The 111035-nt window shown below is 65.2% G+C and carries 112 protein-coding genes, 4 tRNA genes, 1 other RNA gene and 1 pseudogene (2 of these 118 cut by a window edge); 69 read left to right on the top strand and 49 right to left on the bottom strand.

The genetic code is table 11. From position 1 onward, the window contains the following. A protein-coding gene (locus M1E01_RS17180; RefSeq protein ID WP_457972730.1) for an amino acid permease crosses the window boundary here: on the bottom strand, positions 1-438 show its start. The gene continues 1095 nt to the left of window position 1, outside the view; the window shows 438 of its 1533 coding nt (coding positions 1-438); it begins with the start codon at positions 436-438; its stop codon lies off the left edge, out of view. A gap of 252 nt (positions 439-690) precedes the next feature. Between M1E01_RS17180 and M1E01_RS17175 the strand changes: the two genes are divergently transcribed. The 3 genes from M1E01_RS17175 to M1E01_RS17165 all read left to right on the top strand — a co-directional run bounded on the left by M1E01_RS17175 (position 691) and on the right by M1E01_RS17165 (position 4460). Beyond that, the gene (locus M1E01_RS17175; RefSeq protein WP_457972729.1) at positions 691-2394 is read left to right on the top strand and encodes a urocanate hydratase; all 1704 of its coding nucleotides are present in this window, start codon (positions 691-693) and stop codon (positions 2392-2394) included. Positions 2395-2466: 72 nt separating this feature from the next. Continuing rightward, entirely contained in the window at positions 2467-4059 is a 1593-nt protein-coding gene (hutH, locus tag M1E01_RS17170; protein WP_457972728.1) for a histidine ammonia-lyase, read from the top strand. Between the two features lie 164 nt (positions 4060-4223). Beyond that, positions 4224-4460 carry a hypothetical protein gene (locus M1E01_RS17165; protein ID WP_457972727.1) on the top strand — a complete coding sequence of 79 codons (237 nt, stop codon included), beginning with the start codon at positions 4224-4226 and terminating at the stop codon, positions 4458-4460. Between the two features lie 144 nt (positions 4461-4604). Here the strand turns inward: M1E01_RS17165 and M1E01_RS17160 are convergent, their stop codons facing one another. Next, positions 4605-4865, bottom strand: a complete 261-nt coding sequence (locus tag M1E01_RS17160; protein WP_457972726.1) for a hypothetical protein — start codon at positions 4863-4865, stop codon at positions 4605-4607. A gap of 199 nt (positions 4866-5064) precedes the next feature. Between M1E01_RS17160 and M1E01_RS17155 the strand changes: the two genes are divergently transcribed. Both M1E01_RS17155 and M1E01_RS17150 read left to right on the top strand, forming a co-directional pair. Further along, positions 5065-6369, top strand: a complete 1305-nt coding sequence (locus M1E01_RS17155) for a cation:proton antiporter (RefSeq protein WP_457972724.1) — start codon at positions 5065-5067, stop codon at positions 6367-6369. Positions 6370-6486: 117 nt separating this feature from the next. Continuing rightward, positions 6487-8691 carry a transglycosylase domain-containing protein gene (locus M1E01_RS17150; RefSeq protein ID WP_457972723.1) on the top strand — a complete coding sequence of 735 codons (2205 nt, stop codon included), beginning with the start codon at positions 6487-6489 and terminating at the stop codon, positions 8689-8691. 57 nt (positions 8692-8748) lie between these two features. On the opposite strand, the gene hutG is transcribed toward M1E01_RS17150, so the two are convergent. Both hutG and M1E01_RS17140 read right to left on the bottom strand, forming a co-directional pair. Next, positions 8749-9762 (bottom strand): formimidoylglutamase, encoded by a 1014-nt coding sequence (gene hutG / locus M1E01_RS17145; RefSeq protein ID WP_457972722.1) that lies wholly within the window; start codon positions 9760-9762, stop codon positions 8749-8751. A 149-nt stretch (positions 9763-9911) separates the two neighbouring features. Then, positions 9912-11354: an NCS2 family permease gene (locus M1E01_RS17140; RefSeq protein WP_457972721.1), complete on the bottom strand. Its 1443-nt coding sequence runs from the start codon at positions 11352-11354 to the stop codon at positions 9912-9914. A gap of 112 nt (positions 11355-11466) precedes the next feature. On the opposite strand from M1E01_RS17140, the gene M1E01_RS17135 reads away from it, so the two are divergent. Beyond that, entirely contained in the window at positions 11467-12063 is a 597-nt protein-coding gene (locus tag M1E01_RS17135; RefSeq protein ID WP_457972720.1) for a copper resistance CopC family protein, read from the top strand. A 48-nt stretch (positions 12064-12111) separates the two neighbouring features. Here M1E01_RS17135 and M1E01_RS17130 read toward each other — a convergent pair whose 3' ends face one another. Continuing rightward, the gene (locus M1E01_RS17130; RefSeq protein ID WP_457972719.1) at positions 12112-12744 is read right to left on the bottom strand and encodes an FAD-binding protein; all 633 of its coding nucleotides are present in this window, start codon (positions 12742-12744) and stop codon (positions 12112-12114) included. A gap of 452 nt (positions 12745-13196) precedes the next feature. Here M1E01_RS17130 and M1E01_RS17125 point away from each other — a divergent pair, with 452 nt between their 5' ends. Genes M1E01_RS17125 through M1E01_RS17115 form a run of 3 tightly spaced genes read left to right on the top strand, consistent with a single transcriptional unit; the run spans position 13197 to position 16960 of the window. Further along, entirely contained in the window at positions 13197-14234 is a 1038-nt protein-coding gene (locus M1E01_RS17125) for a universal stress protein (RefSeq protein WP_457972718.1), read from the top strand. A gap of 3 nt (positions 14235-14237) precedes the next feature. Next, a complete protein-coding gene (locus tag M1E01_RS17120; protein ID WP_457972717.1) occupies positions 14238-16682 on the top strand; it encodes a PEP/pyruvate-binding domain-containing protein in 2445 nt (814 codons plus the stop codon). Then, positions 16679-16960, top strand: coding sequence for a PEP-utilizing enzyme (locus tag M1E01_RS17115; RefSeq protein ID WP_457972716.1), 282 nt, complete (start codon positions 16679-16681; stop codon positions 16958-16960). The genes M1E01_RS17120 and M1E01_RS17115 overlap by 4 nt, the downstream gene beginning before the upstream one ends. Positions 16961-16963: 3 nt before the next feature. Here the strand turns inward: M1E01_RS17115 and M1E01_RS17110 are convergent, their stop codons facing one another. Further along, positions 16964-17623 carry a DedA family protein gene (locus M1E01_RS17110; protein WP_457972715.1) on the bottom strand — a complete coding sequence of 220 codons (660 nt, stop codon included), beginning with the start codon at positions 17621-17623 and terminating at the stop codon, positions 16964-16966. A 164-nt stretch (positions 17624-17787) separates the two neighbouring features. Here M1E01_RS17110 and M1E01_RS17105 point away from each other — a divergent pair, with 164 nt between their 5' ends. The 3 genes from M1E01_RS17105 to M1E01_RS17095 are packed head-to-tail and all read left to right on the top strand — an operon-like array spanning position 17788 to position 21036. Then, a complete protein-coding gene (locus M1E01_RS17105; protein ID WP_457972714.1) occupies positions 17788-18972 on the top strand; it encodes a LolA family protein in 1185 nt (394 codons plus the stop codon). Beyond that, a complete protein-coding gene (locus M1E01_RS17100; RefSeq protein ID WP_457972713.1) occupies positions 18969-20090 on the top strand; it encodes an ABC transporter ATP-binding protein in 1122 nt (373 codons plus the stop codon). Before M1E01_RS17105 ends, M1E01_RS17100 begins: the two co-directional genes overlap by 4 nt. Before the next feature lie 37 nt (positions 20091-20127). Then, the gene (locus tag M1E01_RS17095; protein WP_457972712.1) at positions 20128-21036 is read left to right on the top strand and encodes an ABC transporter permease; all 909 of its coding nucleotides are present in this window, start codon (positions 20128-20130) and stop codon (positions 21034-21036) included. 18 nt (positions 21037-21054) lie between these two features. On the opposite strand, the gene M1E01_RS17090 is transcribed toward M1E01_RS17095, so the two are convergent. The 3 genes from M1E01_RS17090 to M1E01_RS17080 are packed head-to-tail and all read right to left on the bottom strand — an operon-like array spanning position 21055 to position 23467. Further along, a complete protein-coding gene (locus M1E01_RS17090) occupies positions 21055-21975 on the bottom strand; it encodes a cation diffusion facilitator family transporter (protein ID WP_457972711.1) in 921 nt (306 codons plus the stop codon). Between the two features lie 10 nt (positions 21976-21985). Beyond that, entirely contained in the window at positions 21986-22414 is a 429-nt protein-coding gene (locus tag M1E01_RS17085; protein WP_457972710.1) for a metallopeptidase family protein, read from the bottom strand. A 9-nt stretch (positions 22415-22423) separates the two neighbouring features. Continuing rightward, positions 22424-23467 carry a DMT family transporter gene (locus M1E01_RS17080; RefSeq protein ID WP_457972709.1) on the bottom strand — a complete coding sequence of 348 codons (1044 nt, stop codon included), beginning with the start codon at positions 23465-23467 and terminating at the stop codon, positions 22424-22426. 240 nt (positions 23468-23707) lie between these two features. On the opposite strand from M1E01_RS17080, the gene M1E01_RS17075 reads away from it, so the two are divergent. From M1E01_RS17075 to M1E01_RS17035, 9 genes are all read left to right on the top strand, one after another. Beyond that, a tRNA-Glu gene (locus M1E01_RS17075) sits at positions 23708-23780 on the top strand. 94 nt (positions 23781-23874) lie between these two features. Next, positions 23875-23948, top strand: a tRNA-Asp gene (locus M1E01_RS17070). A gap of 48 nt (positions 23949-23996) precedes the next feature. After that, positions 23997-24072 (top strand) — tRNA-Phe (locus tag M1E01_RS17065). A gap of 555 nt (positions 24073-24627) precedes the next feature. Next, a complete protein-coding gene (locus tag M1E01_RS17060) occupies positions 24628-25086 on the top strand; it encodes a hypothetical protein (protein ID WP_457972708.1) in 459 nt (152 codons plus the stop codon). A gap of 120 nt (positions 25087-25206) precedes the next feature. Next, positions 25207-25659, top strand: coding sequence for an Asp23/Gls24 family envelope stress response protein (locus M1E01_RS17055; RefSeq protein WP_457972707.1), 453 nt, complete (start codon positions 25207-25209; stop codon positions 25657-25659). Next, entirely contained in the window at positions 25656-25847 is a 192-nt protein-coding gene (locus tag M1E01_RS17050) for a hypothetical protein (RefSeq protein ID WP_457972706.1), read from the top strand. The genes M1E01_RS17055 and M1E01_RS17050 overlap by 4 nt, the downstream gene beginning before the upstream one ends. Continuing rightward, positions 25844-26224, top strand: coding sequence for a hypothetical protein (locus M1E01_RS17045; RefSeq protein ID WP_457972705.1), 381 nt, complete (start codon positions 25844-25846; stop codon positions 26222-26224). The genes M1E01_RS17050 and M1E01_RS17045 overlap by 4 nt, the downstream gene beginning before the upstream one ends. Continuing rightward, positions 26221-26868: a hypothetical protein gene (locus M1E01_RS17040; protein WP_457972704.1), complete on the top strand. Its 648-nt coding sequence runs from the start codon at positions 26221-26223 to the stop codon at positions 26866-26868. The genes M1E01_RS17045 and M1E01_RS17040 overlap by 4 nt, the downstream gene beginning before the upstream one ends. Beyond that, on the top strand, positions 26865-27476 hold the full coding sequence (locus M1E01_RS17035) for a hypothetical protein (RefSeq protein ID WP_457972703.1): 612 nt from the start codon (positions 26865-26867) through the stop codon (positions 27474-27476). Before M1E01_RS17040 ends, M1E01_RS17035 begins: the two co-directional genes overlap by 4 nt. A gap of 4 nt (positions 27477-27480) precedes the next feature. On the opposite strand, the gene M1E01_RS17030 is transcribed toward M1E01_RS17035, so the two are convergent. Further along, the gene (locus M1E01_RS17030) at positions 27481-29442 is read right to left on the bottom strand and encodes a glycoside hydrolase family 13 protein (protein WP_457972702.1); all 1962 of its coding nucleotides are present in this window, start codon (positions 29440-29442) and stop codon (positions 27481-27483) included. Positions 29443-29570: 128 nt separating this feature from the next. Between M1E01_RS17030 and M1E01_RS17025 the strand changes: the two genes are divergently transcribed. From M1E01_RS17025 to M1E01_RS17005, 5 genes are all read left to right on the top strand, one after another. Further along, positions 29571-30860, top strand: a complete 1290-nt coding sequence (locus M1E01_RS17025) for an ABC transporter substrate-binding protein (protein ID WP_457972701.1) — start codon at positions 29571-29573, stop codon at positions 30858-30860. A gap of 7 nt (positions 30861-30867) precedes the next feature. After that, positions 30868-31905: a carbohydrate ABC transporter permease gene (locus tag M1E01_RS17020; RefSeq protein ID WP_457972700.1), complete on the top strand. Its 1038-nt coding sequence runs from the start codon at positions 30868-30870 to the stop codon at positions 31903-31905. After that, positions 31902-32789, top strand: coding sequence for a carbohydrate ABC transporter permease (locus M1E01_RS17015; protein ID WP_457972699.1), 888 nt, complete (start codon positions 31902-31904; stop codon positions 32787-32789). The genes M1E01_RS17020 and M1E01_RS17015 overlap by 4 nt, the downstream gene beginning before the upstream one ends. Next, positions 32789-33052 carry a hypothetical protein gene (locus M1E01_RS17010; RefSeq protein ID WP_457972698.1) on the top strand — a complete coding sequence of 88 codons (264 nt, stop codon included), beginning with the start codon at positions 32789-32791 and terminating at the stop codon, positions 33050-33052. Before M1E01_RS17015 ends, M1E01_RS17010 begins: the two co-directional genes overlap by 1 nt. A gap of 80 nt (positions 33053-33132) precedes the next feature. Next, positions 33133-34197, top strand: a complete 1065-nt coding sequence (locus M1E01_RS17005) for a LacI family DNA-binding transcriptional regulator (RefSeq protein ID WP_457972697.1) — start codon at positions 33133-33135, stop codon at positions 34195-34197. A 56-nt stretch (positions 34198-34253) separates the two neighbouring features. On the opposite strand, the gene M1E01_RS17000 is transcribed toward M1E01_RS17005, so the two are convergent. Both M1E01_RS17000 and M1E01_RS16995 read right to left on the bottom strand, forming a co-directional pair. Further along, complete coding sequence (locus M1E01_RS17000; RefSeq protein ID WP_457972696.1) at positions 34254-35153, bottom strand: hypothetical protein; 900 nt, start codon at positions 35151-35153, stop codon at positions 34254-34256. Between the two features lie 30 nt (positions 35154-35183). Beyond that, a complete protein-coding gene (locus tag M1E01_RS16995; RefSeq protein ID WP_457972695.1) occupies positions 35184-35990 on the bottom strand; it encodes an exodeoxyribonuclease III in 807 nt (268 codons plus the stop codon). Between the two features lie 142 nt (positions 35991-36132). On the opposite strand from M1E01_RS16995, the gene M1E01_RS16990 reads away from it, so the two are divergent. The 5 genes from M1E01_RS16990 (at position 36133) to M1E01_RS16970 (ending at position 41312) form a co-directional block, all read left to right on the top strand. Further along, complete coding sequence (locus M1E01_RS16990) at positions 36133-37632, top strand: CoA-acylating methylmalonate-semialdehyde dehydrogenase (protein ID WP_457972694.1); 1500 nt, start codon at positions 36133-36135, stop codon at positions 37630-37632. Further along, positions 37632-38705, top strand: a complete 1074-nt coding sequence (locus tag M1E01_RS16985; RefSeq protein ID WP_457972693.1) for an enoyl-CoA hydratase/isomerase family protein — start codon at positions 37632-37634, stop codon at positions 38703-38705. The genes M1E01_RS16990 and M1E01_RS16985 overlap by 1 nt, the downstream gene beginning before the upstream one ends. A gap of 94 nt (positions 38706-38799) precedes the next feature. Continuing rightward, the gene (gene mmsB, locus M1E01_RS16980) at positions 38800-39672 is read left to right on the top strand and encodes a 3-hydroxyisobutyrate dehydrogenase (RefSeq protein ID WP_457975010.1); all 873 of its coding nucleotides are present in this window, start codon (positions 38800-38802) and stop codon (positions 39670-39672) included. Between the two features lie 42 nt (positions 39673-39714). Next, the gene (locus M1E01_RS16975) at positions 39715-40494 is read left to right on the top strand and encodes an enoyl-CoA hydratase (protein WP_457972692.1); all 780 of its coding nucleotides are present in this window, start codon (positions 39715-39717) and stop codon (positions 40492-40494) included. A 47-nt stretch (positions 40495-40541) separates the two neighbouring features. Further along, complete coding sequence (locus M1E01_RS16970; RefSeq protein ID WP_457975009.1) at positions 40542-41312, top strand: CPBP family glutamic-type intramembrane protease; 771 nt, start codon at positions 40542-40544, stop codon at positions 41310-41312. A gap of 12 nt (positions 41313-41324) precedes the next feature. Here the strand turns inward: M1E01_RS16970 and M1E01_RS16965 are convergent, their stop codons facing one another. Beyond that, a complete protein-coding gene (locus tag M1E01_RS16965; RefSeq protein WP_457972691.1) occupies positions 41325-41591 on the bottom strand; it encodes a hypothetical protein in 267 nt (88 codons plus the stop codon). Between the two features lie 133 nt (positions 41592-41724). Then, the gene (locus M1E01_RS16960) at positions 41725-42060 is read right to left on the bottom strand and encodes an ArsR/SmtB family transcription factor (RefSeq protein ID WP_457972690.1); all 336 of its coding nucleotides are present in this window, start codon (positions 42058-42060) and stop codon (positions 41725-41727) included. A gap of 310 nt (positions 42061-42370) precedes the next feature. Here M1E01_RS16960 and M1E01_RS16955 point away from each other — a divergent pair, with 310 nt between their 5' ends. Together M1E01_RS16955 and M1E01_RS16950 are read left to right on the top strand one after the other, a co-directional pair. After that, on the top strand, positions 42371-42736 hold the full coding sequence (locus M1E01_RS16955; protein ID WP_457972689.1) for a YegP family protein: 366 nt from the start codon (positions 42371-42373) through the stop codon (positions 42734-42736). 2 nt (positions 42737-42738) lie between these two features. Then, entirely contained in the window at positions 42739-43446 is a 708-nt protein-coding gene (locus M1E01_RS16950; protein ID WP_457972688.1) for a PAS and ANTAR domain-containing protein, read from the top strand. A 25-nt stretch (positions 43447-43471) separates the two neighbouring features. Here the strand turns inward: M1E01_RS16950 and M1E01_RS16945 are convergent, their stop codons facing one another. Beyond that, entirely contained in the window at positions 43472-43975 is a 504-nt protein-coding gene (locus M1E01_RS16945) for a MarR family winged helix-turn-helix transcriptional regulator (RefSeq protein WP_457972687.1), read from the bottom strand. Between the two features lie 2 nt (positions 43976-43977). Then, positions 43978-45723, bottom strand: coding sequence for an AMP-binding protein (locus M1E01_RS16940; RefSeq protein WP_457972686.1), 1746 nt, complete (start codon positions 45721-45723; stop codon positions 43978-43980). A gap of 249 nt (positions 45724-45972) precedes the next feature. On the opposite strand from M1E01_RS16940, the gene M1E01_RS16935 reads away from it, so the two are divergent. Further along, the gene (locus M1E01_RS16935) at positions 45973-47106 is read left to right on the top strand and encodes an acyl-CoA dehydrogenase family protein (protein ID WP_457975008.1); all 1134 of its coding nucleotides are present in this window, start codon (positions 45973-45975) and stop codon (positions 47104-47106) included. Positions 47107-47304: 198 nt separating this feature from the next. Here M1E01_RS16935 and M1E01_RS16930 read toward each other — a convergent pair whose 3' ends face one another. The 4 genes from M1E01_RS16930 to M1E01_RS16915 form a co-directional block, all read right to left on the bottom strand. Then, entirely contained in the window at positions 47305-47508 is a 204-nt protein-coding gene (locus M1E01_RS16930; RefSeq protein ID WP_003799085.1) for a cold-shock protein, read from the bottom strand. A 225-nt stretch (positions 47509-47733) separates the two neighbouring features. Next, positions 47734-48789, bottom strand: a complete 1056-nt coding sequence (locus tag M1E01_RS16925; protein WP_457972685.1) for a zinc-dependent alcohol dehydrogenase family protein — start codon at positions 48787-48789, stop codon at positions 47734-47736. A gap of 121 nt (positions 48790-48910) precedes the next feature. After that, complete coding sequence (locus M1E01_RS16920) at positions 48911-49537, bottom strand: response regulator (RefSeq protein WP_457972684.1); 627 nt, start codon at positions 49535-49537, stop codon at positions 48911-48913. After that, on the bottom strand, positions 49534-50778 hold the full coding sequence (locus M1E01_RS16915; protein ID WP_457972683.1) for a sensor histidine kinase: 1245 nt from the start codon (positions 50776-50778) through the stop codon (positions 49534-49536). Before M1E01_RS16915 ends, M1E01_RS16920 begins: the two co-directional genes overlap by 4 nt. A gap of 227 nt (positions 50779-51005) precedes the next feature. Between M1E01_RS16915 and M1E01_RS16910 the strand changes: the two genes are divergently transcribed. Both M1E01_RS16910 and M1E01_RS16905 read left to right on the top strand, forming a co-directional pair. After that, positions 51006-51608 (top strand): GlcG/HbpS family heme-binding protein, encoded by a 603-nt coding sequence (locus M1E01_RS16910; protein WP_457972682.1) that lies wholly within the window; start codon positions 51006-51008, stop codon positions 51606-51608. A gap of 9 nt (positions 51609-51617) precedes the next feature. Continuing rightward, entirely contained in the window at positions 51618-52424 is an 807-nt protein-coding gene (locus tag M1E01_RS16905) for an ankyrin repeat domain-containing protein (protein ID WP_457972681.1), read from the top strand. Positions 52425-52579: 155 nt separating this feature from the next. Here M1E01_RS16905 and M1E01_RS16900 read toward each other — a convergent pair whose 3' ends face one another. The 3 genes from M1E01_RS16900 to M1E01_RS16890 all read right to left on the bottom strand — a co-directional run bounded on the left by M1E01_RS16900 (position 52580) and on the right by M1E01_RS16890 (position 55229). After that, entirely contained in the window at positions 52580-53770 is a 1191-nt protein-coding gene (locus M1E01_RS16900; protein ID WP_457972680.1) for an acetyl-CoA acetyltransferase, read from the bottom strand. Beyond that, positions 53767-54447, bottom strand: a complete 681-nt coding sequence (locus M1E01_RS16895) for a 3-oxoacid CoA-transferase subunit B (RefSeq protein ID WP_457972679.1) — start codon at positions 54445-54447, stop codon at positions 53767-53769. Before M1E01_RS16895 ends, M1E01_RS16900 begins: the two co-directional genes overlap by 4 nt. Positions 54448-54509: 62 nt before the next feature. Continuing rightward, positions 54510-55229, bottom strand: coding sequence for a CoA transferase subunit A (locus M1E01_RS16890; protein WP_457972678.1), 720 nt, complete (start codon positions 55227-55229; stop codon positions 54510-54512). Positions 55230-55411: 182 nt separating this feature from the next. Here M1E01_RS16890 and M1E01_RS16885 point away from each other — a divergent pair, with 182 nt between their 5' ends. Both M1E01_RS16885 and M1E01_RS16880 read left to right on the top strand, forming a co-directional pair. Beyond that, positions 55412-56185 (top strand): IclR family transcriptional regulator, encoded by a 774-nt coding sequence (locus M1E01_RS16885; protein ID WP_457972677.1) that lies wholly within the window; start codon positions 55412-55414, stop codon positions 56183-56185. 96 nt (positions 56186-56281) lie between these two features. Next, positions 56282-57184, top strand: coding sequence for an NADP-dependent oxidoreductase (locus M1E01_RS16880; protein WP_457972676.1), 903 nt, complete (start codon positions 56282-56284; stop codon positions 57182-57184). A 42-nt stretch (positions 57185-57226) separates the two neighbouring features. Here M1E01_RS16880 and nadE read toward each other — a convergent pair whose 3' ends face one another. Then, complete coding sequence (nadE, locus tag M1E01_RS16875; protein ID WP_457972675.1) at positions 57227-58099, bottom strand: ammonia-dependent NAD(+) synthetase; 873 nt, start codon at positions 58097-58099, stop codon at positions 57227-57229. A 134-nt stretch (positions 58100-58233) separates the two neighbouring features. Between nadE and M1E01_RS16870 the strand changes: the two genes are divergently transcribed. The 5 genes from M1E01_RS16870 to M1E01_RS16850 all read left to right on the top strand — a co-directional run bounded on the left by M1E01_RS16870 (position 58234) and on the right by M1E01_RS16850 (position 62757). After that, the gene (locus M1E01_RS16870) at positions 58234-59481 is read left to right on the top strand and encodes an FAD-dependent oxidoreductase (RefSeq protein WP_457972674.1); all 1248 of its coding nucleotides are present in this window, start codon (positions 58234-58236) and stop codon (positions 59479-59481) included. Between the two features lie 42 nt (positions 59482-59523). Next, positions 59524-60108 (top strand): orotate phosphoribosyltransferase, encoded by a 585-nt coding sequence (gene pyrE / locus M1E01_RS16865; protein WP_457972673.1) that lies wholly within the window; start codon positions 59524-59526, stop codon positions 60106-60108. 89 nt (positions 60109-60197) lie between these two features. Next, positions 60198-60971 carry a GAF and ANTAR domain-containing protein gene (locus tag M1E01_RS16860; protein WP_457972672.1) on the top strand — a complete coding sequence of 258 codons (774 nt, stop codon included), beginning with the start codon at positions 60198-60200 and terminating at the stop codon, positions 60969-60971. A 79-nt stretch (positions 60972-61050) separates the two neighbouring features. Then, positions 61051-61614: a hypothetical protein gene (locus tag M1E01_RS16855; protein ID WP_457972671.1), complete on the top strand. Its 564-nt coding sequence runs from the start codon at positions 61051-61053 to the stop codon at positions 61612-61614. 102 nt (positions 61615-61716) lie between these two features. After that, positions 61717-62757 carry a thioesterase domain-containing protein gene (locus tag M1E01_RS16850; RefSeq protein ID WP_457972670.1) on the top strand — a complete coding sequence of 347 codons (1041 nt, stop codon included), beginning with the start codon at positions 61717-61719 and terminating at the stop codon, positions 62755-62757. Positions 62758-62778: 21 nt separating this feature from the next. Here the strand turns inward: M1E01_RS16850 and M1E01_RS16845 are convergent, their stop codons facing one another. After that, complete coding sequence (locus tag M1E01_RS16845; protein ID WP_457972669.1) at positions 62779-63609, bottom strand: HAD-IIA family hydrolase; 831 nt, start codon at positions 63607-63609, stop codon at positions 62779-62781. A gap of 51 nt (positions 63610-63660) precedes the next feature. On the opposite strand from M1E01_RS16845, the gene M1E01_RS16840 reads away from it, so the two are divergent. The 3 genes from M1E01_RS16840 to M1E01_RS16830 all read left to right on the top strand — a co-directional run bounded on the left by M1E01_RS16840 (position 63661) and on the right by M1E01_RS16830 (position 65939). After that, positions 63661-64335, top strand: a complete 675-nt coding sequence (locus M1E01_RS16840; RefSeq protein WP_457972668.1) for a TrmH family RNA methyltransferase — start codon at positions 63661-63663, stop codon at positions 64333-64335. A gap of 150 nt (positions 64336-64485) precedes the next feature. Then, entirely contained in the window at positions 64486-65505 is a 1020-nt protein-coding gene (fbaA, locus tag M1E01_RS16835) for a class II fructose-bisphosphate aldolase (protein ID WP_457972667.1), read from the top strand. Between the two features lie 2 nt (positions 65506-65507). Next, complete coding sequence (locus M1E01_RS16830) at positions 65508-65939, top strand: DUF3151 domain-containing protein (RefSeq protein WP_457972666.1); 432 nt, start codon at positions 65508-65510, stop codon at positions 65937-65939. 92 nt (positions 65940-66031) lie between these two features. Here the strand turns inward: M1E01_RS16830 and M1E01_RS16825 are convergent, their stop codons facing one another. Beyond that, positions 66032-66667 carry a uracil-DNA glycosylase gene (locus tag M1E01_RS16825; RefSeq protein WP_457972665.1) on the bottom strand — a complete coding sequence of 212 codons (636 nt, stop codon included), beginning with the start codon at positions 66665-66667 and terminating at the stop codon, positions 66032-66034. Positions 66668-66884: 217 nt separating this feature from the next. Between M1E01_RS16825 and M1E01_RS16820 the strand changes: the two genes are divergently transcribed. The 6 genes from M1E01_RS16820 to M1E01_RS16795 all read left to right on the top strand — a co-directional run bounded on the left by M1E01_RS16820 (position 66885) and on the right by M1E01_RS16795 (position 72060). After that, on the top strand, positions 66885-67493 hold the full coding sequence (locus tag M1E01_RS16820) for a TetR/AcrR family transcriptional regulator (protein ID WP_457972664.1): 609 nt from the start codon (positions 66885-66887) through the stop codon (positions 67491-67493). Positions 67494-67516: 23 nt separating this feature from the next. Next, positions 67517-68665 carry a DMT family transporter gene (locus M1E01_RS16815; RefSeq protein ID WP_457972663.1) on the top strand — a complete coding sequence of 383 codons (1149 nt, stop codon included), beginning with the start codon at positions 67517-67519 and terminating at the stop codon, positions 68663-68665. A 40-nt stretch (positions 68666-68705) separates the two neighbouring features. After that, positions 68706-69995: an adenylosuccinate synthase gene (locus M1E01_RS16810; protein ID WP_457972662.1), complete on the top strand. Its 1290-nt coding sequence runs from the start codon at positions 68706-68708 to the stop codon at positions 69993-69995. A gap of 214 nt (positions 69996-70209) precedes the next feature. Continuing rightward, complete coding sequence (locus M1E01_RS16805; protein ID WP_457972661.1) at positions 70210-70728, top strand: hypothetical protein; 519 nt, start codon at positions 70210-70212, stop codon at positions 70726-70728. Between the two features lie 88 nt (positions 70729-70816). Beyond that, on the top strand, positions 70817-71365 hold the full coding sequence (locus tag M1E01_RS16800) for an RNA polymerase sigma factor (RefSeq protein WP_457972660.1): 549 nt from the start codon (positions 70817-70819) through the stop codon (positions 71363-71365). Beyond that, the gene (locus tag M1E01_RS16795) at positions 71362-72060 is read left to right on the top strand and encodes a hypothetical protein (RefSeq protein ID WP_457972659.1); all 699 of its coding nucleotides are present in this window, start codon (positions 71362-71364) and stop codon (positions 72058-72060) included. Before M1E01_RS16800 ends, M1E01_RS16795 begins: the two co-directional genes overlap by 4 nt. Before the next feature lie 245 nt (positions 72061-72305). Here the strand turns inward: M1E01_RS16795 and M1E01_RS16790 are convergent, their stop codons facing one another. From M1E01_RS16790 to acs, 4 genes are read right to left on the bottom strand one after another with little or no spacing between them, the layout of a single operon-like run. Beyond that, positions 72306-72800 carry a CoA-binding protein gene (locus M1E01_RS16790; protein ID WP_457972658.1) on the bottom strand — a complete coding sequence of 165 codons (495 nt, stop codon included), beginning with the start codon at positions 72798-72800 and terminating at the stop codon, positions 72306-72308. Continuing rightward, positions 72797-74149: an O-acetylhomoserine aminocarboxypropyltransferase/cysteine synthase family protein gene (locus tag M1E01_RS16785; RefSeq protein ID WP_457972657.1), complete on the bottom strand. Its 1353-nt coding sequence runs from the start codon at positions 74147-74149 to the stop codon at positions 72797-72799. Before M1E01_RS16785 ends, M1E01_RS16790 begins: the two co-directional genes overlap by 4 nt. Further along, positions 74149-75369: a dimethylsulfone monooxygenase SfnG gene (gene sfnG, locus M1E01_RS16780; protein WP_457972656.1), complete on the bottom strand. Its 1221-nt coding sequence runs from the start codon at positions 75367-75369 to the stop codon at positions 74149-74151. Before sfnG ends, M1E01_RS16785 begins: the two co-directional genes overlap by 1 nt. A gap of 29 nt (positions 75370-75398) precedes the next feature. After that, positions 75399-77648, bottom strand: a complete 2250-nt coding sequence (acs, locus tag M1E01_RS16775; RefSeq protein ID WP_457972655.1) for an acetate--CoA ligase — start codon at positions 77646-77648, stop codon at positions 75399-75401. Positions 77649-77931: 283 nt separating this feature from the next. Between acs and M1E01_RS16770 the strand changes: the two genes are divergently transcribed. Beyond that, positions 77932-78357: a CoA-binding protein gene (locus M1E01_RS16770; RefSeq protein WP_457972654.1), complete on the top strand. Its 426-nt coding sequence runs from the start codon at positions 77932-77934 to the stop codon at positions 78355-78357. 33 nt (positions 78358-78390) lie between these two features. Here the strand turns inward: M1E01_RS16770 and M1E01_RS16765 are convergent, their stop codons facing one another. Continuing rightward, entirely contained in the window at positions 78391-79419 is a 1029-nt protein-coding gene (locus M1E01_RS16765) for an isopenicillin N synthase family dioxygenase (protein ID WP_457972653.1), read from the bottom strand. A gap of 45 nt (positions 79420-79464) precedes the next feature. Between M1E01_RS16765 and M1E01_RS16760 the strand changes: the two genes are divergently transcribed. From M1E01_RS16760 to M1E01_RS16740, 5 genes are all read left to right on the top strand, one after another. Then, positions 79465-79869, top strand: coding sequence for an MmcQ/YjbR family DNA-binding protein (locus M1E01_RS16760; RefSeq protein ID WP_457972652.1), 405 nt, complete (start codon positions 79465-79467; stop codon positions 79867-79869). An 11-nt stretch (positions 79870-79880) separates the two neighbouring features. Continuing rightward, positions 79881-80429, top strand: coding sequence for a DUF1990 family protein (locus M1E01_RS16755; protein WP_457972651.1), 549 nt, complete (start codon positions 79881-79883; stop codon positions 80427-80429). A 14-nt stretch (positions 80430-80443) separates the two neighbouring features. Then, complete coding sequence (locus tag M1E01_RS16750) at positions 80444-81067, top strand: tetratricopeptide repeat protein (RefSeq protein ID WP_457972650.1); 624 nt, start codon at positions 80444-80446, stop codon at positions 81065-81067. A gap of 68 nt (positions 81068-81135) precedes the next feature. Continuing rightward, the gene (locus M1E01_RS16745; protein WP_457972649.1) at positions 81136-81453 is read left to right on the top strand and encodes a putative quinol monooxygenase; all 318 of its coding nucleotides are present in this window, start codon (positions 81136-81138) and stop codon (positions 81451-81453) included. A 30-nt stretch (positions 81454-81483) separates the two neighbouring features. Further along, positions 81484-81777 carry a DUF503 domain-containing protein gene (locus M1E01_RS16740; protein WP_457972648.1) on the top strand — a complete coding sequence of 98 codons (294 nt, stop codon included), beginning with the start codon at positions 81484-81486 and terminating at the stop codon, positions 81775-81777. A 107-nt stretch (positions 81778-81884) separates the two neighbouring features. Here the strand turns inward: M1E01_RS16740 and purL are convergent, their stop codons facing one another. The 3 genes from purL to purS are packed head-to-tail and all read right to left on the bottom strand — an operon-like array spanning position 81885 to position 85313. After that, positions 81885-84272: a phosphoribosylformylglycinamidine synthase subunit PurL gene (purL, locus tag M1E01_RS16735; protein WP_457972647.1), complete on the bottom strand. Its 2388-nt coding sequence runs from the start codon at positions 84270-84272 to the stop codon at positions 81885-81887. Beyond that, the gene (gene purQ, locus M1E01_RS16730) at positions 84272-85060 is read right to left on the bottom strand and encodes a phosphoribosylformylglycinamidine synthase subunit PurQ (RefSeq protein WP_457972646.1); all 789 of its coding nucleotides are present in this window, start codon (positions 85058-85060) and stop codon (positions 84272-84274) included. Before purQ ends, purL begins: the two co-directional genes overlap by 1 nt. Position 85061: 1 nt before the next feature. After that, on the bottom strand, positions 85062-85313 hold the full coding sequence (purS, locus tag M1E01_RS16725) for a phosphoribosylformylglycinamidine synthase subunit PurS (RefSeq protein ID WP_457972645.1): 252 nt from the start codon (positions 85311-85313) through the stop codon (positions 85062-85064). Positions 85314-85574: 261 nt separating this feature from the next. Here purS and M1E01_RS16720 point away from each other — a divergent pair, with 261 nt between their 5' ends. Then, positions 85575-85760: a hypothetical protein gene (locus M1E01_RS16720; protein ID WP_457972644.1), complete on the top strand. Its 186-nt coding sequence runs from the start codon at positions 85575-85577 to the stop codon at positions 85758-85760. Between the two features lie 169 nt (positions 85761-85929). Beyond that, complete coding sequence (locus M1E01_RS16715; protein ID WP_457972643.1) at positions 85930-89157, top strand: S8 family serine peptidase; 3228 nt, start codon at positions 85930-85932, stop codon at positions 89155-89157. Between the two features lie 156 nt (positions 89158-89313). Here M1E01_RS16715 and M1E01_RS16710 read toward each other — a convergent pair whose 3' ends face one another. From M1E01_RS16710 to M1E01_RS16700, 3 genes are read right to left on the bottom strand one after another with little or no spacing between them, the layout of a single operon-like run. Then, positions 89314-89691, bottom strand: a complete 378-nt coding sequence (locus tag M1E01_RS16710; RefSeq protein ID WP_457972642.1) for a serine protease inhibitor — start codon at positions 89689-89691, stop codon at positions 89314-89316. After that, the gene (locus tag M1E01_RS16705; RefSeq protein ID WP_457972641.1) at positions 89688-90641 is read right to left on the bottom strand and encodes a 3-methyladenine DNA glycosylase; all 954 of its coding nucleotides are present in this window, start codon (positions 90639-90641) and stop codon (positions 89688-89690) included. The genes M1E01_RS16710 and M1E01_RS16705 overlap by 4 nt, the downstream gene beginning before the upstream one ends. 22 nt (positions 90642-90663) lie before the next feature. After that, positions 90664-91293, bottom strand: coding sequence for an SSI family serine proteinase inhibitor (locus M1E01_RS16700; protein ID WP_457972640.1), 630 nt, complete (start codon positions 91291-91293; stop codon positions 90664-90666). Between the two features lie 244 nt (positions 91294-91537). On the opposite strand from M1E01_RS16700, the gene M1E01_RS16695 reads away from it, so the two are divergent. Then, positions 91538-93949, top strand: coding sequence for a S8 family peptidase (locus M1E01_RS16695; RefSeq protein WP_457972639.1), 2412 nt, complete (start codon positions 91538-91540; stop codon positions 93947-93949). Between the two features lie 204 nt (positions 93950-94153). Here M1E01_RS16695 and M1E01_RS16690 read toward each other — a convergent pair whose 3' ends face one another. After that, a complete protein-coding gene (locus M1E01_RS16690) occupies positions 94154-94738 on the bottom strand; it encodes a MarR family winged helix-turn-helix transcriptional regulator (protein WP_457972638.1) in 585 nt (194 codons plus the stop codon). Positions 94739-94875: 137 nt separating this feature from the next. Between M1E01_RS16690 and M1E01_RS16685 the strand changes: the two genes are divergently transcribed. Next, positions 94876-95070 carry a hypothetical protein gene (locus tag M1E01_RS16685; protein ID WP_457975007.1) on the top strand — a complete coding sequence of 65 codons (195 nt, stop codon included), beginning with the start codon at positions 94876-94878 and terminating at the stop codon, positions 95068-95070. A gap of 99 nt (positions 95071-95169) precedes the next feature. Further along, positions 95170-95385 (top strand): hypothetical protein, encoded by a 216-nt coding sequence (locus M1E01_RS16680; protein WP_457972637.1) that lies wholly within the window; start codon positions 95170-95172, stop codon positions 95383-95385. Positions 95386-95487: 102 nt separating this feature from the next. Here M1E01_RS16680 and M1E01_RS16675 read toward each other — a convergent pair whose 3' ends face one another. From M1E01_RS16675 to M1E01_RS16655, 5 genes are all read right to left on the bottom strand, one after another. Further along, entirely contained in the window at positions 95488-96846 is a 1359-nt protein-coding gene (locus M1E01_RS16675; protein ID WP_457972636.1) for an aspartate kinase, read from the bottom strand. Between the two features lie 125 nt (positions 96847-96971). Then, complete coding sequence (gene recR / locus M1E01_RS16670) at positions 96972-97571, bottom strand: recombination mediator RecR (RefSeq protein WP_457972635.1); 600 nt, start codon at positions 97569-97571, stop codon at positions 96972-96974. Between the two features lie 63 nt (positions 97572-97634). Next, entirely contained in the window at positions 97635-101000 is a 3366-nt protein-coding gene (locus M1E01_RS16665) for a DNA polymerase III subunit gamma and tau (protein ID WP_457972634.1), read from the bottom strand. 27 nt (positions 101001-101027) lie between these two features. Next, an RNA gene (ffs, locus tag M1E01_RS16660) (signal recognition particle sRNA small type) lies at positions 101028-101124 on the bottom strand. Between the two features lie 50 nt (positions 101125-101174). Then, positions 101175-101519 (bottom strand): hypothetical protein, encoded by a 345-nt coding sequence (locus tag M1E01_RS16655; RefSeq protein ID WP_457972633.1) that lies wholly within the window; start codon positions 101517-101519, stop codon positions 101175-101177. Between the two features lie 148 nt (positions 101520-101667). Here M1E01_RS16655 and M1E01_RS16650 point away from each other — a divergent pair. Further along, a tRNA-Ser gene (locus M1E01_RS16650) sits at positions 101668-101755 on the top strand. An 83-nt stretch (positions 101756-101838) separates the two neighbouring features. On the opposite strand, the gene M1E01_RS16645 is transcribed toward M1E01_RS16650, so the two are convergent. After that, a complete protein-coding gene (locus tag M1E01_RS16645; RefSeq protein ID WP_457972632.1) occupies positions 101839-102747 on the bottom strand; it encodes an oxygenase MpaB family protein in 909 nt (302 codons plus the stop codon). 38 nt (positions 102748-102785) lie between these two features. Between M1E01_RS16645 and M1E01_RS16640 the strand changes: the two are divergent. Continuing rightward, positions 102786-103616: pseudogene (locus M1E01_RS16640) on the top strand (M23 family metallopeptidase); the annotation flags it as partial. 287 nt (positions 103617-103903) lie between these two features. Next, the gene (locus M1E01_RS16635) at positions 103904-104251 is read left to right on the top strand and encodes a hypothetical protein (protein WP_457975030.1); all 348 of its coding nucleotides are present in this window, start codon (positions 103904-103906) and stop codon (positions 104249-104251) included. Here the strand turns inward: M1E01_RS16635 and M1E01_RS16630 are convergent. Next, a complete protein-coding gene (locus tag M1E01_RS16630; RefSeq protein WP_457975029.1) occupies positions 104233-104667 on the bottom strand; it encodes a hypothetical protein in 435 nt (144 codons plus the stop codon). The genes M1E01_RS16635 and M1E01_RS16630 overlap by 19 nt on opposite strands. A gap of 597 nt (positions 104668-105264) precedes the next feature. Between M1E01_RS16630 and M1E01_RS16625 the strand changes: the two genes are divergently transcribed. Then, on the top strand, positions 105265-106176 hold the full coding sequence (locus M1E01_RS16625; protein WP_457972631.1) for a phosphodiesterase: 912 nt from the start codon (positions 105265-105267) through the stop codon (positions 106174-106176). A gap of 85 nt (positions 106177-106261) precedes the next feature. On the opposite strand, the gene M1E01_RS16620 is transcribed toward M1E01_RS16625, so the two are convergent. Next, on the bottom strand, positions 106262-107737 hold the full coding sequence (locus M1E01_RS16620; protein ID WP_457972630.1) for a stealth family protein: 1476 nt from the start codon (positions 107735-107737) through the stop codon (positions 106262-106264). Positions 107738-108015: 278 nt separating this feature from the next. Further along, on the bottom strand, positions 108016-108948 hold the full coding sequence (locus tag M1E01_RS16615) for a hypothetical protein (protein ID WP_457972629.1): 933 nt from the start codon (positions 108946-108948) through the stop codon (positions 108016-108018). Between the two features lie 147 nt (positions 108949-109095). Between M1E01_RS16615 and M1E01_RS16610 the strand changes: the two genes are divergently transcribed. Next, the gene (locus tag M1E01_RS16610; RefSeq protein WP_205651433.1) at positions 109096-109395 is read left to right on the top strand and encodes a type II toxin-antitoxin system VapB family antitoxin; all 300 of its coding nucleotides are present in this window, start codon (positions 109096-109098) and stop codon (positions 109393-109395) included. After that, a complete protein-coding gene (locus tag M1E01_RS16605; protein WP_457972628.1) occupies positions 109388-110059 on the top strand; it encodes a LytR C-terminal domain-containing protein in 672 nt (223 codons plus the stop codon). Before M1E01_RS16610 ends, M1E01_RS16605 begins: the two co-directional genes overlap by 8 nt. Positions 110060-110062: 3 nt before the next feature. Here M1E01_RS16605 and M1E01_RS16600 read toward each other — a convergent pair whose 3' ends face one another. Together M1E01_RS16600 and M1E01_RS16595 are read right to left on the bottom strand one after the other, a co-directional pair. Further along, positions 110063-110713 carry a TetR/AcrR family transcriptional regulator gene (locus M1E01_RS16600; protein ID WP_457972627.1) on the bottom strand — a complete coding sequence of 217 codons (651 nt, stop codon included), beginning with the start codon at positions 110711-110713 and terminating at the stop codon, positions 110063-110065. A 77-nt stretch (positions 110714-110790) separates the two neighbouring features. Then, on the bottom strand, positions 110791-111035 hold the 3' portion of the coding sequence (locus M1E01_RS16595) for a DsbA family oxidoreductase (RefSeq protein ID WP_457972626.1). The gene runs 475 nt beyond the window's last position; 245 of the gene's 720 nt are visible here — the last part of the coding sequence; its start codon lies beyond the right edge, outside the window; the stop codon is at positions 110791-110793.

Genomic DNA, 111035 nt, shown 5'->3' with positions numbered 1-111035 from the left:
AACATTGGGGAACCAAAAACCCATATAGATGCTGAAGGCTGTCACGTCGGCGATGGCCACGATGGCCATTTCGAAGACGTAGGTCCATCCGGTGACGAAGCCGGCCCGAGGCCCGAGGTAGCGGCTGGCGTACTGTCCGAAGGAGCCGGAGACAGGGTGGCGCACGGCCATCTCGCCCAGTGCGCGCATCACCATGAAGACGGCCGCGCCGCCGATGATGTAGGCCAGCAGTACTGCCGGACCGGCTTTCTGGATGGCCGACGCCGAGCCGTAGAACAGGCCTGTTCCAATCGCCGATCCCAGGGCCATGAAGCGGATGTGCCGCACGTTGAGGCCGCGGTTCAGGATGGCTTCCGTGGTCTTTTCAACAGCAGTGCCGAGGCTGTTGGAGGCTGTGCCGTCCGTGCGGATCTTGTTGTCAAAGGGAGCTTGCTGCATGCGCATACCTTCTCGTCATTGGGAGGGGGGACTGCTTTCCAGCAGACCACGGCAGCAGGTGCTGTGATGGGACTCACGGGACTTTGCTGTCTTCGATTCCAGACTGGATGAGAGGCCTGAGACCGTCCCGGGCGCGGCGGGCGCGGCGTCTGGTATCCCGGACAAGGGCCTTTGGAAACCCCTATTGAGAGCAACGCGGAGGGGCTTTAGTTGATAACACAGACTTGAACCAGCAACACGAAGGAGCCCCTCATGGCACCCGCCGATTTCACCACCGGTGCCCGCCCGGTCAAAGCAGCCCGCGGCACCGAGCTGACGGCCAAATCCTGGCAGACGGAAGCCCCACTGCGCATGCTCATGAACAACCTGGATCCTGAAGTCGCCGAGCGTCCGGATGACCTGGTGGTCTACGGCGGCACCGGCCGGGCGGTCCGGAGCTGGGCCGCGTTCGATGCCATCACCCGCACCCTCGAGACCATGGACAAGGACGAGACCCTGCTGGTCCAGTCCGGCAAGCCCGTAGGCGTCTTCCGCACCAACGAATGGGCGCCGCGCGTGCTGCTGGCCAACTCCAACCTCGTGGGTGACTGGGCCACCTGGCCCGAATTCCGCCGCCTCGAAGCCGAAGGCCTGATGATGTACGGCCAGATGACCGCGGGGTCCTGGATCTACATCGGCACCCAGGGCATCCTGCAGGGGACCTTCGAGACGTTCGCCGCGATCGGCCGTAAGCTTACCGGCGACGAGAACGGCACGCTCGCCGGGACACTGACCCTCACCGGCGGCTGCGGCGGCATGGGCGGGGCCCAGCCTCTCGCCGTCACCCTGAACGAGGGCGCCTGCCTGATTGTCGACGTTGATGAGACCCGCCTGCGCCGCCGCGCCGGCAAGCGCTACCTCGACGAGGTCGAACCGGACCTCGACGCCGCCATCGCCAAAGTGCTCAAGGCCAAGGAAGAGCGCCGCGGCTGGTCGGTCGGCTACGTGGGCAACGCTGCCGAGGTGTTCCCGGAAATACTGCGGCGGCACCGCGCCGGTGAGCTCACCGTGGATATCGTCACCGACCAGACCTCCGCCCACGATCCCCTGTCCTACCTCCCCGAGGGCATCTCCGTGCAGGAATGGCACCGCGAAGCAGAGGCTGATCCGGAAGGCTTCACCAAGAAGGCCCAGGCATCCATGGCCCGGCACGTCCAGGCCATGGTGGAGTTCCAGGACGCCGGCGCCGAGGTCTTCGACTACGGCAACTCCATCCGGGACGAAGCCCGCAAGGGCGGTTACAGCCGCGCGTTCGAATTCCCCGGCTTCGTCCCGGCCTACATCCGCCCGCTGTTCTGCGAAGGGCTGGGCCCCTTCCGCTGGGTCGCCCTCTCCGGAGATCCCGAGGACATCGCCGTCACCGACGCCGCGATCAAGGAGCTCTTCCCTGAGAACAAGCACCTCCACCGCTGGATCGACGCGGCCGGTGAGCGCGTGGAGTTCGAGGGGCTGCCCGCCCGGATCTGCTGGCTGGGTTACGGCGAACGCGCCAAGGCCGGTTTGCTGTTCAACCAGCTCGTGAAGGAGGGCAAGGTTAAGGCACCCATCGTGATCGGCCGCGACCACCTCGACTCCGGCTCCGTCGCCTCGCCCTACCGCGAGACCGAAGCCATGGCGGACGGTTCGGACGCGATCGCAGACTGGCCGCTGCTCAACGCCCTGCTGAACACCGCATCTGGCGCCACCTGGGTTTCGATCCATCACGGCGGGGGAGTGGGCATCGGCCGCTCCATCCACGCCGGCCAGGTCTCCGTTGCCGACGGTACCGACCTTGCCGGCCAAAAGCTGGAGCGGCTCCTGACCAACGATCCGGGCATGGGCGTCATCCGCCACGTTGACGCCGGATATGACCGCGCCGCCGACGTCGCCAAAGAGCGCGGCGTCCGTATCCCCATGAACGAATCCACCCCCAACTAGCTTGCTTTAGATGTCGATTTGGCTGCCCAAAGCGACATCAACTGCCAGTCAGTTGGGAAGAAAGAAGAAGAAATGACACTTACGACCCACGAACAGCTGACCGTCACCCTCGGCTCCAGCGGCACCACCCCCGAGGACGTGGTCGCCGTCGCGCGCCATGACGCGAAGGTGACCATTTCGGCCGAAGCCCTGGACGCCGTGGCCAAGGTCCGTGCGCACATCGACAGCCTTGCCTCCAGTGACGTTCCCGCCTACGGAATCTCCACCGGCTTCGGCGCGCTCGCCAACCGGCACATCCCCAACGAACTGCGCACGCAGTTGCAGAAGTCGCTCATCCGCAGCCACGCTGCAGGCATGGGTCCGGCAGTGGAGCGTGAGGTAGTCCGCGCGATTATGTTCCTGCGCGCAAAAACCCTCGCCTCAGGCCGCACCGGCGTCCGGCCCGTCGTGCTGCAGACCATGGTGGACGTGCTCAACGCCGGCATCACGCCGGTGGTGCGGGAATTCGGTTCACTCGGCTGCTCCGGCGACCTCGCACCCCTCTCCCATTGTGCCCTGGTGCTCATGGGCGAAGGTGAGGCCACCGGACCTGATGGCGAGCTTTATGGCGGCAAGGACGGGCGGCCGGTGGCTCAACTCCTTGCCCTGCACGGCATTGAACCGGTGGTTCTTGCGGAAAAGGAGGGCCTGGCGCTGGTCAACGGCACCGAGGGCATGCTGGGCATGCTGCTCATGGCCATCGCAGACATCCGGCAACTGCTGACGACGGCGGACATCACCGCAGCGCTCAGCGTCGAGGCGCTGCTGGGCACCGACCAGGTGTTCCTGCCCGAGCTGCACGCGGCGCTGCGCCCGCACCCGGGACAGGCCGCCAGTGCAGAGAACATGCTGCGGGTCCTGTCGAACTCCCCGATCGTGGCCTCACACCGTGTGGGGGATTCCAAGGTGCAGGACGCCTACTCGCTGCGCTGCGCTCCCCAAGTGGCCGGAGCCGTCCGCGACACCGTGGACCATGCTGCCCTCGTGGCCTCACGCGAACTGGCAGCCGCCATCGACAATCCCGTGGTCCTTCCGGATGGCCGGGTTTCCTCGAACGGCAACTTCCATGGAGCTCCAGTGGCGTATGTCCTGGACTTCCTGGCCATTGCCGTCGCAGACCTCAGCTCCATAGCGGAGCGGCGCACAGACCGCATGCTCGACCCTGCCCGTTCTCACGGGTTGCCGGCGTTCCTGGCCGGTGACCCCGGTGTGGACTCGGGACTGATGATCGCCCAGTACACCCAGGCCGGGCTGGTCTCGGACAACAAGAGGCTCGCCGTTCCTGCATCCGTGGACTCCATTCCCAGTTCCGCGATGCAGGAGGACCACGTGTCCATGGGCTGGCACGCTGCGCGCAAGCTGAGAAAGGCTGTGGAGAATCTGCGCCGTGTTCTGGCGGTGGAGCTCGTGACGTCCGCCCGTGCCATCGACATGCGCATGCAGCTCTCCGATGGCGTCCTGACCCCAGGGCCTGCCGGCGCCGCAGTCATCGCCGCGCTGCGCGCTGTCGTCGACGGCCCCGGCACGGACAGGTTCCTGTCACCGGAGCTGGAGGCGGCTGACCGGCTGGTGGCATCCGGGGATGTGCGGGCGGCTGCCGAATCAGCAGTGGGCGTTCTCGCCTAGCACTGAAGAATATGCGGCGCTGGGGATCGATCCCCGGCGCCGCTGAAATACTCTGCAACGTGACGGGCATGGTGCCGCCGAGTGTAGTAGAACTAAAGGTGTAGTGAAAGTCACATCAACGATGCTGTGGCGCAAGAACATATACAAAGGGGTAGAAGTTCAAAATGAAAGCACGCGGGGCAGTCCTGTCCAGGCGCATCGCACATGCTGCCACGGTTCCCGACTGGGGATCGTTGCATCAGGGTGAGCGTGTCGAGATCCTCAAACATGCGCATGTCATTGCGTCCGGCGAGGTAGAGGAAATCTCACGAAGCGGAAACGTCCTCTGGCTTGTGGGCAGTGGCCATTCCGAGTCTCAGCCCTTCATGAAGTCGGACGGCGTGCAGGTCCGGCGGGCCTAGCTCCTGGCTGTCCAATAAGGGTTCACGCATGAAGCCCCCGACCTTGGCATTGTCCGGCAGCTCTTCAGCAGCACCCATCGGTGCACTGTCGAGTGGCGGAGGAGGCCAGGGCCGGGGGCTTTTGCATGCCGGGCCGCTATCCAGCTAGGCTGCGATGTCCTCGTGCGTCTCGCCGAAGGGAACGGACTCATCGAGGGCGACGGTGTAGCGGCCCGGTTCAATGCGGGTCACCCTGATGCCGCACTGGCCTTCCTGGGCGGCTGTCTGAATGAGTGCTTCGACTGCTGTGTCCAGGCCCTCGTGGACCTGGTCTGCACTGGTGAATGCCAGATGTATTGACCGGGTATCCGTCGAGCCAAACGCGGGCGACGAAGCGGCTGGGCGCTCCATGGTTGCTGTGCTCATATACCGAACTTTCTGTGTTTCTCTGCCGAGGCAAGAGACCAGTCTACCCCTTGAGTATGGCAAAGGTCAGATGACTGGCAACTTTGCAGGGCATGACAAACCCTGTCAGCTCCATTTCTTTCTTACGCACATCCAACGCAGGTCCTGATTCGCGGCTAGTGTTGGTCACAGCCCGCCCGCTCCCGGACCAGGAGGCTCCATGTTTGAAGCCCCGAGCATCCTTTTCGCTGCAGCCGGTGCCGCCGTCTTCTTCGCCGCCGTCCTGCCCAAACTCCTGCGCAACATGCCGTTGTCCATGCCCATGGTGTTTCTCGCGTCCGGATTTGCCGTCTTCTCGCTGCTGGGCGACCTCCCGGACCCCGACCCGACGACGCACTCTGACTTCACGATGCACCTGACGGAAGTCTGCGTCATTATCTCACTCATGGGCGCCGGGCTGGCCCTTGACCGCCCCCTCGGACGCCTCCGCTGGGCCACCACGTGGCGGATGCTGGGGATTGCGATGCCGGCGTGCATCCTCCTGCTGACGCTGCTGGGACTGTGGGTGCTTGGACTGGGGCTGGCAGCCGCTGTGCTGGTTGCGGCCACACTGGCGCCCACGGACCCTGTGCTGGCGTCCGAGGTGCAGGTGGGCGAGCCTGCCGACGAGGAAGAGGAAACCGACAAGGAGGATGAAGTCAGGTTCGGGCTGACCTCCGAAGCCGGGCTCAATGACGGCCTCGCTTTCCCCTTCGTGTACCTGGCCATCGCCATGAGCGTGGCGGGGACGTCGCCCTCCGCCTGGTTCCCCGAGTGGTTCGCCGTGGACGTGCTGTGGCGCATCGGCGTGGGCCTGCTGCTGGGCTTCGGAACCGGCAAGCTGCTGGCCCGGATCTTCTTCTCCGCCCGGCATGACAGCATCAGGCTGTCCAACCACTCTGAGGGCTTCGTGGCGCTGGCGGCCACCTTCTTGGCCTACGGCGTGACGGAGATGATTGAGGGCTACGGCTTCATTGCGGTGTTCGTCTGCGCCGTGACCATCCGGGCCGCAGAGCACACCCACGGTTACCATAAGGTGCTGCACTCCTACGTGGAACAGCTCGAGCGGCTCATGACGGTGGTGATCCTGGTCCTGCTCGGCGGTGCCATAGGCAGGGGCCTGCTGGCCGGTGTCGGCTGGGCCGAAGTAGCCGTGGCCCTGATTTTCCTGGTGCTGGTCCGGCCACTGTCCGGCTGGCTGGCCCTCGCGCGGGGAAAGACCGGTCCCCGGGAAAGGATCGCCATCTCCTTCTTCGGTATCCGGGGCATCGGCTCGCTGTACTATCTGGCCTACGCCCTCGGCAAGGGCGACTTCAGCGACCAGGCGGACTACCTGTGGGCAGTTGTGGGGCTGGTGGTGGCAATGTCCGTGGTGCTGCACGGTGCCACCACGGCACCTGTCATGCAGCGGCTGGACCGGCTCCGTGAACGCCGGGCAGCCGAGAAGTTCGGAGACGAGGGCAAGGCGCCGCAAACCCCTGTGTGAGGCCTGCCGCCCCGTTACGGCCACGGTTCCGAGTGGGCTGTCTTACACGCCGATGTGGTTTGCACTAGGGGCGGCGCGTATCCTGAACTGGATCCGGATGCGTGGTGAGCTGAAAGCATGGCAGTGAAGAGGTTTTTATCCCGGGCTGGTCGGGCCTTGGCGGCAATGGTGGGTTTCCTGCTTGTCAGCGGCATCTGCGGTGTCCTCGTAGCCGGCTTCCTGGTCCCGGGCGCGGCCCTTGCCGGGACCACCGTCAGCCGGTCCATCGACTACTTCAACAGCCTGCCCACGGAGCTTGCCGTCCAGCCACCGGCCCAGACCACGCGGATGGTGACGGCGGACGGAAAGCCGATCGCGACGTTCTACGCGGAAAACCGGGTGCGTGTCCCGCTCAGCAAAATGTCGCCGTTCATCAAGAACGCCGTGATCGCCATTGAGGACACCCGCTTCTACGAGCACAGCGGCGTGGACACCCAGGGCGTCCTGCGTGCACTGACCAGCAACCTTACCCGCGGTGAGCGGCAGGGCGCGTCGACGCTGACCCAGCAATACGTGACCAACATCGTCAACGAGGCTTTGATCTCCACAGGGCGCGAGGAGCAGGTGATCCTCAGCGGGCAGAAGAACATGGGGGACAAGCTGCGTGAGATGCGCCTTGCCATGGCCTTGGAAAAGAAATTCACCAAGGACCAAATCCTTGAGGGCTACCTCAACATCGTCTTCTTCAACCGCAACGCCTACGGCATTGAGGCAGCCTCCCAGTACTTCTTCAGCGTTCCTGCGAGCAAGCTGACGCTGCCCCAGGCAGCCCTGCTGGCCGGGCTGGTTAACAGCCCCAGCTTCTATGACCCGGTAGCCAACCCGAAGAACTCCATCCAGCGGCGCAACCAGGTGCTGGACGCGATGCTTAGCGAGCGCATGATCAGCCGCAAGCAGCACACCGCCGCCAAGGCGGCGGGCATTGGCCTCAAGGTAAAGCCCTCGAAGCAGGGCTGCGCCGCCGCGGCAATGGCGCCTTATTTCTGCGACTATGTCACCCGCCTGATCCTCAATGATCCCGCCTATGGCCCCGATACCGAAGCCCGCGAGCAAAAGCTGTACCGAGGCGGGCTGACCATCACCACGACCCTCGATACCCGGCTTCAGGCAGCGGCCCAGTCACAGGTGAACTCGACTGCCGGACCGAACCCGGGCAAGTGGGGGGCCGCCCTGGTCTCGGTGCAGCCGGGGACGGGCAAGATCCTTTCCATGGCCCAGAACACGGTGTACCTGCCTAAACCCGGGCAGTTCGATACCCAGCTGAATTTCAACGTGGACGCCACGGACCCCAACGGCAATGAGCTTAACGGCGCGGGCGGCTTCCAGCCCGGGTCCACCATGAAGCCCCTGACGTTCGCGCAGTGGTTGAACGAGGGCAAGACCATCACCGAAACCGTGGATGGCTCCAAGCGGGAGTACCCGCTCGGGTTCCGCTGGCGGTCCTCCTGCGGCAAGGTGGCCGGCGCCTACAGCACGAAGCAGAACAGGGCGGGGCTTGAGGCGGCGGAGGATCTGCAGAACGCCGACGCCGGCTACTACCGGAAGATGCCGGTCAACTACGGGCTGTACAACTCCATCAACACCGCCACGTTCGCCTCCGCCGCGCAGCTGGATTTCTGCGGCATCCAGAAGATGGTCAACGCGGTGGGTGTCCACAACGGGCTGGACGGCACGCCCGTCAATATGCACCAGCTGGGCAACCTGCTGGGTGGCACAGGAGTTGCGCCGCTGACCATGGCGAACGCCTTCGCCACCTTCGCCGCGGACGGCCGCTACTGCTCTCCGGTAGCCATCCTGCGGATCGCTGACCGGGCAGGGAAACCCCTTCCTGTGCAGTCACCGGGATGCCGCGACGCAGTGGACCGCGACGTTGCCCGCGGTGTGAACGCAGTCCTGCAGGACGTGCTCAAGGTGGGGTCGGGAATCCACATCAACCCCAAGGTTTCGCGCGGACTCCCCGTGGCTGCCAAGACCGGCACGAACAACAACAACGGGGCCAGCTGGGTGGTGGGCTACACCACCGGACTTTCCACGGCCTCCTTCTTCGGCGACGCCCTGGAAGGCCAGCAGCGGCCCGGCCGGAACCTGACGATCAACGGGAAGTTCTATTCGCGGGTTGACGGGTACATGATCGCTGGCCCGCAATGGGCCAACTACACGAACAACGTGGCCAGGCTGTACCCGGCCGAATCATTTGCGAAGCCGCCGGCCTCCATGGTCAAGAAGCCGGCTCCGAAACCCAAGCCCGCGGCCCCGCCCAACCGCAAGCCAGGCAGCCGCTAGCGGGGCAGCCGCTAGCGCCGCCGGCTGTTACTGGGGTGCAATCCGCAGCGCCAACGGCTAGGCCAGCAGTGTATTGATCAGCCGTGCCGCCACCCGGGCGGTCCTGTTGTCGACGTCGAACGCGGGGTTCAGCTCCGCCACGTCGACATGCAGCAGTTTGCCGCTGGCAGCCGCCTGGCGGCACACCGCGGTAATCACGGGCAGCGGGACCCCGAACGCCGCAGGCGCGCTCACTCCGGGCGCTACCGCGGCCGGCAGCACATCGAGGTCGATGGTCAGGTACAGCGCGTCGATGTCCGCCAGGAAGTCCGCCACGAACGCCTGTGCGGTGTCCGGTGTGCTCTCCTCATCCAGCAGGTATTTCACGCCCAGGCGATCAGCCGTGGCAAAGAGCGCACCCGTGTTGTTTGGTTCGGAGATGCCGACGACGGCGTACTTCAGCGCACGGCCGGCGGCAGCTTCCGCCCGGGCCATCTGGAGGAACGGCGTGCCGGAGCTCGCTGCGGCCTCATCCCGGAGGTCGAAGTGGGCGTCCAGGTTGAGAACGCCCCACCGTTTCCCGCCGCGAACAGCCTCCGCGCCGGCGACGCCAAGGTAGCTGGCGAAGGCCGTCTCATGGCCTCCGCCCAGGAGTACAGTCAGGTTGCCGGCATCGAGGAGAGTCGAGACTGCAAGTCCGGCGCGGGCCTGGGCGGCCTCCAGTTCGCCGCTCCGGATGGTGACGTCACCGGCGTCGAGAACCGGCCGGTCCAGATGGAACGCGAGCGGGCCGAGTGCGCTGCGGATGGCGGCCGGAGCCTTGGCGGCACCGGTGCGTCCCTTGTTGCGCCGTACGCCCTCGTCGCTGCAGAAACCGAGGACTACGGCGGGACGGCCCGCTGAAGAGGGACTGCCCGTCCCGGCAGGGGTGACCCGGACGGGCGGATCGGCAAGCAGGGGACTGCGGTCCTGCCGGGCTTCGGCGTAACGCGTTACGGCCTGCCACCAGCGGCGATGGGCTGCGCCGTCGCCGTCGAAACGTCCCGTCCAGGCATGGGGCGGAACATCAACCGAGAGTGCAGGAAAGTCCATGCTCCAAGCTCACCCCACCCGCCTGGCGAAAGCCAGCAGCGCCGCCGTCGTAGTGTCTGAAATCCCGGAAACGCTCCAACTGGAGACGGCACTTGGCGGCAGTGTTCCACGAAACACTGCCGCCAAGTGCCATCTGGGCGAAGGGGAAACTATTCCATGCCGAGGGCCTGCTCGATGGGGCCGATTGCAAAAAACAGTACGAACGCGGCCGCCACTGCCCACATGAGCGGGTGCACTTCCTTCGCCCGGCCCTGGAAAGCGCGGATAAGAACGTAGGAGATGAAACCGGCGCCCAGTCCGTTGGCGATCGAGTAGGTGAACGGCATCAGCGTAAACGTGAGGAACGCGGGGAGGGCGATGCCCCAGTCCTGCCAGTGGATCTTGCCCACCTGGGCCACCATCATGAAGCCGACCACCACGAGGGCGGGAGCCACTGCCTCAAACGGCACCAGATTAATGAGCGGGGTGAAGAACATGGCCACCAGGAACAGCAGGCCCGTCACGATCGAGGCCAGACCGGTCCGCGCGCCTTCGCCGATGCCGGCGCCGGATTCGACGTAGATCTGGTTGGAGGACACGGATGCCCCGCCGCCGACGATCGCACCAAGCGCGTCCACCTGCAGCACACGGTCCACGTTGGGGATGTTGCCGTCCTTGTCCACCGTTCCGGCCTCATTGGCCAGGCCCACCATGGTGCCCATCGCGTCGAAGAAGATGCTGAGCAGGATCACGAACGCCAGCAGGGTTGCCGCGACAAAGCCCAGATGCTCGAAGGCGCCGGCGGGGTTGGCCTTGCCGATGAGGGAGAGGTCGGGGGCGGCCCATTCGGTGAACCTGGGGGCAACCAGGGACCAGCCCTCGGGGTTGTAGTTCTCGCCGTCGAAGCTGGGGCCGATGCGCAGCGTGGACTCCAGGATCACCGCGAGAATGGTGGAGGCGATGATGCCGATCAGAATGGCGCCCTTGACGTTGCGGACCAGCAGGGCGATGGTCAGGATCAGGCCGAAGATGAACACCAGCGTCGGCCAGCCCAGGAGCTTGCCGTCAAACCCGAGCCCGACGGGCACTGTGGTGCCGGCAACGTCCGGTATGCGCCGCACAAAACCGGCGTTCACCAGGCCAATCAGGGCGATGAACAGGCCGATCCCCACCACGATCGCGGTCTTGAGCCCGTCCGGCACCGCCTTGAACACCGCGGTCCGAAAACCGGTCAGCACCAGGATCAGCATGGTGATGCCGGAGAGGACCACCAGGCCCATCATGTCCGGCCAGGTCAGGCCAGGGCTGGTGGCAACCGTGACTGCCACGAAGGCGTTGACGCCCAGGCCCGTGGCCATCGCGAAGGGATGCTTCGCCCAGGCACCCATCAAAATGGTCAGGATGCCCGCCGCGAACGCGGTGACCGCCGCCACGGCGGGGAAGCCAAGGGTGGCTCCGGTGGAGTCCGGACCGGACAGGATCAGGGGGTTCAGCACCACGATGTAGCTCATGGCGAAGAACGTGGCGAAACCTCCGCGGATCTCACGGGAAACGTTTGACCCCCGCTCGGATATTTTGAAATACCGGTCCAGTGCAGAGCCCTGCTTAAGCATTAGTCCTCCGGAAGGTCTTGTGTGGGGATGCTTGCATCCTATGCGGTCGCCGGGATCTTCCCCGGCAAATTCGCCTAGTCTGTAAGGAAGCCAACACAAGGGGAAATCCGCCATGCCTTCCATCCGCCAGCTGCTGACCGCCGTCCTGGCGGCCGTCACCTTTGCCGCGCTGCTTTTCGCCGCCGGTCCGGCCTCTGCGCACGACGCCGCCGAGGCAAGCAGCCCGTCCGACGGCGCCACTGTTGCGACCCCGCCCGCAGAGGTATCCATCACGTTCAACCAGGCCCCGCTCGGCCTGGGCTCACAGGTCAGGATCAGCGATCCGGCCGGAACCGACTGGGCTGACGGCAAGGTGGAGATCGTGGACAACGTGGCCACCCAGAAGCTCCGGGAGGGTGCCCCGGCGGGCAAATACACGGTGCAGTGGCGCGTGGTCAGTTCGGACTCGCATCCCATTGAGGGGACGTTCTCGTTCACTGCCACCGCCGGGGCGGCGGGTCCGACGGCGGCCGCGCCGGTTCCCACGGTCGGCACGCCGCAGCCGGGCCTCACCCCGGCGCCCGAGAAGGCGCCGGACGCCTCGGAACCTTTCCCATGGAGCCTGGTGGTGTTTGCCGCGGTTGCGGTGGGGCTGCTGGTGGCCCTTGGAGTCCTGGCGCGGCGAAGGCTCGCGGGGAACGACGACACGGCCGACGGCACGGGGCCGTAGCCCGCGGAGGCCTGCTGCAGCCGGCTGCCGGCTGCAGCCGGCCTCCGGCTACAGCGGGGCAGGCAAGGCGGCGAAGCTGCCCGTCAGCACGGACGGGACGCTGTCAGGGTGGACCTTGGCCGAGATCGCCTGTCCCACGGCCTTGGCCTGCCGGAGGACTTCCCGGGGCGTGGGCGTGATCAGTTCGCCCACGCCCACGAGGTAGATGCCGATGGCGCGCATGGCGGCCACGAGGTTTTGGCCCACGGAGATGCCCAGATCGGTAAGCATGCGGCGGAGCTGGCTGTTGGCGCAGCGGGTGAGGACGATGTGGTCTGCCAGCAGGACACCGTCGGGGGTGTGGACTGCCCAGCGGTGGAGGGACGCATCGGCCCCCATCTTGTCGAGCAGTACGGCTGAGGTGTCCTTGCGGATGTCGAGCTGATGGCTTGAGGCATAGTTGCGGAGCTGGCGCAGGATCTCGTTGCGCTCTTCCCGGGAAGGCGTGCCGGGAGCATCACATCGTTGCAGGGGTGCGGTCTGGGGAGTGTTGCCGCTACTGGGGGCTTCGAGGCCGCTGACGATGATGGCGTCCACACCCCGCCGGCGCAGTTCCGTGGCGATGGCCAGGCCGGGAAGGCCTGTACCAATGACCACGGTGGTGGTCCGTTCTGCCCCGCTGAGACCAGGCGTGCTTGACACTACAGCTTCCTCCTCGACATTTTTCGAGGTGCGGGGCGCCAGTGCCCTGCACCGCCCGCTGCCCCCGCAAGCAGACATAGAACTCCGGTCCGGGTGTGCTGTGAAGCACAGTTCCGGATCAACAGTGCCTCGAAGAATACAGACTTTTCGGGGCTCTGGGTAGTCCGCCGCGGACTTTGACTGAAAGCCCCTGCGGGCTGGCGGGAAGACGCTTTGGGCCGGCCGGACGAGAGCTCCGGCCAGTTTGCAGGGAGCCGGAAAGAATCGGCAGGTCAGTGGGGTGAGAGGCCCTTCCAGCGAGCTTGCTAACGGCTCCCTGACCGAGAATAGTTATGTAAAAGAGCAGGTCACTTACCATCATGCAAGATGGCCCGCTCAGGTGACGGCGCAGATGCCTCCTTCTGGCAGAATGGCCGCATCATCAGGCAGTACGCGAGGAGGCGGACCCGACAATGGGCGCACACGAGTTGCATCCGGACCCGGCACGGGATGGCGGCGGCAGGTCCGTCAGACCCGAGGGGATAGTGGTGGGCGTCGACGGCTCTGAGCACGGGCAGTGCGCCCTGGTATGGGCCGCCCGGGAAGCCGAGCGCCGCCGTCGTCCTCTCCATATCGTCACTGCCTATTCCGTTCCCATTTTTGCAGCGTCCGGCCTCGACGGCGGCTACGCCACAGTGGACGACTCCGTGATCCGTGAAGGAGCCGAGGCCATCCTGAAACATGCGGTGGACAAGGTGGCTCCCTACAGCATCGACGTCACCGCCTCCGTCGAGAACGGTGACGCTTCGGGTGTGCTGCTTGAGATGTCGGAAACGGCCGAGCTTCTGGTCGTCGGGACCAGGGGGCGCGGCGGCTTCGTGGGGCGGCTCCTCGGCTCGGTGAGCAGCGCCCTGCCGGCGCATGCCAAGTGCACCACCGTGACCGTTCCACTCGTTTGCGCCGATCGGCTGGGCGAGACCACCCAGGACAAGCACATCAAGGCGGAACAGGCCAAAGCAGGCCGCCCTCCCGTGGAGAACGTCGTGGTGGTCGGTGTGGACGGGTCGGAGCACGCCCGGGTGGCGGTGCTTGAAGCTGCGGAGCAGGCGGGACGCCTCGGGGCACCCCTTCGGGTGATCTGTGCCGTTCCCCAGTACAGCGGCTCGCTGGCATGGGTGCCCGCGCCGATGGACCGGGAGGCGCTCTTCGCGGACATCCAGGTTCAGCTGAAGGCCGGCGTCGCCTGGCTGCAGCACCACTTCCCCCGGCTCACCATCGAGACCCGGCTCCTGGACGGTTCCCCGGTGGACGTGTTGGTGGACGCCAGCCGCCACGTGGAGCTCGTGGTTGTCGGCACCCGCGGCCGCGGCGGATTCACCGGGATGCTCCTGGGCTCCACTTCCGACGGCGTGCTGCACCACGCGAAGAGCCCCGTCATGGTGGTTCCTGACAGGGCAGACCCGCGGCTTGCCGACCGCGCCAGCTTCGGTCCAATGCTGGGTGCCGCGTAACCAATGAACGCCCTGGTTCTCGGCCTGGACGCTGTCAGCGCCGGGATGCTTGCCCGCGTGGGCGGCAAGGCCGCGAACCTCGGTGAACTGCTGTCGGCCGGATTTCCCGTGCCGGACGGCTTCTGCCTTACTACGGATGCATACCTCCAGGCAGTGGCTCCGCTCGGACTTGATGGAGTGTACCGCGCCCTGCAAGCCACCCCCGCGGACGACGTCGCCACCCTCGCCGGACTGGCTGGCGACGCCCGCGCGCTGATTACCTCCGCGGAACTGCCGCCCGTCATCGCGGAGGCAGTGCGCTCAGCATATGAGGAGCTGGGCGTGGACCTGCCGCACGTTCCGGTGGCCGTGAGGTCCTCGGCCACCGCGGAGGACCTGCCGCTGGCCAGTTTTGCCGGGCAGCAGGACACGTACTTGAATGTGGCCGGCCCGGAGGCAGTGCTTGACGCAGTGCGCAACTGCTGGGCATCGTTGTGGACCGATCGGGCGGTGGCGTACCGCGCGGACCGCCGCATCGACCCGTCCGCGGTGGCTCTCGCCGTCGTCGTCCAGCGCATGGTGGATGCCGCAGTGGCGGGCGTGATGTTCACGGCCAACCCGGTGACCGGCCGCCGCCGGGAGGCAGTAATTGACGCCAGCCCCGGCCTTGGGGAGGCAGTTGTGTCCGGCGCGGTGAATCCGGACCACTTCGTGGTGGAGATTGCCTCGGGGCAAATCCTGCAGCGGCGGCTGGGGGACAAGCGCATCCTCGTCCGGCCGCTGCCCGAAGGCGGCACCGAGCGGGTGGACCGGACCGGGGCCGGGGCCGGACAAGAATCCTCGTTGACTGACGCGCAGCTCCGCGGGCTGGCGGCATTGGGTGGCAGGGCCGAAGACCACTTTGGATCGCCGCAGGACACCGAATGGGCTATCGACCCTGCAGGCAAGGCCTGGCTGACTCAGTCCCGCCCCATCACCACGCTGTATCCCCTGCCGGAAAGGGCCCCTTCAACCGGTAAGGCCCCAGCAGAGGAAGGCCCCCGGGTCTTCCTCTGCTTCAGCCTCGCCCAAGGGCTGACGCGGCCGTTGACGCCGATGGGCATCGCAGCCTTCCGGCTCTTCGGCTCCTCGGTGGCCCGTGCCGCGTCATTCGACGTGCCCAACGCCAGGGCCGGGCCGCCGCCTTTCGCCGAAGCTGGCCAGCGGATATTCATCGACCTGACCGCCGCCGCCCGCAGCTCCGTGGGGCGCAGGGTCGTGCCCAAGGCCCTTGACCTCATGGAGGCGCGGTCCGCCGCTGTGCTGCGCAGCGTGTTCGAGGACCCGCGGTTCTGGGTGACCCGCCGCACTCCCTGGGCCCTTGTACGGCGCGTGGGACCGCTGGCAGTGCGGGCACGGGTGCCGGAGTCCCTGCTGCGCGCACTGCTGTTGCCGGAGGCTGCACTGCGGCGGGTGGACCGCTTCACCCGGGACTTCAGCAGGGCTCTGGAACTTCCCGCCGGTGCGTCTTCCCGGCATCGCCTCGAGCACGCAGAGAAGGTGCTCGCCGGGGCCTTTCTGATCGCTCCGTCCATTCTTCCGCTCCCGGCAGTGGGCTTTGCCCTGCTTGCGCTCGCCGGAAAGCTGCTGGGCGGGCGCGAACGGCGGGGCGACCTGCAGCCCATTCTCCGCGGACTCCCAAACAACATCACCACGGAGATGGATCTGGATCTCTGGCAACTTGCTACAGAGCTGCGCGCAGACAGCGAAGCCCGCAGGATGTTTGAGGAGCAGCCGCCCGCCGTGCTCGCACGGAAATTTACCGCGGGCGGGCTGCCTGCCACAGCTGAGTCGGGGCTTGCCCGCTTCCTGGAACGATATGGACACCGGGCAGTTGCGGAGATCGACGTCGGCATGCCTCGGTGGAGGGACGATCCCACCCACATTCTGGGTGTCCTGGCCAACTACCTGCGCCTTGAGGACCCTGACCTCGCGCCGGACCGGCAGTTTCGCCGGGCTGAGGCCGAGGCCGAGGCCCAGATTGCCCGGTTTGTGGCGGAGGCCGCCTCGAAAGGGCATTTCCGCGGCGCCGTAGTCCGGGCCGCGCTGAGACGGGCGCGGCTCTTTATCGGCCTGCGGGAGCGGCCCAAGTACCAGATTGTGCTGGCACTGGCGGAGGTCCGCCGGCAGATGGCCGAGGTGGGGAAAGAGCTGGCAGGGCTCGGGCGGCTCGCGCGGGCTGAAGACGTCTTCTTCCTCACCTTCGCCGATGTGGAGCGTGCACTCGACGGCAGCGGCATGCAGGACCTCGTGGCGCGGCGGCAGGGCGCCTACTACCTCGAACTGGAGCGGCGCCACATCCCGCGGATGCTGCTCTCGGACGGCACCGAACCCGAAACGCTGCTTTCCCCCACAGCGGGGGGACAGCAGCCGCCGGGGCCGCAGCGGACGGTACCCTCGCCGGAAGCCCCGCTTCCGCCGGCACCGTGACCGCTGCGGCGCGGGTCATTCTGGACCCGGTGGGCGCGCACCTGGAACCTGGCGAAATCCTCGTTGCCCCCTCCACTGATCCAGGCTGGACCCCGCTGTTCCTCACCGCCGGGGGACTGGTGATGGAAATGGGCGGACCGAACTCGCACGGGGCCGTCGTGGCGCGGGAGTACGGCATACCCGCCGTCGTCGGAGTCCCGGACGCAACTACCCGTCTCCGGACGGGACAGAAGGTAATCGTCGACGGCGGCGCCGGCACCGTCGTGCCCGCCGTCTAGCGGCTACTGCTTCTGCCCGGCCGTCCTCTTGCGCCGGACGTACCGCACCACGAGCCAGGCAACGAAAAGCCCGAGCCCGGCGTACACCGCGTAATTGAGGTAGCGCGAATACTGCTCCACCATCGTGTACTGCCTTCCGAGCAGGGCGCCGAGGCTTAGCAGTGCCCCGTTCCAGATGCCGCTTCCGGCGATGGTGAAGAGGCTGAACGTGCCCAGGTGCATGCGTTGCGCCCCGGCGGGCAGCGAGATGAGGCTGCGCACGCCCGGAAGCAGGCGGCCAAAGAAGATGGCGGACTTACCGTGGCGCCGGAACCAGTCGTTGGCGGATTCAAAGTCGCTGCGGTCCACGAGCGGCAGTTTGGAGAGCAGTCGGATCGAGCGCTCGAGCCCCACTTTTGCTCCGAGGAAGTAGAGGGCAAGAGCTCCCAGATACGCCCCGAGCGTGCTCGTGACGAAGACGAGGCCGAGGTTCATGGTTCCTTGCCGGGTCAGGAAACCGGCGAGGGGCAGAATGACCTCACTGGGGATCGGGGGAAACACCGTCTCGGCCAGGGTGAACAGCCCGACGCCCCATTCGCCCAGTGCCTCGATGGACCGGGCTGCAAATCCGACGATTCCCGTCATTTCATCCGCAGGACTGGAGGGGGCCGTAAGGGTAGGCATGTGCTCGGGCTCCTGAAACTGAATCAATGCGTCCCGTCCAGTCTCGCCTAGTAAGTTCACTCAGGAAAGACGGGGAGCGTTTGCGGGGCGATTTTGGGGGCTGTCAGGAGCAGGGGCGAGGCGTACGCTGAGGGTATAACCCGCGACGTCGGAGGAGAGCCGAGATGACCTCCCAGTGGCTGCGGTGGATCCCCGCCGCAGCAGTCCCTGCTGCGATCGCTGCCGGATTCCTGGCAGGATCCGTTCCAGCCAGCGCCCGGGACCCTCTGCCGGAGAAGACGCCCGCGCAGGTCCTCGCCATGATTGCACAGCACTCCACGAAGTCGCTGTCCGGAACGCTGGAACAGACCTCCGAACTGGGCCTGCCCGACGTTCCGCAGATTGGTCCGAGCTCCGGCGCGGGAGCAGGCTCGGCGGTTGAACTGTTGACAGGGCCGCACACCGCACGGGTCTTCGTCGACGGGCCCGCCAAGGTCCGGATCCAGGTCTTGGACCGGCTCGCCGAACGCGATGCGGTGCGCAACGGGAACGAAGTCTGGCTGTACAACTCCAGGGACAACACGGCCACCCATGTGACGCTTCCGGATTCGCTCACGAAGCCGGACACGCTCAGGAAGAAGGGGGACGCCAGCACGCCGCCTGCCTCCCGGGTGCCGGGATCCCTGTCCACACCGGAGGAACTGGCAGCACGGGTGCTTGCGAAGATCGATGCCTCCACCGAAGTGACGGTGGGTGATGACGTGGAGGTTGCCGGCCGGGCCGCGTACAACCTGAAGGTGGCCCCACGGTCACAGGGAACGCTGGTGGAGTCCGTGGCCATTGCTGTAGACGGGGAAAAAGGCCTTCCCCTCAGTGTTGAGGTGCGGGCCTCCGGACAGGCCGAGCCCGCCTTCCGTACCGCTTTCACCAGCCTGACCCTGGAGACACCCGACGCGGGACTCTTCAGCTTCACTCCGCCGCCGGGTGCCACCATTAGGGAACGGGTGCTTCCCCCGCACCGCCACGGCGCACTGCCGCCTGACGCCGGAGTCCCGGGCAGGCATCATGCAGGGGACGGCAAGGCAGCGGCCGCAGAGAAGACGTCGTGGCGGGTGACCGGCTCGGGCTGGGAGTCCATCATGGAACTCCCGGCGCGGAACATCTCGCCTGATGCAGCTGCTCCTGGTGCCGGAGTTCCTTCCATTGACACTCTGTTGGCGGATCCGCTGCTGCGGCAGGCAACAGTCACCGTTACCGGCGGCCGGGCGATCTCGACATCTCTGCTTACTGTCCTGTTCACCGACGACGGCCGCGTCTTTGCCGGATCAGTTCCCCTCGAGCGGCTCCAGGCAGCCGCCGCCGCGAGGTGACGTCCCCTGGCAGCGGTCCGGGGCGCGCAGCTTTCGGGGCCGGAGCCTCCGGGCTCGCCATTGAGACCCGGGGGCTGACCAAGCGCTTCGGCCACCAGCTCGCCGTCAACAGCATCAATCTGGCCGTACCCAGGGGCTCCGTCTTCGGCTTCCTGGGTCCCAATGGTTCGGGGAAAACAACCACCATCCGGATGATGCTGGGCCTGGCAGCGGCCACGGCCGGGACAGTCAGCGTGCTCGGGCTGGAAATGCCCCGGCGGCTGGATGACGTGCTGCCACGGGTCGGCGCCCTGGTGGAGGGCCCAGCTTTCTATCCGTACCTGTCCGGCGCGGCCAACCTCAGCCGGTTTGATGCCGCGGACCGTCACGCGGTTCCCCGTACACGCCGTGCCCGCGTCGCGGAAGCACTTGAGCGGGTGGGGCTCTCACATGCTGCGAAGAAGAAGGTCCGGGCCTACTCGCTGGGAATGAAGCAGCGGCTGGGCATCGCCAATGCCCTGCTCTCCGACAGGGAACTGCTGGTGCTGGACGAACCGACCAATGGGCTGGACCCGCAGGGCACCCGAGAGGTCCGCAGCCTTGTGCGGTCCCTGGCGGCGGACGGGGCCACCGTCTTCGTGTCAAGCCACCTGCTCGCCGAAGTTGAACAGATCTGCACCCACGCGGCGGTCATGAGCGTTGGCCGCCTCGTAGCCCAAGGGACGTTGTCCGAGCTCCGCCAGGCCGGCACAGCTCAACTGCGGCTGCTGACTCCCGATGCCGGCCTGGCATCGGAGGTGCTGGCCAGACTGGGCATGACTCCGGTTCCGGATCATCGTGACGGGCAGGGTGCGGTCATCACGGCAGTGCTTCCCGAGGCGGGGCCGCTGGAAGATCCGGCGCTGTTAGATGACCCGGCGGTATGGGAAGACCCGGCGGTGCTGTCGAAAACTGCAGGACGGACCGGGGCGGGACCAACAGCAGGCGGGCAGCTCATGGCAGGGGTAACCGCTCCGGAGACGATCGTTGCTGCCCTGGTGGCTGGCGGCGTGCGCGTCCGCGGCTTCACCGTGGAGAGGGGAAGCCTGGAGGACCGTTTTGTAGCGCTGACGGGGGAGGGTTTCGATGTCGCACAGTGAACCTCACAGTGGACCGCACAGTGAACGGCCTGGTCGTATGACGCACAGTCCGAGGGGACACAGTGAGAGGGCACGCAGTGAGGACTTGGGGACCCGGGAAGCGCCACCCACGGCTGGTGCGGCCCGCCCGGCGTCGAGCTCTGCACTGTTTGCTTCGGAACTGAAGCTGCTGTTCCGGCGGCGCAGGACGCAGGCGCTGCTGTTGGCGCTGGCGGCTATTCCGGTGCTGATCGCCGTCGTCGTCCGCATGTCCTCTGCGGTACCACCGGGTCGCGGGCCTGCCTTCCTGGACCGCATCACGCAGAACGGTCTGTTCGTGGGAGTCACGGCGCTGATCGTCGCCGTGCCGCTGTTCCTGCCGCTGACCATAGGAGTGGTGGCCGGGGATACCATTGCCGGGGAAGCCGGCCACGGCACTCTCCGGTACCTGCTCGTTGCCCCCGCCGGCCGTGTGCGGCTGCTCGTGGTGAAGTATGTGGGAGCCGCGGCTTTCTGCGTTGCCGCGCCGCTGTCGGTTGCGCTCGCGGGGGCCGGCATCGGGGCAGCGCTGTTCCCTGTGGGACCGGTTCCGCTGCTGTCCGGAGACGTGGTCGAGCCGGGTGAAGCGCTGGGCCGGATGCTGCTGATCGGTGCCTACCAGACGGTTTCGCTGCTGGGTCTGGCGGCGATCGGGCTGTTTCTGTCCACGCTCACGGACGTCCCCGTGGGGGCTATGGCCGCAACGATTGTCCTGTCCGTCGCCTCCCAGGTGCTGGACCAACTGCCGCAGCTGGAATGGCTGCATCCCTGGCTTTTCAGCCATTACTGGTTCGGTTTCGCGGATCTGCTGCGCCAGCCGATTGGATGGGAATCGTTCAGCAGCAACGCCATGCTGCAGGCGGGATACATCGCAGTATTTGGCGCTTTGGCCTACGGCAGGTTCGTCAGCAAGGACGTGCTGTCCTAGCGTGGACCTGCTCTCTCACTACGCGTGCTGGTGCGATTCGTGCTCGGCGTGGCTGGCTGGTTCCAGCTGGAAGGTGCAGTGGGCCGTGTCGAAGTGGGCGCCGAGGCAGTTGGTGAGCCTATCCAGAACCTGGTCCGCTCCCCGGGCGCTGAGGGCCTCGTCCTCCACCACCACATGTGCCGAGAAGACGGGAACGCCCGAGGTGATGGTCCAGATGTGGATGTCGTGGACGGCCACTACTCCGGCCACGGAGAGAATGTGGTCCCGGATGATCTGCACCTGCACGCCCTTGGGCGTCGCCTCCAGCAGGACATCCACCACGTCGCGCAGCAGGTGCCAGGCGCGCGGCAGGATCATGACGGCAATGAGCATGGAGGCTATCGCGTCAGCGGTATTGAACCCGGTGAACAGAATCACCACAGCTGCGGCGATGACCGCGACCGACCCCACAAGGTCGCCCAGAACTTCGAGGTAGGCTCCCCGTACATTCAGGCTTTCCTTCTGGCCGCGGCGCAAAATCAGGAGGGACACCAGGTTGGCCGCGGCGCCGACGAAGGCCGCGTAGAGCATGATACCGGTCTGGATCTCGGGGGCCGACCCGATCCGGCGGATCGCCTCGATGAAAACCACCACGGCAATCACCACGAGGATCAGGGCATTGGCCAGGGCCGCCAGGACTTCGGCGCGCTGATAGCCGTAGGTTCGCGCATCGCTCGCCGGCCGGGAGGCAATCCATGCCGCCACCAGGGCGATGAAGACCCCGGCGGCGTCCGAGAGCATGTGCCCGGCATCGGCCAGCAGTGCCAGCGAGCCTGACAGGGCTGCCCCTGCCGCCTGGACCAGGACCACGCCCAGGGTGATCGCCAGCACGGCGATCAACCGGCGGCGGTGCTTGCCTGTGGCTGTTGGGGCCAGGGCAGGGCTGTGGTCGTGTCCCATGCCTACAAGGCTAGTCCCAACCGAGTTCGTGGAGCCTGTCGTCGTCGATACCGAAATGGTGGGCGATTTCGTGCACCACCGTGACGGCGACTTCCTCCACCACGTCCTCGCGGGAGGAACAGATGTCCAGAATGGGCTGGCGGTAGATGGTGATGCGGTCCGGGAGGGAGCCTGCGTCCCACCAGGAGTCCCGCTCTGTCAGGGGCACGCCCTCATAAAGCCCCAGGAGCACGGTGTCGGGGTCTTCTCCGGGCCGGGGCGTGTAGTCGTCCTCGATGAAAACCGCCACGTTGTCCATTGTCCGTGCGATGTCAGCAGGAATCAGGTCCAGGGCGTCGCTGACTGCTGCCTCGAAATCGTTCTCGGACATCTCAAAACCGGAGGAGTCGCCAGATCCGTCAGGAACGATGGGAAGTCCAGGCGGCAGGTTAGCGGGCATATCAAAACTCTAGCGGGAGCGGCGCCTTGCCTGGCGCCTTGTAAGCCCCACACCCGCCAGGCAGATGGCCCCGCCTACGAGGCCCCAGACCGTCGGTATTTCGCCGAGCACGAACCAGGAGATCACCACTGTGGTCGCGGGCACCAGGTAGGTCGTGGCGGCCAGCTTTCCAGCGTCGATCAGGGAAAGGGCGTACGCCCAGGTGGTGAACGCTATCGCGGTGGGAAAGATGCCGAGGTAGACCAGGCCCGCCGTGGCCGGCAGCGGAGCCGCCTGCAGCTCCGCCACCAGCTGGCCGCTGAACGGCAGGCAGCACAGGAGCCCCACCATGACGCCGTACCAGGTTGCCTGCCCTGCCGGGTACTTCCGCAGCACCGGCTTCTGGATGATCACGCTGACGGCGGCAAGCGCAGCCGCCAGGAGGCACAGCAGCACGCCGCCCACATCCGCCGTCGACCGCTGGCCGGAGCCCAGCGCGATCACGGCGACGCCGCTGAACGCCACCAGGCTGCCGATGATGAGCCAGCGCGGGAATCCCTCCTTGAGCAGCACACCCGCCAGGACCGCGACCAAAATCGGGTTGACGTTGATCAGCAGTGCGGCGGTTCCGGCGTCGAGCACATGTTCTGCAGCGTTCAGGGCGATGTTGTAGCCGCCGAACCACATAACTCCATAAGCGATGATGGGCCACCAATCCCGTCCTCGCGGCATTCTGCTGAGCTTGGGCAGCACCACAGCGCCAAGAACGGCGGCGGCAATCACCAACCGCCCCAGCGTCAGGGGGCCGGGCGAAAAACTGGGGCCGACAGCGCGGATGCCGACGAAGGCAGAGGCCCACAGCACCACTGTGGTGAGGACGGCTGCGACCCCCAGGTTGCTGATGCGCGCACGGGGTTGCTTTGTGCCGGAATGCTTTGTGCCGAATTGCTCTGTGCCCGGTTGCGTTGTGGTCGGTTCCGTTGAGCCCGGGGGCGTTGTGGCTGTATGAGGGGCACTTGGCCGCCCGGAGGGATCGGCAGGCGGGGGAGGGCTGGTGCCGGGGTTGGTTGCCATGGTGTTCAATCTAGTCCTGCGCCCCATCCCGGTGCTGGCGGAAATCGGTCAAGGCTGCGCGGGAAACTGCCAACTTGTGGCAGTTCGCTATGGCGTTCCGGGGCGGTGTTCGCGCCGATTTTGGAAATTCATGGGAGAGGCCCTATAGTTTTAGAGGTCCAGTTCGGAGCAACTGCGAAGGACAAGAACGAAAGGCTTCGGCCCTTTATTTTTGCCCTGAGTCAGCCGGATTGAGTTCAGGCCCCCATCGTCTAGCGGCCTAGGACACCGCCCTTTCACGGCGGCGGCACGGGTTCGAATCCCGTTGGGGGTACGCAAGGAAGTGGTCAAGCCGGACCGAAAAGTCTGGTAGGCTGGAGTCCTTGAAAAATTGCAGTAGAGATACTGCGATCAGCAAGAAAAAGCAAGGCCCTGTAGCGCAGTTGGTTAGCGCGCCGCCCTGTCACGGCGGAGGTCGCGGGTTCAAGTCCCGTCAGGGTCGCTCTGATTGCCGGAAAAAATTCCGGCTGTCATGGTGACGTGTCACCTAGGCTCTGTAGCTCAGTTGGTAGAGCGTTCGACTGAAAATCGAAAGGTCACCGGATCGACGCCGGTCGGAGCCACCACTGGGAAGCATCAGTTCTTCGGAACTGGTGCTTTTCTTCTTTAAACCCCCTATTCCCGCCCGTCATGCATGTGCCTGGAATAGGTCGGGCCTGGCATGGCCCCGGGCTGAACCTTCGGGCTGAACCTCCGGGCTTAAACTTCCGGTCGGGCGGCGGGATCCAGGCCAGACAGACTTTCATGGTGTTCGAGGGCAACTCGGGCGCAAAGCGCGGCGACTACCGCTGCAAGAACGAAGACCCTGGCTACCGCCAGGGCGACTGAATGGCGAGACGCCCGAAGAGGTCAATAGGAGCGGACCGCCTCTTAAAACCCACCACCGGCCGGCGGCCAGGCCGTCTGATGAAGCTCCCTCTCCAGCCAGTGAAGTGCCCCCGCGCAGAACTCCCCGTTAGGCGCCCCTGTGAAGTGGGTGTGCTTCATTCCACCGCTGCTGTCAATGTGGAAAGCAGGCGTCGGCCATGGCTAGACTCGCACGCCGGGGGATACAGCCGGCGCCGGAGCCGGCGGAGTCAAGGCCGCTGCCGGCGGCCGAGCCAACCAAGGAAATGTGAACTGTGAAGAATCTTGCCCGTACGCTGACCGTCACCGCACTTGCCGCCGGAGCGGCGCTCACCGCCTGTTCTGCCCCCACAACCGGCGGCGCTCAACCGTCAACCTCCAGCAGTTCCCGGCCGGTCACCAGCCCCGGCGCGGAACCGGCCGATAGCACACCGACGGGTCCCTTCGGAGGGTTTGCGTCAGCGGCGGAGGCATGTGCGGCCATCTCGGAACAGGCAACCGGCGCGTCACTGCTGCCGATGGCCGCGGCGCAGGGCAAGACCGCGGAACTCGAGCAGAAGAAGGCGCAGCTTAGCCAGACGGCGCAGCTCGTTCCGGAGGCGCTTAAGGCCGACTTCACCAAGCTCCATGAGGTGGCCGTGGCGGGACTCAGCGATCAGTCCGTCTATTCCAGCGGCAAGTTCCAGCAAGCCATGGCTCCGGTGAACCAGTGGCTGGCCAGCAACTGCGGCTAGCAGCTGCGGGCGTCCGGCGCCAGCGGTTACGGACGTTGGCCCGGCGAATCGGCCCCGCTTCACTCCTGACGTTGTCGGGGCTAGGGGATAGGGTTGTGATCAACAGAAGGGGAGCGCCTGATGGAATACCAGAATCCGGACCCTGCCGTCATCGGCACGCAGCCGGCCCTGCGCGGGACCGGCGGCGGGCGGACAGTCATCTCGGAAACAGCGGTCGCCAAGGTGGCCGGCATAGCAGCGCGAGCCGTCCCCGGTGTCTACTCCCTGGGCACCGGTTCATCCAGGGCGCTGGGAGCCATCCGTGACGCCGTCGGAAGTTCGGACCACGCGGCTGGGGTCCATGCGGAGGTGGGCGAGACGCAGGTCGCCGTCGACATCACCCTCGTCGCAACGTACGGGACTCCGCTGCACTCCTTGGCCAACCAGGTGCGCGCCGCCGTCTACTCGGCGGTTGAGAAGCTGGTGGGCCTTCAGGTCATCGAGGTCAACGTCGAAATCAACGACGTCTATATTGCACCGCCGGTGAAGCCTGCGGGGCAGGCGGCAGCTTCTGAGAGGGAGGCGATCCTGTGAGCCTGACGGTAGTGGGAACAGCACTGGGGGCCTTTGTGGCGTTCATGTCGCTGCAGTTCGGCTTGTGGGGCTTCCTGATTTCCCTCCTTTTCATGGGGATAGGTGCCCTGCTGGGCCGCGCGGCAGAAGGGAAACTGGACCTGCGCAGCGTCATGGATGCCCTGAGCGGCCGGCGCTCGTCGTCATGACCCTGAACGCCGACACAACCCCGGTCCGGCTCTACAGCGGACACAACCGGATAAGTACCCAGGCGCTGACGAGCCTCGCGAAAGCCGCAGCCGGGGATGCGCTGGGCATTCCGCCGCACGATGTCCGGGCCGACTGGTCGGACGACGGCGGCCTGCTGGCTTTATCCCTCGTCACACCGATCAAGATCCCGGCCCTGACGGGCGTCGTGCGGGACCCCGGCCGGATCGCTGCCTTCGGCGGCTCTATCTGGGAGCGTGCGGTTGCGGCCAAAGAGGAGATCCTCACGAGGGTCACAGAGCTCAGCGGCGCCCGCCTGAGCAGGGTGGACATCCGGGTCAGCGGCGCGCACGTCACGGAAAGGGGGCGCGTGCGGTGAGCTCCGTCATCGAACGCGAGAACCCGGCCGAGGGCCACCAGAGGGACGCCGGCCCCGTCGGCCGCGACGGGCCCGTTGATATGGACAGGATTCTGCACCGGGAAACACACTCCTCACGGGCTACCGCAGCCTGCATCGCAGCCGTCCTTGTCATCCTCCTGTCCCTCTACGCCCTGCTGGAAGCGGCAGTCCGGTCCATCGGCCAGCCGCCCTGGCTCATTGATCCCCAGACCGCGGCCGAGCGGATCGTCGCGTTGCCTCACGGCATGCCGCCTTTGCTGCTCGGCGTGACAGGCGCCGTGGTTGCCGCGGCCGGCCTGTTCTTTTTTCTCAGCGCCATACTTCCCGGACGCAGGGCAAAGCATCTGCTCAACGTAACCCGCGTAGCTGTCGTGGTGGACGACGAGGTCATAGCGTCCGCACTCGCCCGACGGGCACGGCTGGCTGCCAACGTCACCCCCGAGCAGGTGATGGTGGTGGTTTCCCAGCGCCAGGCGATAGTCAATGTCCGCCCCACATCCGGGGTTCCGGTGAGCGAAAACGCAGTCCGTGAAGCCGTGGAGGACGAACTCCGCTCCATGTCACCGGTCCCGCTGCCCGTTGTCCGCGTCAACCTGGCTGAGACGGGGGTGATCGGGGCATGAACAGCACTCCCCGGATGCTGAACAGGGTTCTCATTGGAATCCTCGGACTCGCCCTCCTGGCCGCCGGCATCCTTCTCATGCTGCTGGCCACAGTTCCTGCCGTCGGAGCCTGGTGGCAGGCATGGTCAGGCGGCGTCTGGACCAGCGCCAGCCAGCTGCTCGGGGCCACGAGGTTCCCGGGCCGCCAGGAAAGCTGGCTCTGGATCGTCCTGGCCCTTGTCCTCATCCTGCTGATTGGACTGATGGTGGCTTGGATCGCCCAGCAGGGTAAGGGGCGCTCGGACCTTCTGCTGGCCGCCGAGGATCCCGGCGGAGTGCCCGGTGACGTGCGTATTGGCAGCGGAGTGGCTGAACAGGCCCTCAAGGAGGCCTTCGCTGAACGCCCCGATCTAGCTGGCACGTCTGTCGCTACATTCGACATCCACGGTGAACCCGCGCTCAGGATCCGGCTTCACCCGCGCCCCGGAGTGGCCCCGCACCTCCTCGTGGAGGACGCTGCCGCCCTGGTTTCGGCGTTGGACAAGGTTGTGGGCCGCGAGACACCGGTACTGGTGCACGTAGCGGCCGGGGCGCGCACCCGCTTCAGCAGAGCGGAGCGCGTCCGCTGACTGCCTAGCCGGCCACCAGATAGGCCGCACTGTTCGGGGCGATGACTTCCATGCGTGTACCTGCGGTCCCGTCGCCGCCCGCTCCTCTTGCAGCGGCGCCGGCGGGTGCCGCGGCATCCGATGAAGGCGCACCGTCGCTCGAAAGAATCACACGGTAGCCGTCCGGAATAGGCGCTGGCTCGGATCCCGTATTGGCTACCACGAGGACATCCCGGTTCTGGAAGGCCAGGACACCCCGTTCGGGATCATGCGCATTTGCCCAGCAGAACGTTCCGGAGCCCAGTCCGTGGCTCTTCCGCAGCAACAGCGTGGACCGGTACAGCTCGAGCGTGGAACCCTGGACCCCGTCCTGCAGGTCCGCGGCGAGTTCGCCGAACGACGCCGGCTGGGGCAGCCAAGGATCGGCTGGCCGGCGGCGGCCAGCACCGCCGTCGGCCGTTGTGTACGCCTCAGCGAAACCGTACCCCGGCTCACTGGACACCCACGGCAGCGGGACGCGGCAGCCGTCCCGGCCACGCTCAACCCCGTTCGTACGAAAAAAAGCGGGGTCCTGGCGGGCACCCGCGGGCACAGAGGTGTGTTCCGGGAGACCCAGTTCCTCACCCTGGTAAAGGTAGGCGGAGCCGGGCAAGGCGAGGGACACCAGCGTGGCCGCCCGGGCGCGGGCCAGGCCCAGTGCCGCATCCGGCTGCTCGTCCTCTGCGGCAATGCCCTTGGGGAACGTGGTGGGGTCGGAGAGTCCGAAGCGCGTGGCATGGCGCACGGTGTCATGGTTGCTCAGCACCCAGGTGGTGGGCGCCCCCACCGAGGCTGATGCCTCAAGCGAGTCCTCGATGGCCACTGCCATGCGTCCTGCATCCCAGCCGGCCAGCAGGAAGTCGAAGTTGAAGGCCTGCTGCATCTCGTCCTTGCGGATATACCGTGCCAGGCGTTCCGCCGGTTCCACCCAGGCCTCGGCCACGAGCATCCGGTCACCGTCATACTCGGCCAGCACCCGGTTCCAGTCCCGGTAGATCTCGTGGACGCCGTCCTGGTCAAAGAATGGCGACGGCGGGTACAGCGGCGACACCGGCTCGTGGCCGAAGTCCTGCTCCGCGACAGCTATGGTGCCGGCAGCGTCCTCTGCCCCTGCACTTCCGGCCGCGATACTGGCGCGATGGGCGGTGTGCGGCTCCGCTGATTCTGAATGAGCCCCGGGTGCGTCCGGAAGGTGGCGAACCTCTGCCGTGCCTTCCACCATGGCTGCTGCGCCGTCCCAGTCGGGCAGCCCGGCCTCCTTAACCATGCCGTGCGCCACGTCCACCCGAAAGCCGTCCACTCCGCGGTTCAGCCAGAAGCGGAGCACGGAGCTCATTTCCTCCCACACCTCGGGGTTCTCCCAGTTAAGGTCCGGTTGCTTGGTGTCAAAGAGGTGCAGGTACCACTCGCCGGGGGTTCCGTCCGCATTGGTGATGCGCGTCCAGGCCGGGCCGCCAAAAATGGAATTCCAGTTGTTGGGGGCGAGATTTCCGTCCCCTGAGCCGGGAACCTCGTCCTTCCCGGGCCTGAACATGTATCGTTCCCTGGCTGCTGAGCCCGGTTCCGAGGCCAAGGCCTCCTGGAACCACGCATGCTCGTCCGACGTGTGGTTTGGGACCAGGTCCACGATGACTTTCATCCCCAGGCCGTGAGCCTTCTGCAGCATCTCGTCAAAGTCAGCCAGAGTGCCGAACATCGGGTCGACCTGCCGGTAGTCGGCTACGTCGTATCCTGCGTCCGCCTGCGGCGACTTGTAGAACGGCGACAGCCAGACGGCGTCGACGCCGAGTTCCTTCAGGTAGCGCAACCGGCCGGTAACCCCGCGCAGGTCGCCCATGCCATCCCCGTTCGCGTCAGCGAAGGAGCGGGGATAAATCTGGTAGACGACGGCGTCTGCCCACCACGTTCCTATTTCGGACCCGGGCGTGGAAATCGGGGTGTGGGTCATGGTTGCCTCTCCGGTAACAATTATGTGTAAACGCTTGCATTTCTATCGGCAACGTTACTAGTGTGACTGTCACCACAACAACCGCACCAACGACTTTTTCTTGTCACTCAGCGAGGAGTCTCCTGCCAATGAAAACGCGCAAGTTCTTACTGCCGGCAGCCACTGCCGGCGTTCTCGCCCTGACGCTCTCCGCCTGTGGCGGCGGTGGCGGGGGCGGCGGCACCACCGCCGGTGGCGGTGACGCAGCCAACGGTCTCGACGGCCGCGGTCCCATCACCTACGTGCAGGGCAAGGACAACAGCAACGTGGTCCGACCGCTAATCGAAAAGTGGAACGCCGCACACCCGGATGAGAAGGTCACCTTCAAGGAGCAGACCGACCAGGCCGACCAGCAGCACGACGACCTGGTGCAGCACTTCCAGGCCAAGGACCCCAACTATGACGTGGCGAGCGTGGATGTTGTCTGGACTGCGGAATTTGCTGCAAAGGGTTGGCTGCAGCCGCTGAAGGACAAGATGGCGCTGGATACCTCCGCAATGCTGAAGCCCACGGTTGACAGCGCATCCTACAAGGACACGCTATATGCAGCGCCCGTATCCTCCGACGGAGGCATGCTGTACTACCGCAAGGACCTGGTGCCCACCCCGCCCAAAACCTGGGACGAGATGATGCAGATGTGCTCCATCGCCAAGGAGAACAGGATCGGCTGCTTCTCCGGACAGTACAAGCAGTACGAAGGCCTCACGGTCAACGCCTCTGAGGCGATCAACTCCGCGGGCGGCTCCGTGCTGGATAAGGACGGCAAGCCGAACCTGAACACCCCGGAGGCCAAGGAAGGCCTAAACAACCTCGTCGAAGCCTTCAAGAATGGCAACATTCCTAAGGAAGCCATCACTTACCAGGAAGAGGAAAGCCGCCGGGCCTTCCAGTCCGGCAACCTGCTCTTCCACCGCAACTGGCCGTACGTGTACAACCTGGCCACGACCGAAGGCTCGTCCAAGGTAAAGGACAAGCTGGGCTTGGCCCCGCTTCCGGGCAAGGACGGCCCGGGTGCATCTTCCCTGGGCGGTCACAGCGCGGCCATCAGCGTGTACTCCAAGAACAAGGCCACCGCCCTTGACTTCGTGAAGTTCCTGGTCGAAGAAGAACAGCAGAAGTTCTTCGCCACCCAGGGTTCCCTCGCTCCGGTGCTGACTGCTCTCTATGACGACGCTGAACTCGTGAAGAAGCTTCCGTACCTGCCGGTCCTGAAGACCTCCATCGAGAACGCCGTGCCGCGTCCGGTCACCCCGTTCTACCCGGCTGTAACCAAAGCCATCCAGGACAACGCTTACGCTGCGCTGAAGGGCGAGAAGCCGGTGGACACGGCGTTGTCTGACATGCAAAAGTCCATCGAAGCCGCCGGTGCAGGATCGTAGTCCAGCCATGGCAACTGAAGTAGGCCCGACGCCGGTCAAGTCACCGGCGTCGGGCGGTACCCCGATCCACCACGGGCCCAAGGGCGTGGGTGAGGACAACAAGATCCTCAGCCAGGGTAAATGGGCCGCCTGGCTCCTGGCCCCCACCATCATCGCGCTGGCCGTGGTGATCGTTTACCCGATCATCAGCGCCATTGTGATGTCCTTCCAGAAGGACGCCGGGCTCGACCCCGCCACCGGGCTGTTCACGGCCGGCGGCCCGGCCGGCATCCAGAACTATGTGAACTGGATCGCGCAGCAGTGCGCCGCCCCTGCCGGCGGAACCGTCGCCTGCCCGCCGGGAACTTTGGGATCCCAGTTCTGGTCAGCTACGCAGACCACCTTCATCTTCACCATCATCACGGTGACCCTGGAGACTATTCTTGGCTTCTGGATGGCCATGATCATGGCCCGCTCCTTTAAGGGCCGGAGCCTTGTCCGCGCCGCTGTGCTCGTGCCGTGGGCCATCCCCACCGCCGTGACGGCCCAGCTGTGGCTGTTCATCTTCGATTTCCAGGGCATTGCCAACAAGCTGTTCAACGCCTCCATCCTCTGGACCGGAAGCGAGTGGCCGGCCAAGTGGGCTGTCATCATCGCGGACACCTGGAAGACCACACCGTTTATGGCGCTGCTGATCCTGGCAGGCCTGCAGATGATCCCTGCCGAAGTGTATGAGGCGGCGAAAGTTGACGGAGCCTCGGCCTGGCAGCGGTTCCGCATGATTACCCTGCCGCTGGTAAAGCCGGCGCTGATGGTGGCCATCCTCTTCCGCACGCTGGATGCACTGCGCATGTTCGACCTGCCGTACATCCTTACGGGCGGTGCGAACAACACCACCACGCTGTCCATCCTCGTCATTAACCAGATCAGGCAAGGGTTCAATTCAGCCGCGGCGCTGTCCACCATCACCTTCATCATCATCTTTTTGGTCGCTTTCATCTTTGTCCGCTTCCTTGGGGCGAATGTGGTGGAACAAAGCGGCGCCACCGGTAAGGGGAAGAAATGAGCACCGGAACAGCCCTCCGGGCACAACAGGACAAAGGCCGCCGCATGGCCCAGAACAAGGAGAAGTGGGCGCAGGGCCGCACGTACATCAGCGCGGCCGTGATCCTCATCTGGTGCCTGGCGCCCGCCTACTGGATGGTCGTCGTGGCGTTCCGCGAGGTCGGCTTCACGTACGACACATCCTTCTTCCCGACGCACGTCACGCTGGACAACTTCATAACCGCATTCGACACGTCCTTCGGCAACAGGTTCGGCCAGGCACTGCTGAACAGCATTTTCATCGGCGTCGTGGTGACCGCCATCTCGCTGCTGATCGGTGTTTTCGCGGCCTACGCCTTGGCGCGGTTGAATTTCCGTGGCAAGTTCCTGGTGCTGGGCTTCATTCTGGGGGCGTCCATGTTCCCGGGCGTCGCACTGATCACCCCGCTGTTCCAGCTCTTCACCAACATCGGCTGGATGGGCACCTACCAGGCGCTGATCATTCCGAACATTTCGTTCGTCCTGCCGCTGACCGTCTACACGATGACGTCATTCTTCCGCGAAATGCCGTGGGAGCTGGAAGAGTCGGCACGTGTCGACGGCTGCACCCAGGGCCAGGCGTTCCGGAAGGTCATCATGCCGCTGGCGGCTCCGGCCATCTTCACCACGGCCATCCTGGCATTCATCTCCTCGTGGAATGAGTTCCTCATCGCCAGCCAGCTCTCCAGCGATGCCACCCAGCCTGTGACCGTGGCCATCGCAAACTTTGCCGGCGCCCAGCCCCAGCAGATCCCCTACACGGCGATCATGGCGGCCGGCACCATCGTCACCATTCCGCTGGTGATCCTGGTGCTCGTGTTCCAGCGCAAGATCGTCGCCGGCCTTACGGCGGGTGCAGTCAAGTGATGCGTGGGGCAGCACCGCAGCGCAAGGAGCAGGCAACCGGGTCCGGCGACAAACGGGTCAGGTCCGGCGAGGACTTCGACATCATCATCGGATTCCTGGGTTTCTGGGCTGTGGTGCTGCTCGTCGTTACCGTCTGGATGGAGCTGACAGCCCAGCCTGCCTTGGGCTGGGCACTGGGCCTGCTCGCCATCCTGCTGGCACTGTACGGGATGATCAGGCTCCGCCGGCGCCTTCCTGCGCCCACTGCCACCCGGCGGCGCTGAATCTCCTGGTCAGACTAAAATGATTTCTTGCCGCCGGGAGAAAGACATGGCGGAAATCTTCGGGGCTGTGAGGGGGAACCGTGGCGCGCACAACTGACCGGGCCCAGCGCGGCGGCCACTCGGGTGTAAGCATCGAGGATGTGGCTGCCGCCGCAGGGGTATCCACTGCCACAGTGTCCCGTGCCGTCCGGGGTCTCCCCCGGGTGTCGCCTGCCACCCGCGAAAAGATCCTCGAAGTTGCCGGCGCCTTGGGCTACGTTGCATCATCCTCCGCGTCCGGTCTGGCGACCGGCCGGACCAAGACCATTGGGGTGCTCGCGCCATTCGTCAGCCGCTGGTTCTTCTCGAAAGCCATCGAAGGGGCCGACCGCGAACTTCACGCGCGGCAGTACAACCTGTCCCTGTTCAACCTGGGGGGCCACGGCAGCCATCGCGAGCGGCTGTTCAGCAAGACCATGGTCTACAAGCAGATCGATGCACTCCTGGTGCTATGTATGGCGCTGTCCCATGAGGAGCTTGACCATCTGCAGAAAATCGACATCCCTTTGGTGGTGGTGGGCGGGCACGTCGAGGAATGCGCCTACATCGGCATAGACGACTATGCCGCCGCGTCCACAGCGGTGAAGCACTTGATCGGCCTGGGGCACCGTGATATCGCCCTGCTCCACGGCGACGATGAGACCGACCTGAATTTTGATGTCCCGCGTGTCCGGATCCTGGCGTTCCAGGATGTGATGACGGCGGCAGGGCTGGAAGTCCGCCCTGAATGGGACGAGTGGGGAGACTTCACCGTACGCAGCGGCCAGGAGGCTTTCCGGCGGCTCTGGGGGCAGTCCGGGCCGAAGCCCACCGCCATTTTCTGTGCCTCTGACGAGATGGCCATGGGCGTGATCTTCGAAGCCAACAGGCTGGGCGTCAGAGTCCCCGAGGACCTCTCTGTCATTGGCATCGATGACCACGACTTCTCAGACGCCGTCGGCCTCACCACGGTTGGCCAGCGGCCCGATGAGCAGGCCGAGCTGGGCACCAAGATGCTTCTCGACGAACTCCTCGGCATCACGGGCTCCGTGCGCTCCGCCGTCGCACCCCACCAGCTGATCGTCAGGCACACAACGGCGCCGCCCCGTCCCGGGGCCGGCCGCTGACGGGCAACCGTCTGTTCTGAACGGCGGGGGCCGCGGCCCGGCTTAGAGGCAGTAGGTTAGGACGCCCGTGCCAGCTGGCGGATCGGGATCCAGCGTGATGCCAACCGCCGGTAGGCGGCCGCGGCACCTGTCATGTCGCCCTCCGCGAGGCACTCGATGCCGAGGCGCACATCCATGGGGGAGTCGTCCGGGTAAACCTTGTCTGCCACTGCACCGTAGTCCAGCTCCACCATGGACTCCGCATGGAAGAGCTCCAGCCACTCGGTGAGCTGGGTCAGGTCATCGAGCATGTCGAGGTCCGGTGCTGCCAGCGCCAGGTTGGCTACGGCGTAGCGCACCCGATCGAGCGCCTCGGTGATTGGAGCCCAGACTCGGACGGTGAGGATCCGGCCGCCTGCCTCCACCACATCCTGCGGATCTGACTCAAGGAACAGGGAGAACCAGCTGAAGGGAATGCCCCATGTGGAAGCCCGGGTATGCACCCGCGTGGCGCCTTCGCGGGCACTGACCAGATCGATCCGCTCCTGGTGCCGGTCACGCTGTTCCTCCGGAATGAGGAGTTCAGCCAGCGGCCCATGAATGCCCTCCATCAGCGCGTTGGCGGCCAATCCGGCCCGCAGCACGAGCTGGCTGGGGCAGTAAAGGAGGCCGCCGCCGTTCGCCTGTGCAGCGTCTTCTTCATCCTTGGACTCGTCCTCGACAGGCAGCCCGGGGGCGCGCGTAACACGGACCAGGTCGGTCCGGCCGGTAGGGAAGGGATCGCCGCCCGGCCGCGTAATCCGTCCGAGGGAGGCCAGCAGTTCGGCATTTTCGACGGCGGCCCGTGACGCTGCCCGGTCGCCGGCAGCCTTGAGCGCTGCGCGTTGGTCCTCAGGAAAAGCTTCCAGAGGCTCATAAACGCGCAGCGTGGACGAGAACGGCAGCCCCGCCTGTCCCCGGTAAAGGCTTCCGGTCATGAATGCCTGCCTGTCACGAGTCCGCCACCATCAGCCGGCCAGCTCCAAAACCACGGGCGCATGGTCAGAGGCGCCCTTGCCTTTGCGTTCCTCACGGTCGATCGATGCGCCGGTGACCCGTGACGCGAGGGCCGGCGAAGCCAGGATGAAGTCGATGCGCATGCCCTCCTTTTTGGGGAAGCGCAGCTGCGTGTAGTCCCAGTAGGTGTACACCCCCGGGCCCGGAGTGTGCGGGCGCACCACATCCGTGTAGCCGACCTGTTCGAACGCGTGGAAGGCGGCCCGCTCGGGTTCGCTGACGTGAGTGTAGCCCTGGGTGAGGAACAGGTCGATGTCCCAGACGTCGTCGTCGGTGGGCGCGATGTTCCAGTCGCCCATCAGCGCCACCTGCGCCTCCGGGTTGTCAGCGATCCAGCCTGCTGCCTGGTTCTTGAGGCTGTCCAGCCACTTGAGCTTGTAGGGCATGTGCTCATCGTTCAGCGCCCGGCCGTTCGGCACGTACAGGCTCCAGATCCGGACTCCGCCGCACGTCGCCGCCATGGCGCGGGCTTCCTGGACAGGGTCTTTGCCGTCCTTGCCGAACACGGGCTGATCCACGAAACCGCGCTCCACGTCCTCGATCCCTACGCGGGAAGCGATGGCCACGCCGTTCCATTGGTTGACGCCGAAGTGCGCCACCTCGTAGCCCATCCGTTCGAAGAGCTCCCAGGGAAAATTGTCGTCCTTGCACTTGGTCTCCTGGATGGCAAGGACGTCGCAGTCAGACCGCTGCAGCCACGCCTCCACGCGGTCGGCACGGGCACGGAGCGAGTTCACATTCCAGGTAGCTATCTTCACAGTCCTAACTTACCGAACTTGGGGCCAGGGTGAGTGGGCTTACCTGCTGATCGCGGCTGCCAACTCTGGAATTTAGTAGGAAGTCCGAGTATATTCAGCACAAGAATGACCTGGGTCACACAATGCAAAGGAGCATTCCATCATGGTGCGCGAACTGTCCCACTACGTTGACGGCCACAGGAAAGAAGGCAGTTCCGGCCGCTTCAGCGACGTCTACGATCCCTGCACCGGCGAGGTGCAGGCCAAGCTCCCGCTGGCCAGCCGGGAGGAAGTCAGCACCGTCATTGCCAGTGCTGAGAAGGCCCAGGAGGAGTGGGGAGCCATGAACCCGCAGCGGCGGGCGCGGATCCTGCTCCGGTTCGTGGACCTCGTCAATGACAACCTGGAAGAACTGGCGAGGCTGCTTTCCTCTGAGCACGGCAAGACCATTGCCGACGCGAAAGGTGACATTATGCGCGGCATTGAAGTGGTGGAATTCTCTGCCGCCGCACCGCACCTGCTCAAGGGCGAGTTCTCGGACAATGCAGCCACCGGCATCGACATCCATTCCATGCGCCAGCCCTTGGGTGTGGTCGCGGGCATCACCCCGTTCAACTTCCCCGCGATGATTCCGCTGTGGAAGTCCGGGCCGGCCCTTGCGGCGGGCAACGCCTTCATCCTCAAGCCCTCCGAGCGCGATCCGTCCGTGCCCCTGCGGCTGGCTGAGCTGTACACGGAGGCCGGCATCCCGGACGGCGTGTTCAACGTTGTCAACGGGGACAAGGAAGCAGTGGACGCGCTGCTGGAGGACGACCGCGTCAAGGCGATCGGCTTCGTCGGGTCCACGCCCATCGCGCAGTACATCTACGCTACGGCGGCCGCCCACGGTAAGCGCGCGCAGTGCTTTGGGGGCGCCAAGAACCATATGGTGGTCATGCCGGACGCGGACCTCGACATGGCAGCCGATGCTCTGATCGGCGCAGGATACGGCTCCGCAGGTGAGCGCTGCATGGCCATTTCCGTGGCCGTTCCCGTGGGCAGGGAAACGGCCGACGCCCTGGTCTCCAAGCTGGAGGAAAGGGTCAAGCACCTGAAAGTCGGCCACAGCCTCGACAAGGACTCGGACTTCGGCCCCGTGGTGGCGGGAGCAGCCAAAGAACGGATTGAAGGCTACATCCAGTCCGGTGTGGACGCCGGCGCCACGCTCGTCGCCGACGGACGAGGACTTACGGTGGAAGGCTACGAGGGCGGGTTCTGGATTGGTCCCACACTCTTCGACAACGTCACCAAAGACATGAAGATCTACAAGGAGGAGATTTTCGGGCCCGTGCTCAGTGTGCTTCGGGCCTCCGACTACGACGAAGCCCTGCGCCTCTGCAGTGAGCATGAGTTCGGCAACGGCGTGGCCATCTTCACCCGCGACGGCGATGCTGCCCGCGACTTTGCCAGCCGGGTGCAGGTGGGCATGGTGGGCGTCAATGTGCCCATTCCGGTTCCCCTGGCCTACTACACCTTCGGTGGCTGGAAGGCATCAGGCTTTGGCGACCTCAACCAGCACGGCCCCGACGCCTTCCGTTTCTACACCAAGACCAAGACCGTGACCTCCCGCTGGCCCTCCGGTATCCGCCAGGGCGCCAGTTTCACCATGCCGGAAGGAAGCTAATGACTGCTGAACAGGCGGAGGGCCCCGCAGACGAGGTCTTGTTTGACCGGCGGGGCCACCTTGGCGTCATCACGCTAAACCGACCCAAAGCGGTTAATGCGCTTACTGCAGGAATGGTGGCGGCCATCATGGAGTGTCTGGCCGCCTGGGAAAACGACGACGGCGTTGCCTCCGTTTTGGTACAGGGCGCCGGTGAGCGGGGCTTGTGTGCCGGCGGCGACATCGTCGCCATTTACCGGGACATCCTCACCGGAGGCGAGGAAACGGCCCGCTTCTGGGAGGCGGAATACCGGCTGAATTCATTCATCTCCCGCTACTCCAAGCCCTACGTCGCGCTGATGGACGGCCTTGTATTGGGTGGCGGCGTGGGAATCTCCGCCCACGGTTCCGTCCGCATCGTGACCGAACGGACCAGGACCGGTATGCCCGAAACCACCATCGGTTTCGTTCCCGACGTCGGCGGCACACTGCTGCTTGCACGGGCACCGGGGGAGGCGGGCACTCACGCGGCCCTGACCGGTGCCCACCTGGACGCAGCCGACGCCCTGTTCCTCGGCCTGGCGGACCACTTCATTCCGTCCACCAAGCTCGACGGTCTCCAGGCGGCGCTGGAAAACGAAACTGCGGAAGACGCCGTCGGGCGCTTCACGGAACAGCCGCCGCCCTCTGCCCTGGAGGCCCAGCGGGACTGGATCGACACCTGCTACGCCACGGACGACGCGGAGGAGATCGTGCGGAGGCTGCGCGCGGCTGGCGGGGAAGCAGCCAAGGCGGCCGAAACGATTGAATCGAAGTCACCAACCTCTGTGAAGGTGACCCTCGCAGCACTGCGCAGGGCCCGCGGACTGAGCCTGGATGAAGTCCTCGCGGAGGAGTACCGTGTGGGTCTTCGCTGCCTGGCCGGACCGGACTTCCGTGAAGGCATCCGCGCCCAGGTAGTGGACAAGGACCGCAACCCGCAATGGCAGCCGCCCACCCTGTCGGAGGTGCAGGCGCACGACGTCGAGCGGTACTTTGCGCCGTTGGGGGAGAGGGAACTGGTTTTGTTGGAAAGGGAGAGCGACCATGCCTGAGCATGCGGGAGAGGAAGTTACCGGAGAGGCGGAGGGTCCGGCGGACGGTTCGGCGGGCCCGAAGGAGCACATTGCCTTCCTGGGGCTCGGCCACATGGGCGGACCAATGGCGGTCAACCTTGTCAGGGCGGGCTACTCGGTAGTGGGATACGATGTGGTGCCCGCGGCTCTTGAAGCTGCCCGCGAGCACGGCGTCCCCACGGTTGGCAGCGCGGCGGATGCCGTGGCGGGAGCGGACGTCGTTCTCACCATGTTCCCCAGCGGCCAGCATGTGCTGGAGGCGTACCGCGGTGCGGACGCGCAGCTGGGACTGCTCGCCGCGGCCGCTCCGGGCACGATGTTCCTGGACTGCTCCACCATCAATGTGGACGAAGCGCGGGAAGCAGCACGGCTCGCGGTCGAAGCCGGTCACCGGGCTGTGGACGCGCCGGTTTCAGGCGGAGTGGTGGGAGCGGAGGCGGGGACGCTGACGTTCATGGTGGGGGCGCTGCCGGAGGACTTTGAAGCGGTGCGGCCGATACTGGAAGTGATGGGCAAGCGTGTTGTGCACTGCGGGGACCATGGTGCCGGACAAGCCGCGAAGGTTTGTAACAACCTGATTTTGGGGGTGTCCATGATCGCTGTCAGCGAGGCCTTTGTCCTCGGCGAGAAGCTGGGGCTGACGCACCAGGCCCTGTTTGATGTCGCTTCCGCGGCCTCAGGCCAGTGCTGGGCCCTGACCACGAACTGCCCGGTTCCGGGGCCGGTGCCCACCAGCCCTGCCAACCGCGACTACCAGCCGGGGTTCGCCGGGGCCCTGATGGCGAAGGACCTGAAGCTGGCCCTGAACGCCATCCAGAACACCGGAGTTGCGGCCCGTATGGGACCGCTGGCCTCTGAAATCTATGACGCCTTCGCCGCGGAAGGCGGGGCCGGACGCGATTTCTCCGGCATCATCACGGACATCAGGGACAAGTCCGGTAAGTAGTCTTAGCTTTGACAGCAGGGCCGAATCACGTGAGAGGGACGCATGACGCAGGAGTACGGGAACATTCTGGTGGAGCGCCGCGGGCGTGTGGGACTTGTGACCCTCAACCGGCCCGAGGCGCTGAACGCCCTGAACAAGGCGACGCTGGATGAGCTCGTAGCCGCGGTATCCGGGATGGACTCGGATCCCGGCGTGGGCGCGGTCGTCCTCACCGGGTCGGGGAAGGCCTTCGCCGCCGGTGCCGACATCAAGGAAATGGCATCCAAGGGGTACATGGAGATGTACGACGCCGACTGGTTCCGTGGCTGGGAAGACCTCACCAGACTGCGGATTCCGCTGGTCGCGGCGGTCTCTGGCTTCGCCCTGGGCGGCGGCTGCGAACTGGCGATGATGTGCGACATCCTCATTGCCGGGGACAATGCCAAGTTCGGCCAGCCTGAAATCAATCTCGGAGTGGTCCCGGGAATGGGCGGCTCGCAGCGGCTCACCCGGGCAGTGGGCAAGGCCAAGGCGATGGACATGATCCTCACCGGCCGGTTTATCGGGGCCGAAGAGGCAGAACGGTCCGGGCTGGTCTCCAGGGTGGTGCCGGCAGAGGACACGGTCGAGGAGGCACTGAAGGCGGCCGAAATCATTGCCTCCAAGTCCAAACCCGCCGCCATGCTGGCCAAAGAGGCAGTGAATGCGGCCTTCGAGACGGGGCTGGCCCAGGGCGTGCTGTTCGAGCGCCGCTTGTTTCATTCGCTCTTTGCCACTGAGGACCAGAAAGAAGGCATGGCGGCATTCACCGAGAAGCGCCAGCCGGAGTTCAGGCACCGGTGAACATTCCCGTGACCGAACAGCGTGCGGCTCAGAGGACGTCCTTGCGTGTGGCCCCCGCGGCCATGCTGTCGCTGTCCGGCTTTCTCCTCTTTGCCCTGCACCAGCAGCTCTTGGGCTACACGCTGCTGGCCGCCGCACTGGCAGGTGCCGCGCTGGTGGACCGTGCGCTGCTCCGTGACCTCATGCTTATCGCCGTCGGCATCCTGGTGATCAGCGCGGTTCCCATCACCACCGATGTCAGCACGGAACACATGATCGTCATGGGTTCGGCGATGGTCGCGGCCGTGGGCATTCCGTATGCGGTGTCCCGCTGGGTGACCAAGGAGCACGCCATTGTCTTCCCGGTGATGACCGGGAACAAATGGACCCGCGGTGAAAAGCTGTATCTGCCCGTGGTGGTGGTGCTGGGGTACGCAGTGCTGCCCTTCTATATGATCCGGACCGGCGTCTACAACAACTGGCCGGCCGTCCACGATCCCGACGGCATCGCGCGGCTTTTCATAGGAACCAACGCCTTGGGGATCTGGGACGAGCTGTTCTTCATCTGCACCACGTTCGCCCTGCTGCGTCGCCATCTGCCCGACTGGCAGGCCAACGTCCTGCAGGCGGTCCTGTTCACATCGTTCCTGTGGGAGCTGGGGTTCAAGGCGTGGGCGCCGTTTTTCATTTTCCCGTTCGCGCTCCTGCAGGCACGCATTTTCACCGTGACCAAGTCCCTGTCCTACATCGTGGCGGTCCACCTGCTGTTCGATTTCGTGCTGTTCCTCGTCCTGCTGCACGCCCACAACCGGGAATGGTTCGACATATTCCTCTACTGAGCAGGCTGCCCGCTACTGGGCCGGCTGGGTGGCGGCCACTTGGGCGGGTGCGCCGAAAAGCCACGCCGCGACGTCGCTCCGCAGGACCTGATGGGGGCTGCCCGTGGCGCTCACGCTTCCGGTGGGCACGTAGTAGCCTCGCCCTGCCCCGGCACCTCCGGCGGCACGGTCCAGAGCCTGGATCAGCTGTCGGCTCAGGTGGCCCTGCGGCCCTGTGGCCCGGAGCTCCTCGAGTTCATGCGGAGCGAGACGCCCCAGAACAGCGGCAATGTCGGCCATGATCGTTCCCTTCTCGCCCAGGTTCCCAGCACATGGGGACTCAGGAGAGCAACGTTAGGGCACGGCTATTAACGCCGGGTGAAATTCCGGCGGCGGTAAGCAAACATCCTGCCGCGTATGAGCCGCTCTGGCGTCAGCCCGCCGTCTGGAGATTTGCGGAGGGTTGCCGGACGGAGCCGAGCAGCCCGCCAGCCGCTTCCAGCACGCCCCTGACATTGGAGCAGGAGAGCTCATAGAAGAGCCGGCCGTCCTTGCGTGAGGGGATGATGAGGTGCTGGCGCCGCAGAATGCCCAGATGCTGGGAAAGATTGGAGGCTTCGAGGCCGGTAGCATCCCGCAGGCGGCTCACGGCGACAGGGCCGTCAGCCAGCATCTCGAGAATGAGAATCCGCGCCGGGTGCCCCATGGACTTGAAAAGGTCTGCCTTCGTGTCGCTCAGGATCAGGTCACCTGACATGTCATCCATCATGGATTTCCTTCGCTGCAGTCCTCAACCCGATGCCGACGCCGCGGACCGCCGCGCCTAGGGTCAAGTATAGAGACAGAACGGTCTGTCTCAGACCATCAATTTTTTCAGCAGCCGTGATCCACTATCTTAGCGCCGCTTTCAGTTCTGCGTGAGGGGTTGCCTGCGCGGACAGGCCTTGCCAAGCCCTGCGATCTAGTTCACAATTTTATAAATTCATCAATTCGATTCCTGCTGCATGCGAGGCGTGAAGCAGGGCTTGCTTGGACTGCTTCCGGTGCCAATGGCGTCACCGGAAGCCTTGGTATTTTGCATGATTGAGGAGGGCGCTGTGGCCGGCATGTTCGAAATTTTCCTTGACGCCGATGCGGCGTTCAGATTCCAGCTCACAGCCCCGGATGGCTCGGTGCTGGCTGTTTCGCGGGCCTTTCCCGATAAAGAAGCTGTGATAAAGGGCATCGCCGCAGCCCGCGAGTATGCAGGCACGGGGCATGTAAGGGAGCTGCCGCGACCTGGCCGTGAACGCCCATCGCCCCGCCAGGCCGCTGTGCCGGTAGCGGCCATGCCGGACAAGCGACGCAGCCACACAGGACATTCCGATCTGTGGCCGGTGCGCAGGGCCTCCGGTTCGGCCCGCCCGCGGGTTTCCACCTCCGCCAACCAGTCGCCCGGCGCCTGAGGATGGACGGACCGGAGGCGGCCGAAGGGGACGCGATCCTGCAACCGAAAAGCCTCAGAACGTACTCCAGCGCCCTTGGCGGCGCAGACTGCCTCGCCGGGACGTTCCATTACGATGTATCAACCCAGGAGCTGCAGTGGTCCGACGAGGTCTATGTCCTCCATGGCTACCAGCGCGGCGAGATCGTACCGAGCATCGAGCTGGTGTACTCCCATAAACACCCGGACGACCGGGACCGCTGCCATGAAGCCTTTGCCGCGGCTTGCGTCTCGGGCGGCTATTTCGCCAGCTACCACCGCCTCATTGATTCCCGGCTGCGCGAACACCGGGTCCTCACCGCAGGAGAAGCGGTGGTTGGCTCGGGTGCGCTGAAAAGGGTGGACGGCTTTATTCTCGATCTCACCGCCACGCTGCATTCAGAAACAGAGCGGGCGGCCCGGGAGGCGGTGGAGGGAGCGCTGGGGACGAGAAGCACTATTGAGCAGGCCAAGGGGATTCTGATGGGTTTCCTGCGGATTGGCTCGGAGGCCGCATTTGATCTTCTCGCGACCCACAGTCAACAGACCAACATCAAGGTAGCCAGTACTGCCGCTGACCTGGTGCAACTTGCCAACAACCCGCACCAAATCGCCCTGCTGGACACCTTTATCGGGGAGCTGCAACGCTGCATGGACCGCCGCGCGCAAAGGGGAGCGGCGCAGGGCGGCTAACGGCTGCAGCGGAACCCAATGAAACTCACTTCGAGAAGTCTCCGGCCTGGCGGCGGAATTCCCCAAGGATACGGATCAGCTGGTCCACGTCCCCGTCAGCGAAGCCGGAGTTGCTGAAAACCTCAGTATTGAGAACCGCCGTCGCACGTTTGGCCAGGGTGCGCCCCTCGGCGGTGAGCTCTATCAGCGTAGTGCGGCCATCGGTGGGGTGTGGGGACCGGGCCACGAGTCCCGCTTTTTCAAGACGGTCTACGGCGTTGGTCACGGAGGTCGGATGGACTTGGAGCAGGGCACTTGCCTTGTTCATCGGCAGCGCACCACTGCGGGCGAAACTGAGCAGGGCCAGCAGCTCATACCTGGCGAATGTCAGGCCGAAGGGCTTCAGGGCGCCCTCGATGCGCGCCAGCAGGATCTGCTGCGTGCGCATAATGGCAGTGATCGCGGCCATGGCGGCAACATTGCCCCAGCCGTGACGTTCCCAGTTCCGCTGGGCGTCGGCGATCGGGTCGCGGGGCAGAGGCGTTGCCATGCTCATCCCTTGCTTTTGAGGCCCGGAAAGTCCGCTTCCGAATATTCCGTGCCCAGGCCGTAGGGGAGCGACGGCCCGCTGGGCTCAAAGCCGCCGCCGTGCCGTAGTTCTTCGCTGTGCCGCAACTCCACTCGGCGGATCTTGCCGGAGATGGTCTTAGGCAGTTCAGCAAATTCAATCCGGCGGATGCGCTTGAAGGGCGCCAGGTGGTCCCGGCAGTAGCGCAGGATCTCCTCGGCGAGTTCGGGACCGGGCTGGTGCCCTGCGGCAAGGACCACGAACGCCTTGGGCACGGACAGTTTGACCGGATCGGGGGACGGCACGACGGCGGCCTCCGCCACCGCTGGATGCTCGATCAGCACGCTTTCCAGCTCGAACGGGGACAGGCGGTAGTCGGAGGACTTGAACACATCGTCGCCGCGGCCAACATAGGTGATGACCCCGTTCTCATCCCTGCTGGCCATGTCCCCGGTGTGGTAATAACCGTCGCGGAAGGCATCGGCCGTCTTTTCCGGGTCACCGTAGTACGCCTTCATCAGCCCGACGGGACGGGGGTCCAGGCGCAGGCACAGCTCGCCGTCGTCCCCTTCTTTTCCCGTCGCAGGGTCCACAAGCACCACGTCGTACCCGGGCAGGGGCTGACCCATGGCGCCGACCTTGACGGGCTGGCCCGGGGTGTTGGCCACCTGCACGGTGGTCTCGGTCTGGCCGAAGCCGTCGCGGATGGTCTGTCCCCAGGCCCGGTAGACCTGCCCGATTACCTCGGCGTTGAGCGGCTCGCCGGCCGAAACCACCTTGACGGGTGGATTTTTCAGGAGGGTCAGGTCTGCCTGGATGAGCATGCGCCATACTGTGGGCGGTGCGCAGAAACTCGTCACCTTCTCACGCTCCATCTGTTCCATCAGGGCGCGGGCGTCAAACCGTTCGTAGTTGTAGATGAAGACGCAGGCCTCGGCGATCCACGGGGTGAACACGTTGGACCATGCGTGCTTGGCCCATCCGGGGGAGGCCACGTTCAGGTGAACGTCGCCGGGCTCGAGGCCGATCCAGTACATCGTGGAGAGGTGGCCCACGGGGTAGGACGTGTGCGTGTGCTCCACGAGCTTGGCCTTGGATGTGGTGCCGGAGGTGAAGTACAGCAGCAGGGTCTCGTCGGCCCTGGTGGGCGCATCCGGAGTGAAATCCTCCGATGCCGCCCCGGAGTCCGAATACTGCAGGGTGCCAGGCCGGCCGGTCCCCGCAGCGCCGACTTCTATAAGCCGGTAGGCGCCCGGAACGTCGGTGAATTTGTCGATGTTGGAACTTCCGACGGCGGCCCAGGCCGCCTCGCCGCGCTCGACACGGTCCTTGAGGTCCGCCGGACCCATCAGCGTGGTGGTGGGGATGAGCACGATGCCGAGCTTGATGCCGGCCAGCATGAGCTCCCAGAGCTCCACCTGGTTGCCGAGCATGATGATCATCCGGTCGCCTCGCCGCACGCCCTGGCTCCGCAACCAGTTAGCGGCCCTGTTGGAGCTTGCCGACAGGTCGGCGAAGCTGCGGCGGGTGGCTGAGCCGTCCTGTTCCACAATCACCAGTGCGGGCTTGGCACCTGTTGCCGGATCCGCTGCCAGCGAGTCGAACCAGTCCAGGGCGAAGTTAAACTCCTTGAAACGCGGCCACTGGAAGCTGTCCCTGGCCTGCCCGTAGTCATTGCGCAGGGCCAGCAGCTGGTCGCGGGCTGTGCGGAAGTCGTCAGTGACTGTCATGAGGCACCTTTCGCCTGAAGCGTGCACGTCCTAGTGATTCATATCACTCTGCAATATACTAGGACATCCAAGGGTTTGAAAGAGCGAAGGGACCACCCTGTGCAACCACAAGGACCGAACAGCGGACATATCGTGGAGGCCCAAGCCGGGACGGCTCCCGGGTGTGAAGGGGAGGATGGGCCGGCTGTTCCCGGTCCTGAAGCAGGGGAACTCGGCTGGCCGCTCCCGCCTTTCCCCGACGCCGACCTTCTGTACATTGCCGATCTGCTGGCTGCGGACGAACGGAAGCGGTACATGGAGATCCGGGAGTTTCTCCAGTCCAGGGTCAGGGCGCAGTCCATTGACTACTGGAACAGGGAGGAGTTTCCCTTCGGGCTGCTGGCCGAGATGGGGAAACGGGGGCTCGGAGGGCTGCAGACTGACGGTACGTCCCGGCTGTTCAAAGGCCTCATGTACGTCGAAGTGGCCAGGGCCGACGTGTCTCTTTCCGCCCTCGTGGGCATCCATAATGAGCTTATTGTCGGCATGGTCCATGCGCTGGGTTCCGAGGAACAGAAGCGGCGCTGGCTGCCGGGCCTGACGGCGTTCACCCAATTGGGCGCCTTCGCCCTGACGGAGCCGGACCACGGCTCGGATATCGCGGGGGGCCTGGCAACCACGGCCCGCCTCGAGGATGGGGAGTGGGTGATTAGCGGCTGCAAGCGGTGGATCGGCGCAGGCACGATCGCGGATTTCGCCCTTGTATGGGCACGTGATGAGGCCGATCAGCAGATTAAGGGCTTCATTGTTGAAACCGATCGCCCCGGGTACACCGCCACCAAGATCTCCAACAAGATCGGCCTGCGCATCATGCAGAACGCAGACATCGTGCTGGATGATGTCCGTATCCCGGAAGCCAACCTGCTTCCCGGAGCGACGGACTTTTCCACAGCCAACGAGCTGCTGCGGGACTCGCGTGCCTGGGTGGGGTGGCAGGGGGCAGGGATCCAGCTGGCGGCCTTTGACGTCGCGCGCTCCTATTCCCTGCAGCGCCGGCAGTTCGGCAGGGAGCTGGCCCGTTTCCAGCTGATTCAGCAGCAACTGGCCGAAATTCTGGGCAACGCATCGGCGTCACTGGCGTTGATGGCGCAGGTCGCCCGGATTCAGGAGGAGGGCAGGCTGGAGATGGCACAGGCTGCGATGGCCAAGTCCACCACCACCCGGCTCGCCCGCTCGTCTGTGGCGATGGGGCGCTCGCTGCTCGGCGGCAACGGCATCAGCAGCGATTTCGAGATGGGCAAGCTGTTCGGGGATGCCGAAATCCTCTACACGTACGAGGGCAGCTACGAGATCAACTCGCTGATCGTGGCCCGGGCCGTCACCGGGAAGTCAGCCTTCGTCTAGGGCTCGGGGTGCTTTAGTCCCGGCCCGGCATTTTTGCACTGCTTTTCCGGTTGGTCCCTTGCCTATGGGTTGCGGCAGGGCAGTCTTCGGCAAGGAGATGCCGCGGCGAAGCGGTGCAGCAATGCCGGACCGGTGGACGGTGGCAAACCAAAACTCCCCTGCCGTGCCAGGCACGGACAGGGGAGTTTTGGTAAACAGTTAGAGTGGGCGAATGTTCTCTGCCTGCGGACCCTTGGGGCCCTGGGTCACCTCGAATTCGACCTTCTGGTTTTCATCCAGGGAGCGGTAGCCGCTGCTGGCAATTGCCGAGTAGTGTGCGAAAACATCTGCAGATCCGTCATCCGGAGCGATGAATCCGAAGCCCTTTTCGGCGTTGAACCATTTAACTGTGCCTGTTGCCATGTGCTGCTACTTCCTTTGTAACCCTTATTTCTGGTCCTGCTCCTGCGGCAGGCAGATGAGGAGAATCTTTTCCCCTGTCTCCAACCTAGGGGCAGCACGCTGAGGGTGCAATAGCTGCAGTCATCATCCGTCCCATCCATTACCGCAGGCCACGGCCACGTTTGATACCTCAGCCGGGGCTCGGAGCGGTGTTCCCGCGCAGGGAAAAGGCGCTTGGTGGGGCTGTCAGGGCGCCAGCAGCACCTTGATGGCCCGGCGCTGGTCCATCGCTTTGTACGCCTCAGGCGCCTCTTCCAAAGACATTTCCACGTCGAATACCCGGCCGGGGTTGATCTTGCCCGCGAGCACGTCGGCCAGCAGTTCCGGTATATAGGTGCGTGCCGGAGCCATGCCGCCGGAGACGGTGATGTTTTTGTCGAACAGGTAGCGCAGCGGGATCTCCGCGCCCCCGGTCGGAACGCCGACGTAGCCGAGCACCCCTCCTGGGCGGACCGAGTGCAGCGCCTGCTCCATGGACTCCTTGGTCCCCACGCACTCCAGCACTGAATCGGCCAGCACGCCGCCCAGCAGCTCACGGACCTTCGCCACACCCGCATCCCCGCGTTCCGCAACTATGTCCGTGGCGCCAAATTCCTTCGCAAGAGCCTGCCGGTCGGCGTGGCGGGACATCGCGATAACGCGCTCTGCCCCGAGCCGCTTCGCTGCCAACACCCCGCAGAGACCCACTGCGCCGTCGCCGACAACCACCACAGTCCTGCCCGCGGAGACCTGGGCGCTGAGCGCGGCGTGGTGGCCGGTGGCCATCACATCGGACAGCGTGAGCAGGTTTTTGCGGAGTGCGTCATCCGGGTCCCTGACGCCGGGCACCGGAACGAGCGTGGACCCGGCCATCGGGACACGCACCGCCTCGCCCTGCCCGCCGTCGATCCCATGCCCCGAGTCGTCGTGTCCGCCCCAGCCAGCGAGCCTGTCGCAGGCCACGGTGACGCCGTTGCGGCACTGCGGGCACTCGCCGCAGCTGACCACGAAGGGCGCGACCACGAAGTCGCCTTCCCTGATGCCCTGCACGTCGTTGCCGACGCTCTCCACCACTCCGATAAACTCATGGCCGATGGCTGTGGGCCGGTGGATGGGCTTCACGCCCCGGTACGGCCAGAGGTCGGAGCCGCACACGCAGGCCGCCGCTACCCTAACCACTGCGTCGGTGGGCAGCTGGACCGCAGGGTAGTCCCGGTCTTCCACCCTGATGTCTCCGGGGCCGTGGATGATCGTTGCGCGCATAAAACTGCTCCTCAGCTCGGGGACCGGTATGTGGCAAGTAGTCCAGCCGCGCCCACGCCAGCCGGCTCCGCCACATATTGCGGTCGGGCAGCTTCGTGCCCGGCCGCCACTGCCCAGGCGCTCAGCGCATTCCTTCGCGCCTGATGGCAGTGGCGATGGCGGCGGCCCTGGTTTCCACGCCGAGCTTCGCGTAAATGTGAGCCAGGTGTGTCTTGACCGTGGCCTCCGAGATGAAAAGGCGCTGCCCGAGCTCGCGGTTGCTGAGGCCCTCGATAAGGAGGCTGAGCAGTTCCGCCTCGCGCGGCGTGAGGACTTCGTCCGGGTTCCGCAGCTGCTGGAACAACCGCGAGGCCACCGGGGCGCTCATCACACTCTTTCCCTGGACCGCCCCCCGGACGGCGGCGAAGATCTCCTCCGGTGCGGCGTCTTTCAGGAGGTAGCCCATGGCCCCGGCATCGACGGCCCGCACGATGTCGGCGTCCGAATCATAAGTGGTGAAGACGAGCACTGCCTGCTTGCTGTTGCGCTTGCGGATCTTCCGGATCGCCTCGATGCCGTCCATTCCGGCGCCCATGGCAAGGTCCATCACCACTACGGCCGGGTGGTGCTGGTCCACCTTGTCCAAGGCTTCTTCACCCGAGGCGGCCTCGGCAATGACAGTGATGTCGGGCTGGGTTCCCAGCAGAGACTTGAGCCCGCTGCGGACCACGAGGTGGTCATCCACAAGGAGCACGGTAATGGCGTTCATGTGTCCTCCTGACCCGCGCTGTGAATGACCTGGTGGACCGTCGGATGCACAGGCAACTGCGCCGCCACAATTGTGCCTTCCCCTGGGGTGCTTTCCACCGAGAATACGCCTCCCAGCTGCTCCACGCGCTGCCGCATGGCCCGGAGCCCGTAGCCTCCGGCGTCCGACGGCGGTGCTGCCGCCGCGGGATCAAAGCCGGCTCCGTCGTCGTAAATGTCCAGGGTGACGGACGACGGCAGGAAACCGAGCGTGAGCGTGGTGCTGGTGGCCGAAGCGTGGAGCTTGATGTTGGCCACAGCGCTCTGGACGACCCGCAGGAGGGCATGCCGGACTTCGGCGGGGACGGTCCGGGGCTCTCCCGTCACCAGCAACCGGGCTTCCGGCACGTACTGCATCGCGGCCTGCAGCAACGCGTCGGGCAGGGGGGAGGCCTCGAGGCCGGGGGAGGCCAATTCATGAACCAGGCTGCGGGTTTCGGCGAGGTTCCGGCGGAGCAGTTCAGTCGCGTCCCGGAGGTCGTGCCGGGATGCTTCCGCGGGCCAGGCACGGTGCGCCGCCTCCAGCAGAAGCAGACTGCTGGCGAGCCCCTGCGTAACGGTGTCGTGGATCTCCCGGGATACCCGCTCGCGTTCAGCGATGGTCCCCGCCCGCCGCTCACTGGCGGCCAATTCTCCTTGGGTGCGCGAGACTTCCGCGTGCAGGCGGCGCTGCTCGGCGGCGTCGTGCTCTATGCGGTCATAGATCAGCGTCAGCATGGCACCTACGGCGAGCGGCCCGAGCAACATGGCGAGGTCAGAGCCGTTGCTGAGGCGGAACAGCCCGACGGCGGTTGCGGCCGCCGTCGCTCCCGCGGCCACGTATGCCACGGTTCCCGTAAACGCAGTGCGGCAAAGGAAGAAGGGTGCAAAGGAGCACCAGGCGAAGCTGGGAGCTGCGATGACCAGCACGGCCCAGAGCGCCACGAGGGCGAACATCCAGACCGCCCACGGCCGCCGCCGCTGGGCTAGTACCGCTATGACCGCGTAGAGAAAACACGAGGCCGCGGCCAGGCCCAGGACTACAAGGTTGTCTGCGGGGCTGTGGCGCATCACGTAGCGGACCACGGATGCCACCATCAGGACAGCAAAGCCAAGGTGGACGGCGGCATCAATGCGGCCAAGGCTTGCAGGTGCTTCGGCGGCTGCGGGTGCCGATTTTTCAGCGTCAGGTGCCGGGACAGGTGCGGAGGCTGGGGCAGGCATGGTGATCCGGTTCCGGTCGGGGAAATGCTATTCACCCATGCTATTGCCCGCGCCGTCGCTGGTCTCTCAGACTTTCGGCTGATACCGCTGGCTTTTCGACGGAGCCGGGTGACGACAGATGCCTGATGTGCCACAGTTCCGGCACCGCGCACTATGGAAAGGTACCGAATCGTCGGCTGAAAGTTCAGCCGCAAGTTTAGCCCGAACTGCACCAAGAGGAGCACACCGTGAAGAAGTCCAACAAGGTTTTTGCCGTCGCCGCCGCAGGGGCACTCGTCCTGACCGCCGGAGCCTCGGTCGCCGCAAACGCCGGAAATGCCTCCTCGGCGCAGGCGGCAGCACCGGCAGCAGTGCCGGTTGCAGCGCCGGCCGTTGTGCCGGCCGCAGACGTCCAGCCCGGCCAGAACAACGTCGTGTCGCAAAATCGCATCACTGTAGGGGCATCGGCCAAGGCTGTGGGGGCGGCGCTGGCCAAGTGCCAGGCGGACAAGCTGCCCTTCGTTACCGTGGCGCTTGTCGACCGTTTTGGCACCGTTCAGGCGCTCCTCAGGGGAGACAACGCAGCCGAGCACACCATCGAATCAGCCAAGCAGAAGGCCTACACCGCAGCCGCCTTCGGTGCCCCCACCAGCGAGCTGGCCAAGCGGATCACAGGCACCGGATCGAGCATCGCCGACCTGCCCGGCACCCTGTTCCTGCCCGGCGGCGTTCCGCTGAAGGTCAATGGTGTGTCTGTGGCGGGGATCGGCGTCGGCGGCGCTCCTGACGGCAAGCTCGACGAGGCCTGCGCCAATGCCGGGGCTACTGTTCTCGCCGGCGCTGCTGGGTAGGCTCTGCATATGGCGCGGATGCAGCGTGGCAGGCAGGCAACACTCCCGATGGCGGCCTTGGGCCTGGCCGTGGCGGTGCTGGCGGGCTGCAGTTCCGGGGATGCAGGGGGCGGGGCAAGCGAAAGCACTGCAGACAGCAGTGCCTCGGGCAGCGCCGCTGCCGGATCCGCTGCGGACAACCCTGCCTCGGGCAGTGCCGCTGCCGGGGAGTCGCCGGCCGCCGTTTCCGCCCCGCCACAGCCAAAGCCGGACGCGACCAAGACAAAGCCGCCGGCAGGGCAGCCTGCCGTTTCTTCCCGCCCCCCGTTGTCGCCAGAAGCCCAGGCAGAGCTGGACCAGCGGCTAATCCGTGCGGCGAAGGCCAACGACGTGCCGCTGGTCAAGGAGCTGATCCGGGCCGGCGGGAACGTCAATGCCAAGGACGCCGTCCAGGACTCGGCCTTCCTGTATGCCGGTGCCGAAGGTTTTAACGAGGTCCTCCGGCTGACCCTGGCCAACGGTGCGGACGTGACGAGCACCAATCGCTTTGGCGGGACGGCCCTCATTCCGGCCAGCGAACATGGCCATGTGGAGACCGTCCGGATCCTGATTGCCGCCGGCGTCCCGGTCAACCACGTTAACAACCTAGGCTGGACGGCAATGCAGGAGGCCATCCTCCTGATTGACGGCGGCCCAAGGCAGCAGGAGGTTGTCCGGCTGCTGCTTGCTGCCGGTGCGGACCCCGACATCCGCGATCCCCAGGGACGGACGGCCTTGGAGAACGCCGAACGCCTGGGCTTCGTGGCGATTGCAGCGCTTATCCGCGGCCGCGGCTAGCGCTCATCCCGGCCCGCGCCGCTGAATTGGCCCACCTTTCGCACCGAAGTACGGCGGCGCGCCGCACTTTTGGTGCGACGCGCCGCCGTCGTCATTCAAAGCTGGGGACTTTCAGCAGGGCGGTAAATCTAGAAGGCGGTACATTCAGAAAGGGGTTAGACGGCCTCAAGGATGCTGACGTAGTTGGCGATCCCCACTCCGCCCATGTTCTGCACCGCCGCGCGGCGGGGGCTGGCAAGCTGCATGCCGCCGGCGGTCCCGGTGAGCTGCATGGCGGCGATAACGTGCTGGGACACACCCGTGGCGCCCACGGGATGGCCCTTCGCCTTGAGCCCGCCCGAGACGTTGACGGGCAGTTTGCCGTCCTTGAACACCCAGCCTTCCTCCACTGCCCGTGCGCCCTGGCCGGGACCGACCAGGCCCATGGCCTCGTACATCAGGAGCTCGGCGATGGTGAAGCAGTCGTGAACCTCGGCGAAGTCCAGGTCTTCCAGTCCGACGCCCGCCATCCCCAGCGCCCGCTGCCAGGAGACGCGCGTGGCAGCGAAGGCCGTGGGGTCGCGGCGTGCCGCTGGAAAGAAGTCATTCGCCTGCCCGAAGCCGGTGAGCCGGACGGGGAAGGTGGCGCCGGGGCCGGCGCCGGGCGAGGTGGAGAGAACGACGGCGGCAGCGCCATCGGACACGGGGGAGCAGTCGGTACGCCGCAGGGGATCGGCCACCATGGGGTTTTTGTCTGAGACGGTGCGGCAGAACTCTTCGCCGAGGTCCTTGCGCAGCTGGGCGTAGGGGTTGTCTACACCGTTGCGGTGGTTTTTCGCGGCGATGGTGCCTAGGACGTCGGAAACCCGGCCGTAGCGCTTCTCGTAGTGTTTGGCGACGTCTGCGAAGAGCCCGGTGAAGCCGGTCGTGGATGCCTGACCGGCCATGTCATAGTCAGCTCCGAGAAGAGCAGACCCCACCACGTCGGCCCCTGCATGCGTCATCTTTTCGGCACCGATGACAAGGACGGTCTTCGCGGTTCCCGCCAGCAGTGATTTGGTGCCCTGCTGGAATGCGGCCGAGCCGGAGGCGCAGGCGTTTTCGACGCGCGTAGCGGGAACATTGGCGAGCTGGTCCGAGACCTGCAGGGCCAGGGAGGACGGGAAGGCCAGCGGCATCATGCCGGAGTTGAACTGGCCAAGGTAGATTTCATCGATCTGGCCGGCTTCGATACCTGCATTGCTGATCGCTTCCGTGGCAACCTGGACGATCAGGGACTCAAGCGTCTCGTCGGTGAGTTTGCCGAAGCGGCTGTGGCCCCATCCTGTGAGCAGGACATCCTTGCCGAACTGTTCCTTCAAACTCATGCGGTGGCTCCTTCAAATTCGAGGGCGATGTCGAATGCCGCTTCCGTCTTTTTGTGAATGTCCACAAGGCTGACGCCGGGTGCGAGGCGGGTGAGCGTGAGCCGCCGGCCGCCGCCTGCTTCCTGTTCGTTCCGCACAAGATCAAAGACCGCCAGGTCACTGATGATCCGGTCCACCACGGCGACGCCGGTGAGCGGGAGCCTGCATTGGGCGACTATCTTGGGGCTGCCGTCCTTGGCATTGTGCTCGGTGAGCACCACCACGCGCGGGGTCCCGGCGACGAGGTCCATTGCGCCGCCCATGCCCTTGACCATCTTTCCCGGGATGGTCCAGTTGGCGAGGTCGCCGTCGCCGGACACCTGCATGGCGCCCAGGATGGCCACCTTTACGTGCCCGCCGCGAATCATGCCGAAGGAGGTGGCGGAGTCGAAAATGCTGCCGCCGGGCAGGACCGTGACGGTCTGCTTGCCGGCGTTGATGAGGTCGGCGTCTTCCTCGCCCTCGAACGGGAAGGGGCCCATGCCAAGCAGGCCATTCTCGCTTTGCAGCACCACGCGGACGCCGTCGGGCAAATTGTTAGCGACGAGCGTCGGGATGCCGATGCCGAGGTTGACGTAGTCGCCGTCGTTCAGTTCTTCCGCCGCGATGGCAGCCATTTCATCCCTGGTCCAGGCCATGGGGTACTCCTTGTCCTAAAGAAAGTGGAGGCTTAAGTGTTCGTTCGGGCTGGGTGCCGGTATCAGGCGGGTACTGCAGTTGCAGTGCGCGGACGGACCGTGCGCTGCTCGATGTCCTTGATGCGGTTGCTGGCGCGGACCAGGTGCTGAACGTACACGCCGGGCGTCACGATGTGGTTCGGGTCCAGCTCACCCGGTTTTACGATCAGCTCGGCCTCCGCAACAGTCACTGCTCCTGCCGAGGCCACCACGGGGTTGAAGTTCCGCGCGGTGTAGCGGTAGATCAGGTTGCCGTCAGTATCGGCGGTGTGCGCGTGGACCAGTGCGACGTCCGCACGGATGGCGCGCTCCTGAATGTATGTTTCGCCGTCGAACTCTGCCAGCGGCTTGCCCTCGGCAACCAGAGTGCCCACTCCTGTCTTTGTATAAAACGCCGGGATTCCTGCGCCGCCGGCCCGGAGGCGTTCAGCGAGGGTGCCCTGCGGCGTGAACTCCACCTCGAGCTGCCCGGCGAGGTACTGCTCAGCGAACAGCTTGTTTTCACCCACATAGGAGGCGATGACCTTGCGGACCTGGCCGGCTTCGATGAGGATGCCCAGGCCCTTGCCGTCCACGCCCATGTTGTTCGAGACCACCGTCAGGTCCCGCACGCCGGAGTCGCGCACTGCTTCAATCAGGTCGGCCGGAATGCCGCTCAGGCCGAAACCGCCGACAGCGAGCGTCACGCCGTCCTGCAGCACACCGTGCAGGGCCTCAGCGGCGCCGGATTCCAGTTTGGACATGTCTTCTCCTCATTGAGTGGGTATGACGGGTATCCACCTTGTGGACTTGGCCTCAGGTTCCCGAGCGTACGAGCCGCCGACAGGCAGTGTCAAGGCTGACTACCACGCCGTATACGGGGCTTCTTACACTGTGGACGGTATGCTTAGGAGTGTCCACATTATGAGTATCAAGGGAGTTTTTTATGAACCAGATGCCCATCCAGGGAGCGCAGGTGGTGAGCCGTATAGCCGCGCTCCTGCGCATTGTCGGACGCAAGCCTGAGGGGAACCCGCTCGTGGAGCTGGTGCGGGAGTCCGGGCTGACCCGCCCCACCGTTCACCGGCTGCTGACCTCCTTGGCCGCGGAGGGGCTCCTGGATCATGATGCCCGCACCGGAAACTGGGTGTTGGGACCGGAAATCCTGCTGCTGGGATCCGTGGCATCAGCCCGTTTCCCGCTGGAAGACGTCGCGAGGCCCAGCCTTCGACGGCTTGCCGAGGAAACCGGCGAAAGCTCCTTCTTTTCAATACGCCGGGGCCACGAGACTGTGTGCCTGCTGCGCGAGGAAGGCAGCTTCCCCGTGCGCTCGTTCGTGCTGCACGAGGGCGTCCGGTTTCCGCTGGGGGTCGCTTCCGCCGGAACCGCCATCATGGCCTTCCTGCCTGAGGACGAACAGGAGCAGATCCTCGCGACGTGGGAGGACCATGCCGGCCGCTTCGCGGACGCTCACACTGAAACCGTGGTCAGGGCCAACCTGAAACGCACCCGGGAGACCGGCTACTCAGTCAACCCAGGTCTAGTGCTTGAAGGCAGCTGGGGCATGGGTGCAGCGGTCTTTGACAAGGCGGGCCGGCCCGCGTGGGCTCTGTCCCTGACAGGTATCGAGCCGCGCTTCCGCCCCGAACGGCAGGAGTTGCTGGGCAGGCTGCTGATGGAGGAGGCCCACCGGATCAGCCTCCAGCTGGGTGCGCCGTAGCAGCGGCTTGATGGCCACCTGGGGCTGTTGTGATCACCCGCACCGCTGCCTACTCTTGCAGTAAATCGCCATTCCCCCATTCGAGGAGCTATTGCTGTGAGCACCAGGATCTACTTCGAGGAATATGGCAGCCCGCAGGTGCTGAAGGTAGGGGCCGAAGAGCTGCAGGATCCGGGCGACGGGCAAGTCCGGGTGGAATTCCGAGCCGTGAGTGTCAATCCCGCGGACTGGAAGCTCGTGGCCGGATACCTGAAACAGTGGTTTCCGCTTGCGTTCCCGGCGGTGCCAGGATGCGAGGCGGCGGGCGTGGTGACGGCCGTGGGTCCCGCCTTCGAGGGCTTTACCCCAGGCGATGAAGTCATCTGGAACGGGATCATGGGCGGCTACCGCACCGAAGCGCTGGTGCCGGCGGATGAACTGACACCCCTGCCCATCGGTGTCGACTTCGAGCAGGCAGCCTGCATTCCTGTCGCCGGGGGCGCGGCCTACTCGGCACTTAAACAGCTTGACGTCGGCGAGGGAGACACGCTCCTGATCCATGGGGCAGCAGGCGGGGTGGGCTCAGCCGCTATCCAAATGGCCCAGTTCTTCGGAGCTACAGTCATAGGCACTGCGTCTGAGGGCAATCATGAGTTCCTGGAGCAACTGGGAGCGCTTCCGGTGGCGTACGGCAGCGGCCTGGCCGAACGCGTCCAGGGGCAGGGGGAGGTGACCGCCGTCCTTGACACAGTGGGAACTGAGGAAACGGTGGCGGCTACGCTGGCCATGCTTCAGGACCGGAGCAGGGCAGTGACCACGGTTCCCGGCCAACTGTCAACGGACGCAGGAATCGCACCGCTCCGGCTGCAGGGAGGACGCGTCCAGGATGCAGCCACGCTGGCCGCGGACGGCCAGGTCACGTTCCCGGTCTCCCAGCGAATGCCGCTGATTGAAGCGGTGGACGCACTGGAGATCAGCCGCTCGGGACACGCCCGCGGCAAGATCGTGCTGCTGCCGTAATTCCTGGTGACATCAGCGGGGTTACATCAGCCGGGGGTTACATCAGCCCAGCCGGCTCAGGTCAGATCCCCACCCGCGGTTCTTCCGGTCCTTATGCTTCCACCAGGTGTCGAAGATAGAGACAGGAACGGTGCGCTTGTGCCGCGTGCGGAGGTACTTTTCCTCGATCAGCTCCGCGACGTTCTCCTCCACGTCGCGGCCCTCGAGGTAATCGTCGATCTGGTCGTACGTCAGGCCCAGCTCGTCCTCATCCGTCCGGCCGGGCTTGTCGTCCAGCAGATCCGCGGTGGGCACCTTCTTCCAGACCCGTTCCGGAGCGCGGAGGTGCTCCAGGAGAGCGCGGTTCTGCCGCTTGTTCAGGCCAAACAGCGGCAGAATGTCGGCACCGCCGTCGCCGTATTTCGTGAAAAATCCGGTCACGGACTCTGCGCCGTGGTCGGTGCCGATCACGAGGTAGTTGTGCTCGCCGGCCAAAGCGTACTGGGCGATCATGCGGGTGCGGGCCTTGGTGTTGCCCTTGTGGAAGTCCGAGATTCCGTTGCCTACGGTCTTCTCGAATTCCTCCTCGAAGCCGTCCACTGCGGCGGAGATGTTAAAGGTCCACTCTGTCTTCGCCTGGATGAAGTCCAGGGCCGCCCGAGCGTCGTCCTCATCGTGCTGCACGCCGTAGGGAAGGCGGACAGCAACAAAGTTTGCGTCAACACCCTCGGAGGCAAGCTCCTCGACCGCCAGTTGGGCGAGCTTTCCGGCCAGGGAAGAGTCGAGGCCCCCCGAAATGCCCAGGACGAAGCCCTTGGTGCCGGTGGCTTTCAGGTATTCCTTAAGGAAAGTGACTCGTTTGCGCACCTCCTCTGCGGGGTCGATCCGGGGCTGGACGCCCATTTCTTCGATGATCCTGGCCTGGAGTTCGCGCATGTGACCCACACTAGCCAGCAGTGCAAGCCCTGCTCAACTGTGTCCTGCGGACCCACAGGCGTGGAATGTCTTTCTGGCACAGGGACTCGCCGGCTCTGCGCACGCTTGGAACAGCGGAGGCGTAGCGTTGTTCCATGGAGCGAACAGGGTGCGTGGTGGCCGGCGGTGGACCGGCAGGCATGATGCTGGGCCTGCTGCTGGCCAGGGCCGGCGTGAAAGTCACCGTGCTTGAAAAACATCGCGATTTCCTCCGGGATTTCCGTGGCGACACCGTGCATGCAGCCACCATCCGGCTCATTGACGAACTGGGTTTAGGGAGCGCCTTCCGGGCGCTGCCCCAAAGCCGCCTGCGCAACGTCGCCTTCCCCGTGCCCGGCGCCGGCCTGGTGACCCTGGGTGATTTTGCATCCCTGCGCCCGCCCTACAACTACATCGCCATGATGCCGCAGTGGGACTTCCTGAACTTCCTGGCCGAAGCGGCCGCGGAAGAACCCACCTTCACACTGCGGATGGAGCATAAGGCAACGTCCTTGGTGTACGACGGCGGGCGGGTCGCCGGAGTGCGGTACGGAACCACGGCGGGGGCCGAGGGCGAGATCCGAGCGGACCTGGTGGTGGCCGCGGACGGGCGGCACTCCGCTCTGCGGCAGGCTGCAGGCCTCGTGCCCACGGAATTCCCGGTGCCGTTCGACACCTGGTGGTTCAAGCTGCCACGCTATCCCTCGGAAAAAGGGGAAGTGGCCGGGATCGTGCCTGCCTTCCGGGAGGGTGAAGCCATGATCGCCCTGTTCAGGACCGACTACTACCAGATGGGCTATCTGGGACCCAAAGGTGCGGACGCCCGGCTCCGCCGTGAGGGCGTGGAACGGTTCAGGGAACGGGTCGCCGGTCTGCGGCCAGACCTTGCGGACCGTGTAGATGCGATTCGCTCCATGGATGACCTGCACTGGCTCGACGTGCGGCTCAACCGGCTGCGGCGGTGGTACGTCGACGGGATGCTGTGCATCGGAGATGCGGCCCACGCGATGTCGCCCGCCGGGGGAGTTGGAATAAACCTCGCCATTCAGGACGCCGTGGCGGCAGCAGCGCAGCTTGCCCCGGCGCTTCTGCGCGGGCAGGTCACCCTGAAGGAGCTCGCGGCGGTGCAGCGCCGCCGGTGGATGCCCACCGTTGTTGTGCAGACGGCGCAGCGCGCCATGCACCGCGCCGTCTTTGTGCCGCTGTTTACAGGAAGAAGGGCAGGGGCGCCGGCTCTGCCGCTGTTCGTGGCGCAGCACGTGCCGGCCGCCCGCAAGATCATGCCCCGCCTGATCGCCTTTGGTCCCAGGCCCGAGCATGCGCCGGGGTTCGCCCGCCGGCAGGACCCACGGGCGGTGGCATAGGGTGGCGCTTTCACAATCCGGTGAACCACTAAACTGGACCCCATGACTGCCACCAGTGTTCCTGCAGCAGATGCTGCTGCTGCCCGTGCCCGCCTTCTTGAACTGATCAAGGAACTCGCGGTGGTCCGCGGCAAGGTGATCCTGTCCAGCGGGGCGGAAGCGGATTACTACATCGACCTGCGCCGTATCACCCTTCACCACGAGGCCTCCAAACTTGTTGGCCAGGTCATGCTTGCACTGGCGGACGACGCCGGGATCGACTTTGAGTGCGCGGGTGGACTCACTATGGGGGCCGACCCCGTCGGCACAGCGGTGATGCACGCAGCTGCGGACGCGGGCCGCGCCGTGGACGCCTTCGTTGTCCGCAAGGCGCAAAAGTCCTACGGCATGGGCCGCCAGGTGGAGGGCCCGTCCGTCGAGGGCCGCAAGGTTTTGGTCCTGGAGGATACGTCCACGACCGGCGGCTCCGCCTTGACGGCCGTTGAAGGTGTCCGGAAAGCCGGCGGCAACGTCGTCGCCGTCGCCGTGATCGTCGACCGCGACACCGGGGCCAAGGAAAAGATTGAGGCGGAGACCGGCGTCCCTTATCTGTTTGCGTTTGGCAAGGACGAGCTCGGGCTGAACTGAACCGACCCGGTGTGGACGGCAGTTTCAGGGTGACCTAGTATTTGCGTACCCCGCAACAGAATCCCACCTGGAGTAGCCCCGCTATGCGCATGCCCGATCAAAACCGGACCAGTACTCCCCGCGCCCTGACCAGTGTCGAGCAAATCCAGAACCTTATCCTGGAGAGCGCCGACTTTGAGGCCTTCCTGAACGGGCTTGCGCGGTACTCCGCGCACCAGATGGCCGGCGAAGGCGACGACGCCCTGTGCGGCATCACCCTGCTGCGCGACCGCAAGGCTGCCACCATCGGCTGGAGCAGCGACTCTGCCCGGGAAGTGGACGAAATTCAGTACTCGCTGTCCCAGGGCCCGTGCCTCACAGCGGCGGAGGAAGAACGGGAGGTCCACGTCCCGGACCTTCTCAAGGAGAACCGGTGGGGCCCCGACTATGCCAATGCCGTGGCATCCCACGGGCTGCGCTCCGTACTCTCGCTGCCCTTCAGCCTCCAGGGTGAAGCCAAGGCGGCACTGAACCTGTACTCCGAGGCCCCGCGCAAGTTCGACGACGCTGCCATCGCCCACGCCCGCGGCTACACCCGTGAAATCTCGGAGGCCCTTCGGCTTGCGGTCAGGTTTTCACTGCACTCGGACAGGGCCGCAAACCTGCGCGCAACGCTCGAGTCGCGGACCGTGATCGACATCGCCATCGGCATCGTCATGGCCCAAAACAGGTGCAGCCAGGAAACAGCGGTGCGCATCCTCACTGACGCCTCGAGCAACAGCAACGTCAAGCTCCGGGACATTGCCGCGTCCCTGGTGAACTCGGTGGGCGGCGCCGACGCGCGGACTCACTTCCAGGAGCCGGGACAGGTGCAGGCAGGCTAGCTGCTTGTGCCTACGGGCACGCCGGGATACGCTGACCAAGGTTGAGCCGTCGGCCATAGAAGCCTCTTTTGGAGTACCTATGGACAACCATCTTGATTCCCATGTTAACGTCGACCCCTCGGCCAAGACCGTCCGGATCGCCGTGCGCGGCAGTCTCGCCCGGGCATCCCGGCCGGACCTTCTGCAGGAAATCCAGCGGATCCGCGGCCTGGGCATAACGTATCCCATCACGGTGGACCTTTCCCGCGCCGCCTTCGTGGAATCATCCGCGCTCGCTGGCCTGCGCATAGACCTGAACGCCCAGGACTGCTGCCTGCAGGCACCGTCATCTGCGGCCGGGCCAGGGGTCTCCCTGGTGGTCATGGCCGGCAGCGGCCAGGACATGGCGCAAAGCGGGACAAACCTGGCCGTCTTGCCGGATTCCTCCCAGCAGGCCATTGCTCCGGTCTCCACGGCGTTTTCCCCGCTCACCAGTTACTCCTCTCCGGAACTGCTCGCAGCCAGCGATGCCGTTTTCGGGCTGCTGGACGATCCCGCAGGGCGCTGCGGGAATGAACTCCTCGCACAGTACGAAGCCATCTGCGAGGAACTCAGCCGGCGTGAGCTCTTTGAGGCGGCGGGGAAGCAGGCAGCCGGAAGCTGACCTGCCGCAGCGGAGCAACAGCTGGGTCCATGTTGCCGGCGCCTTTGTTGCGCCTGCCCCATCGACGTGTGCCCGCCCTTAAAGTGTGCCTAGGGTAGATGAGTGCCGTATGAAGGATCCCCAGGTCCGGAGCTGCAGCCGGGTTCTGACACGACCCGGCTCATCCGCCATGCCTCCGACCTGAAACAGTTTTCCCGCAGGGCCTTCCTCACCAGTGCGGGGGCGGCATCGGTTCTGGCCGCGGACATGCTGCTGACCCAGCAGGTCCAGGCGCAGCGCCAGGTGCACAAGATCCTCGTGGTGGAGGACGATTTCGCGGCCCGTTATTTCCCGAATGCCAGCTGGTTTCTGTTCCCCGGCTACAAGACCAGCTGGGAAGAGGCGCAGTGGATCCTGAACTCGCTGCGGGGAACGCTGAACCAGCGAGGCCAGTTGGCCGCCGTCGGCTATTCAAACCTCGGTCTGGACATCGACCAGATCGTCATCGCTGTGATCGAGCACGTCCGGGCCCGTAACCTGACCACGCTCTACTTTTATGGCCACAGTTTCGGCGGGATGGTGGCCACGCAGGTGGCGGCCCGCCTGCTCGAACTGCATGGCGTGGAAGTGGCCCTCATCGTCCTGGACTCCAGTCCGTACAGCAAGTACGACGTGCTGGACCAAAGCTGGTTCGACGGTGTGGTCTTCCTGTACGAGCGCGGGTTCCGGGTGCCGTCGGTGCTGCGGGGCGGCTACGAGCTGGGAGAGCGGGTGGTGCACAAGAACGAGCGCACGTGGCGTCAGATCCTTGACCAGACCCTCGAGCAGCTGTCTCCGATCGCACCCTCCAGCGTGCTGATCCAGTCAGAATCCGCGTATATCTACCACTTCGATGCCACCCGGTTCGCCGGCGGTATCGGAAATGCCCGGATGGCCTACATCGGAAATCCCCGGGACCAGACCGTCAACTACCAGACGGCACACCAGTCCTGGGCGCGCACGTTTTCGGCGAACATGGCCTCTGCGGAACTCCGCACCGAGGGGGCGCTTCCCGCCCACGCCAGCCCGGGCTGGAACCCGTTCGTCTACAGGCCCATCCTGGCCAGCCTGCAGGACGAAGTCCTGCCCCAGCCGGCAGGCGGAGGGAAAATGACGCCGTTCTAGCGGCGCCCTTCCGGCAGGCTGTCAGATCTGGCTCTTGAGGTCCGCCACGGAGTCCAGAACCTGGTTGGGCCGGAAGGGGTAGCCGGCGATTTCCTCTCGTTGAGTGATGCCGCTGAGCACCAGCACCGTGTGCAGGCCCGCTTCCATGCCTGCCACGATGTCCGTGTCCATCCGATCGCCGATCATGGCAGTGGTTTCGGAGTGGGCATCGATCTGGTTCATGGCGGAGCGGAACATCATGGGGTTCGGCTTGCCCACGATGTACGGTTCGCGGCCGGTGGCCTTCGTGATCAGCGCCGCGATGGCTCCGGTGGCCGGCATGGGGCCATCCTTGGAGGGGCCGGTGGCATCCGGGTTCGTGGCGATGAAGCGGGCCCCGGCGAGGATCAGGCGGATCGCCATGGTAATCGCCTCGAACGAGTAGGTGCGGGTCTCGCCGAGCACTACGAAGTCAGGGTTCTGGTCGGTAAGGATGAAGCCGGCCTCGTGCAGCGCCGTCGTCAATCCCGCTTCACCAATGGTGTAGGCGCGATTGCCGGAATCGGAGCCGTGCACCTGGTCCTTGAGGAACTGCGCCGTGGCGAGGGCGGAGGTCCAGATGTTTTCTTCCGGGATCTCAAGGCCGGAGGCACGGAGCCGGGCGGCAAGGTCCCGGGGAGTGAAGATGGAGTTGTTGGTCAGCACCAGGAAGCGCTTGGACGTGTCCACCCAGCGCTGGATCAGTTCCGCGGCGCCGGGGACCGCGTGGTTTTCGTGCACCAGGACGCCGTCCATGTCGGTCAGCCAGCACTCGATGTCCTGCCCGCTTCGGTATACCGCTGCCGATTCCTTTACCTGGTCCGCTTCTGCCATGTCTTCCTCCGCCGCTGATGGATGTTCCGGAGCCCAGTCTAGTGTTGAGGGGTGACTGAAACGCCCGGTACCCCGCCCGAACCGCAACCGCCCACCGAGGAAACTCCGGACCCGAAGGCGGAGGTCGGCGTCGGGCCCTGGGAAGGCGAGTGGCCCGAAGGTGGCCACTGGGACCCTGACCTCCTCGCCGACGGTGACCGGCGCAACGTGGTGGACAGGTACCGCTACTGGAAGCACGAGGCGATCGTCGCGGACTTGGACTCCAAGCGGCACGACTTCCACATCGCCATCGAAAACTGGCAGCACGACCTCAACATCGGAACCGTGGTGCGCACCGCCAACGCGTTCCTCGCCAAGGAGGTGCACATCATCGGACGACGGCGGTGGAACCGCCGCGGGGCGATGGTCACCGACCGCTACCAGCACGTCCGCCACCACCCCACGGTGGAGGATTTCGTGGCATGGGCGCAGGGGGAGGGGCTGACGATCATCGGCATCGACATCTTTCCCGATTCGGTGCCGCTGGAAACGTACGAGCTGCCGCGCAGATGCGTGCTGGTCTTCGGCCAGGAGGGGCCGGGCCTGACGCCGGAGGTGCACGAGGCCGCGGAAGCGACGCTGTCGATCGAACAGTTCGGCTCCACCCGCTCCATCAACGCGGGCTCCGCGGCGGCGATTGCAATGCACGCCTGGGTGCGCCGGCATGTGTTCGGTCAGCGCGTCTAACTCCTGCCCGGATGGCACCAGCGCAAGTGTTACCCGGCTGAGTGACCCGAACCACGGCACGGGCAAAGAAATGACTAGGATGGTTCTAGCCGACGAGGTTTACTCCAGGGTCAACCCAACCCGCAGACGAAATTCACTTTAGGAGTCAGCATGCCCATTGCAACCCCAGACGTCTACGCCGACATGATCGACCGCGCAAAAAAGGGCGGCTTCGCATTCCCGGCGGTCAACGTCACCTCCTCCCAGACGCTGAACGCAGCCCTGCGGGGCTTCGCCGAGGCCGAGTCTGACGGTATCGTCCAGGTCTCCACCGGCGGTGCCGCCTACTGGTCCGGCGCCTCCACGAAGGACATGGTTGCCGGTTCCCTGGGCTTCGCGGCGTTTGCCCGTGAAGTAGCCAAGAACTACAACGTCAACATCGCCCTGCACACGGACCACTGCCCCAAGGACAAGCTCGACGGCTTCGTCCTGCCGCTGCTGGCAGCCTCCGAAGAGGCAGTCAAGGCCGGCAAGGACCCCATCTTCAACTCGCACATGTGGGACGGCTCCGCCGAGACCCTGGACGAGAACCTGCGCATCGGCCGCGAGCTGCTGGAACGCGCCGCTGCCGCCAGGATCATTCTTGAAGTCGAAATCGGCACTGTCGGCGGCGAGGAAGACGGCGTCGAAAACGAGATCAACGAGAAGCTGTACACCACCGTGGACGACGCCCTCGCCACCATCGAGGCCCTCGGCGCCGGCGAGAACGGCCGCTACATCACCGCCCTGACCTTCGGCAACGTGCACGGCGTGTACAAGCCCGGCGGCGTGAAGCTGCGCCCGGAAATCCTCAAGGACATCCAGGCCCAGGTCGGTGCCCGCATTGGCAAGGACAACCCGTTCGACCTCGTGTTCCACGGCGGCTCCGGCTCCTCCGACCAGGAGATCGCGGACGCCGTGTCCTATGGCGTGATCAAGATGAACATCGACACCGACACCCAGTACGCCTACACCCGCCCGGTTGCGGACCACATGTTCAAGAACTACGACGGCGTGCTCAAGGTTGACGGCGAAGTCGGCAACAAGAAGACCTACGACCCCCGCGTCTGGGGCGCCTCCGCCGAAGCCGGCCTCGCGGCCCGCGTCGTGGAAGCAACGCAGCAGCTCGGTTCCGCTGGCAAGACCTTCTAAGCATGTCTGACGAGTTCCGCAAGAACCTGATGGGCCCTGAGCCCACTCTCCTGCCTGCCGAGACCGAGGTCTACGAACAGCTGGAGGCAGGCCAGGAGGCACTGGACATCGTGGAAAAGCACCCCACGTCCTCGCTGCTTTGGGCCGTCCTGGCTGAGGAAGCGTGGGCTGAGGGCCGCACCATTGACTCCTACGCCTACGCCCGGGTCGGCTACCACCGGGGCCTGGACTCGCTGCGGCGCAACGGGTGGCGCGGCGTCGGTCCCATTCCTTGGGAGCATGAACCCAACCGCGGCTTCCTTCGCGCCCTGTACTCGCTCGGCCGCGCCGCAGCAGCCATCAACGAGGCCGAGGAACCCGAGCGCATTGAGAAGTTCCTCAATGACTCGGACCCGAAGGCCAAGGCAGCCATCGAGGCCAAGCAGTACAAGTGAACTAATAACGACGGCGGGCGGTTACCTTTCCAGGGAAAGGTAACCGCCCGCCGTCGTCCAATCAGTCGTTCGATTAGTCATCCAATGAAGGGCTAGCTGGCGGCTTTCGCCAGTCCGGTCCGGGCCATGGCGTCCGTGTAGACGACGTGCATCTCGTCGAGGTACTGCTGCTGGCGGGCAGGCGTGCCGGCGAAGGCGCGGCCGCTGAGGGAGCGGACCTTGTAGGTCTTCAGGCCGCGGCGCCACAGCAGCGGAACTTCGGTCTTGAGCAGCATGATGGCAAGCCGGTTCGCCTCGGTGCCGTGGGCCACGATGACGGACGCGCGGGGGACAAGGGCCAGGAACTTCAGCAGCGGCTTTAGGCCAGCCGAAATCTGGTCCGGGGTGAACTTGCCGTTGAGTTCACCCGAAACGTGCCAGGGATGCACATTCCACGGCATGACAAACTCCGGCCGCAGCCCCAGCTTCCACTGCAGGCCGAGCATGCGCGCGGCGGCATCGTCATCGCCGGCGGTGATGAAGCCGGACGGCGATGCGGCGCCGATGTTGGAGAACAGGCTGATGATGCGGCACTCGTCGACGTCGTGCATGGGGTCGACGTAGGGGACCTGCGTGCCAGGCTTTGCGCTCTGGAGGGAGTCGCACAGTTCATTGACAGCTGCGACATTGGGCTCGTAACGGCGGCCCAGGAGTTGTTCACGAAAAGATTCAGTAGCCATGGCTGTCATATAAGTGCGGTATCTCCTGCGGGGATCGGTCACGCTGCCGCACCGGGAGGTGGGCGCACGCCACATGAAGCGGCACGCCGGTCCGGGACGGTTTGAAATGAGGGTGGATCGATTCCTGGTCGATCCTTATCAGTTTAGCAAGCCGGAGGAAGCGCCCGTCCCATGCCCTCTAGTAGGTATACTGGTCTACCTACTAGAGGTTGAGGCGGGGAACATCATGGCCGGACAGCAGCAGTCAGCGCCCAAGAGCCGTCCCGGCAGGGGGCATGCGCGTCAGGCGCTGATCGACGCGGCCTCGCGGCGCTTCTATGCAGACGGACTGGCCGGAACGGGCGTTGACGCCATCACTGCCGAGGCGGGCGTGGCGAAGAAGAGCCTTTACAACAACTTCTCTTCGAAGGCTGAGCTGGTGACGGCGTACCTGAATGCCCGCCACGAGGAGTGGCTGGGGCTATACCGGAAGCGGCTGGAAAAAGCGGCGGGTGCGAAGGATCGGGTCCTGGCTGTCTTCGACGCATATGCAGACCACGCCGACCTCGCCTACGAGCGCGGCTTCAGGGGCTGCGGGCTGCTGAACGCTGCAGCCGAGCTGCCGGCGGGGGATTCGGGCAGGGAGGTGGTCCGGCGCCACAAGGAAGAAGTTGAAGCGCTGCTGTCCGGGCATCTGAGCGAGATGCTTGCAGACACGCCAGAGCGGGCGGTCCCTCTTGCCCGGCACCTGGCCTACCTGCTGGAGGGGGCCATGGTCCGTGCAGGCCTTGAGGGCAATGACAGCTGTGTCAAGGAAGCCCGCACCCTCGCATCCGGCCTGATCGGCAGCCTGTGACAGGGGCCGGCTTTCGAGGGCCTGTGTGGGGCGCATCGTTTGTGCTGGCGGCGTCGGTCCTGTGGGGGACAACGGGCACAGCGGCGACCTTCGCTCCGGACGTCAGCCCGCTCGCCATCGGCGCCGCGGCCATGGGTCTGGGCGGCCTGCTCCAGGCGGCTCTTGCGGCAGGACCGGTCCGGGCCTTCGCCGGTGCTCTGCGCCGCCAGTGGCAACCGGCTGCACTGGGAGCGCTGGCCGTGGCCACGTACCCGCTGGCGTTCTACTCCTCAATGCACCTGGCGGGAGTGGCGGTGGGAACCGTTGTCTCCATCGGTTCAGCCCCTCTTGCCTCCGCCGTGATCGAACGCATTGTGGACAAAAGGGGCTTCACGCGGCGCTGGTCCGTGGGCGCGGTGCTGGGTCTTTCGGGCGCCGCCCTGTTGTGCTTTGCGGATCCGGCAGCGGGACACGGGGCGCCGGGCGCCGCCGTCGCAAGCTGGTCCGCGCCGGCCGGCATCGGCCTCGGGCTGGTCGCCGGACTTACCTACGCGCTCTACTCCTGGGCAGCGCACCGCCTGATGAACACCGGTGTTCCCTCCTCTGCAGTGATGGGAACGGTCTTCGGCCTGGGCGGGCTCCTGCTCATGCCCGTGCTGGCCATCACCGGAGCGCCCCTCATCGCCTCCTGGCAGAACATTGCCGTCGGCGCGTACATGGCGCTTGTCCCGATGTTCGCTGGCTACGTCCTCTTTGGCTGGGGGCTGGCCCGTGTCCGCGCCAGTACGGCAACCGCGCTCTCCCTCGCCGAGACCGTGGTGGCCGCCGTCCTGGCGGTGCTGGTTGTCGGTGAACGCCTGCCGGCACTGGCCTGGGTGGGGGCCGCGCTCGTCACCGGGAGCCTGTTCGTTTTCACGCTCCCCGCTGTGGGCAAACGAGCTGTTGGCAAACGAGCCGTGGGCCAACGGGCTGTTGGCAAACGGGCTGGGGGCCAATGCGCTGCGGGGATGCGTTACGGACAGGCAGGGCAGGCGGGGCAGCCTGACGGCACTTCTGCTGCCCATCCGCTAAACTTGGGTGGTAAGAGCCCCGGAACTCTTGCGCTGAGCCCTGCGGTCAACACCGCGGAAGCCGGCGATGATATTCGGGGCATTCTCATGAACGGCGCTGACCCCGGCGAGTCACCACGGTGAACCCCGACGGGACCGGCCCGAACGAATGGGGGAGGATCCCATGCCAGCAATCGTGATCGTCGGAGCCCAGTGGGGCGACGAAGGCAAAGGTAAGGCCACTGACCTGCTCGGCGGCCGTGTCGACTACGTGGTCAAGCCGAACGGCGGAAACAACGCCGGCCACACCGTCGTCGTGGGCGGTGAGAAGTACGAGCTCAAGCTCCTTCCCGCCGGCATCCTCAGCCCGAACGCTGTTCCGATTATCGGCAACGGCTGTGTGGTGAACCTCGAAGCCCTGTTCCAGGAGATCGACGGGCTTGAAGCCCGCGGCGCGGACACCTCCAAGCTGCGCGTTTCGGCCAACGCCCACCTCGTCGCCCCCTACCACCAGGTGCTGGACAAGGTCACCGAGCGCTTCCTCGGCAGCCGCGCCATCGGCACCACCGGCCGCGGCATCGGCCCGGCCTACATGGACAAGGTGGCCCGCCTCGGCATCCGCGTCCAGGACGTTTTCGACGAGTCCATCCTCCGGCAAAAGGTGGAGGGCTCGCTGCGCCAGAAGAACGAGCTCCTCGTCAAGGTCTACAACCGCCGGGGCATCCTGGTGGACGAGATCGTCGACTACTTCCTGTCCTTCGCGGAACGGCTGCGCCCCCTGGTCATTGACAGCACCCTGGTACTGAACACGGCGCTGGACGAGGGCAAGGTTGTGCTCATGGAGGGCGGCCAGGCCACGTTCCTGGACGTTGACCACGGCACGTACCCGTTTGTCACCTCCTCCAACCCCACCGCCGGCGGTGCTTCCGTAGGTTCCGGCATCGGTCCCACCCGCATTTCGCGTTCCATCGGCATCATTAAGGCTTACACCACACGTGTGGGCGCCGGTCCTTTCCCCACCGAACTGTTCGATGAGATGGGCGTGTACCTGCAGAAGACCGGCGGAGAGTTCGGCGTCAACACCGGCCGCCCGCGCCGCTGCGGCTGGTACGACGCCGTCCTGGCCCGCCACGCCTCGCGGGTGAACGGATTCACCGACTACTTCGTCACGAAGCTCGACGTGCTGACGGGCATCGAACAGATTCCGGTCTGCGTTGCTTACGACGTCGACGGCGTCCGGCATGACGAGATGCCCATGACGCAGACGGAGTTCCACCACGCCAAGCCCATCTTCGAGTTCTTCGACGGCTGGACAGAGGACATCACCGGAGCACGCACACTGGCGGACCTGCCGGAAAACGCCCGCAACTACGTCCTGGCGCTGGAAAAGCTCTCCGGTACACGCTTCTCGGCCATTGGTGTGGGCCCGGACCGCGACCAGACCATCGTGCTGAACGACCTCATCAACGACTGAGCTTCACCAGCCTCTGAACCAGTTACGACGGCGGCGGGTCACCTGAAAAGGTGACCCGTCGCCGTCGTTTCTTCAGCGGTTTTAAAAAAACATCGGCTTGAGCGTAACCCGCAGCACCTCCGCTGCGATTACCTCCATGTAAGCGCCGGGCTGCAAGCTGTCCCCCATCGGCCGACCAGCCCGGCCTTCAGACAACCAAAGGATGTTTTTTCTTATGAAGAGTGTTAGCAAGTCCACCAAGATTGCTGTCGGTGCCGCCATCATCGCTGTCGGAGGTTTCTCCAGCATCGGCCTGGCCAACGCGGCTCAGGTCGCAAGCTCGCAGCACGCAGAGGTGACCCCCGCTACGCCCGCCACCCCGGCCGCTCCCGCAACTCCTGAGCTTCCGTCCGCACCTGCAGTTCCGGCCACCCCGGCCGTTCCCGCCACTCCGGAGGCCAAGGCCAAGGCGGCCGCCGAGGCTGCGGACGTTAATGCTGACGTCGATGTGGAGAAGGACTCCGCCAAGGCCAACGTCGCCGGCCCCAACGGCGCCGCTGCTGACGTAGCCGCTGCGGTCCCGGCCACTCCCGCCATTCCGAACGGCCCCGGTGTCCCCGCCATCCCGGCCAAGCCCGCCACTCCGGCCGTCCCGAGCGTTGCCGAGAAGGTTGGCCAGCCGTCGGTCTCCGCCGATGCTGAGGTCCGCGCTGAGGCTGACGCTTCCGCTGACCTGCCGAAGGCCGGCAAGTAAGCAAAGACGCTCCCCGAATAGGGGGCTCACGGTGCGCGGCGGTAGGCTTACTACCGCCGCGCACCTGCAGTAAGGGAAGGACTGATCCTTGGCAGCCCAGCTGAGCGACGACGAACTGTCAGCCGCCCTTGCTGGCGACCCTTCCGGTTTCAGCGCCGTTTACAGCACCATTTCCCCCGCCGTTCTAGGATATTTCCGGGCCCGCGGGGTTGATGATCCGGAAGCGCTGACACAGGACGTGTTCGTGGACGTACTGCCCAAGCTGCAGGGCGTCAGAGGCGGCCACGCCGGTCTGAGGACCTTCATCTTCTCCATTGCGCATGCCCGGCTCGTTGACTACCGCCGCCGGTCCTCACGCACCCCCCAGCTGAGCGAATACGACCCGCAGCAGGACGGACGGTATACGAACTCTGCCGAGGACGACGTCATCGGCTCACTGGGCGGCATTTCATCAACCCTCTCCATGCTCAACGACGAGCAGCGCGAGGTCCTGATCCTGAGGATCGTCGCGGACCTCTCCGTGGAACAGGTGGCCGGGATCATGAACAAGACCCCCGGCGCCATCAAACAGCTTCAGCGGCGCGGGCTCATTGCCCTCCGCGAACTCGTCAAGGAAAAGGACCACATTCCATCATGAGTGCCACGCTCAAAGGCCCGGAGGACCGGGAGATCCAGGCGGTTCTTCGTGATGCCGGGCTGGAAGGGGACGCGGATCTGGCCGCAGCCCTGGGCGGGATGCGCGCGCTGGCACTGGATGCGCCGCCAGCGCCCCGGCCCGACCTCGCCGCTCTGCTGGCCCCTGGCGTGTCCAGCCTTGACGTTCGGCGCCGCAACAGGCAGCGCAGAATGGGCGCCGTGATCGGGGCCGTAGTTGTTGGCACTATGGGCCTCGGCGCAGGTGCCGTCGCCGCCTCAAGCGAGGACTTCCGGCGAAGCGTCGGTCATAACGTGGAAAGGATTTTTACGCCGGTTCCGCCTGCCCCTGCCCCCGCACCCGCCAGCGGCACGGCAAGCCCGTCACCAGCCAACGTTCCGGCCAGGACTGCGGTACCCGCTGCCCCGTCCGGCGGAACAGCTCCGGCAGCGCCGGCACCTGGTTCCCCGGAGGCGGTCCCCGCGTCCCCGTCCAAGGACGCCGACCCCGTCCGCCGGCCCCCCGCGGCTGGCGAGAAGCCGGACAAAGCCCCGGTGCCGGCGGTACGGCCCTCGCAACTGCCCACGTTGCCTGGCGCGGGTGAAGCCCCGGAGCTTCCGGTCAAACCGTCCCCGCCGCGGCCCGCGGTTCCCGCCCTCCCGGGCGCCGTCTCCGACCATGGCCACGACAAGCCCTGACGGACGGCTGGGCCGGGAAGCACCGGCAGAAAAAGAAAATAAAGTTTTTTGGGAATCTGCGTAACCCCACAAGGGTCGCCAACGATTACCTGTATGAACGAGCCGGTCTGGAAGCTGTCCCCCATCAGTTTTCCAGCCCGGCTCTTTCTCTTCTTCGCAAAGAAAGCGCGAACGGACACTTAAGCCCCGGGGCTTAAGTGTCCGTTCGCGCCGGTTTGTGCCGTCCAGGCCTACATGTACCTAGCCTAAGCGAGCACCTGCCGCTTGGAGGAGATGACGCCGGTATCGAAGCCGGCGAGGTGCAGGCCGCCATGGAAGCGTGCGTGCTCGATCTTCACGCAGCGATCCATCACGATGTTCAGCCCGGCAGCCTCAGCCTCAAGGGCGACGCCTTCATGCCAGGAGCCCAGCTGCAGCCACAGGGTCTTCGCGCCCGCGGCAACGGCCTCGTCCAGGACGCCGGGAAGGTCCTCGTGCTTGCGGAAGACGTCCACAATGTCCGGGCTCTCGGGAAGATCGGCCAGCGAGGCGTACGTCGGCTGGCCCAGGATCTCCTTGACCACCGGGTTCACGAAATACACCTTGTAGCGCGTCGAGGACTGCAGGTAGGTGGCAACAAAGTAGCTTGCCCGGGACGGCTTGTCCGAAGCGCCGACGATCGCAATGGACTTGGCACTCCGGAGCAGGTTCAGGCGCTCCGGGGCGGTGGGTCCTTGCCAGGTTCTTTCTGTGGTGCTCATGCCCGTGCTCCGATCGTGCAGGTGTCGGCCGGTTCTTCGAGCCCGACGGCGTCATCCGCCGTCGCGCTTTGAGCTTCCGTCAGCGCCTGGTCCAGGTCCCACAGGATGTCCTCGATGTCCTCGAGCCCCACGGAGATCCGGACCAGGTCCTCAGGAACTCCGGCAGATTCGAGCTGAAGCGGGCTCAGCTGCTGGTGGGTGGTGGAACCGGGGTGGATTACGAGGGTGCGTGAGTCACCGACGTTCGCGAGGTGGGAGGCCAGCTGCAGGGATTCAATGAACTTCTGCCCGGCTGCCCGTCCGCCCTTCACTCCGAAGGAGAATACCGATCCCGGGCCCAGGGGCAGGTACTGCCGCGCGCGCTCGTAGTGCGGGTGGGACGGCAGCCCGGAGTAGTTCACGTACGCCACGCGGGGATCGGCTTCGAGCCACTCGGCCACAGCCTTGGCGTTCTTCAGGTGCTCATCAAGGCGCTGGGGGAGTGTCTCCACGCCCTGCAGCAGCTGGAAGGCAGCCAAGGGCGTCAGGGCCGGGCCGATGTCGCGCAGCTGTTCGCAGCGCAGTTTGGTCAGGAACCCGTATTCGCCAAAGTTGCCCCACCAGGAGACGTTGCCGTACGAGGGCACCGGCTCGGTCATCGTGGGGAACTTACCGTTGCCCCAGTTGAACGTGCCGCTCTCGACGATGACGCCGCCCAGGGTGGTGCCGTGCCCGCCGATGAACTTCGTGGCCGAGTGGATCACGATATCGGCGCCGTGTTCGATCGGCCGCACGAGGTACGGCGTGCTCAACGTGGCGTCGACCACCAAGGGGATGCCGGCGTCGTGCGCCACTTTTGCCAGGGCCGCAAGGTCCTGGACCTCCGACGACGGGTTGGCCACCACCTCGACGAAGATGGCCTTCGTGTTCTCCTGCACAGCCGCAGCATAATCTGCAGGGTCGGTGCCGGGAACGAAGGTGGTGTCCACGCCGAAGCGGCGCAGCGTCACATCAAGCTGGGTGACGGTGCCGCCGTACAGCTGCGAGGCTGCGACGATGTGGTCGCCGGCCTGCGTGAGCGCTGCGAAGGTGATGAACTCTGCGGCCATGCCTGAGGAGGTGGCAACGGCGCCGATGCCGCCTTCCAGCGAGGCGATGCGCTCCTCAAATGCGGCCACCGTCGGATTGCCGATGCGCGAGTAGATGTTGCCGTACTTCTGCAGTGCGAAGAGGTTGGCAGCGTCCTGGGTGTCCTTGAACACGAACGACGTCGTCTGGTAAATGGGAACCGCGCGGGCGCCGTGCTCGGCGTCGGGGGTGCCGCCGGCGTGCAGGGCACGCGTGCGGAAGCCGAAAGTGCGCTCAGCCATCAGACTGCCGCCAGTTCGCTGGCTGCACCGGCGCCGGAAGCTACCGGAGTGCCGGACAAGTCCAGCTCGGTGCCGTTCTTGCGGGCCAGGTCGGCCTCGAGTTCGCGGACGATCGGCAGGATGTCCTTGCCAAAGGACTCCACCTCCTCCTGAAAGTGCAGGTAGCAGGTCAGCAGCAGGTTCACGCCGATCTTCTTGTACTCCACGATCCGCTCGGCGATCTGCTCCGGGGTGCCGATCAGCTGGGTCTTGAAGCCGTCGTTGTACTGGATGAGATCCTCGAAGGAGGAGTCCGCCCACATGCCCTTGCCGTCCTTCGTGGAGGGCCCTGCTTCCTGCACGGCGTCGCGGAAGCCCTGGACGGCCGGCTTGTGGGCCTTCGCCACGATTTCGCGGAGGGTGTCGCGGGCCTCCTTCTCCGAGTCGCGGGCGATGACGAAGCCGTTGAGGCCGAACTTTGGGAACGACAGTGAAGGCAGCTGGCCCTCGGCGCCGCGCCCGGTCTCGCCCGCAGCCGCGACCACACCGGCGATGTTCTCCTTGAAGCCTTCAAGGTCCTTGCCGTTGGAGAAGTACCAGTCGGCGACGCGCCCCGCAGTGGCCTGCGCCGCCGTCGAGTTTCCGCCGAAGAAGATCTCCGGGTGGGCGCGTCCCGGAACGTCCACCGGGGCGGGGTTGAGCGTGAAATCGGTGATGTTGTAGTACTTGCCGGACTGGCTGAACTCCTTCTCGGTCCACAGCCCGCGCAGCACCTTAATGAACTCCTCGGTGCGGACGTAGCGCTCGTCGTGCTCGAGCCATTCGAGGCCGAAGTTCGTGAATTCGTTCTTCAGCCAGCCGGAGACGATGTTGACTGCGGCGCGGCCGTTGGAGATGTGGTCGGCCGTGATGACGTACTTGGCGAGCACGCCGGGGTGCCACATGCCCGGGTGCACGGCGGCAATAACTTTGAGGCGCTCGGTGGCCGCCAGAAGGGCCAGGCTGAAGGACGTTGCCTCGTGCTGCTTGTCCGCCCCGTAGGAAGCGGCGTAGCGGGTCTGCGTGAGGGCGTACTCAAAGCCGGAGTTCTCCGCGATCCGTGCCAGCTTCTTGTTGTAGTCGAAGTCCCAGCCGGTGCGCTGTTCAATGGTGGAGACCACCAGCCCGCCGGATACGTTGGGCACCCAATAGGCGAACTTGAGCGGTTCGGAAAGACGGGCCACGTTGCTGATGTCGTTCATGTTCATTCCTTTACGTCTGTCAACTTTTATCAGTTGAGCCTTGCTGCGGTGACGGCGGCGTAATCGCGGAGCGCGTCCTGGATTCCGGCAATCGCCGGTTCGTTCTGGAGGGAGGTGGTGTCGCCCAGGGCGGTGCCCTCGAAAAGCTGGGTGAGCAGCCGGCGCATGATCTTGCCGCTGCGGGTCTTGGGGACGTCGGGAACAACGACGACGTCGCGTGGCTTGGCGATCGGGCCGATCGCCTTGGCCACGTGGTTGCGGAGGTCGGCGCTGGTTGTGCTTGCCGAAACCGCCGAAGCCCCGCCCTTCAGTACTACGAACGCGACGACGGCATGGCCGGTCTTCGGATCTGCGACCGGACAGACGCCGGCCTCCACAACGTCCGGATGCGAGACGAGGGCCGATTCGATCTCAATCGTGGAGAGCAGGTGCCCTGAGACGTTGAGGGTGTCATCCACCCGCCCGAGGATCCAGATGTCGCCGTCGTCGTCGTACTTGGCGCCGTCGCCGGCAAGGAACCAGCCCTGCTCCGCATACTTGCGCCAATACGAATCAAAGTAGCGCTGCGGGTTGCCCCAGACAGTCCGCGCGATGGCGGGGCCTGGAGTATCCACCACAATGTATCCCTGGACTCCGGGCGGCACGGTGTTGCCGGCTTCGTCCACGATCCTCGCGCTGACCCCGGGAAGCGGGCGGGCCGCGCAGCCGGGCTTGAACTCGGTGTCCGTAGGTGCGGGGGAGAGGATCGTGGCTCCGGTCTCAGACTGCCACCAGGTATCGACCACGGGGACGGTGCCGCGGCCGACGTTGTGCCGCAGCCAGCGCCACGCTTCGGGGTTGACGGCCTCCCCGACGGTGCCGAGCAGCCGGATGGACGAGAGGTCATAGCTGCCCGGGACGCCGTCGGGGAACCAGCCCATGAGGGAGCGGACCAGGGTGGGCGCCGTGTAGTACTGCGTGACGCCGTAGCGTTCGATGATTTCGAAATGCCGTCCAGGGTGGGGTGTGTTGGGCGTTCCCTCGAAAATGACCTGGGTGACTCCGTTGGAAAGCGGCCCGTAGATTTCGTATGTGTGCGCGGTGACCCAGGCGAGGTCGGCGGTGCACCAGTGCACGTCCTGGTCCCGGAGCTCGGGGTCGGGGTTGCTGAAGAGGTGCTCGAAGCTCCACGATGCCTGCGTCAGGTAGCCGCCCGAGGTGTGCACCAGCCCCTTGGGCTTTCCGGTGGTCCCGGAGGTGTACATGATGAACAGGGGGGTCTCGGCGTCGAACGCTTCCGCCTCGTGAACGTCGGAGGCGGGCTCGACGGCGTCGTGCCACCACACGTCCCGGCCCTCCGTCATCGCTACCTCCGCCAGCTTCCCGGCGGGCGTGGTGCGGTTGATGACGAGCACATGTTCGATCTCATTGTCGCCCGCGACGGCGGCGTCGGCGTTGTCCTTCACAGGAACGGCCACGCCGCGGCGGAACTGGCCGTCGGTGGTCACGAGGAGTTTCGCGCGGGTGTCCTCGACGCGGAAGCGCAGGGCTTCAGCGGAGAAGCCGCCGAAAACGAGCGAGTGGATGGCGCCGATGCGGGCTACGGCCAGGGTGATGATCACCGTTTCCGGAATGACCGGTAGATAGATGACCACACGGTCACCCTTGGTGATGCCCAGGGCGAGAAGCGCGTTAGCGGCCTTGGCCACCTCCCGCTGAAGCTCTGCATAGGTGATGCTCCGGCGGTCGCCCGGTTCGCCCTCGAAATGGAGGGCCACCTTGTCCCCGCGCCCCGCCGCAACATGGCGGTCCACGCAGTTGTAGGCAACATTGAGCCGGCCACCTTCGAACCAGGTGATCTCGGGGCCGGTTCCGGCTTCAGGATTTGCCGGTACTTTCCGGTGGGCGGTGTGCCAGGGCTGGCCGCCCGGCGAGGTGGAGGGTGCCCAGTCGAGCCGCAGCGCCTGCTGTTCCCAAAAAGCCACGGTGTCCTCTGCGTGGCTGGCGGCAAGGGTGTCCGCGGCACGGCCTGCATCGGTACCGGCGGCGGGGCCGGATGCCCGTACGGGGAATGTGCTGCTGTGACGCGCCGGCCCGCCTTTGGAGGCACCGTGCACTGTGCCATCCGGCGGCTCGGTCGAGGACCATCCCGAAGGGCCGCGAAGGGAGCCGGGCGCGTCACGCAGCCCTGCTTCGATCGCCGTCGCGTTCGAAGTGGTTGTGAGGTCTCCGCTGGCCCGGTTTTCCGCAGGGGAAGTCCGGGCAGGTGAAGACAGTGCAGGGGAAAAGTCAGGGGTCATGTGGGTACTCCATCGGTCCTGGCAGTAGCACCCTGTGTTCCTCCATGCGGGCAGGAACAGTTCAGTGAGAATGGTCGTCTCACGTCACCGGGGTTGCTGCGGCTTCATTGATCCAGGTCTCTCAGCCGCTCGGGATGGTCCCTATCCACTAAAGGCGACCCGCTCGCTTCCACCAAATCAACCCCACGTTCGTCGTAATATTCGTTAACCCAGCGGAGGGTGGCGACTGTTCAGTCATTTATTCGGTAACAACGCGTAAGGGCTGCAGGAGTAGGCTTGATGCATGGCACACGTGAACGATCCAGCGGTCATCGAACGCCTCATGCGAACCAAAGGTACCTGGGCGATCGTTGGGCTGACCACCAATCAATGGCGGTCGGCATACGACGTTGCACTTTATGTCCGCGACCGTATGGGCATGGAAATCATTCCGGTAAATCTTCCGGGGGACGATGTCCACGGTGAAAAGGGATACCGTTCGCTGGCGGAGATTCCGCAGGAAAAGCACCCGATTGACGTTGTGGATTGCTTCGTGAACTCCCAAAAAGTCGGGGCGGTCATCGACCAGGCGATCGCTGTGGGAGCCAAGGCCGTGTGGCTGCAGCTGGGCGTCTTCGACGACGCCGCCGTAGAGCGGGCGAAGGCAGCCGGGCTGGACGTCGTGGTGAACTCTTGCCCCGCGCGGGAGGGCTGGCACTACGGGCTCTGACGGGCTGTTTCCGGTCCGCCTTCCGGCCCGGCATCAGCGCTTCATCAGCTCCGGGTAGTGGCGCTCCGTGACATCCGGGTGGGCGCGCATCCGGCCCTTGAGCATGTTCAGGCCGAACGAGGCGAGCAGCGGGTTGGACGGGTCGTCGGAGATGCCGCGGGACTGCGCCTTAAGGTCTTCCGGGAGCGGCACGGGCTCGATCACGGCATCAAGCCGCGGTGACCAGAAGAACGGCACCGAATAGCGGTCCACGCCCGGCGGCGGCGCCTTCACACGGTGGATGGTGGCGGCGAGGTAGCCCTCCGTGGCCACCTCCAGCATCTCGCCAAGGTTCACCACCAGGGCTTCGGGATTGGGTTCCACGGGTACCCAGTCATCCGCACCGGGCGGCAGTACTTCCAGTCCCCCCACCTCGTCCTGCAGGAGAAGGGTGACAAAACCGTAGTCTGCGTGCGTACCAACGCCCTGGTCGCCGGCCTCCTCAACGACGCCGCCGACGTAGTGCACCAGTTTGCCCATCCAGGCCGGTGAGTCCCGGAAGGGCTCGTCAAAGTAGTCTTCCGGCAGCCGGAGGGTTACGGCGATGGCCCGCATCAGTTCCGCTCCCACCTCGGACATCAGTGCCGCCCAGGCCATCGCTGCCGGCTTCAGTTCCGGCAGCGCATCATTGGGCCACATGTTGGGGCCCTGCAGGAGCCAGTAGGGCTGATCGGCCGGGTAATCCTTGACCGGTTCACGCTCCGGCGAATAGTCGATCTGTTCGCGGGCGTCCGCTCTTCCCTGGGTGACCTCCGTGCCCATCCGCGTGTAGCCGCGGAAATGCGGGGAAAGACGGTTGTCGAGCTTCATCCGCTCCTCGAGTGGCAGGTCAAAGAAGCGCTTGATGGTCGCCAGCAGCTCCTTCGCCTGCCCGGGGGAACCGCCATAGCCGATGACCTGGAAGAAGCCGACCCGGTGCGTGGCATAGCGCAGCTGCTCGATGAATTCCGGACTGAACGACCCGTCTGCCTGGCGTGCGGTGCCCAGGTTCAACACGGGAATTGTTTCCTGACCTGCTGCCATGTTCGCAGACTAGCACCGCAGGAGAAGGCTTTGTAGGCTCACTGCATGGATCCAGGCGAATTGCGAAGAATCTGCCTCTCGTTTCCGGGGGCCTTCGAAGACTTTCCGTTCGGCCCTGAAATATCGGTCTTCAAAGTCCGCGCGGACGTGGCGGGAGGGGGCCGGCACGAGGCCAGGATGTTCGCGCTGTCCGCCATGGACACGGAAAACTGGTCCGTGAGCCTGAAATGCGAACCGGTGCTCGCCGAACAGCTGCGGGCAGTGCATCCGGAGATCGCCGGGGCGTGGCACATGAACAAGACGCACTGGAACGGCGTCCGGTTGGATGGCTCCTTGCCGGACGACATGATCCGGGACATGGTGGAGGACTCCTACGACCTCGTCGTGGCATCGCTGAACCGGAAACAGCGGGAGCAGCTCGGATGGGCCAGGCTGGCGGGCAATGACTGAGCTGGCGGGCAATGACTGAAAAGCGCCTGGCGCGGGGTGGCCTTAATTACCCTGGGATCGGCTCGACGCAGGACGGCTCGCCGCCCGAGGGCTTCCCTTGCCTTGTCATGCAGGCGTATTTGGGGGAAGGGGCGGCGACGTTCCACAAGGTTGCCCGGGGGATTCTGGCCTGGGAGCTGCAGCGCCGTTCCGGCCTGCGGGTCCGCGCCGAGTCCGACGCCGTTGTTCCCGGCGCACGCGTGGTGAGCGGCTTCGGCGTCGGGCCGTTCCGGATCAACGCGCCCTGCGAGGTGGTGTGGGTGCGGCACCCGGCCCCGGGGGCGGGTGCGCAATCAGCCGGCTTCGGTTACGGAACGCTGCCGGGCCACCCCGCCCGCGGTGAGGAATCCTTCGAAGTGACGATTGACGACGGGGGCAGAGTGTTCCTCAGAATCACGGCCTTCAGCAAACCCTCCAACTGGTTTTACGCTGCCGGCGGCCTGCTGACGAGGGCGGCGCAACGGCACGTCACTTCCCGATACATTGAAGGGGCACGCCAGCTCGCAACCGGCGAAAGCTGAGGAGGAGACGGTACATGCTTGACCAAAAGACCCTCGACCGCCTGTGGGACTTCGACAACCCCGCACTGTCCGAACAGCGCTTCCGCGAAGCGATGGCCGACGGGAAGTACGACGCCGACGAACGGGCGGAGCTCGCCACGCAGCTGGGAAGGGCCATCGGCCTGCAGGGCCGCTTCGAGGAGGCAGATGAGCTCCTGGATTCAATAGACGGCGAAGACGAACTCACCGTCGGCATCCGCATCGTTCTGGAAAGGGGCCGCATCCTGAACTCGAGCGGCCACCCGCAGATGGCCGTGCCGCTGTTCGAACAGGCCGCGGAGCTCGGCGATCACCTGGGCGAGGAGCTCCTCGCCGTGGACGCCCTGCACATGCTGGCCATCGCCGACGCAGACCACGCGGAGCTCTGGACGCGCAGTGCCCTGGAGTACGCCTCAACGGCGCACGACGCCAACACCAGGCGGTGGATGATCGCCCTGCACAACAATCTCGGCTGGATCCTGCAGCGTTCCGGCCGACTCACCGAGGCCCTCGTCGAGTTTCAGCTCGCTGAGCAGTGGGCTGAACGCGTGGGAACCCCCGCCCAGCAGCAGTACGCCCGTGAAGCAATCGCCGAATGCGAGCACGCCCTTGCCGGCTAGGGGGCTGCAACAATGGATGAGCTGTACCGCCTGGTACATCCCACGTCCCGAATGGAAGGCAACCGTCCGTGATCTTCATCGTCGTCAAATTCAAGGTCAAGCCAGATTGGTCCGACAAGTGGCTCGGCCTTGTGGCGGACTTTACCGAGGCTACGCGCCAGGAGCCCGGCAACCTGTGGTTCGACTGGTCCCGCAGCGTGGATGACCCCGACGAGTTTGTCCTTGTCGAAGCCTTCAAAGACGACGCCGCCGGTGATCACGTCAACAGCGAGCACTTCAAGAAGGCCATGGCGGAGATGCCGCAGGCCCTCGCGGAGACGCCCCGCATCATTAGCCGCCAGCTCGACGGCGAGGGATGGGACCGGATGGGCGAGCTCAGTATCTGATTCGGATCAGGCAGCCGATAGCATTAACGCATGTGGATCGGATGGATTGAATTCGACATCCTCCTGGGCGACGTGCACAGCCTGAAGGAGAAACGCTCCGTGGTCCGTCCGCTGCTCGCCGAAGTGAAACGTCGCTTCGACGTTTCTGTAGCCGAGGTGGGGGACCAGGACCAGTACCGGCGCACTCAGGTCGGGGCCGGACTCGTCGCCGCGGACCGGGGCCACCTCATCGAGGTGCTTGACGCCGTCGAACGCTTCGTAGCTGCGCGGCCGGAACTGGAACTGTTGAGCGCCCGCCAGCGCGAACACCACAGCGAAGACTAACGCTCTGTTCACCCGGCCTTAAGCGCGAACGGACACTTGGGGCCCCTGGAGGAGGGGCCTCAAGTGTCCGTTCGCGCTGCCCGCTAAGGAGCAGCCGATGACGTGGCTTAGCCGAAGTACTTCGGCAGGGTGGCCTCGTGGGCTTCGCCGAGGGTGTCGAGCGGGAGTGCGTCCACGCCGTTGATCTCCAGCTGGCCGCTGGCAGCGTCCACAACACCGATGCGGATATGGGCGAAGCCGCGGGCGGTGCACATGTCCGTGAAGCGGACTTCCTCCGAACGCGGGACGGACACCACGGCACGGCCCTGGGACTCGGAGAACAGTGCGGTGAACAGGTCCACGCCGTCGCGGTCCAGAACATCCTGCAGGGCAATCCGGGCGCCCACGCCGTACCGCAACGAGGATTCCACGAGGGCCGCCGCGAGGCCGCCTTCGGAGAGGTCGTGCGCGGAGTCCACCATGCCGTCGCGGGATGCGTTGATCAGGATTTCACCCAGCGCGCGCTCGGCTGCGAGGTCAACCTTGGGCGGGAGCCCGCCGAGGTGCCCGCGCAGGTTGGACCACTCCGACCCGTCCAGCTCGGCTGCGGTGGTGCCGAGCAGGTAGATGGCCTGACCGTCCTCCCGCCAGCCTGAGGGCGTACGCCGTGCGACGTCGTCCAGCTTGCCCAGGACAGCGACCACGGGGGACGGGTGGATCGGGGTGGTGCCGGTCTGGTTGTACAGCGAGACGTTGCCGCCAGTGACCGGGATGCCGAGCTCCATGCAGGCGTCGGACAGGCCGCGGATGGCCTCAGCCAGCTGCCACATCACATCGGGGTCCTCCGGGGAACCGAAGTTGAGGCAGTCGCTGACGGCCATTGGGACGGCACCCGACGTGGCAACGTTGCGGTACGCCTCCGCGAGGGCCAGCTGCGCACCCTGGTACGGATCCAGGTAGGTGTAGCGGCCGTTGGCGTCGGTGGCGAGGGCCACGCCCAGGCCGCTCTCCTCGTCAACGCGGACCACGCCGGCGTCATCGGGGAATGCCATGGAGGTGTTGCCGCCAACGTAGCGGTCGTACTGGTCAGTGATCCAGGACTTGGAGCACATGTTCGGCGAGGAAATGAGTTCGGTGACGGCGGCAGCCAGCTCCGCGGGGGCGGACGGCCGGCCGGCATCCTGGACAGAACCGGTGAAGGCGTCGGCCTGCACTGAGTCCTGCCAGTCCGGACGGGCATAGGGGCGGTCATAGACCGGGCCGTCGTGGGCCACGGTGCGTGGGTCCACGTCGACGATGACTTCGCCGTCCCAGGTGATGATGAGGCGGCCTGTGTCGGTCACCTCGCCCAGCCAGGAGTACTCAACGGCCCACTTGTCCATGACTGCTTCAAAGGCGGCCACGTTCTCGGGGGTGACGACCGCCATCATGCGTTCCTGGGACTCGGACATGAGGATCTCGCCCGGGGTCAGGGTGGGGTCGCGCAGCAGTACGGAGGTCAGCTCAACCTGCATGCCACCGTCGCCGTTGGAGGCGAGCTCGGAGGTGGCACAGGAGATGCCGGCGGCGCCCAGGTCCTGGATGCCCTCGACGAGTGAACCCTTGAACAGTTCAAGGCAGCACTCGATCAGGACCTTTTCGGCGAACGGGTCGCCTACCTGGACGGCGGGGCGCTTGGACGGCTTGGTGTCGTCGAAGGACTCGGAGGCCAGCACGGAGGCGCCGCCGATGCCGTCGCCGCCGGTGCGGGCGCCGAACAGGACTACCTTGTTGCCCTTGCCGGAAGCGTTGGCGAGGCGGATGTCCTCATGGCGCATCACGCCGACGGCCAGCGCGTTGACCAGGGGGTTGCCTTGGTACACGGAGTCAAAGACCATTTCGCCGCCGATGTTGGGCAGGCCGAGTGAGTTGCCGTAGCCGCCAATGCCGGCGACGGCGCCGTGGATGACGCGGGCCGTGTCGGGGTGGTCGATCGCACCGAAACGCAGCGGATCCATCACAGCGACAGGGCGGGCGCCCATGGAAATGATGTCGCGGACAATGCCGCCGATGCCGGTTGCGGCACCTTGGTAGGGCTCAACGAACGACGGCGAGTTGTGGGACTCGATCTTGAACGTCACGGCCCAGCCGTCGCCCAGGTTGGTGACGCCGGCATTTTCGCCGATGCCCACCAGCATGTCCTTCTTCATTTCGTCCGTCACCTTTTCGCCGAACTGGCGAAGGTGGTTCTTAGAGGACTTGTAGGAGCAGTGCTCGCTCCACATGACGGAGTACATGGCCAGTTCGGCGCCCGTGGGGCGGCGGCCCAGAACCTTCACGACCTCGTCGAACTCGTTCTGCTTCAGGCCGAGCTCGGCCCAGGGAAGTTCGGTGTCCGGCGTCTTGGCTGCGTTCTCGACGGTGTCGATGTTGAACTTCGGCACCTGGGTGATCGCTCCCGGGGCAGCGGTGGGCGAGGCGGCAGCGGTGGCCGCGCCTGTGCCGTCGGTGATCGAGCCTGTCGAGATCTCGGTCATTACTTGCCTCCCACAATTTTGGTCAGTACGGAAGTGAAGAAGCCCAAGCCGTCCGTGTCGGTCCCGCCGACACCGGCCGTGCCGGACAGATTCGTCTCGGGGCCGAAGCCCTGTTCCACCGCGTGCTCCGGGTGCGGCATGAGGCCTACGACGTTGCCGGCGGCATTGGAGATGCCGGCGATATCGCGGCGCGAGCCGTTCGGGTTGAAGCCCACGTAGCGGAACACCACGCGGCCTTCGGCCTCGAGTGCGTCCAGGGTCTTTTCATCGGCAATGTACTGGCCGTCCTGGTTCTTCAGTGGCACCGTAATCTCCTGGCCCTCGGCGTAATCGAGAGTCCAGTCGGTGTTGCTGTTCTCGACGCGCAGCACCTGGTCGCGGCACATAAATTTCAGGTGGTCATTCTTGATCATCGATCCTGGCAGCAGGTGCGACTCGGTGAGGATCTGGAAGCCGTTGCAGATGCCCAGCACCGGCAGCTTGGCTTCGGAGTTGGCGGCGTCGATGACCTTGGACATCAGCGGTGCGAAACGCGCGATGGCGCCTGCCCGGAGGTAGTCGCCGTACGAGAAGCCGCCCGGGAGAATGACTGCGTCCACGTCGCCGAGGGAGGTATCGGCGTGCCACAGCGGAACGGGCGTGCCGCCGGCGAGCTGGACTGCGCGCGCGGCGTCGCGGTCATCGAGCGTGCCGGGGAAGGTGATGACGCCGATCTTCGCGCCGGTGAGTCCGCCGGCAGTAGGCGTGTCGGCGGCTACGGCCTCACCGATCAGGGGGAGTTCAGTCATATCAGGCCTCGACGACCTCGACGTTGACAACGTCCTCGATCACCGGGTTGGACAGCAGGGTCTCGGCGGCTTCCCGGGCCTCGGTCAGGATGTCTTCGGTCACCTCGCCGTCGACGGTCAGTTCGAAGCGCTTGCCCTGGCGGACAGCGCTAAAGCTGGTGAAACCCAGACGGGGAAGTGCTCCCACGATGGCCTTCCCCTGCGGGTCCAGAATCTCGGGCTTGGGCATGACGTCGACAACGATCCGGGGCATCCGGTAACTCCTGTGCGTGAGCATTGGGTAAGGGCGCAGCGGAGTGGGGCCATCTCACGCCATTCCTCTGCGGCCTATTGGTTCAAAGGGGACGGCATCTGGCACGGTGTGAACGGCCGCTCCGCGAGCTTGCTTCCCCATTCTACCGGCCCCGGCGGCGCACTCTGTATTCGCGCCCGCCGGCACCGGAACAGGCGGCGGAACCGGCGAACGACGATGGCGGCTCTGGTCCGCCGTCATCCCCGTCAGTAGGATTGCGGAATGGCTGAGAAACCGAGATCCGTCCTGTTGCCAGTGCTTGCCGCCGCCGTCTTTGCGGGGCTCGGGAGGATGGTTCTCCAGAAGATCAGGGCCGACCGCGAGGCAAGTCGCAGCCGCCTCGCGGGGCCGGTTGACGAGAAGACCCGCCAGTGGATCAGTGAAGTGGTCCGTACTCCCCGGCAGTAGCGCGCAGTCAGGCAGAACCAACGCCGCATGTAATCATGCCGGCGTCTGTTGGGGGCAAAACTGAATAGTGGTTTGTGGCCTATATCATAACTACCCGCCGGTAGGTACTCTTGGGATCGGCTGAGCTCGTGCGGATCGACGCTACCTGTCAATCGCTTCGACAAGCCGCATGAGCCCCGGCCATCAGCCGGGACCGGATCCTTATGAAAGGTTCAGATCACTCGTGAAATCAGCAGGAAAGAGCTTCTTCCGAAGCCGGGGGGCCCGGAAAGCAGCCGCACTTTGTGTTGGTTTGCCTTTGCTCCTTTCATCCGGCGCCGCGTCGCCGGCCGCTGCCACCCAGGGCATGGCTCCGGACAGTGCGTTTGGCATCGCTCAAGCCGCCCGGCAAAAAACCGTTGATCCAAAGGAATTCCCGGCGGGGCGCTACATCATTGTCCTGGCCGACCAGCCCGCAGCCACCTACGAGGGCGGTAAGCCGGGCTTTGCAGCCACCAAACCGGAGTTGGGCCGGAAGCTGGACGCGACCCGGAGCGACGTGCAGAAATACCAGGCGCACCTCGAAGCCAAACAGACAGCGCTGGCCGAGAGGGAGAACGTACAGATCCGCACGAGGTACACCGCGGCGCTGAACGGATTCAGTGCCGCACTGACGCCGGACCAGGCCGCCAACCTCGCGAAGGATCCGGGCGTACTGACGGTGGCGCCGGACACGCAGCGGGCACCGGACTACTCCACCACCGATTTCCTCAAGCTCAGCGGTCCCGGCGGCACCTGGAACACGCAGTTCGGCGGGCAGGAAGGTGCCGGCAGGGGCGTCGTGGTCGGAGTCATTGATTCGGGGTACACACCCTCAAGCGCCTTCTTCGCGGGACAGGAGGTGCAGCCACTCAAGGGGGAACCGCAGGTCGGCGTTCCCTACCGCAGCGGAAAAAGTATTGCCATGCTGAAGTCCGACGGCAGCACCTTCGAGGGTGAGTGCCAAAAAGGCGAGGGGTTCGACGGCAAGGCCTGCAATTCGAAGGTCCTGAGCGCCCGCTACTTCTCCGATGCCTTTGAAGACACTGTTGACAAGGCAGACCGGGCGCCGGAAGAGCTGATTTCCCCGGTGGACGTGGGCAGCCACGGAACCCACACCGCCAGCACCGCTGCCGGTAACCCCAGTGTGGAGACCTTCGTCGATGGCCGGAACTTCGGCCTCACCAGCGGCATCGCGCCTGCCGCCAAGCTCTCCATTTACAAGATCTGCTGGGAGGACAACGATCCGGCCACCGGGGGCTGCTACACCTCCGCGGCAATCGATGCGATCAACCAGGCCGTGCTCGACGGCGTCGACGTCCTGAACTACTCCATCTCGGGAACCACATCGACCACGACGGATCCGGTATCCCTGGCGTTCCTTTCCGCAGCCTCGGCAGGGATCTTTGTTGCGGCTTCCGCAGGCAACTCCGGCCCCGCCGCCAGCACCGTGAACCACGGAGAACCCTGGGTCACCACCGTTGCCGCCAGCACCTTCTCCCAAGAGCTGCAGGGCACCGCCGAATTCTCCGACGGGAGCAAGTTCCGCGGCGCCAGTATCATGAACCGCGAAGTCACCGGCGCCGGTGCGGTCCTGGCCGGGGATGCAGGCTCCGGGCAGGACCCGGCACCGCGGCTGTGCGGCCCCGGCTCGCTGGACCCGGCAAAAATCTCCGGCAAGGTTGTGGTTTGTGACCGCGGCACATACGACCGTGTGGCTAAAAGTGCGGAAGTGGCACGTGGTGGCGGTGCCGGAATGATTCTGGTCAATGTGACCAGTTCGTCCCTCGACGCCGACAAGCACTCCGTCCCCACCGTGCATGTCAATCCGCCCGCGACGGAGCAGATCAAGGCCAAGGTGGCAGCGAATCCCGCCATCACAGTTTCTCTCGTCGCCAAGGACACCACCGGACTGCCGGTTGAAGCGCAGCCCCAGATCGCCGGCTTCTCTTCCCGGGGGCCGCTGATCGCCACCGACTCAGACCTCCTCAAGCCCGACCTTGCAGCTCCTGGCGTGGCAGTCCTGGCCGGCGTTTCGCCGATCGGTGCCGGCGGTGACACCTTCGGGTTCATGTCCGGAACATCCATGGCGGCCCCCCACGTTGCCGGCTTCGGCGCGCTGATTCTGGGCAAGAACCCGGTTTGGTCCCCGGCTGCCGTGAAGTCGGCCATGATGACCACTGCTGGTGCTGTAAAGCTTGCTGACGGCACGAAGAACACGGATGTCCACGCCACCGGCGCAGGGCAGGCTGATCCCGCCCGGATCCTGAATCCGGGCCTTGTCTATGATGCCGACGGCGACGACTACCTCCGGTTTATCCAGGGAACCGGGGTTGACCTGGGTATTCCGGGCCTTGGCAGCACCAGGCCGCGGGACATGAACGCTCCTTCGTTCTCCCTCGGAAACCTTGCAGGCAGGATCGAGGTGACACGCACAGTGACAGCACTGAACCCGGGCGTGTACCGGGCCACTGCCAAAGTACCCGGCGTGAAGGTTACCGTGACTCCGTCCATCCTGTCCTTCAATGCGGCCGGAGAAAAGCGCACGTTCAAGGTCTCCTTCGAGAACCAAAGCGCAACCTTAGGACAGTTCGCCATGGGATCGTTGACCTGGCAGGGGGCGAACAAGACCGTTGCCTCCCCGATTGCGGTGCGGCCGCAATCAGTTGTGGCACCCAAGAACGTCACGTTCACGTCTGAAGGAGGCAACGGGTCCGGAAACGTCAGCATCGTTTCCGGCTCAGGCTCACCGACCGACGTGACACTCGACGGGCTGTCCAAGGCGGATTCCTCTTCCATTGAACTGGTTCCGGGGCCGTTCCGGTATGAGCCCGACGCCTCCAACTTCGTCAAGACGGTGCAGGTGCCGGCAGGGTCCCCGCTGGCAAAACTTTCCGTGTTTTCCGCAGACGAAAGCGCTGACTTCGACATGGTGGTCATCACCCCGAGCGGACAGGGAATAGTCGCGGCAACGGCCGCGGCCAGCGAATCGGTCTCCATCCCGAACCCGGCCCCGGGAACGTACCGGATGTTCGTGAATCTGTACGACAGCCCCAACGGCCAAGCCACCGGCGCGTCAGTTGACGCCGCTGTCCTTGGCGCAAACGTAGGCAACGCCACGGTCAGTCCGGACCCCGTCCGCCTGGCCAACGGCGCTGCCGGCGCGCTTACCTTGACATGGAGCAACCTCGCCCCGGGTTCCTACATCGGCAGGATCACGTTCGCCGGTGCCAGCGCGCCTACGTTCGTGAATGTGGTGGTGGCCCCCGCCGGCACGCCTGGAGTTCCGCCGGCTTCTTCGGCGGATCCGAAGAATCAGGAGAACCAGGGGAAGGTCCAGAATGAGGACCTGAAAAGGTCTCCGGATAACTCCATTTAGGAAGGTCGAGATTTAGGAAGGTCGCGGAACCGGGTTCACGCGGAACCCCTGCTGCAGTGGCCGGCGGTGCATCACCGGCGGCCACTGCCGTCTTACTGTCGTTTAACGCCGCGTGTAGAATAACGTGTTTCCGGAACCGCTGCGTGCGTCATCTCCTCAGATGGCGCCGGTTGATCCGGAAATGCCACCGAGCAGCGGAGAAAGGGCGTGCCACCGGGCTATTTCGCAGCCGTCCGTCAGCGAGAACCGGCAATGTACCTGCCTGGCGCCGAACGTTCCGGTCACCACGGCAACCTGCGGGCCGCCATATTGCTGGGTGCAGAGCATAGGAGGTCCCGGTGCGGGAAAGAAGATCCCCTCCCCGAAGCGCTCGACGGCGGCAACGGCACCCGCGGGATCCGGCAGGTCTGATTCAACCGGCCCGCCGGCATGACGCGTCAGCCGGAAGACACGCTCGGGTGCGCCCGGCGCCTCCGTCAGGGAGACCGTCAGATCGAGTTCACGGTCAGGGGCGGCGTGCTCGGCAGGTGTCATGGGGGCTCCGTTATGGCTCCGTCAGCACCCGACGACTCAAAGAGCGGAGCGAGCGCCGCCAGCAGCCTGCCGCGCAGTACCTGGGCTTCAGCGGAGAAGGCCCGCTGTTGCTCAACATAGGCGGCCTTGCCCTCGGCGGTCTCGATCCTGAGTGGCGGGTACCCCCAGTCCTCAAGGTCATAGGGAGAGGCCTGCATGTCCATGGCCCGGACACGCCACGAAAGTTCAAAGCAGTCCATGACCAATTCACTCGGCAGGGCCGGGGAAAGCTTATAGGCCCACTTGTACAGGTCCATGTTCGCATGCAGGCAGCCCGGCTGCTCAAGGCTGCGCTGGTTCTCCCGGCTGGGGGAGAGCTCATTGAGTGGAACCGCATCCGGGGTGTAGAAGCGGAAGGCGTCAAAGTGCGAGCAGCGGATCCGGTTATCCTCGACAACCTTGTCCGTGCCGGCTCCACCCAGCCGCAGCTTCAGGTATTCATGCCGGAGCTCAAACTTGTCCTGGCGGTACACCATCGCCCACTCGTGCAGGCCGAAGCAGCCGAACTGCGCCGGACGTGCGGCAGTACCCGCCAGGATGACCTGGGCAAAAACGAGTGCCGCACGGCGTGCGTCAAGAAAAGCCTCCCGGTCGAGGGTCACGGCGGTGCCGCCGTGCGGAACCTCGCATGAGGCGAGTTCGTCGCCGTCGAGCATGCGGTAGTACTTCCAGCCACTGCGCTGTCCCGCCTCCGCTCCGGTGAGCACAACGCCGTCGCCCGGATGCCAACGCAACAGCTGGCCGGGCTTCTGGGTGTAGTAAGTGAAGAGGAAGTCCTCCACCGGATGCTTCCGGCCCGCGGACCGGCGCGCCAGGTAGGGATCGCTGTAGCGCCGTACGCGGTCCGCATGCGCGCGTTCCCGCTCCTGCCAGGCGGCGGCGGGCAGCACCAGGGGCCGGGTGTGCATCATGGGCCTTTCAACGGGCACGGGCTTAGACGGCCCCACTGGCAGAGCCAAGGACATCCTTCGCCGCATTCCAGGCGCCGATTTCGCAGCCGTTGCGCAACATGAAGGTTGTCTCGACAGGAATGCCGTCGACCAGGCCGGTGACTGTGGCAACCTGGGGTCCGCCGTACTGCTGGGTGCACGAGACGTCCTTGCGGGGTCCGGGTACGTTGAGGATCGCGGCGTTCTCCTTCAGTGCAGCGCATGCGGCGGCGGCACCGGGGTGCTGGCTTTCTGCAGCCGGGGCACCGTCCTTGCAGACGAGTGTGTAATTGACAGCGGTACCGTCCTGGGTGGGTTTGACGGTGATGGCGAGCTCGGCATCACCCTTCCCTGGCCCGGATGGCAGCGGTGCCGGCGCCGGCGGTGCCGGGGCGGGATCAGTTGTCTCCGCGTCCGGGGGCGTGGTGCCAGATGTTGTGGTGGCCGGGGCCGCAGTGCCGGGCTGCGTGTTCTCCGGTTCTGCCGGGGTGGTGGCTGAACCCGGGGATGCGGGGGATTCACTGGCGGTTCCGGTCGTGGCGGTGGGCTCACCGGTCCCGGTGCCGGGCGTGCACGCGGCCAGTCCGCCCATCGCTCCGAGGGCGAGCAGCACAGAAAGGAATTGCTTACGCATGCCGGGTCTCCTCAATTTTTTCCCATTCTATCGTCGGCCCCTCCTGCGGTCCGGAACGGCCGGGTAACGGTATCCGGCAATAGCTAACGGAAGGGTATCGATTCTTGGCGGCGTCCGCGGTATCTTTCTGACATTGACGGGTGCGCGGTTACAACCTAAGAGTGATGACGCCCATGGGGGGCAGAGCGTCCAGTTCGTGGGACCGAAGGTCTGCAGGTCCAAGAACCAAGGAAGGCATCTCCCCATGACCACCCAGCAAACATCCTCCCGCCCGAAAACCCGCCGCCGGCTGCCCGCCGTCCTCGCTGTCGGCCTTGCCTTGGTTATTGGTCAGGGGCTGGCTGCTCCGGCGCCAGCAGCACCTGGACCATCCGCCGGCCAAACCGCCTTCGACGACGGCCGGTACATCGTGATGCTCAAGGATAAGCCGCTGGCCACCTACTCAGGAGGTGTTCCCGGCATTCCCGGCACCGCCGCTCCGAAGGGAAAGAAGCTGGACCCGTCCGGGCCCAACTCCCGCAAATACGACGCGCACCTTAAAACGAAGCAGCGGCAGGCGGCAACCGCAAAGGGCGTGAAGATCGACCGGAGCTTCACACTGGCTCTCAACGGGTTCAGCGCCGCCCTCTCGGGCGAACAGGCGAAGCAACTCGCCGGGGACCGGGGAGTGCTCGCCGTGGTTCCGGACAGGCTGCTCAAGCCGGACTACTCCAGTACCGATTTTCTTGGGCTCCCAGGGCGGCAAGGGGTCTGGAGGGATCAGTTCGACGGCAAGGAGGGCGCCGGCAGGGGCGTTGTTGTCGGTGTCCTGGATACCGGGTATTCCCCGAACAATCCGTTCTTCACCGGCGATACCGTTCCGCCGCTCTCGGGCACCCCAAAGATCGGCAGGCCGTACCACCTGCAGGGCAACGTCATCGCCATGCGCAAGGCCGACGGCGGGACGTTCGTTGGGGACTGCGTCAAGGGTGAAGGGTTCGAGGGGACTGAGTGCAACAGCAAGGTGATCGGTGCCCGTTATTACGGTGAGGGCTACAAGGCCATCGTCCCGCCGGACCAGAGGTCACCGCTCGAGCTGTTCTCGCCGGTGGACATTCACGGGCACGGTTCCCACACGGCCAGCACCGCAGCCGGAAACAGCGACATAGCCCAGACGGCGGGCGGACGCGACTTTGGCATCAGTTCCGGCGTAGCGCCGGCAGCCAAGATCGCCGTGTACAAGGTTTGCTGGGAGGGCGCCACCCCGGCGACCACCGGGTGCCTGGAATCGGACATCATGCAGGCGATTCAGGATGCCGTCCTGGACGGGGTGGACGTGATCAATTTCTCCATCTCAGGGAACACCAAGACCACCGTCGATCCGGTCTCCCTCGCCTTCCTCAATGCAGCAGCGGCAGGCGTTTTCGTTTCAGCGTCCGCCGGCAATGAAGGCCCCGGCGCCAGCACCGTGAACCACGCCGGCCCCTGGGTCACCAGCGTCGCAGCTTCGACGTTCGACAGTACGCTCCGTGGCACAGTTGAGCTGTCCGACGGCAAGAAGTTCGCCGGAGCGAGCGTGATGAGCCAAGAGGTGACCGCGAAGCCGATCGTTCTGGCGCTGGCCGTCAAGGCGGCGGCAGCCGCTGATGCGGACGCTGCCCTCTGTGTCCCGAACTCGCTTGATCCGGCCAAGGCTGCAGGCAAGATCGTCGTGTGTGATCGCGGCATAATTCCCCGGGTCGACAAGAGCGCCGAGGTGCAGCGCGCCGGTGGCGTGGGCATGGTGCTCGTCAACGTGGTGCCAGGCTCGCTTGATACCGACATGCACAGCGTCCCCACTGTCCATGTAGGGGATCCCAGCGTCAAGGAAGCTGTGGCAGCCACCCCCGGGCTGACAGCGAACCTGAGAATGAAGGACACCACCGGCGCCGCGCTTCCCCCGGTGCCGCAGATCGCTGCATTCTCATCCCGGGGCCCGACTCTGGCGGCCGGCGGCGACCTGCTGAAGCCCGATGTTACGGCACCGGGCGTCGCTGTCCTTGCTGCTGTTTCGCCGATCGGCTTCAAGGGCGAGAAGTTTGGCTTCATGTCCGGAACCTCCATGGCCGCGCCGCATGTGGCAGGATCCGGAGCCCTGCTGCTGGGCAAGTTCCCGCAGTGGTCTCCGGCTGCGGTTAAGTCGGCGATCATGACCACCGCGTACGACCTCGTGAATGCGGATGGAGCGAAGGTTCACGACGTCTTTGCCCAAGGCGCAGGCCATGTGAATCCCACCAGGTTCGCGACACCAGGCCTGGTGTACGATGCCGGCCCCGGCGACTGGCTCGCCTTCCTTCAGGGCCAGGGGGTTGACCTGGGAATCGAGCCGCTGGCTGCCAAGGACGTCAACGTGCCGTCGATCGCCCTGGGCTCCCTGGTCCGCAGCCAGGTGGTTACCCGGGCCGTCACGGCGGTGGAGGCCGGGACCTACCGGGCCACCGTTGACGTTCCCGGTGTCCAGACCACCGTCAGCCCGGCCGAGCTGACCCTGAAGGCGGGGGAGAGCGCCGTCTTCACCGTCACCTTCACAACCGCGGGAGCTCCACTAAACACCTACGCAACGGGCTCGCTGACGTGGACTTCATCCGAAAACAGCGTGCGCTCGCCGGTTGCGGTGCGGCCTGTGGCCGCCCCGTAGTCCGGAACATCTGAACGTCACCGCTTGAGGCAGCAGAACGAAATAACGCACGACGCCGGTACTCACCAGATCTGGTGAGTACCGGCGTCGTGCGCTTCCCGGACTGCACCGCTTTCTGCAGTATGGCTTGCTGCAGTACGGCGGAACTGTGCAGTGCGACGGAAGTGTGCAATGCGACGGAAGTGTGCAGTCGGCGTTGCGGGTTCAGTTGGGGCGGTCGGTCGTGGCGGCGATGAGGTCCATCATTGTGCGGTGCAGGTCCTCCACCTGTTTCCGGGTCAGGCCGAGCCTGGCCATCATCGTGCCCGGCACCGATGTCGCCTGCTGACGGAGTGATGCTCCAGCAGGGGTGAGGGCTACAGCCAGGGCTCGTTCGTTCCCTTCCACGCGGCGCCGCGTGATGAGTCCGGCACTTTCCAGCCTTCGAAGCAGCGGGGAGATGGTGGCGGGCTCCTGGGCGAGCGCTTCGCTGATCTCCCGCACGGTGCGGGGGCTGTTTTCCCACAGGCACAGCATGACCAGGTACTGCGGATGTGTGAGGCCCATCCGTTCCAGCACAGGCTTGTAGGCACCCACGACGCTGCGCGAAGCCACGGTCAGTGCAAAACAAAGCTGCCGCTCCAGCAGGAGGTCGCTGTCGGCCGCAGAAGCGTCGGCGTTGCCGCTGGCAGCCGATGCGCCGGGTTCAGTTGCGTCAGGTTCCCTTGCACCAGGTTCACTTGTGGCGTGGGCCGTCACTGCTTGGACAGTCACTGCCTGCTTCGTTGCCTGGTCTGTGGGGGCATTCATGATGTTCCTTCGATCGTTAGGGTACTAACAATTAGTGTATCGTTGATCATGGCCGCGGGCTTCATGGCAGTTGGCTTCAGCAGAGTTCATACGGAGAAGTGGACACCTTGGCAAAAGAGAATGCAGCACAGCGCTTCATGCGCACTACGGGCAAGCTGAGGGCGATTTTCGGCCCGGCAAACCGGAGCGCACTGGGACACGACATGACCGAAGAAAACCGCCGGCTGCTCGCCCAGCGCCAGGCGGAAACCCGCCAGTGGGAAACGGTCCAGCGCCCGGACGGCAGCACCTACGTAGTGCCCCGTGACCCGGACGATAAATCCCTTCGCTAGCCGAACCGCCCGCGCCTTTTTCGCCCCGCGGGCGTAAAATGAGGGCACCGGAAGTCGGAGCATTTCCTCTACCTTCGTTCAGGGAAGGAGGTGGGACTTGTGGCACATGTAGTTTCTGGCTTCATGAACCTGACCGACAGGCTGCGGTTCATCTTCGGCCCGGCCGCGGTGGGTGACTCTTCTACGCCTGTGGTTCACTTGCACGATGACTTCGAGCATGCCTCGGAGGAAGAGCTGGCGCAGTTCGAAGTCGAGACTGACTCCGAAGGCCACCACTACGCAATACGCAAGAGCGACCTGAAGTATCTCGAGTAGGAAAACTTAGCGTTTAGACTAAAAGCGGCCGCCAGCCTGGATTCCCAGGCTGGCGGCCGCTTTCCTTGCTGCTTTGATCTGCTGTGGTTTGGCCGACGTGGGTTAGCGGCCCGTGCCGCCGTAAACGGTGGCCTCTGCTTCGCTGTCCAGGTCAAACGCTTTGTGGATGACGCGCACCGCCTCGTCCAGCAGGTCCGCGTGGGTGACGACAGAGATGCGGATCTCCGAGGTGGAAATCATGTTGATGTTAATGCCGGCGTCGGAAAGCGCCTTGAAGAACGTTGCCGATACACCGGGGTGTGACCTCATTCCGGCGCCGATCAGGGACAGCTTGCCGATCTGCTCGTTGTATTCGATGCTTTCGAAGCCGATCTCGGCCTCAGCGGCACGGAGGGCAGCGAGTGCGTCGGCGCCTTCGACGATGGGCAGGGTGAAGGAGATGTCCGTACGGCCGGTCCCGTGCGTCGAGACGTTCTGCACGATCATGTCGATGTTCGAGTGCGCATCGGCGATGACCTGGAAGATGGCGGCAGCCTTACCGGGGATGTCGGGAACGCCGACAACGGTCACCTTCGCTTCGGAACGGTCGTGTGCAACGCCGGAGATGATTGGCTGCTCCAAGGCAACTCCCTCTTGAGTCTTGATCTTGTCGTCGGCGCCGGGGATGACCCAGGTGCCTTCGTGCTGGCTGAATGAAGAACGGACGTGCAGCGGCACACCAAACCGGCGGGCGTACTCGACGCAGCGCAGGTGAAGGATCTTGGCGCCGGACGCAGCAAGTTCCAGCATTTCCTCGCTGGAGATACGGTCGATTTTCTGCGCCGAGGGAACCACACGCGGATCGGCGGTGAAGATGCCGTCCACGTCTGTGTAGATCTCGCACACATCGGCGTCCAGCGCTGCGGCCAAGGCCACTGCCGTGGTGTCAGAACCGCCGCGGCCCAGGGTGGTGATCTCGTTGGTGGTGCGGCTCATGCCCTGGAAGCCGGCGACGATGGCGATGTGGCCCTTGTCCAGAGCCGTCCGGATCCGGTGCGGGTCCACGTCGATGATGCGGGCCTTGCCGTGGATGCCGTCAGTGATCATGCCGGCCTGGGAACCGGTGAAGGACTGGGCGGAGGCGCCGAACTTGTTGATCGCCATGGCCAGCAGGGCCATGGAAATGCGTTCGCCGGCGGACAGAAGCATGTCCATCTCGCGTGCCGGGGCGGAATTGGTGACCTGCGCGGCGAGGTCCAGCAGTTCGTCGGTGGTGTCACCCATCGCCGAGACCACAACAACAACCTCGTTGCCGGCTTTCTGGGCGTCCACAACACGTCTGGCAACACGCCTGATACCTTCAGCATCGGCTACCGAGGAACCACCAAACTTCTGCACAATGAGCTGGGCGGTGGAGGCCGGGTTAACGGCAAGCTCCTGCGGCTGCTGTTCAGTCTTCACATCGGTACTGGGCATACTCATGCGTGCACCCTCACTGGATCAATCGGAGTTCTGGAGGCCTGGCGGCCTTGCGGCACGACGGCGTAGCTGATGGGGACAGTTTATCGCCGCCCCGGCCAGGGCGTGGAATTGTGACCCTGAACGGCTCAGCCCAAGGCGTTGCGCCGGCCCTCGAAAGCACGGCCGAGCGTGACTTCGTCGGCGTACTCGAGGTCTCCGCCGACCGGGAGTCCGGACGCCAGCCGCGTCACGGTAATGCCGATGGACTTCAGCATCCGGGCCAGGTATGTGGCCGTCGCCTCACCCTCCAGGTTCGGGTCCGTGGCGATGATGATTTCCTGGATGGCGCCGTCGTTGAGCCTTGTCAGCAGCTCGCGGATCCGCAGCTGCTCAGGGCCTATGCCCGCAATGGGGTTTATGGCGCCGCCAAGCACGTGGTATCGGCCGCGGAACGAACGGGTACGCTCCACCGCAAGAACGTCCTTCGACTCCTCCACCACGCAGATGACGGAAGGGTCCCGGCGGGCATCCCGGCAAATGTTGCAGAGTTCCTGCTCCGTAACGTTGCCGCATACAGTACAGAACTTCACGCGGTCCTTGACGGTGGTGATGGCGTCAACAAGCCGCCTCATATCCTGCGGGTCGGCCTCCAGGATGTGGAAGGCCAGCCTCTGGGCTGACTTCGGCCCGACACCCGGCAGGCGTCCGAGCTCGTCGATCAGCTCTTGAACTGCACCCTCGTACACAATGTCCTCGTTTTAATAGTTTGGGCTTCGCGGTGCGGCTTAACAGTTCGAGCTTCGCGATGCCTAGTAGCGGGGCACAAGCGGGCTTCCGTCCAGCGACCGCTCGTCGATCAGCTTTCCGCCCAGAATACGCTCAACAGCAGCCCTCCCAAACACGCCCGATTCCTCGATGGTCTCGTCATCGGCGCTGGGAATGTCCTGGGGATGCGGGACGGCAGACTCCGCTTGACGGCTGGGCGCTTTGGCCCGCCCTGCTTCAGCCTCGGCGCTGTTGGACAGCCGCTGGTAAAGGCTCAGTTTTTCCTTGCCTGCGGCCGGCGCCGCGAGGGCCGCAGTACCCGTGCCTGGAGCGGTCCTGGTGGCCGCGGCAGTGTCCGTGGCGGCTGTCGGGGCCCCCGCCGGTGCAGCTCCAACAGCCGTCACCTTGGTGGGTGCAAGGTGCGGGCGGCCGGACGGCGCTGCACTGGGTACGAGCGCCGCTTCACCCGGCCCAGGGGCAGGTGCGGATGCCATTGCATAGGCGGGCGCGAACTCCCGGGTTTCCCATGCCGGCTCCACAGGCTGGACGGGCTCCCCAGGCTGGACGGGCTCCCCAGGCTGGACTGGCTCCCCAAGCTGGACTGGCTCCCCAAGCTGGACTGGGGCCGGCATGTGCTGAGTGCCCGTGGCCGGGGCGGCAGCAGGACGCCCCAGGGCCGGCGACCCAGTACCCGCCGGTCCGGTCTCAGGCGGAAGCTGGGCCGTTGCGGGTTCATATCTCGGAGCGGCCGGGGTTTGCGGCTCTAGTTCAGGGTGGCCCCCGTACTTGCCCACGTTGCTTTCGGAACCCAGGAGCCACACGCCCGGAGCCTGCTCCACAGCCCGCGACCAGGGGTCAGCGGAGGCATCCGTTGCCGGCCTGGCTAATCCGCTATCCCGGGCGGAGGCAGGGACGGGGCGGGATGCATCAGCGGGCTGGGAGACAGTGCGGGCTTCCTGACGGGGGCGCGGTTCCCAGTCCATAGGCGGTTCTTCATCCAGCGGGGGTGCGTCCTCGTCGAGGGGCGGGCCCCAATCGTCGTCAGGGTAGGAGTAGGAACCGCCATGGCTAATATGGGCCGGTTCACCTGCATACGCGGGAGGTTCACCTGCAAGTGCACGACGCGGCTCAGCCGCCGCCACCGAAGCAGACGCGGGGCGGGAAGCAGCCACAGCAGAGGAACCTGCTCTGTGTTCCCGTGCTGTCGCGGGCTCTCGGGCAGGGCGGGGTCCTGGGGGAGGAGGTACGTCGTCCCTTTGGGGCCCGGAAGCACTTCCCCCTGTGGAGCCAGTGACGGCCGGGGCCAGTCCCCAGTCCGCGTCCGTGGTGGGCGCGGGAATGTCCCGGCTAGTAGGGCCTTTTGGGTTTGGGTCAGAGCTCGCGGGGGTGTTGGAAGCGCTTGCCTTCGCAGTGATCTGGCAATCGATGCCGATGGTCTTGTGGATCGCCTGGCGCAGGTTCTCGGAGTGATCAGCCCGGCCGAAGGCACCGGCCAGCCCCGAGGTGGTGAAGACCAGTGTCAGCACCTGGCCGTCGAACTGGCCAACCTGGGCGTTCGGTTCCACGAGAGCCCACGTGCTGCGCTTGATCTTCGCCAGGGTCTGCAGGATCTCCGGCCATGCACGGCGCATCACCTCCACGTCGCCTCCTCCAGCATGCGCGGGAGGGGCGGCGGGGACAGGGGCAGGTGCGCCGGTGGAAGCGGAGCGGCCTTCCGGCTGTGCAGAAGCAGGCTGATCAGGCTGGGCCTGGCGGGGTGCCGATTCCGCGGCTGGCCGCTGCGTCGCTTCAGCCGGCCGCTCCGACTGTCCTTGCGTGCCGGCGTGGAGGGGCGGTGTGGACTCCCGGCCGCTGCCGACGACGGGCTCGGGCGCAGGCCTGCCTGCGCCCGGCTGCCGTTCGTCCACAGGCCAGTCACTGGTGCTGATCCGCGGCGCTGCCATGGCTGGCCGCTGCATCGGAACGCCCGCCGGAACGGCAGCTGGGGGTCCGGCAACCGGTGCGCTGACAGCTGGAGCTGGACCTGAAGCATCTGGCATCGAGGTGTCCGGCACGGAGCTGGGCTGCCCGGAGTTAACAGGCGCCGGGGCAACAGGTGCCGGGATAACGGGTGCTGGGGCGGCAGGTGCAGCAGTGGCGGGCGGGGCAACAGCCGCCGCAGCATCAGACGGTGCAACTGCGGCGGGGCGGGCAGCGACGGGTGCGGCAGCAGCGGCCGCCGGAGCGCCGACGTCGTTCCCTGCGTAATTCAGTCTCCGCTCCACGCGGTCGATGCGTGCGGCAATGCCCCGCTCGGTCTGTTCAGCGCTGGGCAGCAGGATGCGGGCACAGAGCAGCTCAAGGTGCAGCCGGGGAGAGGTTGCGCCTGTCATCTCCGTGAGCGCGGTGTTGGTGACGTCAGCAGCGCGGGACAGCTCGGCGGCACCCAGATTGTGCGCCTGGTTCTGCATCCGCGCGATTTGGTCGGCCGGCATGCCCCGAAGGATCGATTGGGCACTCTCGGGCATGGCCTGAACGATGATGAGGTCCCGGAACCGTTCGAGGAGGTCCTCCACGAAACGGCGGGGATCATGTCCAGTCTGGATGACCCTGTCCACTGCCCGGAAGACGGTGGCGGAGTCGGATGCGGCGATCGCTTCAACAACATCATCCAGCAGTGAAGCGTGGGTGTAGCCAAGCAGCGCAACGGCCAGTTCGTAGTCCAGGCCGTTCGGCCCGGCGCCCGCCATGAGCTGATCGAGCACCGACAGCGAATCACGAACGGAACCTGCACCGGCGCGGATGACGAGCGACAGCACGCCCGGGGCAACGGGGACATTCTCCTGCTGGCACAGAAGCTGAAGGTAGGCCATGAGCGGCTCGGGCGGCACCAGCCGGAATGGGTAGTGATGCGTGCGGGACCGGATCGTCCCGATGACCTTGTCTGGCTCCGTGGTGGCAAAGATGAACTTGATGTGTTCCGGCGGTTCTTCGACGATCTTCAGAAGGGCGTTGAAGCCTGCCGAGGTGACCATATGGGCCTCGTCAATAATGAAGATCTTGTAGCGGTCCCGGACCGGGGCGTAAGTGGCGCGTTCGCGGAGGTCACGGGCATCGTCCACGCCGCCGTGGCTGGCGGCGTCAATCTCGATGACATCGAGGGAACCGGCGCCGCCGCGGGCGAGCTCAATGCAGCTCAGGCACACACCGCAGGGGGTGTCCGTGGGGCCTTTTGCGCAGTTGAGGCAGCGCGCAAGGATGCGGGCAGAGGTGGTCTTGCCACAGCCGCGGGGGCCGGAAAACAAGTACGCGTGGTTCACGCGATTCTTGCGCAGGGCGGTCATCAGCGGCTCGGTGACATGTTCCTGCCCGATAACGTCCGCGAACGAATCGGGGCGGTATCTGCGGTACAGGGCGGTAGTAACAGTCACAGGAAAACCCTACCAATCGGGGCTGACATAAAAGACCCCCCATGCACCCGCCAGAGCCCGTCTACCCTTGCTACCTTCCGGTCCTGGGGGAGTTCAACAGGATGACGCCACATGAGGGGCCGTCAGATACTTTACCCGAAGTTTCGCCGCGCCTCGAATCGGGCAGTCCCGTACTCAGACCATGCTCTCTGGCTGCTGCCGGTGCCCGTTCACCGGCCAGCTCATGAAGGCGGGTTCTTCGTACGGGTGGACGGCCCGGAGGGCGCGGACCACGGCATCGAGCAGCTCATCCTCAACCACGCACTCAACACGCACTTCAGCCACCTGCTCGGGAACATCCTGTGCGCCGATGAATGGGTTGGAGCCAGCCAGGGGAGTGAACCGGCCGGTGCCCGACGAGGTGAAGGAACAGTGTGAGTATTCACCCACCCGCCCTGCACCGGCGTCTCCCATCGCGGCAAGAACGGGGTCCAGGTGTGACTCGGGAACATAGACGACCAGGGCGTGCAGCTGCGGCATGGCTCTATCCTGCCAGCCATATGCATTGCCCATGTGCCTAACCGTCACTGCCTTGGAAATACGCCGAATTTTCAGGGTGAAAACCCTCAATTGGGCGATGCGGGAAAGTTCGGGTATTCTAGTATCTGCTTTTGGTTCAGAAGCAACTGGAGAATTCGCCTAGCGGCCTATGGCGCACGCCTGGAACGCGTGTTGGGTTAACGCCCTCGGGGGTTCAAATCCCCCATTCTCCGCCACCGGAAACCCGGTTCCGATTCACTCGGAACCGGGTTTCCTGCTGTCCGGCAGCGGTCGGGGCGGTTGCTCCCGGTTTCTCGGCTCAGGCCACTCCCAACCTCCGGAGCCGTTTCCGCGCGGCGCGCTCGCTCGGCCCCATCGGGCCCAAGGCAAGACGTACGACGGCGAGTGTTGCCCTTGTTGCCAGCCCCACGGGAAGCGGTAATGGGCCAATGTGCGCATTCCGCAGCCCCAGCATCTCCCGGTACTTGGGCTCCAGACTCCGCACCGCGGCGGCAAAAAGGATCCGGTAGCCGGGCAACAGCCATGGATGCAGCGGCGGATTGCGGATAAAGGCTACCGTCTCGGCCACCCTTTCGTCCGCACGCAAGGCCCCAGCTGCATACCAGGCCTCCAGTTCCTGGGCCAGATCGGCTTCCCGGAGCGGTGGCGATTCTATGCCCATCAGGCGGCCAGCCTCGGCCCATTCACGGACATAGGCGTCCGGTCCTCCGGGAATGCGTCCTCCCCACCTGCGGTGCACCGCCAGGAATGAGTCCGTGAATGCAACGTGCACCCATCGGAGCAGCTCCGGATCGTTGGCCGAGTAATCCCGGGCGACACCCGCTCCGTCAACGTACTGTCCGCGCACGGACTCGTGAATTCGGAGCACTGCGTTGGTCGCGGCACGGGCATCGGCCGTAGAGCCGTACGTCACTGCATGGATCCAGCGGGTGGTCCTGACCAGCCGGCCGAGGGTGTCTTCCTGGAAGTTCGAATGGTCATGGACGCCAGCGAGGACTCCGGGGTGCAGCGTCTGCATCAGAAGGGCACGGATGCCGGCAACAAGGGTGGGCATTCCACGATGGACAGCCCATACGGCGGAACCGGGGCGGTAAAGGCCCGGATCCTTTCCCTGGGCGAACTTTTCCGCCCAATCCGGTGGCGCATCAGGGCTGCCGCTTAACGTCCGCCGGATCTCCGCCTGCAATTCCCTGGGGAAGTTCCGCATGTTCCATTCTTACTCATGCGCGGCGCGTGATTAAGCCTATGAACCATGGGGTTCACACCCCCAGTTTTAGGGGTTTCCCCGTGTGTTCGGCTGTGGCCACAATGGAGGACACGCTCGTCAAAACAGCAGTTTGTCGGGTCCTACATCAGGAGAATTCTGTGGCAACTCATGGGGGAAAACAACATGCACCAGGGGTGAACGGCCCTGGCCGCGTTGCTTTTCGGAGCCTCTCCGCGGCAGTTGTCGTAGGCTTTTCCATTTTCGCGTTCGGCTTTCAGGCACCGCCGGCCAGCCAGGTACAGTCACTTTCAGATGCGGCTGACGGGGCTGCTGTCCGGGTGGTTCCGCCGTCCGGCATCGTGGGTCCGGCACTGCTCGATCCTGAAATTCCTTCCGAAGGGCATGCCGTGGCCGGGCCCACGGCGGAGCTGGTGGCGAAGGTTCCTTACGGCAGAACGATTGTGCAAACCGCCCCCAGGAGCGTCACTGTAACCGGCGGCTCCAAGGCCCAATCGCCAGGTGTTGCATCGTCCACTCTCAGGAGGCCGGGAGCAGGCTTCCTTATGGCACCCCTGGAGGTACTGAACCCCAGTTCATCTTTCGGTGTGCGGCGCAACCCGCTTACAGGTGAGGCCGGTGAATTCCACTGGGGCCAGGACTTTGCCGCTGCCTGTGGGACCCGTGTCTACGCAGCAGATTCCGGTGTCATAAGAGCAGCTGGATGGCACCCGTGGGGCGGCGGCAACCGGATCGAGATTGACCACGGCAACGGCCTCATTACCACGTATAACCACCTTCAGTCTGTGGCCGTCTCCAAAGGTGACAAGATCCGCGTGGGCGAGGTCATTGCGCAGGTAGGCACCACCGGATCATCCACCGGATGCCACCTCCACTTCGAAGTCCTGGAAAACGGACGGCACGCGGATCCGGCGAAGTGGACCCTGTTGCCCATCACGCAGCTTGAGCGGCTGAAGCAAACAGTGATGACCAGTTTTGACCCCGATGCCGCCAGTCTGGCCGGCTGGGCCATTCCCTTCCTTCGGGGCAATAACGATGAGGGCGGCTCGCCGGCATCAACTTACTACAATGCCCGGCCTTACGTCGGAAATCCCTCAGGCGGCGCCAGTCCTTCCCTGATACCCAGCTCGGCATCGCCTTGGCCAACCAATACGGGAGGAGCCACCAGCAGCCCGTTGCAGACGGTTGCACCCGACCCGTCGACCACTACTACGTCGAAGTCGCCGACGGCGCCCGGCAAGACGGCACCACCTACCACGAGCTCACCGACAACCACGGCACCGACAACGACGGCACCGACAACCACGGCACCGACAACGACCTCCCCCACGCCAACGCCTCCAGGAACAACAACGCCTCCGCCTGCGGACACAGCAACGCCTCCGCCCGCGGACACAACAACGCCTCCACCATCGGGGACGCCACCAGCTACGGGCACGCCCGTGCCGACGCCAGATCCCGGGGTGCCTACGGAGCCCGCGCCTGATCCGGAGCCCGCGCCTGAGCTGCCGACGGATCCTCCTGCACCTGAAGTTCCCACCCCGGCACCCGCCCCTGGTCCGCCGCCTCCAGATCCAACGCCTGATCCGGAGCCACACACAGCACCCGCCCCGGCGCCAGCACCCGCCCCGGCGCCAGCACCCGCCCCGGCACCAGCACCCGCCCCGGCACCTGCTCCGGCGCCGGCGCCTGCTCCGGCCCCCGTGCCCACACCGAGCTCTGGGATTGTCGCGCCGGCACCTGCTCCCGCTCCGGCACCTGCTCCCGCTCCGGCACCTGCACCTGCTCCCGCTCCCGCTCCGGCACCTGCTCCCGCTCCGGCACCTGCACCGGCCCCCGCACCGACCGATCCCGTGCCCGTCCCGTCAGCAACCGTTTCGTCAGCGGTTGTCCCTGGTCCAACAGAAGCTCCTGCAACTGCACCTGCAGGAACCGGAACAGCCGTGACGGCGGATGCCACAACCGCGCCGTAGTGCGGCGCGGCGGTGTTCGCCGTCCGGCTGTTCGCCACCCAAGAGGAGGTCGAGGGAATGCAGCGGAGGTTTTGGCCGTTGGAACGAGTAACGACCACGCAGCCGGCGAGAGAGTGCCGCGTGACTTCCCTCTACAGGATTCGGGCGGTTTTCACCTCCGGGTCCCTTGATGCCGGCTTTGCGGATTTCTGCAGTGCACGTCCTGGCCAGCCATCAGCGCTCCCGCCCAGGTACGTCCTTCTGATGTCCGGCACGGGCATGCCCGGCGAAGGTTTCACAGCGTGGGGCGGCCCGCCCCCGTCGCCGGTCCGGCGATCCCGGATCCCGGCACCCCACCAAAGCAGCCATCGGATGATGTCTGCCTGAGGAAACGAAAGCGAGGAGCGTTAGGCGGAAAGCGGCAGGCATCGTAATTTTTCAACATGCTAACTTCAGTTTCCCCGCAGTTTGCTTTTTATCTGGTTGGATGGAGCGTACTGAGAGGGACACTGGAGGCACCCGCTTCCTAACTACCGCGAAGGCAGCAATGGAGCTCATCGAGGCCGAGCACCCAAGGCCACGTCATTTTCTACTCCACCTAAGCGACCCCCACCTGCTGGGAGGTCCGGACCCCCTCTACGGAGCTGTGGACAGCGAAGCCCGCCTGATCCAGCTCTTCGAAGAGGTCCGAGCGTCAGGGGCCCGCCCCGAAGCCGTGATTTTTACCGGCGACCTGGCTGACAAGGGAGACCCTGAGGCTTACGCCAAGCTCCGCGCGATCGTCGAGCCAGCGTGCGGGGATCTCGGCGCCAAAGTCATCTGGGCCATGGGAAACCACGACAACCGGGCCAACTTCCGGGCAGGTCTGCTCGACCAGCCAGGCAATGACGCCCCTGTGGATCACAGCTACTACGTCAACGGCCTGCGCGTCATCACTATGGACACCTCGGTGCCGGGTTTCCATCATGGGGAACTCAGTGACGACCAGCTGGACTGGCTGGCATCGCAGCTGGAAACCCCCGCTCCTGACGGGACCATCCTGGCGTTGCATCATCCGCCGGTGCCCTCAGTGCTGGACCTGTCCATGCTCGTAGAGCTCCGCGACCAGGCCGCGCTGGAATCCGTCGTCCGGGACTCGGACGTGCGCACCATTCTGGCAGGTCACCTCCACTACTCGACGACGGCAAGCTTCGCCGGCATTCCGGTGTCTGTCGCATCCGCCACCTGCTACACCCAGGATCTCAACGTCCCTGTTGGAGGAACCCGCGGCCGTGACGGCGGACAGGCTTTCAACCTCGTGCACGTCTACGAGCACACCATCGTGCACTCGGTGGTGCCGCTGGGAAACACGCCGACCGTGGGGGAGTACGTCAGCCCCGAGGAAACGGAACGGCGACTGGCAGCAGCCGGGATCCGCATCCCCGAGAAGGTAAACAGGCCCGTCCTTACTCGGAACTAGTCCTCGCTCCGGAATTAGTCGTCACTCGGACCTAACCGTCAGTGCCGGGGTCCCGCAGTGCCTGCTGCGGGACCCGCACTTCTTTCTACTTCTCCCAGGGCGCTTTGATGGGGAAGTACTTCTCCAGGAAGTCAGTCACCAGTTCCGCCCGCTCGTCGGCCGGCACTTCCGGGAAGCTGCCGTCATTGAGGCAGAAGAAGTCCATGTTGCGCTTGGCCAGCAGTTTCGGGAGATAGTTCAGCCCCGACCTCAGGGTGGTGTCGACGTACCTGACCTTCGCCGCCGTCTGCGTCACGGCGCGGCCGGTGAGCAAGGCGTAATAGTGGTAGAACGAGTTGGTAACGGAGATGTTGTCCGCCGCTCGGAAGGTGCTCGCCGCCGTCTTGGCGAACTCGTTCGGGAACTCTTCCTCCATCTGGGCAACGACGCTCCGCCGCAGCGGCGCAGCGCAGTGTTCCAGGTGCCGGGTGGTGATCCGGCCGAAACGGTTCCATAGCAGCTTGCGGTTCACCCGGGCGGCGTTCTCGAAGCCGCTCCGTTCCACTGCATTCTCTCCCAGCCCGATGCGGGTCTCTGCTTCGATGAATTTCGTGATGCCGCCGGGCGTGAAGAAGATGTCCGGTCCTACGGGCCGGCCGAAGAACATGTCGTCGTTGGAGTACAGGAAATGCTCCGACAGTCCCTCGATGTGGTGCAGCTGGCATTCCACAGCTTGGGAATTGTGGGTGGGCAGCACGGAGGGATCGGCGAAGAACTCCTCGCTCCGGAGAATCGTTACCGCTGGGTGGTCCGCCAGCCATTCCGGAGCGGGGGAGTCCGTTGCGATGAAGATGCGGCGTATCCATGGCGCAAACATATAGACCGACCGGAGCGCGTACTTAAGCTCGTTGATCTGGCGGTAGCGCGCTTCGTGGTCGTCGCCCTCGCCGAGTACCGTGCCGGCCTGCCGTGCTCGGCGGGCGGCGATGTACTCGGGAGAGCTGCCATCCACCCAGGAGAAAATCAGGTCGACGTCGAAGTTGATGTCGCTTGCGTGGTCCGCGAACATGTTCTCGATGGTCGGCCAGCTGTGGCCGTATCGCTCGACGGTGCCGCGCACGGCGTCCTGGGCCAGCATGGTACGGCGCGTCAGTGAATTTTCAATCGGCAGGATCACCTGGTCGCCTTCGAAGCTCCAGAGCTCCACCTGGACCCCTGCGGAAGCGCCGAACTCGAAGCCCCCGTTGGGTTCCACGCGGGGCCTGTACAGCCGGAAAATCCTGGACTGCTTGTTGGTGGAGAGCTCGCCGTCGGCAACGAGCACCGACGTCTTCTTCTTGGCGTCCACGGTCATGGAGTAGAAAGGCTCGTCCCGGCAGGCCTCCACAAGGGCAGCGCGCAGCTTCTTGCGCTTTTTCCAGTCCAGGGCGATGACGGGTCGGTCGTTGTTCCCGCGGACCAGGAGGTAGTCCAGGCCAGCCTGCGCCAGCACGTTCCGCAGGAAGAGCAGGTCCTCCACCATGGCCTGGTACGGCGTCCGGTTCTTGTTGATCAGCGCGTACCGCCCTGATGTGCGGACCACATCGGGGCGGTGTTTCAGGCGCGCAACAGCAGCCGGGGACGTCTCTTCCGCGAGTACCGGGACGTCCTCGGACGTCTGTCCGCCGTAGTAAACATCATCCTGAACCGTTACGTCTGTAATGGTGATTCTCCGTGCTTATAGAGGGTGGGTCTTTACTTGCATGATAGTCCTGCCCGAAAAACTGCAGGAAAACATGCGCAGGCATCGAGGCATCGGGGCTGCGGCACCGGGCGGCCAACAAATGGCGTCAGCGCGATGTCCGACGGCGGGAAGCCGGCTTAGCGAACCAGCGCATCGAGCCATTTACGCAGGAAAGCCGCTCCGGCGTCGTCGTGGATCACCGACTCCTCCAAGCCGAGGTCCGCGGCGGTGAGGACAGCGTAAGGCTTCACCGGGACGCCGTCAGCCGGCCGGACGTCGATGTGCTTGACCACGTGGTCGTTGTGGTGCAGCCAGTCGGCCATCGCGTAGTCGGTGCGGGAATCGCCGACTGTGCGCCAGGCCTGCGGCGTGATTCCCTGCGCTGCGAGCAGCTCAACAGCCCTGCTGGCGCCGAGGTCCTTGCCGAGGCGGACCGATTCAATGTCGGTGGAAATGATGGTCGGGTCCACCCGGTAGTCGATCCCGTCTTCCGAGTTCGGCTCGTGATGGTCGAGGCGGACCACGCCGAGGCCGTGCCGCTGCATCAGCTCCATGGCTTCCGCGTCGAACAGCGCCTGCTCGGCGAGATACTCGCTGTTGCGCACTTCGATGTGCTGCTCCACGGACACCATGGCCCGTTTGGTTTCGTCAAAGAACATGTGTGAGGAGTAGTCCTCGGCTACCAAGCGCCTGATGTCGTCTCCATAGGCGGCCGGAACAGCCAGCTCGTGGTCCACATGGATTGGTCCAGGCCCAGCGGCGGTAAAACTGAACCAGACAGCTCCCTTTTCGCAGATAGCGTGAATCAGCGTGCCGGAAGGCATGCCCGCGGCGATCATGGGCTCCATCACCTGCTCCCGGATGAAGGCGTCCGACCGGCCGGTGTTGAAGATGACGGGGATCCCGGCGGTTGCCAGCGCCACGAGATCAGCGATGATGGCCGGCTTCACGTCTCTTGTGACGGGGCTGGCCACCGGCCCGTCGACGTCCAGGAGCAGTGCAAGGGCAGGAGTCGACGGCGTGTGGACGCCGAAGGTTGCGGAGGCATCGTTCGCGGGAGGTGCAGTCATGCCTCCATTCTGACAGCCGGCCGCTGTCTGGCGGCTCTGCTGCTCCCCTGCGCCGTGGATGTGACTCATGGTTACTGTTTGGCTACAACCTCCGGCCCGGGCCTGTTCCACATTCCCTAGAGCACGCAAGGTGCTTAGGCTTGCAAGGTGATATTCAAAGCTGTGGGCGAGGGACGCCCTTACCCCGACCATGGTTACAGCACTCCGAAGGACTGGGCGGCGCTGCCGCCGCGGCCCGTGCGGCTGGATGAGCTGGTGACAACGAAACGGACTCTCGATCTCGAGGCGCTGCTGGCTGAAGACTCCACGTTCTTTGGCGACCTGTTCCCCCACGTAGTGCAGTACAAGGGAACTCTTTACCTCGAGGACGGCTTGCACCGGGCGGTCCGGACCGCGCTTCACCAGCGCACCGCGATTCATGCCAGAGTGTTGGTGATCGATGGCTAGGAAACCCAAGGATGTCACAAAGCTGCACGGGCACCGGGTCATCACAGGCCCTGAGCTCCGGGCCACATTCGTGGACGATGACACGTCGGGCAATTCCGGCAGGTTGCGGCGCAAGATCCTGCACGGCGCGGTGCTCTTCGTGCTCCTTGGCCTTATTGTGGCTGCCATTTTAGGTGCGCTGGCGGTGATGAACGGGCAGATAAAGTTCCCCGGAAGCGAGGACAGCCAAGCTGATTCCTCGGCGTGCCCCGCAACCACGTTCGACTACACGTCGCCCGCCAAGGTGAAGGTCAACGTCTTCAACGCGACACCCCGTGCCGGCCTTGCGCGGTCGGCAGCCAACGAGTTCAAGGCACGGAAGTTCGAGGTGGGCCAGGTGGGCAACAGGGAAACGGGCTATCGGGGAGTGGCGGCCATTGTGTCAGGCACGGCGGGGCAGGCTGCTGCCTTTACCGTTCAACGGAACCTGCCGGGTTCTGACTACTTCCAGGACGGGCGCCAGGACGCCACCGTGGATGTGATCCTGACCGGCGACTACCGCGGCCTGGCCAAACCCGAACTGGTGGACCAGACCCCGGGCACGCTGAGCTGCCCCCGTGAAAGCCGCCGCATTGCCGATGACGTGCAGGTGCCGGTGGCCCCCAGCACGGGCGCCAAGGGCTGATTCCTAGCCCCCTGCGGTCGGCGGGCCGGCCAGTTTGACCGGGCGGCCGCCGTCGTCGAACCTTGCCCCGGCACCCAACTGGATGAACCGCACCGTCCTGGAAATGCGGTCCTCCAGGTCGTCCGCCTCCTCGTTGCCGCGTGCGGCGCTGGAGGAGAGCGTCCCATGGATCAGTTGTGCCTGCTGCCGGACATCCGCCACTGGAAAGTACCCCTGCTCCATCCCCTCGCAGAGGATGTCCTGAAGAAGATCGCTGAGGCCGCCCACATGGTCCGCGAGCTTGGCGAAGGACGCCGGCGAAAGCACAGCTCCCATAGCCGGCCCGGGCGGCAGGTGCCGGCGGCTGAGGTCCTCCACCTGGGCACGCACATACAGCGCCAGCCGGTCCACCGGGTTGTCTAGACGGTTCAGGGACTCCTTGAGCTCCGCGAGGAAGCGCTCCGTTTCGACGAGGGCGTAGGAAATCAGCAGCTCTTCAATGTCCGCGTAGTAGTTGTACACGGCTGTCCGGCCGATCCCGGCGCGCCTGGCAACGTCCGTCATGGTCAGCCCCGGCAGCCCGTGAGTGAAGAGCAGCTCCCCAAAGGCGTTCAGGATGCGGCGCTGGGTCTCGGCGCGCTGCGCAGCGTTGCTGGGGGCCGAAATCCGTGGCATACGCACACTTTACAGCGATGTGTCACCAAACCCAGGACGTGCGCCTAGTCAGGCGAGGCCTAGCAAACGGAGCCGAATCAGACGGAGCAGCCGTCCGGGCCGCAGGTCTCCCCGTCGCCTGCTTTGGTGCCGTCCTTGCCGGCGTTGACCATCACCAGCGGGTGGGCGTCCTCCCAGGCCTGCTTGAGGGCCATGCTGAATGTCGCGGCAGGCTGCGCGCCGGACAGGCCATACTTCCTGTCGATCACGAAGAACGGGACGCCGCTGATGCCGAGGGCCCGGGCTTCGGCAATGTCCTGCCGGACATCGTCGGCGTATACGT

The organism is Arthrobacter sp. D1-17, from assembly GCF_054130535.1.
This window is presented reverse-complemented; position numbering and strand designations above follow the sequence as displayed.

Bases quoted from the DNA above. Each gene is read 5' to 3' on its own strand.
- M1E01_RS17175 (WP_457972729.1), top strand. From the start codon at position 691: ATGGCACCCGCCGATTTCACCACCGGTGCCCGCCCGGTCAAAGCAGCC.
- hutH (WP_457972728.1), top strand. From the start codon at position 2,467: ATGACACTTACGACCCACGAACAGCTGACCGTCACCCTCGGCTCCAGC.
- M1E01_RS17165 (WP_457972727.1), top strand. From the start codon at position 4,224: ATGAAAGCACGCGGGGCAGTCCTGTCCAGGCGCATCGCACATGCTGCC.
- M1E01_RS17160 (WP_457972726.1), bottom strand. From the start codon at position 4,865: ATGAGCACAGCAACCATGGAGCGCCCAGCCGCTTCGTCGCCCGCGTTT.
- M1E01_RS17155 (WP_457972724.1), top strand. From the start codon at position 5,065: ATGTTTGAAGCCCCGAGCATCCTTTTCGCTGCAGCCGGTGCCGCCGTC.
- M1E01_RS17150 (WP_457972723.1), top strand. From the start codon at position 6,487: ATGGCAGTGAAGAGGTTTTTATCCCGGGCTGGTCGGGCCTTGGCGGCA.
- hutG (WP_457972722.1), bottom strand. From the start codon at position 9,762: ATGGACTTTCCTGCACTCTCGGTTGATGTTCCGCCCCATGCCTGGACG.
- M1E01_RS17140 (WP_457972721.1), bottom strand. From the start codon at position 11,354: ATGCTTAAGCAGGGCTCTGCACTGGACCGGTATTTCAAAATATCCGAG.
- M1E01_RS17135 (WP_457972720.1), top strand. From the start codon at position 11,467: ATGCCTTCCATCCGCCAGCTGCTGACCGCCGTCCTGGCGGCCGTCACC.
- M1E01_RS17125 (WP_457972718.1), top strand. From the start codon at position 13,197: ATGGGCGCACACGAGTTGCATCCGGACCCGGCACGGGATGGCGGCGGC.
- M1E01_RS17120 (WP_457972717.1), top strand. From the start codon at position 14,238: ATGAACGCCCTGGTTCTCGGCCTGGACGCTGTCAGCGCCGGGATGCTT.
- M1E01_RS17110 (WP_457972715.1), bottom strand. From the start codon at position 17,623: ATGCCTACCCTTACGGCCCCCTCCAGTCCTGCGGATGAAATGACGGGA.
- M1E01_RS17105 (WP_457972714.1), top strand. From the start codon at position 17,788: ATGACCTCCCAGTGGCTGCGGTGGATCCCCGCCGCAGCAGTCCCTGCT.
- M1E01_RS17095 (WP_457972712.1), top strand. From the start codon at position 20,128: ATGACGCACAGTCCGAGGGGACACAGTGAGAGGGCACGCAGTGAGGAC.
- M1E01_RS17090 (WP_457972711.1), bottom strand. From the start codon at position 21,975: ATGGGACACGACCACAGCCCTGCCCTGGCCCCAACAGCCACAGGCAAG.
- M1E01_RS17085 (WP_457972710.1), bottom strand. From the start codon at position 22,414: ATGCCCGCTAACCTGCCGCCTGGACTTCCCATCGTTCCTGACGGATCT.
- M1E01_RS17080 (WP_457972709.1), bottom strand. From the start codon at position 23,467: ATGGCAACCAACCCCGGCACCAGCCCTCCCCCGCCTGCCGATCCCTCC.
- M1E01_RS17055 (WP_457972707.1), top strand. From the start codon at position 25,207: ATGGAATACCAGAATCCGGACCCTGCCGTCATCGGCACGCAGCCGGCC.
- M1E01_RS17045 (WP_457972705.1), top strand. From the start codon at position 25,844: ATGACCCTGAACGCCGACACAACCCCGGTCCGGCTCTACAGCGGACAC.
- M1E01_RS17035 (WP_457972703.1), top strand. From the start codon at position 26,865: ATGAACAGCACTCCCCGGATGCTGAACAGGGTTCTCATTGGAATCCTC.
- M1E01_RS17030 (WP_457972702.1), bottom strand. From the start codon at position 29,442: ATGACCCACACCCCGATTTCCACGCCCGGGTCCGAAATAGGAACGTGG.
- M1E01_RS17025 (WP_457972701.1), top strand. From the start codon at position 29,571: ATGAAAACGCGCAAGTTCTTACTGCCGGCAGCCACTGCCGGCGTTCTC.
- M1E01_RS17020 (WP_457972700.1), top strand. From the start codon at position 30,868: ATGGCAACTGAAGTAGGCCCGACGCCGGTCAAGTCACCGGCGTCGGGC.
- M1E01_RS17015 (WP_457972699.1), top strand. From the start codon at position 31,902: ATGAGCACCGGAACAGCCCTCCGGGCACAACAGGACAAAGGCCGCCGC.
- M1E01_RS17010 (WP_457972698.1), top strand. From the start codon at position 32,789: ATGCGTGGGGCAGCACCGCAGCGCAAGGAGCAGGCAACCGGGTCCGGC.
- M1E01_RS17000 (WP_457972696.1), bottom strand. From the start codon at position 35,153: ATGACCGGAAGCCTTTACCGGGGACAGGCGGGGCTGCCGTTCTCGTCC.
- M1E01_RS16990 (WP_457972694.1), top strand. From the start codon at position 36,133: ATGGTGCGCGAACTGTCCCACTACGTTGACGGCCACAGGAAAGAAGGC.
- M1E01_RS16985 (WP_457972693.1), top strand. From the start codon at position 37,632: ATGACTGCTGAACAGGCGGAGGGCCCCGCAGACGAGGTCTTGTTTGAC.
- mmsB (WP_457975010.1), top strand. From the start codon at position 38,800: ATGGGCGGACCAATGGCGGTCAACCTTGTCAGGGCGGGCTACTCGGTA.
- M1E01_RS16975 (WP_457972692.1), top strand. From the start codon at position 39,715: ATGACGCAGGAGTACGGGAACATTCTGGTGGAGCGCCGCGGGCGTGTG.
- M1E01_RS16965 (WP_457972691.1), bottom strand. From the start codon at position 41,591: ATGGCCGACATTGCCGCTGTTCTGGGGCGTCTCGCTCCGCATGAACTC.
- M1E01_RS16960 (WP_457972690.1), bottom strand. From the start codon at position 42,060: ATGATGGATGACATGTCAGGTGACCTGATCCTGAGCGACACGAAGGCA.
- M1E01_RS16955 (WP_457972689.1), top strand. From the start codon at position 42,371: ATGATTGAGGAGGGCGCTGTGGCCGGCATGTTCGAAATTTTCCTTGAC.
- M1E01_RS16950 (WP_457972688.1), top strand. From the start codon at position 42,739: ATGGACGGACCGGAGGCGGCCGAAGGGGACGCGATCCTGCAACCGAAA.
- M1E01_RS16945 (WP_457972687.1), bottom strand. From the start codon at position 43,975: ATGGCAACGCCTCTGCCCCGCGACCCGATCGCCGACGCCCAGCGGAAC.
- M1E01_RS16940 (WP_457972686.1), bottom strand. From the start codon at position 45,723: ATGACAGTCACTGACGACTTCCGCACAGCCCGCGACCAGCTGCTGGCC.
- M1E01_RS16930 (WP_003799085.1), bottom strand. From the start codon at position 47,508: ATGGCAACAGGCACAGTTAAATGGTTCAACGCCGAAAAGGGCTTCGGA.
- M1E01_RS16925 (WP_457972685.1), bottom strand. From the start codon at position 48,789: ATGCGCGCAACGATCATCCACGGCCCCGGAGACATCAGGGTGGAAGAC.
- M1E01_RS16920 (WP_457972684.1), bottom strand. From the start codon at position 49,537: ATGAACGCCATTACCGTGCTCCTTGTGGATGACCACCTCGTGGTCCGC.
- M1E01_RS16915 (WP_457972683.1), bottom strand. From the start codon at position 50,778: ATGCCTGCCCCAGCCTCCGCACCTGTCCCGGCACCTGACGCTGAAAAA.
- M1E01_RS16905 (WP_457972681.1), top strand. From the start codon at position 51,618: ATGGCGCGGATGCAGCGTGGCAGGCAGGCAACACTCCCGATGGCGGCC.
- M1E01_RS16900 (WP_457972680.1), bottom strand. From the start codon at position 53,770: ATGAGTTTGAAGGAACAGTTCGGCAAGGATGTCCTGCTCACAGGATGG.
- M1E01_RS16895 (WP_457972679.1), bottom strand. From the start codon at position 54,447: ATGGCCTGGACCAGGGATGAAATGGCTGCCATCGCGGCGGAAGAACTG.
- M1E01_RS16890 (WP_457972678.1), bottom strand. From the start codon at position 55,229: ATGTCCAAACTGGAATCCGGCGCCGCTGAGGCCCTGCACGGTGTGCTG.
- M1E01_RS16885 (WP_457972677.1), top strand. From the start codon at position 55,412: ATGAACCAGATGCCCATCCAGGGAGCGCAGGTGGTGAGCCGTATAGCC.
- nadE (WP_457972675.1), bottom strand. From the start codon at position 58,099: ATGCGCGAACTCCAGGCCAGGATCATCGAAGAAATGGGCGTCCAGCCC.
- M1E01_RS16870 (WP_457972674.1), top strand. From the start codon at position 58,234: ATGGAGCGAACAGGGTGCGTGGTGGCCGGCGGTGGACCGGCAGGCATG.
- pyrE (WP_457972673.1), top strand. From the start codon at position 59,524: ATGACTGCCACCAGTGTTCCTGCAGCAGATGCTGCTGCTGCCCGTGCC.
- M1E01_RS16860 (WP_457972672.1), top strand. From the start codon at position 60,198: ATGCCCGATCAAAACCGGACCAGTACTCCCCGCGCCCTGACCAGTGTC.
- M1E01_RS16855 (WP_457972671.1), top strand. From the start codon at position 61,051: ATGGACAACCATCTTGATTCCCATGTTAACGTCGACCCCTCGGCCAAG.
- M1E01_RS16845 (WP_457972669.1), bottom strand. From the start codon at position 63,609: ATGGCAGAAGCGGACCAGGTAAAGGAATCGGCAGCGGTATACCGAAGC.
- fbaA (WP_457972667.1), top strand. From the start codon at position 64,486: ATGCCCATTGCAACCCCAGACGTCTACGCCGACATGATCGACCGCGCA.
- M1E01_RS16830 (WP_457972666.1), top strand. From the start codon at position 65,508: ATGTCTGACGAGTTCCGCAAGAACCTGATGGGCCCTGAGCCCACTCTC.
- M1E01_RS16825 (WP_457972665.1), bottom strand. From the start codon at position 66,667: ATGACAGCCATGGCTACTGAATCTTTTCGTGAACAACTCCTGGGCCGC.
- M1E01_RS16820 (WP_457972664.1), top strand. From the start codon at position 66,885: ATGGCCGGACAGCAGCAGTCAGCGCCCAAGAGCCGTCCCGGCAGGGGG.
- M1E01_RS16810 (WP_457972662.1), top strand. From the start codon at position 68,706: ATGCCAGCAATCGTGATCGTCGGAGCCCAGTGGGGCGACGAAGGCAAA.
- M1E01_RS16805 (WP_457972661.1), top strand. From the start codon at position 70,210: ATGAAGAGTGTTAGCAAGTCCACCAAGATTGCTGTCGGTGCCGCCATC.
- M1E01_RS16795 (WP_457972659.1), top strand. From the start codon at position 71,362: ATGAGTGCCACGCTCAAAGGCCCGGAGGACCGGGAGATCCAGGCGGTT.
- M1E01_RS16790 (WP_457972658.1), bottom strand. From the start codon at position 72,800: ATGAGCACCACAGAAAGAACCTGGCAAGGACCCACCGCCCCGGAGCGC.
- M1E01_RS16785 (WP_457972657.1), bottom strand. From the start codon at position 74,149: ATGGCTGAGCGCACTTTCGGCTTCCGCACGCGTGCCCTGCACGCCGGC.
- sfnG (WP_457972656.1), bottom strand. From the start codon at position 75,369: ATGAACGACATCAGCAACGTGGCCCGTCTTTCCGAACCGCTCAAGTTC.
- acs (WP_457972655.1), bottom strand. From the start codon at position 77,648: ATGACCCCTGACTTTTCCCCTGCACTGTCTTCACCTGCCCGGACTTCC.
- M1E01_RS16770 (WP_457972654.1), top strand. From the start codon at position 77,932: ATGGCACACGTGAACGATCCAGCGGTCATCGAACGCCTCATGCGAACC.
- M1E01_RS16765 (WP_457972653.1), bottom strand. From the start codon at position 79,419: ATGGCAGCAGGTCAGGAAACAATTCCCGTGTTGAACCTGGGCACCGCA.
- M1E01_RS16760 (WP_457972652.1), top strand. From the start codon at position 79,465: ATGGATCCAGGCGAATTGCGAAGAATCTGCCTCTCGTTTCCGGGGGCC.
- M1E01_RS16755 (WP_457972651.1), top strand. From the start codon at position 79,881: ATGACTGAAAAGCGCCTGGCGCGGGGTGGCCTTAATTACCCTGGGATC.
- M1E01_RS16750 (WP_457972650.1), top strand. From the start codon at position 80,444: ATGCTTGACCAAAAGACCCTCGACCGCCTGTGGGACTTCGACAACCCC.
- M1E01_RS16740 (WP_457972648.1), top strand. From the start codon at position 81,484: ATGTGGATCGGATGGATTGAATTCGACATCCTCCTGGGCGACGTGCAC.
- purL (WP_457972647.1), bottom strand. From the start codon at position 84,272: ATGACCGAGATCTCGACAGGCTCGATCACCGACGGCACAGGCGCGGCC.
- purQ (WP_457972646.1), bottom strand. From the start codon at position 85,060: ATGACTGAACTCCCCCTGATCGGTGAGGCCGTAGCCGCCGACACGCCT.
- purS (WP_457972645.1), bottom strand. From the start codon at position 85,313: ATGCCCCGGATCGTTGTCGACGTCATGCCCAAGCCCGAGATTCTGGAC.
- M1E01_RS16720 (WP_457972644.1), top strand. From the start codon at position 85,575: ATGGCTGAGAAACCGAGATCCGTCCTGTTGCCAGTGCTTGCCGCCGCC.
- M1E01_RS16715 (WP_457972643.1), top strand. From the start codon at position 85,930: ATGAGCCCCGGCCATCAGCCGGGACCGGATCCTTATGAAAGGTTCAGA.
- M1E01_RS16710 (WP_457972642.1), bottom strand. From the start codon at position 89,691: ATGACACCTGCCGAGCACGCCGCCCCTGACCGTGAACTCGATCTGACG.
- M1E01_RS16705 (WP_457972641.1), bottom strand. From the start codon at position 90,641: ATGATGCACACCCGGCCCCTGGTGCTGCCCGCCGCCGCCTGGCAGGAG.
- M1E01_RS16700 (WP_457972640.1), bottom strand. From the start codon at position 91,293: ATGCGTAAGCAATTCCTTTCTGTGCTGCTCGCCCTCGGAGCGATGGGC.
- M1E01_RS16695 (WP_457972639.1), top strand. From the start codon at position 91,538: ATGACCACCCAGCAAACATCCTCCCGCCCGAAAACCCGCCGCCGGCTG.
- M1E01_RS16690 (WP_457972638.1), bottom strand. From the start codon at position 94,738: ATGAATGCCCCCACAGACCAGGCAACGAAGCAGGCAGTGACTGTCCAA.
- M1E01_RS16685 (WP_457975007.1), top strand. From the start codon at position 94,876: ATGCGCACTACGGGCAAGCTGAGGGCGATTTTCGGCCCGGCAAACCGG.
- M1E01_RS16675 (WP_457972636.1), bottom strand. From the start codon at position 96,846: ATGAGTATGCCCAGTACCGATGTGAAGACTGAACAGCAGCCGCAGGAG.
- M1E01_RS16655 (WP_457972633.1), bottom strand. From the start codon at position 101,519: ATGCCGCAGCTGCACGCCCTGGTCGTCTATGTTCCCGAGTCACACCTG.
- M1E01_RS16645 (WP_457972632.1), bottom strand. From the start codon at position 102,747: ATGCGGAACTTCCCCAGGGAATTGCAGGCGGAGATCCGGCGGACGTTA.
- M1E01_RS16625 (WP_457972631.1), top strand. From the start codon at position 105,265: ATGGAGCTCATCGAGGCCGAGCACCCAAGGCCACGTCATTTTCTACTC.
- M1E01_RS16615 (WP_457972629.1), bottom strand. From the start codon at position 108,948: ATGACTGCACCTCCCGCGAACGATGCCTCCGCAACCTTCGGCGTCCAC.
- M1E01_RS16605 (WP_457972628.1), top strand. From the start codon at position 109,388: ATGGCTAGGAAACCCAAGGATGTCACAAAGCTGCACGGGCACCGGGTC.
- M1E01_RS16600 (WP_457972627.1), bottom strand. From the start codon at position 110,713: ATGCCACGGATTTCGGCCCCCAGCAACGCTGCGCAGCGCGCCGAGACC.